Origin of the sequence: Methylobacterium sp. yr668, assembly GCF_900116245.1 — a bacterium.
GTDB lineage: Bacteria > Pseudomonadota > Alphaproteobacteria > Rhizobiales > Beijerinckiaceae > Methylobacterium.
In genome coordinates this window covers 213,686-322,754 of record NZ_FOZY01000004.1, presented here as the reverse complement: position 1 = coordinate 322,754, position 109,069 = coordinate 213,686, and the positions used below count along the sequence as shown (strand labels likewise).

Annotated in this window: 114 protein-coding genes (1 of these 114 only partly in view); 57 read left to right on the top strand and 57 right to left on the bottom strand. The window is 73.1% G+C overall.

Annotated elements, in window-relative coordinates:
* Both BM419_RS07880 and BM419_RS07875 read left to right on the top strand, forming a co-directional pair.
* Nucleotides 1-340, top strand: partial view of a DUF1206 domain-containing protein gene (locus BM419_RS07880; RefSeq protein ID WP_056524065.1) — the 3' end only. 512 nt of this gene lie to the left of the window's left edge; 340 of the gene's 852 nt are visible here — the last part of the coding sequence; its start codon lies off the left edge, out of view; its stop codon occupies nt 338-340.
* 111 nt (nt 341-451) lie between these two features.
* Nucleotides 452-2,449 carry an SDR family NAD(P)-dependent oxidoreductase gene (locus BM419_RS07875; RefSeq protein WP_091926038.1) on the top strand — a complete coding sequence of 666 codons (1,998 nt, stop codon included), beginning with the start codon at nt 452-454 and terminating at the stop codon, nt 2,447-2,449.
* A 42-nt stretch (nt 2,450-2,491) separates the two neighbouring features.
* On the opposite strand, the gene BM419_RS07870 is transcribed toward BM419_RS07875, so the two are convergent.
* Nucleotides 2,492-3,517 carry a cyclase family protein gene (locus BM419_RS07870; protein WP_091926036.1) on the bottom strand — a complete coding sequence of 342 codons (1,026 nt, stop codon included), beginning with the start codon at nt 3,515-3,517 and terminating at the stop codon, nt 2,492-2,494.
* A gap of 325 nt (nt 3,518-3,842) precedes the next feature.
* On the opposite strand from BM419_RS07870, the gene BM419_RS07865 reads away from it, so the two are divergent.
* The 9 genes from BM419_RS07865 to BM419_RS07825 all read left to right on the top strand — a co-directional run bounded on the left by BM419_RS07865 (nt 3,843) and on the right by BM419_RS07825 (nt 14,436).
* The gene (locus BM419_RS07865) at nt 3,843-5,102 is read left to right on the top strand and encodes an ABC transporter substrate-binding protein (protein ID WP_091926034.1); all 1,260 of its coding nucleotides are present in this window, start codon (nt 3,843-3,845) and stop codon (nt 5,100-5,102) included.
* 18 nt (nt 5,103-5,120) lie between these two features.
* Nucleotides 5,121-5,996 (top strand): branched-chain amino acid ABC transporter permease, encoded by an 876-nt coding sequence (locus BM419_RS07860; protein ID WP_020095281.1) that lies wholly within the window; start codon nt 5,121-5,123, stop codon nt 5,994-5,996.
* A gap of 205 nt (nt 5,997-6,201) precedes the next feature.
* Complete coding sequence (locus BM419_RS07855) at nt 6,202-7,122, top strand: branched-chain amino acid ABC transporter permease (RefSeq protein WP_020095280.1); 921 nt, start codon at nt 6,202-6,204, stop codon at nt 7,120-7,122.
* On the top strand, nt 7,119-8,624 hold the full coding sequence (locus BM419_RS07850) for an ATP-binding cassette domain-containing protein (RefSeq protein ID WP_091926032.1): 1,506 nt from the start codon (nt 7,119-7,121) through the stop codon (nt 8,622-8,624). The genes BM419_RS07855 and BM419_RS07850 overlap by 4 nt, the downstream gene beginning before the upstream one ends.
* 156 nt (nt 8,625-8,780) lie before the next feature.
* Nucleotides 8,781-10,016 carry an acyl-CoA dehydrogenase family protein gene (locus tag BM419_RS07845; RefSeq protein ID WP_091926055.1) on the top strand — a complete coding sequence of 412 codons (1,236 nt, stop codon included), beginning with the start codon at nt 8,781-8,783 and terminating at the stop codon, nt 10,014-10,016.
* Nucleotides 10,013-11,071 carry a phosphotransferase family protein gene (locus BM419_RS07840; RefSeq protein ID WP_091926030.1) on the top strand — a complete coding sequence of 353 codons (1,059 nt, stop codon included), beginning with the start codon at nt 10,013-10,015 and terminating at the stop codon, nt 11,069-11,071. Before BM419_RS07845 ends, BM419_RS07840 begins: the two co-directional genes overlap by 4 nt.
* Nucleotides 11,072-11,073: 2 nt before the next feature.
* Nucleotides 11,074-11,856, top strand: a complete 783-nt coding sequence (locus BM419_RS07835) for an SDR family NAD(P)-dependent oxidoreductase (protein ID WP_091682471.1) — start codon at nt 11,074-11,076, stop codon at nt 11,854-11,856.
* 40 nt (nt 11,857-11,896) lie between these two features.
* Nucleotides 11,897-12,667: an SDR family NAD(P)-dependent oxidoreductase gene (locus BM419_RS07830; RefSeq protein ID WP_091926028.1), complete on the top strand. Its 771-nt coding sequence runs from the start codon at nt 11,897-11,899 to the stop codon at nt 12,665-12,667.
* A complete protein-coding gene (locus BM419_RS07825; RefSeq protein ID WP_091926026.1) occupies nt 12,664-14,436 on the top strand; it encodes a class I adenylate-forming enzyme family protein in 1,773 nt (590 codons plus the stop codon). The genes BM419_RS07830 and BM419_RS07825 overlap by 4 nt, the downstream gene beginning before the upstream one ends.
* Here the strand turns inward: BM419_RS07825 and BM419_RS07820 are convergent.
* Nucleotides 14,403-15,017, bottom strand: a complete 615-nt coding sequence (locus tag BM419_RS07820; protein ID WP_091926024.1) for a hypothetical protein — start codon at nt 15,015-15,017, stop codon at nt 14,403-14,405. The two genes, BM419_RS07825 and BM419_RS07820, sit on opposite strands and share 34 nt — an antisense overlap.
* 330 nt (nt 15,018-15,347) lie before the next feature.
* On the opposite strand from BM419_RS07820, the gene BM419_RS07815 reads away from it, so the two are divergent.
* From BM419_RS07815 to BM419_RS07800, 4 genes are all read left to right on the top strand, one after another.
* The gene (locus BM419_RS07815; protein WP_020095273.1) at nt 15,348-15,593 is read left to right on the top strand and encodes a ferredoxin; all 246 of its coding nucleotides are present in this window, start codon (nt 15,348-15,350) and stop codon (nt 15,591-15,593) included.
* Complete coding sequence (locus BM419_RS07810) at nt 15,593-16,864, top strand: NAD(P)/FAD-dependent oxidoreductase (RefSeq protein WP_091926022.1); 1,272 nt, start codon at nt 15,593-15,595, stop codon at nt 16,862-16,864. Before BM419_RS07815 ends, BM419_RS07810 begins: the two co-directional genes overlap by 1 nt.
* Before the next feature lie 105 nt (nt 16,865-16,969).
* Complete coding sequence (locus BM419_RS07805; RefSeq protein WP_020095271.1) at nt 16,970-18,223, top strand: cytochrome P450; 1,254 nt, start codon at nt 16,970-16,972, stop codon at nt 18,221-18,223.
* Nucleotides 18,224-18,373: 150 nt separating this feature from the next.
* A complete protein-coding gene (locus BM419_RS07800) occupies nt 18,374-19,462 on the top strand; it encodes a phytanoyl-CoA dioxygenase family protein (protein WP_091926020.1) in 1,089 nt (362 codons plus the stop codon).
* Between the two features lie 37 nt (nt 19,463-19,499).
* Here the strand turns inward: BM419_RS07800 and BM419_RS07795 are convergent, their stop codons facing one another.
* From BM419_RS07795 to bchO, 5 genes are all read right to left on the bottom strand, one after another.
* Nucleotides 19,500-21,239 carry a methyl-accepting chemotaxis protein gene (locus BM419_RS07795; RefSeq protein WP_091926019.1) on the bottom strand — a complete coding sequence of 580 codons (1,740 nt, stop codon included), beginning with the start codon at nt 21,237-21,239 and terminating at the stop codon, nt 19,500-19,502.
* Nucleotides 21,240-21,456: 217 nt separating this feature from the next.
* Complete coding sequence (locus tag BM419_RS07790; RefSeq protein ID WP_091926017.1) at nt 21,457-22,083, bottom strand: DUF1989 domain-containing protein; 627 nt, start codon at nt 22,081-22,083, stop codon at nt 21,457-21,459.
* Nucleotides 22,084-22,124: 41 nt separating this feature from the next.
* Nucleotides 22,125-22,877, bottom strand: coding sequence for a guanitoxin biosynthesis heme-dependent pre-guanitoxin N-hydroxylase GntA (gene gntA / locus BM419_RS07785; RefSeq protein ID WP_020095267.1), 753 nt, complete (start codon nt 22,875-22,877; stop codon nt 22,125-22,127).
* 294 nt (nt 22,878-23,171) lie between these two features.
* Nucleotides 23,172-23,957, bottom strand: a complete 786-nt coding sequence (locus BM419_RS07780) for a gamma-glutamyl-gamma-aminobutyrate hydrolase family protein (protein WP_026605260.1) — start codon at nt 23,955-23,957, stop codon at nt 23,172-23,174.
* Between the two features lie 83 nt (nt 23,958-24,040).
* Nucleotides 24,041-24,949 carry an alpha/beta fold hydrolase BchO gene (bchO, locus tag BM419_RS07775; protein ID WP_091926015.1) on the bottom strand — a complete coding sequence of 303 codons (909 nt, stop codon included), beginning with the start codon at nt 24,947-24,949 and terminating at the stop codon, nt 24,041-24,043.
* Between the two features lie 210 nt (nt 24,950-25,159).
* On the opposite strand from bchO, the gene BM419_RS32315 reads away from it, so the two are divergent.
* Nucleotides 25,160-25,306, top strand: a complete 147-nt coding sequence (locus BM419_RS32315) for a hypothetical protein (RefSeq protein WP_020095264.1) — start codon at nt 25,160-25,162, stop codon at nt 25,304-25,306.
* Between the two features lie 31 nt (nt 25,307-25,337).
* Here the strand turns inward: BM419_RS32315 and BM419_RS07770 are convergent, their stop codons facing one another.
* The 16 genes from BM419_RS07770 to bchF form a co-directional block, all read right to left on the bottom strand.
* The gene (locus BM419_RS07770) at nt 25,338-27,026 is read right to left on the bottom strand and encodes a magnesium chelatase subunit D (protein ID WP_091926013.1); all 1,689 of its coding nucleotides are present in this window, start codon (nt 27,024-27,026) and stop codon (nt 25,338-25,340) included.
* Nucleotides 27,027-27,344: 318 nt separating this feature from the next.
* Nucleotides 27,345-28,361, bottom strand: a complete 1,017-nt coding sequence (gene bchI / locus BM419_RS07765) for a magnesium chelatase ATPase subunit I (RefSeq protein ID WP_042673186.1) — start codon at nt 28,359-28,361, stop codon at nt 27,345-27,347.
* Between the two features lie 184 nt (nt 28,362-28,545).
* Nucleotides 28,546-29,763, bottom strand: a complete 1,218-nt coding sequence (gene hemA, locus BM419_RS07760) for a 5-aminolevulinate synthase (RefSeq protein ID WP_020095261.1) — start codon at nt 29,761-29,763, stop codon at nt 28,546-28,548.
* A 112-nt stretch (nt 29,764-29,875) separates the two neighbouring features.
* Nucleotides 29,876-30,670, bottom strand: a complete 795-nt coding sequence (gene puhE / locus BM419_RS07755) for a putative photosynthetic complex assembly protein PuhE (RefSeq protein WP_056524002.1) — start codon at nt 30,668-30,670, stop codon at nt 29,876-29,878.
* A 1-nt stretch (nt 30,671) separates the two neighbouring features.
* On the bottom strand, nt 30,672-31,760 hold the full coding sequence (acsF, locus tag BM419_RS07750; RefSeq protein WP_091682489.1) for a magnesium-protoporphyrin IX monomethyl ester (oxidative) cyclase: 1,089 nt from the start codon (nt 31,758-31,760) through the stop codon (nt 30,672-30,674).
* Nucleotides 31,757-32,053: a hypothetical protein gene (locus BM419_RS07745; RefSeq protein ID WP_010686350.1), complete on the bottom strand. Its 297-nt coding sequence runs from the start codon at nt 32,051-32,053 to the stop codon at nt 31,757-31,759. The genes acsF and BM419_RS07745 overlap by 4 nt, the downstream gene beginning before the upstream one ends.
* The gene (gene puhC / locus BM419_RS07740; RefSeq protein ID WP_020095257.1) at nt 32,053-32,547 is read right to left on the bottom strand and encodes a photosynthetic complex assembly protein PuhC; all 495 of its coding nucleotides are present in this window, start codon (nt 32,545-32,547) and stop codon (nt 32,053-32,055) included. The genes BM419_RS07745 and puhC overlap by 1 nt, the downstream gene beginning before the upstream one ends.
* A gap of 11 nt (nt 32,548-32,558) precedes the next feature.
* Nucleotides 32,559-33,209, bottom strand: coding sequence for a photosynthetic complex putative assembly protein PuhB (puhB, locus tag BM419_RS07735; protein ID WP_020095256.1), 651 nt, complete (start codon nt 33,207-33,209; stop codon nt 32,559-32,561).
* Nucleotides 33,206-33,985: a photosynthetic reaction center subunit H gene (gene puhA, locus BM419_RS07730; protein ID WP_020095255.1), complete on the bottom strand. Its 780-nt coding sequence runs from the start codon at nt 33,983-33,985 to the stop codon at nt 33,206-33,208. The genes puhB and puhA overlap by 4 nt, the downstream gene beginning before the upstream one ends.
* 18 nt (nt 33,986-34,003) lie before the next feature.
* Nucleotides 34,004-35,431 carry a BCD family MFS transporter gene (locus tag BM419_RS07725; RefSeq protein WP_091926011.1) on the bottom strand — a complete coding sequence of 476 codons (1,428 nt, stop codon included), beginning with the start codon at nt 35,429-35,431 and terminating at the stop codon, nt 34,004-34,006.
* Nucleotides 35,428-36,177, bottom strand: coding sequence for a magnesium protoporphyrin IX methyltransferase (gene bchM, locus BM419_RS07720; RefSeq protein ID WP_091926009.1), 750 nt, complete (start codon nt 36,175-36,177; stop codon nt 35,428-35,430). Before bchM ends, BM419_RS07725 begins: the two co-directional genes overlap by 4 nt.
* A gap of 16 nt (nt 36,178-36,193) precedes the next feature.
* A complete protein-coding gene (bchL, locus tag BM419_RS07715; RefSeq protein WP_091926007.1) occupies nt 36,194-37,087 on the bottom strand; it encodes a ferredoxin:protochlorophyllide reductase (ATP-dependent) iron-sulfur ATP-binding protein in 894 nt (297 codons plus the stop codon).
* Nucleotides 37,084-40,788 (bottom strand): magnesium chelatase subunit H, encoded by a 3,705-nt coding sequence (locus BM419_RS07710; protein WP_091926005.1) that lies wholly within the window; start codon nt 40,786-40,788, stop codon nt 37,084-37,086. Before BM419_RS07710 ends, bchL begins: the two co-directional genes overlap by 4 nt.
* The gene (gene bchB, locus BM419_RS07705) at nt 40,763-42,355 is read right to left on the bottom strand and encodes a ferredoxin:protochlorophyllide reductase (ATP-dependent) subunit B (RefSeq protein ID WP_091926002.1); all 1,593 of its coding nucleotides are present in this window, start codon (nt 42,353-42,355) and stop codon (nt 40,763-40,765) included. Before bchB ends, BM419_RS07710 begins: the two co-directional genes overlap by 26 nt.
* Before the next feature lie 4 nt (nt 42,356-42,359).
* The gene (locus tag BM419_RS07700; RefSeq protein WP_091926000.1) at nt 42,360-43,634 is read right to left on the bottom strand and encodes a ferredoxin:protochlorophyllide reductase (ATP-dependent) subunit N; all 1,275 of its coding nucleotides are present in this window, start codon (nt 43,632-43,634) and stop codon (nt 42,360-42,362) included.
* Nucleotides 43,631-44,137, bottom strand: a complete 507-nt coding sequence (gene bchF, locus BM419_RS07695; RefSeq protein ID WP_020095248.1) for a 2-vinyl bacteriochlorophyllide hydratase — start codon at nt 44,135-44,137, stop codon at nt 43,631-43,633. Before bchF ends, BM419_RS07700 begins: the two co-directional genes overlap by 4 nt.
* Nucleotides 44,138-44,454: 317 nt before the next feature.
* Here bchF and BM419_RS07690 point away from each other — a divergent pair, with 317 nt between their 5' ends.
* The 9 genes from BM419_RS07690 (at nt 44,455) to BM419_RS07650 (ending at nt 53,429) form a co-directional block, all read left to right on the top strand.
* Nucleotides 44,455-45,345: a cobalamin B12-binding domain-containing protein gene (locus BM419_RS07690; protein ID WP_091925998.1), complete on the top strand. Its 891-nt coding sequence runs from the start codon at nt 44,455-44,457 to the stop codon at nt 45,343-45,345.
* Nucleotides 45,346-45,374: 29 nt separating this feature from the next.
* Nucleotides 45,375-46,820, top strand: a complete 1,446-nt coding sequence (ppsR, locus tag BM419_RS07685; protein WP_091925996.1) for a transcriptional regulator PpsR — start codon at nt 45,375-45,377, stop codon at nt 46,818-46,820.
* Between the two features lie 361 nt (nt 46,821-47,181).
* Nucleotides 47,182-48,066, top strand: a complete 885-nt coding sequence (chlG, locus tag BM419_RS07680) for a chlorophyll synthase ChlG (protein ID WP_091682495.1) — start codon at nt 47,182-47,184, stop codon at nt 48,064-48,066.
* Nucleotides 48,066-49,397 carry a BCD family MFS transporter gene (locus BM419_RS07675; RefSeq protein WP_091682497.1) on the top strand — a complete coding sequence of 444 codons (1,332 nt, stop codon included), beginning with the start codon at nt 48,066-48,068 and terminating at the stop codon, nt 49,395-49,397. The genes chlG and BM419_RS07675 overlap by 1 nt, the downstream gene beginning before the upstream one ends.
* Nucleotides 49,398-49,401: 4 nt before the next feature.
* A complete protein-coding gene (locus BM419_RS07670) occupies nt 49,402-50,628 on the top strand; it encodes a geranylgeranyl diphosphate reductase (protein ID WP_091925994.1) in 1,227 nt (408 codons plus the stop codon).
* A complete protein-coding gene (locus BM419_RS07665) occupies nt 50,625-51,122 on the top strand; it encodes a TspO/MBR family protein (RefSeq protein WP_091925992.1) in 498 nt (165 codons plus the stop codon). The genes BM419_RS07670 and BM419_RS07665 overlap by 4 nt, the downstream gene beginning before the upstream one ends.
* Nucleotides 51,122-51,493 carry a hypothetical protein gene (locus BM419_RS07660; protein ID WP_020095241.1) on the top strand — a complete coding sequence of 124 codons (372 nt, stop codon included), beginning with the start codon at nt 51,122-51,124 and terminating at the stop codon, nt 51,491-51,493. Before BM419_RS07665 ends, BM419_RS07660 begins: the two co-directional genes overlap by 1 nt.
* 78 nt (nt 51,494-51,571) lie before the next feature.
* A complete protein-coding gene (locus BM419_RS07655; protein WP_244540721.1) occupies nt 51,572-53,131 on the top strand; it encodes a cytochrome c in 1,560 nt (519 codons plus the stop codon).
* A gap of 124 nt (nt 53,132-53,255) precedes the next feature.
* On the top strand, nt 53,256-53,429 hold the full coding sequence (locus tag BM419_RS07650; protein ID WP_012318839.1) for a YqaE/Pmp3 family membrane protein: 174 nt from the start codon (nt 53,256-53,258) through the stop codon (nt 53,427-53,429).
* Nucleotides 53,430-53,433: 4 nt separating this feature from the next.
* Here BM419_RS07650 and BM419_RS07645 read toward each other — a convergent pair whose 3' ends face one another.
* Nucleotides 53,434-54,951 (bottom strand): L,D-transpeptidase family protein, encoded by a 1,518-nt coding sequence (locus BM419_RS07645; RefSeq protein ID WP_091925988.1) that lies wholly within the window; start codon nt 54,949-54,951, stop codon nt 53,434-53,436.
* 441 nt (nt 54,952-55,392) lie between these two features.
* On the opposite strand from BM419_RS07645, the gene BM419_RS07640 reads away from it, so the two are divergent.
* Entirely contained in the window at nt 55,393-55,644 is a 252-nt protein-coding gene (locus BM419_RS07640) for a CCDC90 family protein (protein ID WP_020095238.1), read from the top strand.
* Nucleotides 55,645-55,701: 57 nt separating this feature from the next.
* Here the strand turns inward: BM419_RS07640 and BM419_RS07635 are convergent, their stop codons facing one another.
* From BM419_RS07635 to BM419_RS07615, 5 genes are all read right to left on the bottom strand, one after another.
* Entirely contained in the window at nt 55,702-56,433 is a 732-nt protein-coding gene (locus tag BM419_RS07635; RefSeq protein ID WP_091925986.1) for a DUF1796 family putative cysteine peptidase, read from the bottom strand.
* Nucleotides 56,430-57,392, bottom strand: coding sequence for an acetyl-CoA carboxylase carboxyltransferase subunit alpha (locus tag BM419_RS07630; RefSeq protein ID WP_020095236.1), 963 nt, complete (start codon nt 57,390-57,392; stop codon nt 56,430-56,432). The genes BM419_RS07635 and BM419_RS07630 overlap by 4 nt, the downstream gene beginning before the upstream one ends.
* 127 nt (nt 57,393-57,519) lie before the next feature.
* A complete protein-coding gene (locus BM419_RS07625) occupies nt 57,520-58,728 on the bottom strand; it encodes a DUF2252 family protein (protein ID WP_091925984.1) in 1,209 nt (402 codons plus the stop codon).
* Nucleotides 58,729-58,858: 130 nt separating this feature from the next.
* A complete protein-coding gene (locus BM419_RS07620) occupies nt 58,859-60,232 on the bottom strand; it encodes a PleD family two-component system response regulator (protein WP_091682506.1) in 1,374 nt (457 codons plus the stop codon).
* 170 nt (nt 60,233-60,402) lie between these two features.
* A complete protein-coding gene (locus BM419_RS07615) occupies nt 60,403-60,774 on the bottom strand; it encodes a response regulator (RefSeq protein WP_007560977.1) in 372 nt (123 codons plus the stop codon).
* 74 nt (nt 60,775-60,848) lie between these two features.
* Here BM419_RS07615 and BM419_RS07610 point away from each other — a divergent pair, with 74 nt between their 5' ends.
* Complete coding sequence (locus BM419_RS07610) at nt 60,849-61,151, top strand: DUF3572 domain-containing protein (protein ID WP_307188484.1); 303 nt, start codon at nt 60,849-60,851, stop codon at nt 61,149-61,151.
* Between the two features lie 9 nt (nt 61,152-61,160).
* On the opposite strand, the gene BM419_RS07605 is transcribed toward BM419_RS07610, so the two are convergent.
* Together BM419_RS07605 and BM419_RS07600 are read right to left on the bottom strand one after the other, a co-directional pair.
* The gene (locus BM419_RS07605; protein ID WP_091925982.1) at nt 61,161-62,060 is read right to left on the bottom strand and encodes a cell envelope integrity EipB family protein; all 900 of its coding nucleotides are present in this window, start codon (nt 62,058-62,060) and stop codon (nt 61,161-61,163) included.
* Between the two features lie 85 nt (nt 62,061-62,145).
* Nucleotides 62,146-64,038, bottom strand: a complete 1,893-nt coding sequence (locus tag BM419_RS07600) for an ABC transporter ATP-binding protein (protein ID WP_175556281.1) — start codon at nt 64,036-64,038, stop codon at nt 62,146-62,148.
* Between the two features lie 395 nt (nt 64,039-64,433).
* Here BM419_RS07600 and BM419_RS33360 point away from each other — a divergent pair, with 395 nt between their 5' ends.
* From BM419_RS33360 to BM419_RS07585, 3 genes are all read left to right on the top strand, one after another.
* A complete protein-coding gene (locus BM419_RS33360) occupies nt 64,434-64,745 on the top strand; it encodes a helix-hairpin-helix domain-containing protein (protein WP_326491903.1) in 312 nt (103 codons plus the stop codon).
* A gap of 106 nt (nt 64,746-64,851) precedes the next feature.
* Nucleotides 64,852-65,094, top strand: coding sequence for a type II toxin-antitoxin system VapB family antitoxin (locus BM419_RS07590; protein WP_020095229.1), 243 nt, complete (start codon nt 64,852-64,854; stop codon nt 65,092-65,094).
* Between the two features lie 11 nt (nt 65,095-65,105).
* Nucleotides 65,106-65,501, top strand: a complete 396-nt coding sequence (locus BM419_RS07585; RefSeq protein WP_020095228.1) for a type II toxin-antitoxin system VapC family toxin — start codon at nt 65,106-65,108, stop codon at nt 65,499-65,501.
* Between the two features lie 63 nt (nt 65,502-65,564).
* Here BM419_RS07585 and trpB read toward each other — a convergent pair whose 3' ends face one another.
* Nucleotides 65,565-66,806: a tryptophan synthase subunit beta gene (gene trpB, locus BM419_RS07580; protein ID WP_020095227.1), complete on the bottom strand. Its 1,242-nt coding sequence runs from the start codon at nt 66,804-66,806 to the stop codon at nt 65,565-65,567.
* Between the two features lie 142 nt (nt 66,807-66,948).
* Between trpB and msrA the strand changes: the two genes are divergently transcribed.
* On the top strand, nt 66,949-67,677 hold the full coding sequence (msrA, locus tag BM419_RS07575; protein WP_091925978.1) for a peptide-methionine (S)-S-oxide reductase MsrA: 729 nt from the start codon (nt 66,949-66,951) through the stop codon (nt 67,675-67,677).
* 147 nt (nt 67,678-67,824) lie between these two features.
* On the opposite strand, the gene BM419_RS07570 is transcribed toward msrA, so the two are convergent.
* Nucleotides 67,825-68,784, bottom strand: a complete 960-nt coding sequence (locus tag BM419_RS07570; protein WP_042673722.1) for a prephenate/arogenate dehydrogenase family protein — start codon at nt 68,782-68,784, stop codon at nt 67,825-67,827.
* Complete coding sequence (locus tag BM419_RS07565) at nt 68,777-69,892, bottom strand: pyridoxal phosphate-dependent aminotransferase (protein WP_091682520.1); 1,116 nt, start codon at nt 69,890-69,892, stop codon at nt 68,777-68,779. The genes BM419_RS07570 and BM419_RS07565 overlap by 8 nt, the downstream gene beginning before the upstream one ends.
* A gap of 201 nt (nt 69,893-70,093) precedes the next feature.
* Between BM419_RS07565 and BM419_RS07560 the strand changes: the two genes are divergently transcribed.
* The 7 genes from BM419_RS07560 (at nt 70,094) to cysC (ending at nt 75,527) form a co-directional block, all read left to right on the top strand.
* On the top strand, nt 70,094-70,387 hold the full coding sequence (locus tag BM419_RS07560) for a hypothetical protein (RefSeq protein ID WP_056523934.1): 294 nt from the start codon (nt 70,094-70,096) through the stop codon (nt 70,385-70,387).
* A 171-nt stretch (nt 70,388-70,558) separates the two neighbouring features.
* A complete protein-coding gene (locus tag BM419_RS32310; RefSeq protein ID WP_020095222.1) occupies nt 70,559-70,726 on the top strand; it encodes a hypothetical protein in 168 nt (55 codons plus the stop codon).
* 121 nt (nt 70,727-70,847) lie between these two features.
* Nucleotides 70,848-71,027, top strand: a complete 180-nt coding sequence (locus BM419_RS07555) for a hypothetical protein (RefSeq protein WP_020095221.1) — start codon at nt 70,848-70,850, stop codon at nt 71,025-71,027.
* A gap of 162 nt (nt 71,028-71,189) precedes the next feature.
* Nucleotides 71,190-72,395 (top strand): homoserine O-acetyltransferase MetX, encoded by a 1,206-nt coding sequence (locus BM419_RS07550; RefSeq protein WP_020095220.1) that lies wholly within the window; start codon nt 71,190-71,192, stop codon nt 72,393-72,395.
* Between the two features lie 5 nt (nt 72,396-72,400).
* Nucleotides 72,401-73,159, top strand: coding sequence for a methionine biosynthesis protein MetW (gene metW, locus BM419_RS07545; protein WP_244540718.1), 759 nt, complete (start codon nt 72,401-72,403; stop codon nt 73,157-73,159).
* A gap of 510 nt (nt 73,160-73,669) precedes the next feature.
* Complete coding sequence (locus tag BM419_RS07540; RefSeq protein ID WP_091926052.1) at nt 73,670-74,764, top strand: hypothetical protein; 1,095 nt, start codon at nt 73,670-73,672, stop codon at nt 74,762-74,764.
* 103 nt (nt 74,765-74,867) lie between these two features.
* Complete coding sequence (cysC, locus tag BM419_RS07535) at nt 74,868-75,527, top strand: adenylyl-sulfate kinase (RefSeq protein WP_091926050.1); 660 nt, start codon at nt 74,868-74,870, stop codon at nt 75,525-75,527.
* A gap of 196 nt (nt 75,528-75,723) precedes the next feature.
* On the opposite strand, the gene BM419_RS07530 is transcribed toward cysC, so the two are convergent.
* From BM419_RS07530 to BM419_RS07520, 3 genes are read right to left on the bottom strand one after another with little or no spacing between them, the layout of a single operon-like run.
* Entirely contained in the window at nt 75,724-77,079 is a 1,356-nt protein-coding gene (locus tag BM419_RS07530) for a sensor histidine kinase (RefSeq protein WP_091925976.1), read from the bottom strand.
* On the bottom strand, nt 77,076-77,744 hold the full coding sequence (locus tag BM419_RS07525) for a response regulator transcription factor (RefSeq protein ID WP_020095215.1): 669 nt from the start codon (nt 77,742-77,744) through the stop codon (nt 77,076-77,078). The genes BM419_RS07530 and BM419_RS07525 overlap by 4 nt, the downstream gene beginning before the upstream one ends.
* A 12-nt stretch (nt 77,745-77,756) precedes the next feature.
* Entirely contained in the window at nt 77,757-78,071 is a 315-nt protein-coding gene (locus BM419_RS07520) for a PepSY domain-containing protein (protein ID WP_091925974.1), read from the bottom strand.
* 112 nt (nt 78,072-78,183) lie between these two features.
* On the opposite strand from BM419_RS07520, the gene BM419_RS07515 reads away from it, so the two are divergent.
* Nucleotides 78,184-78,762: a thermonuclease family protein gene (locus BM419_RS07515; RefSeq protein ID WP_091925972.1), complete on the top strand. Its 579-nt coding sequence runs from the start codon at nt 78,184-78,186 to the stop codon at nt 78,760-78,762.
* A gap of 88 nt (nt 78,763-78,850) precedes the next feature.
* On the top strand, nt 78,851-79,105 hold the full coding sequence (locus tag BM419_RS07510) for a hypothetical protein (protein WP_091925970.1): 255 nt from the start codon (nt 78,851-78,853) through the stop codon (nt 79,103-79,105).
* 59 nt (nt 79,106-79,164) lie between these two features.
* Here BM419_RS07510 and BM419_RS07505 read toward each other — a convergent pair whose 3' ends face one another.
* Nucleotides 79,165-80,151, bottom strand: a complete 987-nt coding sequence (locus BM419_RS07505) for a catalase family peroxidase (RefSeq protein ID WP_091925968.1) — start codon at nt 80,149-80,151, stop codon at nt 79,165-79,167.
* A gap of 197 nt (nt 80,152-80,348) precedes the next feature.
* Nucleotides 80,349-82,697, bottom strand: a complete 2,349-nt coding sequence (locus BM419_RS07500; protein WP_091925966.1) for a transglycosylase SLT domain-containing protein — start codon at nt 82,695-82,697, stop codon at nt 80,349-80,351.
* A gap of 200 nt (nt 82,698-82,897) precedes the next feature.
* Between BM419_RS07500 and dapA the strand changes: the two genes are divergently transcribed.
* The 3 genes from dapA (at nt 82,898) to BM419_RS07485 (ending at nt 85,077) form a co-directional block, all read left to right on the top strand.
* Entirely contained in the window at nt 82,898-83,797 is a 900-nt protein-coding gene (gene dapA / locus BM419_RS07495; RefSeq protein WP_091925964.1) for a 4-hydroxy-tetrahydrodipicolinate synthase, read from the top strand.
* 15 nt (nt 83,798-83,812) lie between these two features.
* Complete coding sequence (smpB, locus tag BM419_RS07490; RefSeq protein ID WP_020095208.1) at nt 83,813-84,286, top strand: SsrA-binding protein SmpB; 474 nt, start codon at nt 83,813-83,815, stop codon at nt 84,284-84,286.
* 221 nt (nt 84,287-84,507) lie between these two features.
* Nucleotides 84,508-85,077, top strand: a complete 570-nt coding sequence (locus BM419_RS07485; protein WP_091925962.1) for a peroxiredoxin — start codon at nt 84,508-84,510, stop codon at nt 85,075-85,077.
* Nucleotides 85,078-85,081: 4 nt separating this feature from the next.
* On the opposite strand, the gene BM419_RS07480 is transcribed toward BM419_RS07485, so the two are convergent.
* The 3 genes from BM419_RS07480 to rpoZ all read right to left on the bottom strand — a co-directional run bounded on the left by BM419_RS07480 (nt 85,082) and on the right by rpoZ (nt 88,962).
* Nucleotides 85,082-85,723, bottom strand: coding sequence for a LabA-like NYN domain-containing protein (locus BM419_RS07480; RefSeq protein WP_020095206.1), 642 nt, complete (start codon nt 85,721-85,723; stop codon nt 85,082-85,084).
* Between the two features lie 361 nt (nt 85,724-86,084).
* The gene (locus tag BM419_RS07475) at nt 86,085-88,346 is read right to left on the bottom strand and encodes a RelA/SpoT family protein (RefSeq protein WP_091926048.1); all 2,262 of its coding nucleotides are present in this window, start codon (nt 88,344-88,346) and stop codon (nt 86,085-86,087) included.
* Between the two features lie 205 nt (nt 88,347-88,551).
* Nucleotides 88,552-88,962, bottom strand: a complete 411-nt coding sequence (rpoZ, locus tag BM419_RS07470; RefSeq protein ID WP_010685409.1) for a DNA-directed RNA polymerase subunit omega — start codon at nt 88,960-88,962, stop codon at nt 88,552-88,554.
* Nucleotides 88,963-89,291: 329 nt separating this feature from the next.
* On the opposite strand from rpoZ, the gene fabD reads away from it, so the two are divergent.
* The 4 genes from fabD to fabF all read left to right on the top strand — a co-directional run bounded on the left by fabD (nt 89,292) and on the right by fabF (nt 93,022).
* Complete coding sequence (gene fabD / locus BM419_RS07465) at nt 89,292-90,236, top strand: ACP S-malonyltransferase (protein WP_091925960.1); 945 nt, start codon at nt 89,292-89,294, stop codon at nt 90,234-90,236.
* Between the two features lie 30 nt (nt 90,237-90,266).
* Complete coding sequence (fabG, locus tag BM419_RS07460; protein WP_056523896.1) at nt 90,267-91,004, top strand: 3-oxoacyl-[acyl-carrier-protein] reductase; 738 nt, start codon at nt 90,267-90,269, stop codon at nt 91,002-91,004.
* A gap of 332 nt (nt 91,005-91,336) precedes the next feature.
* Nucleotides 91,337-91,576, top strand: coding sequence for an acyl carrier protein (locus BM419_RS07455; protein WP_007559070.1), 240 nt, complete (start codon nt 91,337-91,339; stop codon nt 91,574-91,576).
* Between the two features lie 183 nt (nt 91,577-91,759).
* The gene (fabF, locus tag BM419_RS07450; protein ID WP_091925958.1) at nt 91,760-93,022 is read left to right on the top strand and encodes a beta-ketoacyl-ACP synthase II; all 1,263 of its coding nucleotides are present in this window, start codon (nt 91,760-91,762) and stop codon (nt 93,020-93,022) included.
* Between the two features lie 308 nt (nt 93,023-93,330).
* Here the strand turns inward: fabF and BM419_RS07445 are convergent, their stop codons facing one another.
* The 4 genes from BM419_RS07445 to BM419_RS07430 form a co-directional block, all read right to left on the bottom strand.
* The gene (locus BM419_RS07445; RefSeq protein ID WP_091925956.1) at nt 93,331-94,044 is read right to left on the bottom strand and encodes a YidB family protein; all 714 of its coding nucleotides are present in this window, start codon (nt 94,042-94,044) and stop codon (nt 93,331-93,333) included.
* Between the two features lie 75 nt (nt 94,045-94,119).
* Nucleotides 94,120-94,320, bottom strand: a complete 201-nt coding sequence (locus tag BM419_RS07440; protein ID WP_020095200.1) for a hypothetical protein — start codon at nt 94,318-94,320, stop codon at nt 94,120-94,122.
* An 84-nt stretch (nt 94,321-94,404) separates the two neighbouring features.
* A complete protein-coding gene (locus tag BM419_RS07435; protein WP_091925954.1) occupies nt 94,405-94,674 on the bottom strand; it encodes a hypothetical protein in 270 nt (89 codons plus the stop codon).
* 97 nt (nt 94,675-94,771) lie between these two features.
* The gene (locus BM419_RS07430) at nt 94,772-96,805 is read right to left on the bottom strand and encodes an OmpA family protein (RefSeq protein WP_244540717.1); all 2,034 of its coding nucleotides are present in this window, start codon (nt 96,803-96,805) and stop codon (nt 94,772-94,774) included.
* A 200-nt stretch (nt 96,806-97,005) separates the two neighbouring features.
* On the opposite strand from BM419_RS07430, the gene BM419_RS07425 reads away from it, so the two are divergent.
* From BM419_RS07425 to BM419_RS07415, 3 genes are all read left to right on the top strand, one after another.
* Entirely contained in the window at nt 97,006-98,055 is a 1,050-nt protein-coding gene (locus BM419_RS07425) for a hypothetical protein (RefSeq protein WP_091925950.1), read from the top strand.
* A 79-nt stretch (nt 98,056-98,134) separates the two neighbouring features.
* Nucleotides 98,135-98,383, top strand: coding sequence for a hypothetical protein (locus BM419_RS07420; protein ID WP_020095196.1), 249 nt, complete (start codon nt 98,135-98,137; stop codon nt 98,381-98,383).
* A 162-nt stretch (nt 98,384-98,545) separates the two neighbouring features.
* Nucleotides 98,546-98,902 (top strand): hypothetical protein, encoded by a 357-nt coding sequence (locus tag BM419_RS07415; protein WP_091925948.1) that lies wholly within the window; start codon nt 98,546-98,548, stop codon nt 98,900-98,902.
* A gap of 28 nt (nt 98,903-98,930) precedes the next feature.
* Here the strand turns inward: BM419_RS07415 and BM419_RS07410 are convergent, their stop codons facing one another.
* Nucleotides 98,931-99,158 (bottom strand): hypothetical protein, encoded by a 228-nt coding sequence (locus BM419_RS07410; protein ID WP_091925947.1) that lies wholly within the window; start codon nt 99,156-99,158, stop codon nt 98,931-98,933.
* Between the two features lie 436 nt (nt 99,159-99,594).
* On the opposite strand from BM419_RS07410, the gene BM419_RS07405 reads away from it, so the two are divergent.
* Nucleotides 99,595-99,846 carry a hypothetical protein gene (locus tag BM419_RS07405; protein ID WP_056523875.1) on the top strand — a complete coding sequence of 84 codons (252 nt, stop codon included), beginning with the start codon at nt 99,595-99,597 and terminating at the stop codon, nt 99,844-99,846.
* 51 nt (nt 99,847-99,897) lie between these two features.
* Here the strand turns inward: BM419_RS07405 and BM419_RS07400 are convergent, their stop codons facing one another.
* The 3 genes from BM419_RS07400 to BM419_RS07390 form a co-directional block, all read right to left on the bottom strand.
* Nucleotides 99,898-100,140: a hypothetical protein gene (locus BM419_RS07400; RefSeq protein WP_020095193.1), complete on the bottom strand. Its 243-nt coding sequence runs from the start codon at nt 100,138-100,140 to the stop codon at nt 99,898-99,900.
* A gap of 82 nt (nt 100,141-100,222) precedes the next feature.
* Entirely contained in the window at nt 100,223-100,444 is a 222-nt protein-coding gene (locus BM419_RS07395) for a hypothetical protein (protein ID WP_020095192.1), read from the bottom strand.
* A 99-nt stretch (nt 100,445-100,543) separates the two neighbouring features.
* Nucleotides 100,544-100,723, bottom strand: coding sequence for a hypothetical protein (locus BM419_RS07390; RefSeq protein ID WP_020095191.1), 180 nt, complete (start codon nt 100,721-100,723; stop codon nt 100,544-100,546).
* 124 nt (nt 100,724-100,847) lie between these two features.
* Here BM419_RS07390 and BM419_RS07385 point away from each other — a divergent pair, with 124 nt between their 5' ends.
* Entirely contained in the window at nt 100,848-101,039 is a 192-nt protein-coding gene (locus BM419_RS07385; RefSeq protein ID WP_020095190.1) for a hypothetical protein, read from the top strand.
* A 95-nt stretch (nt 101,040-101,134) separates the two neighbouring features.
* On the opposite strand, the gene BM419_RS07380 is transcribed toward BM419_RS07385, so the two are convergent.
* The 5 genes from BM419_RS07380 to BM419_RS07360 form a co-directional block, all read right to left on the bottom strand.
* Complete coding sequence (locus BM419_RS07380; RefSeq protein ID WP_244540716.1) at nt 101,135-101,548, bottom strand: PilZ domain-containing protein; 414 nt, start codon at nt 101,546-101,548, stop codon at nt 101,135-101,137.
* A 128-nt stretch (nt 101,549-101,676) separates the two neighbouring features.
* Nucleotides 101,677-101,859, bottom strand: a complete 183-nt coding sequence (locus tag BM419_RS07375; protein ID WP_020095188.1) for a hypothetical protein — start codon at nt 101,857-101,859, stop codon at nt 101,677-101,679.
* 281 nt (nt 101,860-102,140) lie between these two features.
* Nucleotides 102,141-102,515 carry a hypothetical protein gene (locus tag BM419_RS07370; protein ID WP_020095187.1) on the bottom strand — a complete coding sequence of 125 codons (375 nt, stop codon included), beginning with the start codon at nt 102,513-102,515 and terminating at the stop codon, nt 102,141-102,143.
* A gap of 86 nt (nt 102,516-102,601) precedes the next feature.
* Nucleotides 102,602-102,877: a hypothetical protein gene (locus tag BM419_RS07365; RefSeq protein WP_026605251.1), complete on the bottom strand. Its 276-nt coding sequence runs from the start codon at nt 102,875-102,877 to the stop codon at nt 102,602-102,604.
* A 223-nt stretch (nt 102,878-103,100) separates the two neighbouring features.
* Nucleotides 103,101-103,568, bottom strand: coding sequence for a Ros/MucR family transcriptional regulator (locus tag BM419_RS07360; protein ID WP_020095185.1), 468 nt, complete (start codon nt 103,566-103,568; stop codon nt 103,101-103,103).
* 258 nt (nt 103,569-103,826) lie between these two features.
* On the opposite strand from BM419_RS07360, the gene BM419_RS07355 reads away from it, so the two are divergent.
* The 5 genes from BM419_RS07355 (at nt 103,827) to BM419_RS07335 (ending at nt 105,459) form a co-directional block, all read left to right on the top strand.
* Complete coding sequence (locus BM419_RS07355) at nt 103,827-104,093, top strand: hypothetical protein (RefSeq protein ID WP_348273189.1); 267 nt, start codon at nt 103,827-103,829, stop codon at nt 104,091-104,093.
* A gap of 33 nt (nt 104,094-104,126) precedes the next feature.
* Nucleotides 104,127-104,312 (top strand): hypothetical protein, encoded by a 186-nt coding sequence (locus BM419_RS07350; RefSeq protein ID WP_012318898.1) that lies wholly within the window; start codon nt 104,127-104,129, stop codon nt 104,310-104,312.
* A gap of 52 nt (nt 104,313-104,364) precedes the next feature.
* Nucleotides 104,365-104,619 carry a hypothetical protein gene (locus BM419_RS07345; RefSeq protein ID WP_020095183.1) on the top strand — a complete coding sequence of 85 codons (255 nt, stop codon included), beginning with the start codon at nt 104,365-104,367 and terminating at the stop codon, nt 104,617-104,619.
* A gap of 141 nt (nt 104,620-104,760) precedes the next feature.
* Complete coding sequence (locus BM419_RS07340; RefSeq protein WP_026605249.1) at nt 104,761-104,994, top strand: DUF6894 family protein; 234 nt, start codon at nt 104,761-104,763, stop codon at nt 104,992-104,994.
* Nucleotides 104,995-105,033: 39 nt separating this feature from the next.
* The gene (locus BM419_RS07335; RefSeq protein WP_091925943.1) at nt 105,034-105,459 is read left to right on the top strand and encodes a hypothetical protein; all 426 of its coding nucleotides are present in this window, start codon (nt 105,034-105,036) and stop codon (nt 105,457-105,459) included.
* Between the two features lie 16 nt (nt 105,460-105,475).
* Here BM419_RS07335 and BM419_RS07330 read toward each other — a convergent pair whose 3' ends face one another.
* Nucleotides 105,476-106,486: a sensor domain-containing diguanylate cyclase gene (locus BM419_RS07330; RefSeq protein ID WP_091925941.1), complete on the bottom strand. Its 1,011-nt coding sequence runs from the start codon at nt 106,484-106,486 to the stop codon at nt 105,476-105,478.
* 277 nt (nt 106,487-106,763) lie between these two features.
* Nucleotides 106,764-108,791: a threonine--tRNA ligase gene (gene thrS / locus BM419_RS07325; RefSeq protein WP_056523858.1), complete on the bottom strand. Its 2,028-nt coding sequence runs from the start codon at nt 108,789-108,791 to the stop codon at nt 106,764-106,766.
* Between the last annotated feature and the right edge of the window lie 278 nt (nt 108,792-109,069).

The window sequence follows — 109,069 nt, the reverse complement described above, 5'->3', positions numbered from 1 at the left end:
CACCGACCGGCTCGCCCTCGACGCCCGGGCCCGGGACCGCTGGGCCGGCCCGATCGGCCGCTTCGGCTACGCGGCGCGGGGCCTCGCCTTCCTGATCATCGGCGGGTTCCTCGTGGCCGCCGCGTGGCACCAGCGCTCCTCGGATGCCAAGGGTCTGGCCGAGGCCTTCGCGCTGCTGCGCGCCCAGCCCTACGGCTGGATCCTCCTCGGGCTCGTGGCGGCCGGCCACGCCGCCTTCGGGGCCTTCGGGCTGATCCAGGCCCGCTACCGGCACATCGACGCCCCCGACATCGACCGGGTGGACGACGCGGCCGGTGCGGCGGCCCGGGCGCTGGGCTGAGGCCGGCGCCGCCTCCGGCCCCGGCTCCGGCCCCGGCTCCGGCCCTGGGCGGGCCGCGTTGACAGGGCCGGTGCCGCGGCGGATACCCCGCGGCATCCCATCCGGCTCCCGATGCAGCAGCGCCTCTACAAGACCGCGGTGATGGTGACCCACGACCTCGCGGCGACCGCTGCCGCCGTGGTGCTCACCTTCCTGTTCCGCTTCCAGGGCGGCATGCTGGCCGAGCGTCTGCACGCCCTGCCCCTGCTGCTGCCGCCGTTCCTCGTCCTCGCCGGCTTCGTCTACGGCCGCTTCCGGCTCTACCGGACCAAGTGGCGCTTCGCCTCGTTGCAGGACCTCGCCGGCATCGTCCGGGCGGCCAGCGTCCTGGCCCTGGCGCTCCTGGTGATCGACTGGGTGCTGGTCTCGTCCGACCTCTACGGCTTCTACTTCTTCGGCAAGATCGCGATCCTGCTCTACTGGGTGCTGCAGATCTTCTTCCTGGGCGGCACGCGCCTGGCGTTCCGCTACCTGAAAGACACCCGCTCCCGGCAGTCGAGCGCGCGGGCCGCCACCGTCCCGACCCTGCTCCTCGGGCGCGGCGCCGACATGGACGTGCTGATCCGGGCGATCGAGGCGGGCTCGGTGCGCAAGCTCGCGCCGCGGGGCATCCTGTCGCCCCGGGCGGACGAGCGCGGGCAGTTCATGCGCGGCGTGCCGGTGCTCGGCGGCTTCCCGGATCTCGAGCGCGTGGTCGCCGACCTCGCCGCCCGCGGCGAGCCGGTGCGGCGGCTCGTGGCCGCCCCGAGCGCCCTCGTGCCGGAGGCGGCGCCGGACGACCTGATCGCCCGCGCCCGGCGCCTCGGCCTGCCCCTCGCCCGGGTCGTCGGCCTCGGCGAGGGCGTGCAGGGTCCGGAACTGGCGCCGCTGGAGATCGAGGACCTGCTGCTGCGGCCGACCGTCGCCATCGACCGGCCGCGTCTGGAGGCGTTCCTCGCCGGCCGCCGGGTCGTGGTGACCGGCGGCGGCGGGTCGATCGGCTCGGAGATCTGCCTGCGGGCCGTGGCCTTCGGGGCCGCCGCCGTGCTGGTGCTCGAATCCTCCGAGCCGGCGCTCCACGGCATCCTCAGCCACCCCGCGATCCTGGCCGCCGAGACCGCCGTGACGGGGGTGCTGGCCGATATCCGCGACCGGGAGCGGACGCACGCGGTGATCGCGGCGTTCCGGCCCGACTACGTGCTCCACGCCGCCGCGCTGAAGCAGGTGCCCTACCTGGAGCGGGACTGGCAGGAGGGCATCAAGACCAACGTGTTCGGCTCGATCAACGTCGCCGAGGCGGCGGTGGCGGCGGGCGCGCGGGCGCTCGTGATGATCTCCACCGACAAGGCGATCGAGCCGGTCTCGCAGCTCGGCGTCACCAAGCGCTTCGCCGAGATGGTCGCCCAGGCCCTGGACGCCGCGCAGTCGGCGCGGCCGGACCACCCGACCCGGCTGATCGCCGTGCGGTTCGGCAACGTGCTGGGCTCCGTGGGCTCCGTGGTGCCGGTGTTCAAGGCGCAGATCGCCCGGGGCGGCCCGGTCACCGTCACCCACCCGGACATGGTCCGCTACTTCATGACCGTGCGCGAGGCCTGCGACCTCGTGCTGACGGCCGCCTCCCACGCCGACGGCGAGGCCCGGGCGGGCGCGGAGCGCGCCGCGGTCTACGTGCTCAAGATGGGGCAGCCGGTGCGGATCGCCGACCTCGCCGAGCGGATGATCCGGCTGGCCGGCTTCGAGCCCGGCACCGAGATCGAGATCGCCTATACCGGCGCCCGGCCCGGCGAGCGGCTCAACGAGATCCTGTTCGCCCGCGAGGAGCCCCGGATCGCCCTGCCGGGCATCGACGGGGTGATGGCGGCGCGGCCGGTCTTCGCCGACCGGGACAGGCTCGACGCCTGGGTGGCGCGGCTGCGCGACGCCGTGGCGGCCGGCGACCGGGCGGCCGCCGAGGCCGTGTTCGAGGCGGCCATCCCGCATTTCCGCGAGCGCGCAGTCCTCCGCCCCGGGCCGCCCCAGGGAGTCGCGGAACCGGCCGCGGAGCCGGTCGGCGACCCGCCGCGCGCCGCCGCACCCGCCGCCCTCGGCTGATCCGGGCGACCTCGGAAGCGCGTCCCGGGTCCGCTCCGATCCTCACACCGTGGCGATCGGCGTCGTCGGCGAGCCGACGGCGCCGGGCAGGCGCAGCGGCGGGGCGGTGAGCAGGAAGCGGTAGCGGCCGCGGGCCCGCAGCCAGTCGGCCAGCGGCGTCAGGTGCCACAGCTCGCCGAGATTGACCCCGAGCTTGAACAGGCAGTGCTCGTGGAGCGGCAGCGTCGCGCAGCAGGCGGGGCCGGGGCCGGCCGGGTAGGCCTCCACCGCGTAGTTGTCGGCGATCAGCGCGCAGAGCCCGGTGCGGGTGATCCAGTCGAGGAGGCGCGGGTCGCGCCCGTCGAGGCCGGCGCAGAGGGTTTGGACGAGCTTCGGGTCTGGCGCGCCGCCCATGGCGATCAGCCGCTCGGCGAAGCCCGTGTGCAGGCAGACCATGTCGCCCGGCTCCACCACGACGCCGTCGGCCTCCAGGATCCGGGCGAGCTCGTCGTAGCCGACGCGTGTCCTGGCGTCGCCGAGATGGGCGCGCAGGTCGATCATCACGGCGCGGCCCTGCATGCCGGTCTCGGCGAGGCGCTCGATCCCGAGGCGCTTCGCCCGGGACGGCTCATCCGCCGCCTCCGGCGCGCTCGGCCCGACGATGTCGCGGCCGCCGCGGAACCCGTTGTAGAAGGTCGGTGCGGCGCCCGCCCCGTCGGCGTCGAACAGCGAGCCGACATGGGCGAGCGAGTCCCACTGCGTCGAGTATTGCAGGTGGATCAGCGCGCGGTCGTCGCAGATCACGTCGGTGGCGCCGTCGACCTCCTCGCAGACCGGGAAGTTCATGTTCGGCCGGCCGTTGGCGCGGCGCGTCGGGGTGATCTGCGGCGGGTGGCGGCGCGGGTTCAGGACGTTGCCGCCCGGCAGGTCCAGCGGCAGGCTCAGACAGAAGGTCAGCCCTTCGCGCACCTCGGCGACCCCCTGCAGCACCTTCTCGGGGGTGAGCAGGTTCAGCCGGCCCAGCTCGTCGTCGGGGCCGAAATCCCCCCAGGTCGAGCCCTCGGGCCGCCGCGTCCAGCGCAGGGTCATGCCTGTGGTTCCCCTGCCCGTGCCGGCCGCGGAGCGGACCGCTTCCCGAGGCTCCGGGGCCGCGGTCCGGGGCGAACCCCGGCCGCGGCCGAGCGTGCGTTCCTCACCGGACCGTGCCCTTCTTCGAGGCCGCCGGGCCCGCGCTTCGCAGGGCCGCGGCGAGCCTAGGATGCGGCGGCGCGCGGCGATACCCCGGGCGGAAAACGACTCGGTGCAAACGTCACCGGCCGGTCCCGACCGGCCCCTTGTGATCCGTCGGAGCGCGGGTACAGTCCGGGCCAAGCCCGCGAATATAAAATTCGGGCACTGGGATGAGGGAACGCCGATGTCCGAGACCGTGCGCGCCGCCGCCCGGGTTGCCCCGATTCGGCGCACGCTGCCCGCGCTGATCGCCGCGGGGCTGGTCGCCGCCGGGCCCGTCCGGGCCGCGGACCCGATCAAGATCGGGGTGATCGCCGAGGCGCAGTCGGTGGCCGGGGCCTCGATCCCGCAGGCCGTCCAGCTCGCCGCCGACGAGATCAACGCCAAGGGCGGCGTCGACGGGCGCCAGATCCAGGTCGTCACCTACGACGACAAGTCCTCCGCCTCCGACGCGGTCCGCGCCTTCCAGCGGGCGGTCTCCGAGGACAAGGTCAACCTCGTCATCGCCAGCTACATCTCGGAGGTCGTGCTGGCGCTGATGCCCTGGGCGGCCCGGCTCAAGACGCCGATGATCACGCCCGGCGCGGCCTCGAACGAGATCAGCGTCGCGGTCCACAAGGACTACGCGCGCAACAAGTACACCTTCCACGGCTACCTGACCTCGCACGCCCTGGCGCAGGCGGTGTGCGACTCGGCCAAGGAGGTGCTGGTCGAGAAGCTCAAGGCCAAGACCGCCGCGATCATGAGCGAGGACGCGGCCTGGACCCGCCCGCTCGACGCCGCCTACCAGGAATGCCTGCCGAAATCCGGGCTCAAGGTGGTCGAGCACGTCCGCTTCTCGCCGGACACGGGCGACTTCACGCCGATCTACAACAAGATCGAGGCGGCCAAGCCCGACCTGATCGTCACCGGCATCGCCCATGTCGGCGTGCAGCCGACCGTGCAGTGGCAGAACCAGCAGGTGCCGATCGCCATGACGGGGATCAGCGGCCAGGCGACCTCCTCGACCTTCTGGGCCAACACCAACGGCGGCACGCAGGGCGTGCTGTTCGACAGCGTGGCGGTGCCGGGCGTGGCGCTCACCGAGAAGACGATCCCGTTCGCCGAGGCCTTCACCAAGCGCTTCGGCGGCGCGCCGTCCTACGCGGGCTACATGGCGTACGACGCCACGCACTACGCGGCGGAGGCGGTCAAGCGGGCGGGCTCCACGGAGGCCGACAAGCTCGTCGACGCCCTGGAGAAGACCGACTACGTCGGCACCGTCGGGCGCCTGAAATTCTACGGCAAGGACGAGCCGTTCACGCACTCGATCCAGTACGGGCCCGGCCTGATGACCAGCGTCCTCGGGCAGTGGCAGAACGGCAAGCAGGTGGCGATCTGGCCAGCCACCACCGCCAACGGGACCATGATCCTGCCCCCTGCGGTGAAGGCGGCGGGACGGTAACCGGGCGGGGAGAGCGCGATGATCGGCCTCCAGATCCTCGTCGACGGTTTCGCGATCTCGTCCCTCTACGCGCTCGGCGCGATGGGCTTCACCCTGATCTTCGGGGTCTCGGGCGTCCTCAATCTGACCCACGGCGCCCTGATGGTCATGGCCGCGGTGGCGGCCTGGGCGGCCTCGGCGCTGTTCGGGCTCGGCTCCTACGCGGGCGCGGTGATCGGCATCCTGTGCGGGCTCGCGGGCGCGCTGGTCACCTACTTCGCGGTGGTCGCGCCGATCGAGCGCAGCCGGGCCATCCCGCGGGAGGAGAAGGAGATCTTCGTGCTCACGGGGACGCTGCTCTGGGGGATCATGATCCAGGAGCTGGTAGCCTACTTCTTCACCGACAACCCGAAGACCGTGCTGCCGATCGTCGAGGGCGTCTTCGAGATCGCCGGGGTGCGGACGCCGAGGAACCAGGTCTTCACCGCGGTGATCTGCTGGGTGGTGATCGGCCTGCTCTGGCTGTTCGTGAACCGGGCGCGGGCCGGCAAGGTCCTGCTCGCCGCCTCCATGAACCCGCGGGGCGTCACGCTGCTCGGCCACGACATGGGCAAGATCTACGTGGCAGTCTGGGCGATCTACGGCCTGCTCGCCGGCACCGCCGGGGTGCTGCTCGGGATGTTCCTCGGGGTGTCGTCGTACTCGGTGGGGCCGCTCACCGCGAGCGCCTTCTCGATCGTGGTGCTGGGGGGCCTCGGGAGCGTCACCGGCTCGCTGATCGCCGCCTACGTGGTGGGCTACCTCGAGACCGCCACCGCCTACCTGATCTCGCCGGCCTACCGGGTGATCCCGGCGCTGCTCCTGCTGGTCGCCGTCATGTACCTGCGCCCGCAAGGTCTGCTGGGGCGGCGGTGATGGTTCTTTTTGCACCCCGGGTGTCCAGCCCGCGCCCTCATCCTGAGGTGCGGCGAAGCCGCCTCGAAGGAGCCCTCCAGCCGGCCGCGCGATCCCTGGAGGCCTCCTTCGAGGCCGCTGGCGCGGCACCTCAGGATGAGGGGCGTGGGTGGGAAAGGCCTCTGCGCCGAACGAGCCGGATCGCTGCCGTGTGCGAGGCCAATCCATGAAGCTCCTCACCACCCCCGGCTTCTGGATCGCGATCCTCGCCGTCCTGGCCGCCGCCACCCTGCCCTGGTGGGTCTCCGGCTACATCCTCGGCCTCCTGACCATCGCCTACTATTTCGGCGTGTTCTCCATGGCCTGGGACCTGCTCTTCGGCTTCGCCGGCGAGGTGAATTTCGGACCGACCTTCCTGATCGGCCTCGGGGCCTACGGCGCCGGCATCCTCAACAACCGCTACGAACTGCCGATCCCCTACTGCCTCGCGGCCGGGACCGTACTCGCCGTGGTCGGCGGCCTTGCCCTGGCGCTGCCGGCGCTGAAGGTCCGCGGCCCCTATTTCGGGCTGATCACCCTGGTGGCGGTCCTGCTCCTGCAGAACATGATCGTGGTCTTCTCCGGCCTCACCGGCGGCGAGATCGGCCTGACCGTGCCGGACGTCATCTCGATCGACGCCGACACCAATTACTGGCTGGCGCTGGGCTTCATGGCGGTCTCGGGCCTGATCCTCACGGCCATCGCCCGCTCGCCCGCGGGGCTGATCCTCCAGGCCGCCGGCCAGGACCCGGTGGTGACCGGGGCGCTCGGCTTCAACGTCGCCAAGCACAAGCTCGCGGCCTTCGCGGTCAGCGCCGCCTTCTCGGGCCTCGCGGGCGGGCTGGTGGTCTTCTACATGGGCACCGCCTCGGTCGGCACGCTGATCAACACGTCGGTGGGCGTGCAGGTGATCATCGCGGCGGTGCTCGGCGGACGGCGCACCATCGTGGGCGCGGCGCTCGGCGCCGTGTTCCTGATCGCGGCGGGCGAGCTGCTGCGGCCGCTCGGCGGGCTCTCGACCTTCGTGGTCTCGGCGGTGGCGCTGCTGGTGATCCTGTTCGTGCCCTCGGGGCTGCTCGGCCTCGGATCGCTCCGGAGAGCCCGATGACCGTCGCCGTCGCGCCCCCGCCGGCCGTGTCGCCCGTCATGGCCGAGCCCTGCCTCACCGTGAGCGGCCTGACCAAGCGCTACGGCGGCCTCGTCGCCGTCAAGAACATCGACCTCGACCTGCGCCCGGGCGAGATCCTCGGGCTGATCGGCCCCAACGGCTCGGGCAAGTCCACCGTGATGAAGCTGATCATGGGGCTGGAGCGGCCGAGCGCCGGCTCGATCCGCCTCGACGGCACGGAGATCGGCGGCATGCCGGCCCACCGGGTCGCCCGCTCCGGGATCGGCCTCGTGTTCCAGCACGCGCGGCCGCTCCAGCGGCAGACCGTGCTGGAGAACATCAGCCTCGCGCTCCTGCCCGACAGCCTGATCCGGCTGGCGGCCGACCCCCACGTGGCGCGGCGCGCGAGGGAGATCGCCGAGCGCGTCGGCCTCGGCGCGGTCGTCGACCGGCGCCCCGGCACCCTGCCCTTCGCGGATCTCCGCCGGCTGGAGCTCGCCAAGGCCATCGCCCGCGACCCCCGGGTGGTGCTGGTCGACGAGCCCTTCGCGGGCCTGACCGGCGGCGAGGTCGCGGCCTTCTCCGAGCTGATCCGCGGCTTCCGCGACGAGGGCAAGGCCGTGCTCCTTGTCGACCACAACGTGAAGAGCGTCGCCGCCATCGTCGACCGGGTGTTCGCGATGTATCTCGGCGAGCGCATCGCCGAGGGGTCGGCCGAGTCCGTGATGGCCGACCCGACCGTGCGCCGGGTCTATCTCGGCGGCAGCATCGAGACGGCGGCCCGGCCCGAGGCGGCGTTCAAGCCCGACTCGCTGCTCACCGTCGAGGGCGTCGACGTGCTCTACGGCAAGGCGCAGGCCCTGCGCGCCGCCTCGATCCACGTCCACGAGGGTGAGTTCGTCTCGGTGGTCGGCCTGAACGGCGCCGGCAAGACCACGCTGTTCAACGCCATCTCGGGCCTCGTGCCGCACACGGGCACGATCCGGTTCGACGGCCGGGACCTCTCCCGGATGAAGCCCGCCGCCATCGCCCGGGCCGGCATCGTCCAGGTGCCCGAGACCCGGGAGCTGTTCGGCGACCTCAGCGTGCGCGAGAATCTCGACCTCGGCGGCCAGCATTTCCCGAAGGCCGAGAGCGCCAGGCAGCGCGACTGGCTCTACGAGCTGTTCCCGATCCTCAAGGACCGCGAGTCGCAGAGCGCCCGCACCCTGTCGGGCGGCGAGCAGCAGATGCTGACCATCGCGCGGGCGCTGATGATGCGCCCGCGGCTCCTGATCCTCGACGAGCCAACGCTCGGCCTCGCCCCGGTGATCCTGGAGCTGCTGTCGAAGGCGCTGGAGAAGCTGCGGCAGACCACGCCGATCACGGTGCTGCTCGGCGAGCAGAACGTCACCTTCGCGCTCCCGCACGCCGACCGGGTCTACGTTCTGGAACAGGCGCGGATCGTCTGGGAGGGACCGCCGCAGCGTTTCGCCAGCGAGATGGGATCGGCCTATCTGTGAGGTCTGTTTCCCCTCCCCCTTGCGGGGAGGGGCTAGGGGTGGGGGTGGTCCAGAAGGCACCGCAACGCCTCATTCTGCGCCACCCCCACCTCCAACTCCTCCCCGCAAGGGGGAGGAGAGAAGCCCGCAGCGACGGATGTGAGCGGAGTGGACACCGTGGACTTCACCCTCTCCCAATCCCAGACCCACTGGCTGACCCGCGTCCGCGCCTTCATCGCCGACGCGATCCTGCCGGCCGCCGCCGCGGTGTCGGCCGAGCGCGCCGCGAGCCGCGAACCCTCCCCCACGATGGAGCGGCTGAAGGAGAAGGCCCGTGCCGAGGGCCTGTGGAACCTGTTCCTGCCGCCCTCCCCCGAGCACGACACCGACGCCTATCGCGGCGCCGGCCTGACCAGCCTCGAATACGCGCTGTGCGCCGAAGAGATGGGCCGGGTCGGGATCGCCTCGGAGGTGTTCAACTGCGCGGCGCCCGACACCGGCAACATGGAGGTGCTGCACCGCTACGGCACCGCGGCCCAGAAGGACCGGTGGCTGAAGCCCCTGATGGCGGGTGAGATCCGCTCGGCCTTCCTGATGACCGAGCCGGAGGTCGCCTCCTCGGACGCCACCAACATCGCGACGGCGATCCGCCGCGACGGCGACCACTACGTCGTCGACGGCCGCAAATGGTGGTCGACCGGCGTCGGCGATCCGCGCTGCCGGATCGCGATCCTGATGGGCAAGACCGACCCGGAGGCCCCCCGCCACCGGCAGCAATCGCAGATCCTCATCCCCATGGACACGCCCGGGGTCCGGGTGGAGCGCCTGCTTCCGGTCTTCGGCTACGAGGACGCGCCCAAGGGCCACGGCGAGGTGGTGTTGGAAAACGTCCGCGTCCCGGCCGGAAACCTGATCCTCGGCGAGGGGCGCGGCTTCGAGATCGCGCAAGGTAGGCTCGGGCCAGGCCGCATCCACCACTGCATGCGCACCATCGGGGCGGCCGAGGTGGCGCTGGAGGCCATGGCGCGGCGGCTCGTGTCCCGGGTCGCCTTCGGCAAGCGGATCAGCGAGCAGTCGGTCTGGGAGCAGCGGGTCGCCGAGGCGCGGATCGACATCGAGATGACCCGCCTCCTCTGCCTGAAGGCCGCCGACATGATGGACAAGGTCGGCAACAAGGGCGCCAAGCTCGAGATCGCCATGATCAAGGTCGCGGCGCCGCGGGTGGCGCTCAAGGTGATCGACGACGCCATCCAGGCCCATGGCGGGGCCGGCGTCTCGGAGGATTTCGGGCTCGCGAAAATGTACGCCCATATCCGCACCCTGCGGCTCGCCGACGGGCCGGACGAGGTGCACAACCGCTCGATCGCCCGCCTGGAATTCGGGCGCTACACCAATGCCCGCGAGGGCGCATGAGCGACGCGGATGTCTTTTCCGGCGTGAAGCCGGTCGAGCCGCGCCACCGGATCGACGAGGCGAAGCTCGCCGCCTGGATGGACGGGCACGTCCGCGGCTACGCCGGCCCGCTCACCGTGCGGCAGTTCCGCGGCGGCCAGTCGAACCCGACCTACCGGCTCGACACGCCGGGCCAGGCCTACGTGCTGCGCCGGAAGCCCTTCGGCCAACTCCTGCCCTCGGCCCACGCGGTGGACCGTGAGTTCCGGGTGATCGGCGCCCTCTACGGCGAGGGTTTCCCGGTGCCGCGGCCCTTCGCGCTGTGCGAGGACCCGGAGGTCATCGGCGCGGCCTTCTACGTGATGGAGGCGGTCGACGGCGCTGTCCACTGGGACGGCGCCCTGCCCGGCCTCGATCCCCATACCCGCCACCGGCACTATGCCGGCATGATCGCGACGCTGGCGCGCCTCCACGCGATCGATCCGGAGGCGGCGGGGCTCGCCGATTACGGCCGGCCCGGCAACTACTTCGCCCGGCAGGTCGACCGCTGGACCCGCCAGTACCGCGCCGCCGAGGACGGGCGCCTGGAGGATGTCGAGCGGCTGATCGCGTGGCTGCCCCGGACCGTGCCCGAGCAGCAGGGCGCCTGCGTGGTCCACGGCGATTACCGCCTCGACAACCTGATCTTTTCGAGAGACGGCGGTGTCAGCGCGGTGCTCGATTGGGAGTTGTCGACGCTCGGCGATCCGCTCGCCGATTTCAGCTACCTGCTGATGCAGTGGGAACTGCCGGCCGACGGGCGCAGCGGGCTCGGCGGCCTCGACCTGCCGGCGCTCGGCATCCCCACCCGGGACGAGGCGGTGGCGCTCTACTGCCGGGCGGCGGACCGCAAAGACCTGCCCGACCTCGACTGGTACTTCGCCTACAACCTGTTCCGGCTGGTCGGCATCCTCCAGGGCGTGGCGGCCCGCGCCAAGGCCGGCAACGCCGCGAGCGAGCACGCCTCGGCCATGGCGGCCCGCGTGCCGAAGCTCGCCGCCGCGGCCTGGGGCTTCGCCGAGCGGGCGGGGGCCTGAGCATGGACCTCTCCGGCCGCGTCGTCGCCGTCACGGGGGCCGCCCGGGGCATCGGCCGGGCGCTCGCGGTCGCCGCCGAGGCCCGGGGCGCGATGGTCGTGGCCCTCGACCGGGACGGGGCCGGCGCGGAAGCCGTGGCGGCGGAACTCGGCGGACGGGCCTTCGCGCTCGACGTCGGCGATGCCGAGGCGGTCACTGCGATCCTGACGCGCGTCGAAGCCGAGTTTGGCCCGATCGCGCTCTACTGTTCCAATGCCGGCATTCTTGAGCGCGATCCCGACCCGGATCTCGCCACTTCCGCCGGCCCGGAGAGCTGGGCGCGGTCCTTCGCGGTGAACGTGATGGGCCATGTCCACGCGGCGCGAGTTCTGGTCCCGCTCTGGCGCGCCCGGGGCGGGGGCGCGTTCCTTGGCACCGTCTCGGCGGCGGGGCTGCTCAGTCAGATCGGCAGCGCCACCTACGGGGCGACCAAGCACGCGGCGCTCGCCTTCCTGGAGCATCTCGCCATCGCCCATGCCGAGGAGGGGATCCGGGTCGCGGCCCTGTGTCCGCAGGGCGTCGACACCGCCATGCTGGGGGAAGCCAGCGCCGCGTCACGCGACGGCGTGCTGGCGCCGGAGGCGGTGGCCGAAGCCGCGTTCGACGGGCTGGCTTCGGAGCGTTTCCTGATCCTGCCGCATCCGCAGGTGGCGGAATACGCCCGCCGCCGGGCCGAGGATCCCGAGCGCTGGCTCGCCGGCATGGCGCGCCTGCGCCGGTCGATGCGGGCGGGGTCGAAGGCATGAGGAGGGGCGCGTGTCATCGCAACCTGAGCAGCATAACGCCATGTCCCTGTTCGACCTGACCGGTAAAATCGCCCTCATCACCGGCTCGTCCCGGGGCATCGGCCGGGCGATCGCCCTGCGGATGGCCGAGCACGGCGCCCGGGTGGTGATCTCGTCGCGCAAGCGCGAGGCCTGCGAGGCGGTCGTGGCCGAGATCGAGGCCGCCCATGGGGCCGGCCGCGCCGTAGCGATTCCGGCCAGCATCTCGGTGAAGGAGGAGCTGGAATCCCTCGTGGCCGAGACCGAGAGCCGGCTCGGCCCGGTCGACGTGCTGGTCTGCAACGCTGCCAGCAATCCCTATTACGGGCCGCTCGCCGGTATCTCCGACGCGCAGTTCCGAAAAATCCTCGAGAACAACGTCCTGTCGAACCACTGGCTGATCCAGATGGTCGCCCCCGGCATGGTGGCGCGGCGGGACGGCGCGATCGTGATCGTCTCCTCGATCGGGGCGCTCAAGGGCTCGCCGGTGATCGGCGCCTACAACGTCTCGAAGGCCGCCGACCTCCAGCTCGCCCGCAACTACGCGGTGGAGTACGGCCCCGCCAACGTGCGGGTGAACTGCCTCTGCCCGGGGCTGATCCGCACCGATTTCGCCCGGGCCCTGTGGGAGGATCCCGAGATGCTCGCCGCCACCACGGACGCCGCGCCCCTGCGCCGGATCGGCGAGCCCGACGAGATCGCCGGCGCGGCCGTGTTCCTGGCCTCGGCGGCCGGCCGGTTCGTGACCGGCCAGGCGCTCGTGATCGACGGCGGCGTGACCATCGCCCGATGAGCCCCGATCCCCGCATCCCCGCCGGCTGGCCGGCCCTGCCCTTCCGCGAGGCCGAGGCGCGGCTCACCGCCTCAGGTGGGCCCTTCGCCATCGCCACGGTGCCGATCCGGGGTGTGCCGACCCGGATCTGGGAGAAGGCACCGCCGACGCTGGGCGACCTGTTCCGGATCGCGCGCGGCCACGGGGACAAGACCTTCGTGGTCTACCAGGACGAGCGCGTGACCTTCACGGGTTTCGCCCGCGCCGCGACCGCCCTGGCGCGGGCTCTGGTCGAGGCCGGCGTGCGCAAGGGCGACCGGGTCGCCATCGCGCAGCGCAACCTGCCCGAATGGCCGGTGAGCTATTTCGGCGCGCTGCTCGCCGGCGCCATCGCCACGCCGCTCAACGCGTGGTGGACCGGGCCCGAACTCGCCTACGGCCTGCAGCATTCGGGGGCGCGGGTGCTGATCGCCGACGGCGAGCGCTTCGACCGGATCGCCCCGCACCTGCGCGAATGCCCGGCCCTGGAGCGGGTCCTCACCACCCGGACCGCGCCGGACCCCCGGGCGACGCCGCTCACCGACATCGTCGGCCGGGTCCACGACTGGGGCGCCCTGCCCGACCTGCCCCTGCCCGAGATCGCCCTCGACCCGGAGGACGACGCGACCCTGTTCTACACCTCCGGCACCACCGGCAAGCCGAAGGGCGCGGTCGGCACCCACCGGGCGGCCGCTACCACGGTGATGGCCTACCCCTACTCGGCAGCGCGCAGCGCCCTGCGCCGGGGCGAGGCGCCGCCGAAGCCCGACCCGGCCGCGCCGCAGCGGGCGGCGCTGCTGGTGATCCCGCTGTTCCACGTCACCGGCTGCCACGCGAGCCTTGGGGCGGCCCTCTACGGCGGCCACCGGCTGGTGATGATGCACCGCTGGGACGCCGCCGCGGCCCTCGACCTGATCGAGCGGGAGGGCTGCACCAGCGCGGGCGGCGTGCCGACCATCGCGTGGCAGCTCGCCAACGCGGCCCGGGAGGCCGGCCGGCCGCTGCCGACCCTCGAGGGCGTCACCTACGGCGGCGCCCCGGCCGCCGGCGACCTCGTGCGGGCGCTGGGCGAGGCCCTGCCGCGGGTCGTCCCGGGCACCGGCTGGGGCATGACCGAGACCTCGGCGACCTTCACCCACCACCAGGGCGAGGATTACCTCGCCCACCCGGAATCCTGCGGACCGCCCCTGCCGGTCTGCGAGGTGCGGATCCTCGATCCCCTCGGGCAGGATCTGCCGCCGGGCAGCGTCGGCGAGCTGTGCGTGAAGGGCCCGAACGTGGTCCGCGGCTACTGGGACGACCCGGCCGCCACCGCGGAGGTCCTCTCCGAGGGCTGGCTGCGCACCGGCGACCTCGCCCGCGCCGACGAGGAGGGCTTCCTGACCATCGTCGACCGGATCAAGGACATGCTGATCCGCGGCGGCGAGAACATCTACTGCTGCGAGGTCGAGAACGCCCTCTACGCGCACCCGGACGTGATCGACGCCGTGGTGCTGCCGGTGCCCCACCCGACGCTGGGCGAGGAGCCGGGCGCCATCGTGGTGCTGGCCGAGGGCGCCGAGACCGACCCGGAGGCGATCCGCGCCTTCGCGGCCGAGCGGCTCGCGGCGTTCAAGGTGCCGGTGCGGATCGAGATCTGGGACGGGCTCCTGCCCCGCAATCCCGCCGGGAAGATCCTGCGGGCGCCCCTGCGGGCGGTGTTCGCGGCGGGCTCAGCTCAGAACGGCTCGCCCTCGTCGTCCGGGCGATAGACCCGCAGGGTCCGGCCATCGGGGAACTGCACCGTCCGGCGGTGGACCACGACGTAGCCGGCGGCCTGGGCGCTGCTCAGGCGGTCGAGGCGGTCGTCGGTGTAGCCCTGGGTGTAGCCCTGGGCGTAACCCGGCTCGTAGCCGTAGCCCGGCCCGTAATTGTAGGCCCGGTAGCGGGCGTAGCCCTCCGGGGGCGGCGGCGCGGCGGCGACGGCCTGCGGGGCGGCCCGGACAGACCGGGCCGGCGCGGCGGCGACGCGGGCCCGGCGCGGCGCGGCGGCGATCCGCTTGGGCGCCACCGCCGCGCGGGCGGCCTTCCGCTCCGGCGCGCGCCGCACCGCCACGGCCTTCCGCCGGGCGGTGGCCGGCCGGGTCTCGGTCGCGGCGGCCGGCGTCCCGGTTGGAGTCGCGGCGGACGGCGCCGGCGGGGCGGCCTTCGTGTCCGTGGCCGGCGCCTTCGGGGACCCGGCCTTGTGGGCCGGCGGATCCGTCCATGTCGTGGCGACGGATTCGGCGGAGGCGCCGCCGATCCCGAGGACCAGCATGAGGGCGGCGAGGCTCGTTCGCGCACCGTGCGGCATGGCGCCCTCCTGTCATCGCGGGGTTTCGGACAGATCCGCGGAGCAGCGCGACAATAGATCGAACCGCTGCGCAGGGGAATCGCGTCGCTGCATTTCCACCAGGATCGCCGAAACACGTTTAATACGGATGACGCTCGGCGCCGGACGCGGCCGAGCCGTCCGACGACCGGTCGCGGGGTACGGCGCGCGACGTGCCCCGCGACGTGCCCCGCGACGTGCCCCGCGACGTGCCCCGCGACGTGCCCCGCGACGTGCCCCGCGACGTGCCCCGCGACGTGCCCCGCGACGAGAGCCCGCGGAACCCGCGGCGCCGCGCGCGGTTGCCCCGCCATGTCCGCCCCTGCCGATGCGTCCTCCGGCCCCCCGCCCGGCCTGCGGGTGAGCGTCGATCTCAACCTGTGCCAGGCCTACGCCCAGTGCTGCTATGCGGCGCCGCGGCACTTCCGCATCGAGGGGCACGAGGCCCTGTTCTACGATCCCGCCCCCGCCGCGCGGGACCGGGACGACATCGAGCGGGCGCGCGTCGCCTGCCCGGTCCAGGCGATCCGGGTCGAGGATCCGGAGCGGGGCGCCTGATGGCGCGCGATTCCGAGCGCGTCCTGATCGTCGGCGCCGGCCTCGCGGCCCTGCGCGGGGCCGAGGCCCTGCGCGAAGCGGGTTTCTCCGGCGCGCTGACGATCGTCGGCGACGAGCCGCACCGCCCCTACGACCGGCCGCCGCTCTCGAAGCACGTCCTCACCGGCGCGATCCCCGCGGAGGCCACGACCCTGCCGGGGGTCGGCGCCCTCGCGGCGGAGTGGCAGCTCGGCAGCGCGGCGCGGCGCCTCGACCGGCAGGCGCGCACGGTCGGCCTCGCGGACGGGCGGATCCTCCCCTACGACCGCCTGCTCATCGCCACCGGCACCCGCGCCCGGCCCTGGGCGAACCCGCACGAGGGCCGCCTCGCCGGCGTCTTCACCCTGCGCGGGCGGGAGGACGCCGCCGCCCTGCGGCGGGCGCTGGCCGCCGGCCCCAACCACGTGCTGGTGATCGGCGCCGGCTTCATCGGCTGCGAGGTCGCGAGCCTGTGCCGGCAGCTCGACCTGCCGGTCACCCTGGTCGAGCCCGGCCCGACGCCGCTGGCCCGCATCCTCGGCAGCACCGTCGGGGCGTTCATCGGCGCGATCCACGAGGGCCACGGGGTCGCGCTGCGCTGCGGCCGCGAGGTCGAGTGGCTGGAGGGTCGGGACGGCCGGCTGGTGCGCGCCCACTTGGTCGACGGCAGCAGCCTCGCGGCCGACGTCGCCGTCATCGCCCTGGGGGCCGTGCGCAACACCGAGTGGCTCGACGGGTCCGGCCTGTCGGCGGATCCGGGCGGGGTCGATTGCGACGCGCGCGGCCACGTCCTCGATACCGAGGGCCGGCCCGACCCGCGCATCGCCGCCGCCGGCGACGTGGCCCGCTTTCCCCACCCCCTCTACGACGGCCGGCGCGTCGCCCTGGAGCACTGGAGCCACGCGGCGGCGCAGGGCGTCCATGCCGGCCGGCTCCTCGCCGGCGCGGAGCCTGAAGTCCCTTACGGCGCCCTGCCGACCTTCTGGTCGACGCAGGGCGACCTCGTGGTGAAATCCGTCGGCCTGACCGAGGGCGCCGACGCGGTGGCGATCACGCAGGGCGATCCGGCGGCCGGCCGCTTCGTCGCCACCTACGGCCGCGACGGGCGCTGCATCGCGGCGGTCGCGGTGGATTCCGCCCGCTGGCTGCCGGCCCATGCCGAGCTCGTGGAGGCTCGCGCGCCGTTCCCGCCCGAGGACGCCGCGACCGACCGGCCAAAGCGCGTCACGGTCCACGAGCCGGGCTTTCCGTAACGCGTCGGGAAACGGAACCGGCCCATCGGGCGAAGCCTTTGTCGTTGCAGCATCTTTCCCGAGGGCCGGTGGCCGCTATCCGGGTCGATGCGTGAAGGAGACCGCATGCCCGACGCCACCCTCCTCGACCAGGTCAAGGACTTCGCCAACCGGCCGAACCCCTACCCGGTCTACGCGAAGCTGCGGGAGAATCCCGTCTCGCGCCAGGACGACGGCACCGAGGCGGGCACCTGGGTGGCGGCGACCCACGGCACCATCGCGCGCCTGCTGCAGGACCCGCGGGTCAGCTCCGAGACCCTACCCCCGGCCGACCGGCCGCGCACCGGCAACCCCCTCACCGACCTGATCGTCAAGCCGCTCAAGGACTGGATGATGGACCGGCACCGGGTCTTCATCTTCCGCGACCCGCCGGACCACGACGCCCTGCGCTCGGCGGTGATGCACCAGTTCTCCCGCGAGCGCGTCCAGGCGATGCGCGCCCGCTCCGACCGGCTGGTGGCCGACCTGCTCAACGAGAAGTGCGGTGCCCGGGAGATCGACGCGGTCGACGACCTCGCCTACCCGCTGCCCGTGACGGTGATCTGCGAGCTGTTCGGCGTGCCCCGAGAGGACGAGCCGAAATTCCACGGCTGGGCGACGCAGCTCGCCACCGCGCTGGAGCCCGACAGCCTGTCCGACCCCGAGATCCGCGCCGCGAACAGCCGGACCTTCGACGCGATCGGCGGCTACATGGGCGACCTGATCAGGGAGAAGCGCAGGCACCCGCAGGACGACATGCTGTCGGGCCTCGCCAACCACGCCACCCCGGCCGGCGTGAAGATGGGCGATTACGACCTGATCGCCACCTCGATCCTGATGCTGGTGGCCGGGCACGAGACCACCGTGAACCTGATCACCAACGGCCTGTTGACCCTGCTGCGGCATCCGGACGAGCTGGAGCGCCTGCGGCAGGACCCGCTCCGGGCCCCGCGGCTGATCGAGGAGTTGCTCCGCTACGAGCCGCCGGTGCAGTTCCGGACACGACGGACGCTGTCGCCCATCGACATCGCCGGGGTCACGATCCCCGAGGGGGCCGATCTCGTGCTGCTGCTGGCCTCCGGCAACCGCGACGCGGCCGTCTTCCCCGACCCCGATCGGTTCGACCCGGACCGCAGCGGGATCCGCCATCTCGGCTTCGGCGGCGGCCTGCACTACTGCGTGGGCGCGCCGCTGGCCCGGTTCGAGGCCGAGGCGGCGCTCACCGCCCTCGCCCGCCGGCTGAAGGCGCCGCGTCTGGTCGAGGACCCGCCACCCTACCGGCCGGGCGCCGCCCTGCGCGGCCCGGAGCACCTGCGGGTGGCGATCGACGGGATCGCCTGAGCCGCGAGCGGACCGGACGGCCAACCCGAGCATCGATGAGACCGCCGACGCGACGAAGACGAAAGTCCGTCGCCGTAAAGTTGTTTGCCTCGCTAAAGTCGCGATCGTCCGGCCTGGTTACGCTGGAGACGGAACCGGCGGGTTGAGACGATGGCTCAGAGGTTTGCGCGCGCTGCATCGCTGGCGCGCACGGTGGGGACCACGGTGCGCAACCTCGCCCTCGGGCGCGACGACGTCCCGCCCCTCGCGCCCCACCTGCCGCCCGCGCCGTCCCACACGGTCGACGCCGACATCCCGGTCGATATCGGCTGCATCAAGGTGTTCCGGGCCGAGAGCTTCCCGGAATCCGGGCCGAGCCCCTGGCTCGACCAGCCCGACGCCCTCGACATCGTCGCGCGCCGCGTCGCGCGCCGGGAGATCACGCCCCGGCAGGCCGAGATCTGCCGGTCCTGGGTGGAGCACGGCTACTACGTCCTGCGCGGCGCGATCGATCCCGACACGATCGACGAGGTCTGGGCCGCCTACGAGGCCGCGATCGCCGGCGGCGACCTGACCCTCGCCCCCGAGAAGGCGGCGCCGGACGATCCCCATCCGGGCCGCTACCTCAACCCGCACCTGAAGGTCGAGGCGATCGACCGGCTGCTGAAGCACCCCGTGCTGATGAACTTCAGCAGCATGGTGCTGGGCCGCCCCGCGATCCCGTTCCAGACCATCGCGTCCCACAAGGGCAGCCAGCAATCCGAGCACTCGGACTCGATCCACATGACGACCTACCCGCTCGGCTACCTGGCCGCCTGCTGGGTCGCCATGGAGGACATCCACGCGGATGCGGGGCCGCTGGTCTACTATCCCGGCACCCACCGCCTGCCGTACCTGTTCAGCCACGACGTCGGCATCACCACGGACGAGTTCCGCGAGCGCGGCTACGGTGCCTATTCCGAGCGCTACGAACCGGCGATCAAGCAGGAGATCCGGGAGCACGGGGCGACGCCGGCCTACTTCACGGCGCGCAAGGGCGACGTGCTGTTCTGGCACGCGAACCTGCTGCACGGCGGTTCCGCGCGGGCCGACATGCAGCGCTCCCGCAAGGCCCTGGTGCACCACTACTTCGCGGAAGGCTGCATCTGCTACCACGACCTCTCGGCGACGACGTCGGCGGTGCACGGCCCCGTCGAGAGCCTGCCGACCTGCGGCGCGTCGAGCCCCGACATCGCGGTGCGCGAGCGGATCAGCCTGTAAGGGTGCGGGAACGCCGGGCGGTCCGGCGACCCCGCCCTCAGGCGGCCTTCACGGCGGCCAGGAAGGTCGTGACCTCCTGGCCGAGGCTCGTCGAGTAGCGGGCCAGCTCCTGCGCGGCGCTGAGCACCTGGTCGGAGGCCGCGCCGGTCTCGCGGGCCGCCTGCCGGACGTCGGCGATGTCGGTGCTCACCGCCTGGGTGCCCTGCGCCGCCTGGGTGACGTTGCGGACGATCTCGCTCGTCGCCGCGCCCTGCTCCTCCATGGCGGCGGCCACGCTGAGCGCCACCGTGCGCATCTCGTCGATCGTGCCGCCGATCGTCCGCATCGACTCGACCGCCTGGCGGGTCTCGTTCTGGATGGCGGCGATCTGCGTCGCGATGGTCTCGGTCGCCCGGGCCGTCTGCGAGGCCAGCGCCTTCACCTCGCCCGCCACCACGGCGAAGCCCTTGCCGGCCTCGCCGGCGCGCGCGGCCTCGATGGTGGCGTTGAGGGCCAGCAGGTTGGTCTGCCCGGCGATCCCGGCGATCAGGCCCATCACCTCGCTGATCTGGTCCGTGCCGCGGGCGAGCACCTGCATCAGGGCGTTGGTCTGGGCCACGTCCGTGCCGGCCCGGTCGGCCATCGCGGAAGACTGGGCGACGCGGGACGCGATCTCGTTGATCGAGGCCGCCATCTCCTCGCTGGCCGCCGCCACGGTCTGCACGTTGCTGGAGGTCTGCTCGGAGGTCGCGGCGACGCGCACCGACTGGTCGGTGGTCCGCGCGGCGGTGCGCGTCATCTCCCGGGCCGTGGCCTCCATCTCCACCGCCGCCGCCGACAGGCCCTGCGTCAGCGCGCTGACCTGCGCGTCGAACCGGGCGGTGACCGTGTCGAGCATCTGGGCGCGGCGCATCTTCGCGTCGTTCTCCGCGACGGCGGCCGCGTCGGCGGCGCGCTTGGCGATCAGGGCGTCCTTGAACACCTGGACGGCGCGCGCCATGGCGCCGACCTCGTCGCCGCGGCGCTGATCGGCGACCGTCACCGCGAGGTCGCCGTCCGCGAGGCCGCGCATCGCCGCGGTCAGGCGGGTGATCGGGCGGGACAGGCCGTTGCCGACGAGCAGGAGCAGCGCCAGGATCGGCAGGGCGAGGCCGGCGGACCAGAGGCCGATGGTGATCGCGCGGTCGCGCACGGCCGCGTGGACGTCGTCCCGGTACAGGCCGGTGGCGACGATCCAGCCCCACGGCTTGAACATCTGCACGCTCGCGACCTTCTCCACCGGCACGGACCCGCCGGGGCGCGGCTTCATGTAGTCGACGAAGCCGGAGCCGTCGCGCTTGGCGGTCTCGACCATCTCGGCGAAGTAGCGCTTGCCGCCGGGGACGTCGGTCTGGTCCACCACCTGCTTGCCGACGTTCTTGGCGTTGAAGGCGTTGGCGATCAGGTGGCCCCGGTCGTCGAGGACGAAGAAGTAGTCCTCGCTGCCGAAGCGCAGGGCGGTGATCGCCGCGAGCGCGGCCTTCTGCGCCTCGGCGACGGGCATCTGGCCTGTCCGGGCCTGCGCCTCGTAGTGGACGAGCAGGCTCTGCGCGACCTCGGTCAGGCGCTTGGTCATCAGCGCGCGGTCCTCGAGCGCCGAGCCGCGCATGTCGAGGAAGCTCAGGGCGCTGAGGGCGCCGATGGCCAGGAGCACCAGGGCCATCACGGCCGCGAGCTTGTGGCGAAGCCGGAGATCGGCGAGGCGCTGCCACGGCGCGGCACGGTCGGCGGGCGGGCGGCTGGTCTGCGTGGGGGTCATCCGAGCACCGGAAGAGGGGCCTGCGGCCGGCGGGGACTCGCCGTGGGCGCCGTACGGCCTCAACCTCGTGCATTCGGGTTAGTAAATCGCAAAGACCTGCGGCCGTTCGCCGGCAGTCAGTGGGCGAATATCGATGTCAAGTCATTGAATGCGGTACAGTCTACAGCTTTGCATGGATTAATATCGGGATCGGGCCGGGGCTTTTGAGGGCCCGCAGCTAGGCGCTCACGCTGTAGTGGATCGGCTTGAAGCTGCCGTTGTTCGACTGCAGGGCCGAGCAGGCGGTGAGACCGATGATCAGGTCGGTCTCGGCCACGAACACGATCCGGTCCCCCGCCCGGCTGAGGGGCGGCGCCACGGTGAGCGCCCCGGTCGCGCCGTCGATCGGCACGTTCATGAAGCAGTTGAACGCCACCGGGATCGCGTCCGGCGCGATGCCGTAGGGTGCGAGCGCCGCCGCGAGGTTGCCGAAGCAGCCGCGATGCGGGTTCGCGTCGCCGTAGATGATGCGGAACGTGTCGGCCGAGCACGGCGTCAGCAGGAAATCGTGCCGGCCGACCGTATCCTCGAGGATCCGCAGCAGGATCTTCGAGCGGTTCGAGTAGAGCGGGTCGCCGGTGGTGAGGTAGATCCGGCTGGCGTAGTCGAGGGTCCGGCCCGACGAGATCACCTCTCCCGTATCGTGGCGGTTGAAGGCGAGGAGGTCGGCCACCTGCTCCCCGCACGGGTCGATCACCGTGAGGCGCTGGCCCCGGTCGAGGGTGAAGGCGACGCCGGAGCGCGGCGCGATCGTCTGCACGTCGGCCTGGCACCGGGTGGGTTGGCACAGGGTGGGTTGGCACATGGGGGTGGCTCGCTCCGTACTGAGGACCGGATCCGACCGGCTCAGGCGCCGCTGCCCGGCAGCCCGCAATCGAAGGGCAGGGCCGGCGGGTTCCAGTCCCGGGCCTCCGGGGCCGGTGCCGGCCGGCCCTTCATCGGGCAGCGCCAGTCCGCGTCGACCGCGCGACCGCTGTACTGGCGCGCCTCCGAGGCCTCGCCGTGGCGCGCCAGCATCGGGTTCACGCTGCCGGCGAGGGCCTCGTCGCGCTCCAGGATCGCGGCGCGCAGCTTCTCGTAGCGTCCCTCCGCCCGCAACCGCTCGAACTGCGCGTGCAGGTTGAAGACCAGGACCGGCGACGAGAAGCGCCGCGCCGGCCGGCTCGCCTGCGGGTGCAGCCCGACGACGAAGAACGCCTCGCCGCCGAAGCTCAGGGAGAAGTGCGGGTTGTCGGGATCCTCGGCCACGCGGGCATCGTGGGGCTGGCCGAGCCAGGCGTCCTTGTCGGTCAGGGATTGCGCGCGCGCCCAGAGGTTGTGCTCGAACGCCTCCTCCGAGAGGTCGCCCGGCCCCTCGAACACGACCGCGAAGCTCTGGAACAGGTCGGGCTGCGCCCGGTACTGCGCCACGAAGGCGAGCAGCGCCGGGTAGATCCGCATGTCGTCCCAGCCCGAGGTGATGTCCCGGGCCACCACGATCCGCATCCGCCCGCGGGACAGGGCCGACTTGGCGCCCACGCAGGGGAAGGGCGGGTTCCGGATGAAGTCGCGGAAGGCCTCGGCACGGGGGTGCTCTCGGTCGTCGCGGGGGAGATGCATGCAGGGCCTGCCCGGTCTCTGCGCGGTCGGCCTCCACGCGAGGCGGCCGCTGTTCGGGACTCCGGGAACACCACCGGGAGGCCACTGTTCCGTCCTGCGACAGGTCGTCCGGGGGATAAGGTGAATCCGGTCGCGTGTGACCAAGATCTATGCGGATGGACGGTCAATATTTCGTGGATCAGCGCCAGCGAATAAATATAGGTTAAGGCCGGAAAGACTCCCGGTGTCGGCGGTGTGCCGGCGCTGTGCTGCCGCGCGGGGCGTCTGCACTGGGCGTCCCGGCGCGCGAGCGGCTCATCCCCGGCCGGCCCGCCGCGCCCGGTGCCGCGTCGCCGCCGCGGCCCCGAAGGCCTCGAACAGGGTGCGGTTGATCGGGTTGGTCGCCGGATCGTGCTCGGCGTGCCACTGGACGCCCAGCGCGAAGCCCGCCGCGTCGCGGACGCGGATCGCCTCGACCGTGTCATCCTCGGCGAGGCCCTCGATCACGATCCGGCCGCCCGGCTCCAAGATGCCCTGGCCGTGCAGGGAGTTCACCCGGATCGTCTCGCGCTCCAGGAGGCGGGCGAAGGCGCCCCCGGGCGTCAGCCGGACCTCGTGACGGTCGGCGAAGATCAATTCCAGGTCCGGGTGGATCTCGCCGTTCGCGAGGCGCGGCATGCGGTGGTTGAGCCGGCCCGGCAGATCGCGGATCTCCGGGTGCAGGCTGCCCCCGAAGGCGACGTTCATCTCCTGGAAGCCGCGGCAGATGCCGAACAGCGGCACGCCCCCCGCCACGCAGGCCTCGATCAGGGGCAGCGCCACGGCGTCGCGATCCTCGTCGTAGGGCTCGTGCGCCGCGCAGGGCTCGGTGTTGAAGCGCGCCGGATGGACGTTGGCGCGGCCCCCCGTGAGCAGGACGCCGTCCACGGTGTCGAGGAGGTCCCCGAGGTCGGTGATCGTCGGGACGGCGGCGAACATCAGCGGCAGGGCGCCGGCCACCGCGGCGACCGCCCGCATGTTGTTCTCGCCGACGATCTGCGCCGGGAAGCGGCTGTCGATCAGGCGCGCGTTGCCGATGACGCCGATCACGGGTCTCGCCATCGTTCCGGCCGCTCCTCGATCCTGCCCTGCCCGCCGCGGCAGGCTCTACGACCCACGCAAGGCCGGCGCCAGTCCCGTCCGGCTCACGGCGGCGACAGAACGCCCGCGTCCGAAGCCTCGGCGCGGAGCACCTCGGCCACGCGCTCCGGCGCCTCCTCGTGGGCGAGGTGGCCCAGCCCCCGGATCAGGCGGACGCGGGCGTCGGGCATGCGGTCGCGCAGGGCGAAGGCGGTGTCCGGCAGGATGGCCTTGTCGTCGCCGCCGACGATCAGCAGGGTCCGGGTGGCGAGGCCGGGCAGCGCCCGGTGCAGCCCGGCGAGATCCCAGTTCGCCATCATGCCCAGCGCCCCGCGGACATGGCCGGCCCGGGCGAAGAGCCGCCGGTAGAGGTCGACCCCCTCCGGGTCGAGGCGCGAGCCGGTCCCCTCGATCAGGCGCTTGGCCGCGGACCGGTCCGCCGTCCAGGCGAAGATCCGGGGGGTGAAGGGGTTGAGGAACAGGAGGCGCGCCATGCTGGGGAACAGCAGGTTCGCCGCCCCCGGCAGCGGCGCGAGAGCGCCGTTGAAGGCCGCCAGCAGCCGGGGCGCGATGGCGCCGTCGAGGCACATCCGCGCGAGGACGGCGGCGCCGGCCGAGTGGCCGGCCGCCAGGACCGGCGGCCGGCCGAGTGCCGCAACGAGGCCCGCCACGGCCCGGGCCATGCCGGGCAGCGACAGGTCGGCGTCGGGCAGCGGGTCCGTGAAGCCGTGGCCCGGCAGGTCCGGGGCGATCACGGAAAAGTCGCGCGCGAGGAGCGGCGCCAGCCCGCGCCACGAATGCGTGGCCGCCCCGGTCCCGTGCAGGAGCAGCAGCGTCGGGGCGTCCGGAGACCCGTATTCCTGGACGTGCCAGCGGAGGCCGGCCGCCTCCACGAAGCGGCTGGCCTCCCGATGGGGCCAGTCCCGGCCCTCCACGGCCCAGTCGGGCCGGTCCGCGTCGAAGCCGGTCAGCATGCGCGCGTATCCTGCACTGCGGCATAGCCGGACGATCCGGGGGCGACGGCGGCGCTATCGTTCATGGCCGGAAGTATTTCGTAACACTGAACAATCCTATGCGGCGGCCGCATGCCACCGGTGAGCGGAGACCGATTGCTGCGCTGCAACAGCAACGGCATATCTCGGGCGAGCAAGAACAAGACGCGTCCACCAACTCCGGAGAAGGTCATGATCCTCTTCACCTCCTCGACCCAGAACATCGCCGCTCCGGTCTCCGGCGGCTGGAGCCTCAAGGCCATCGTCCGCGAGATGCTGAGCTCCTGGCTCGCCCACCACCAGCGCCTCGCCGACAGCGGCATCGGCGGCGACCTCTGACACCCTGTCGCGGGGGTGACGGGTGCGGCGCTCAGAGCGCCGCCCGCACCGCCGCGCTGAGCTGACCGGCCTCGGCCCGGGGCAGCTTCAGGTAGCGGGCGCCCATCGCGTCCGCCACCGAACGGGCCTCGTCGCCCCGCGTGCCGGTATCGACCACGAGGGCCGGCAGCCCGGCCGCACGCAGGGCTCGGGCCGCCTGCAGGGCCTCCGCGCCCGCCCGGGCCCGTCCCCCCTCCCCCGACCGCGCGACGTTGGCGCGCCCGTCGGTCAGAAGCACGATCGCCGGCCGGCTGCCGCCGCGGCGCACGCCCAGAGCCACCGCGACCGCGGCGTCGATCCCCGCCGCGAGCGGCGTCCCGCCCCCGCCCGGCAGTCCCGAGAGCCCGCGCTTGGCCCGGGTGAGCGACCGGGTCGGCGGCAGAACGAGATCCGCGCCGGTGCCGCGGAACGCCACCAGCGCCACCCGGTCCCGCCGGACATAGGCCTCCGCCAGCAGCAGCTCGACCGCGCCCTTGGCCTCCGCCAGCCGCTCCAGGGCGGCCGAGCCCGAGGCGTCCACGCAGAACACCGTGGTGGTCTCGGTCCGCTGCTTGAGGATCCGGATCCGCAGATCGTCCCGCCGCACCACGATGCGGCGCGTCTCCCCCTCTACTCTGCGGATGGCCTGCCAGGGCGCCGCCGCCCGCAGGGTGGCGAGCAGGTCGAGCCGTCCCCGCCGCGGGTCGCCCCGCCGGCTGCCCACGGGGCGGCCGGTGCGGGCCGAGGCCGCCTGCCCGACCCGGCCGGCCTTCGCGGCCGGGAGACGCTGCGCGCCCGCCAGAAGCTGGTCGAGGAGGTTCGGCGGGATCGCGGCGCGCACCGCCTCCAGCACGACGTCGTCGGGCGCCTCTGCGGCCGGACCCGACGCCTCCTCCGCGTCGTTCGGCTCGGGCGGCTCCGCCGGCGCCTCCGCGGTCTCGGGGGCGGGCTGCTCCGGTGCGGGCAGGCGCGTCGCCCGCGGTGCCAGGACGAGGCGCCCGGCCGCCACGATCGCCCCCTGGCCGATCGGCCCGTCTCCCGCGAGGGCGCGCGCCACGCGCGCCGCCAGGATCGGACCGCGCAGCGACGCGATCCCGAAGGCCTCGGCCAGGGCGCAGAGGCTCCCGACCGGGTCGGGCTCCGGCGCGCCCGGGGCGGGTTCCGGCTCGGCCGCCGCGGTGTCCGCGAGGCCGAGCCCGCTCAGGTCCAGCCGGAAGGCGAGGCGATCGGCCAGCGCCTCGGCGACCGTCTCGTCCGCCACGCCCTCGTCGAGGAGGATCAGGCCGAACCGGGCGCCGCGGTCCGAGACCGTGCCGGTGTCGAGGGCGGCGGCGAGCCGCGACGCGGTGCCCGGCGGCAGACGCTCGGCCATGGGGACGACGACGATCCCGCCATCGGCCTCCGCCAGCAGGCCGGCCCGCGCGACGGGGCGGCCCGCCGCCAGGGTCGCGGCGAGATCCAGGCCGCCGAGCAGGCCGTCGTCGCCGATGCCGGGCGGCAGGCGCCGCCAGGGCGTTCCCGGGGGCAGCGCCGCCCGCACGCTGTCGAGCCAGCGCTCGCGCGCGGGCCCGGCGGGGGCCCGCAGCACCGCGCCGCCGAGCCCGTGCGGGTCCGCGGCGAGAAGCCGGGCGGCCAGGCGGGCATCGGCCCAGGCGCAGGTCGGTGTCCCTCCCTGCTCTGCGGGACGGCGATGTTCAGGCATCGGCTCGAGCGGGGCGCGACAGGGCCCCGCTCCCGAGCGGGTGCCGAGGGTCAGACACGTCCATCGGACCGCGACGCGGGCGACGGAGCGCGACCGGCCCCCTCTCCCGGGCGGGAGAGGGTCGGGGTGCGGGATGCGGAGTTCCAGGACTGAGCAGACGCGCGCGACGCGTTCGGGCCGAGCCTCGTCCGGCCGGTCCCCGTCCTCCACCCTGTCCCGCGCCCGCACGGGAGAGGGGCCCCGCGCTCCGCTCCGCGCCGACTCGGCCGGAGCCGCGCGATGAACGCCCTCGCGGTCGGGGCGCGCGCAGCGGCGCCGTCACGCGAAGACCTCCGCCAGCGCCCGCTCCACCCGGGCGGTGGATCCGGATTCGTCGAGCGGGTTGCGCCGCAGCCGGTGGCGCAGGGCGGCCGGGGCGATGCGCCGGAGGTGATCGTCGGTGACCATCGCGGCGCCGTCGAGCGCCGCGAGCGCCCGGGCCGTGCGCATCAGGGTCAGTTCCCCGCGCAAGCCATCCGTTCCGAGGGCGAGGCAGAGGCGCGCGGCGCGCTCCAGGGCTGCATCCGGCACGGTGACCGATGGCAGGCGCTCCCGTGCCAGCAGGATTCTTTTTTGAATCTTTCGCTCTTCGCCTTCACGGGCAGCACAGAACCCCTCCGGGTCGCGCTCGTAGGCGTCGCGGGCGCGCACCACCGCGATGCGGGTGGGGATGTCCCTCGGCGTCGCGACCTCGCAGGCCAGCCCGAACCGGTCGAGGAGCTGCGGCCGCAGCTCCCCCTCCTCCGGGTTGCCGGAGCCGACGAGGACGAACCGCGCCGGGTGGCGGAGCGACAGGCCCTCGCGCTCGACCGTGTTGACGCCGGAGGCCGCCACGTCGAGCAGGAGGTCCACGAGGTGGTCCTCGAGGAGGTTGACCTCGTCGATGTAGAGGAAGCCGCGGTTGGCCCGGGCCAGCAGCCCCGGCTCGAAGGCCTTCACGCCGGCGCCGAGCGCCCGCTCCAGGTCGAGGGTGCCGACCACCCGGTCCTCGGTGGCGCCCAGCGGCAGGTCCACCACCGGCACCGGCTTTTTCTCGGACTTTCTCCGCGCGCCCGGCAGGCTCGCGCAGTGCGGACAGGATTCTGCGGGACTTTCGGGATCGCAATTGTACGGGCAGCCGACCACCGCCCGCATCGGCGGCAGCAGGGCGGCCAGCGCCCGGATCGCCGTGGACTTGCCGGTGCCGCGGTCGCCGAAGACCAGCACGCCGCCGACCGCCGGGTCCACCGCCGCGATCAGCAGCGCCTGGCGCATCTCGTCCTGGCCGACGATGGCCGAGAAGGGGAAGGTGGGCACGCGATGACTCGATGCTGCGGGGGCATCCAACCCAACCCCCTCATCCTGAGGTGCCGCAGCGCAGCGGAGGCCTCGAAGGAGGTCTCCAGAAGACGTGCGATGGCTGGAGGCCTCCTTCGAGGCCCGCTGACGCGGGCACCTCAGGATGAGGGCGAAGGTGGGAGAAGGGTACCCCCGCCCGCGCTTACTCCGCCGCCTTCTGCCGGAGCCCGATCCGGCCCCAGATCGTGGTGAGCGCCTCGACCAGATGGGCGATGTCGGCGTCGGTGTGCAGCGGCGACGGAGTGATCCGCAGGCGCTCGGTGCCGCGGGCGACCGTCGGGTAGTTGATCGGCTGCACGTAGATGCCGAACTCGTCGAGCAGGGTGTCGGAGATCCCCTTGCAGAGCACCGGATCGCAGACCATCACCGGCACGATGTGGCTGTCGTTCGGCATGGTCGGGATGTCGGCGGCCTCCAGCGCCTGCCGGACCTTCGCCACCCGCTCCTGATGCCGGGCCCGCTCGACGCCGCTCTCCTTGAGGTGGCGGATCGACGCCGCCGCGCCCGCCGCGACGGCCGGCGGCAGCGAGGTGGTGAAGATGAAGCCCGACGCGAAGCTGCGCACGAAGTCGCAGAGTTTTTCCGACGCCGTGATGTAGCCGCCGTGCACCGCGAAGGCCTTGCCGAGCGTGCCCTCGATCACGTCCAGCCGGTGGGCGACGCCGTCCCGCTCCGAGATGCCGCCGCCGCGGGCGCCGTAGAGGCCGACCGCGTGGACCTCGTCCAGGTAGGTGAGCGCGCCGTGGGCCTCGGCCACGTCGCAGATCTCTGCGATCGGCGCGATGTCGCCGTCCATCGAGTAGACCGACTCGAAGGCCACCAGCTTCGGCCGGGCGGGATCGACCAGCGCGAGCTTGCGGTTCAGGTCCTCCGGGTCGTTGTGGCGGAAGATGTGGCGCTCGGCCCGCGAGAACCGGATCCCCTCGATCATCGAGGCGTGGTTCTCGGAATCGGAGAAGACCGCGCAGTTCGGCAGGCGCGACGCGAGGGTCCCCAGCGCCGCCCAGTTCGACACGTAGCCGGAGGTGAACAGCAGGGCCGCCTCCTTGCCGTGGAGGTCGGCGAGCTCGCGCTCCAGCAGCACGTGGTAGTGGTTCGTGCCCGAGATGTTCCGGGTGCCGCCGGCGCCCGCGCCGCAGCGGTCGATCGCCTCGTGCATCGCCCCGGTGACGGTCGGGTGCTGGCCCATGCCGAGATAGTCGTTGGAGCACCAGACCGTCACGGGCCGGGTGCCGGCCGCGTGGTGGTGGGTGGCGTGCGGGAAGTTGCCCGCGTGGCGCTCGAGGTCGGTGAAGACCCGGTAGCGGCCCTCGCGGTGGAGCCCGGCGATCTCAGCCCCGAAGAAGGTCTCGTAATCCATGTCGCCTCTCCCCGAACAAATCCTGCGGGTTGATCCCGCCTGTGACACCGGACTTCGCACAAGACCAGTTCCAGATTGGTGGACGTGCGTCGCCCGCTCGTGATCCCTCGGCCTACACGTGGTCCGGCGGCCCGGCCGCTTCCCCGGGCGCCCGGGCCGGCAGGCTCCAGCGCCACAGCTCCGCCGAGGGCAGCGGCAGCATCAGGAACCAGTGCTCCAGGGTGGCGAGCGCGGTCAGCGTCGCCAGGACCGTGAAGCCGATCAGCTCGTGCTCCAGCAGGTCGGCGCCGAGCGCCGCGCGCCCGAGCAGGGCCGCCGCGATGGTCCCGAGGCTCACCGAGACCGGGAACAGCAGGTTCATCGGCTTCCGGGACAGGTAGCAGGCGAGGTAGCCGAGATGGTCCGGCAGGAACTCGGCGTGGAGGTTGCGCACCCCCAGGAACAGGTTGAGCCGCGCCGACAGGTTCATCACCACCAGCGTGCCGTAGGTCCACAGGGCGAAGCGGTTGGGGCTGCCCCAGACCAGCGCCAGGATCGCGAGGCCGCCGACCACGATGGCGAATTCGTGCCACAGGCTGGTGGCGAGCGCGGCGAAGAACCGGTCGAGCCCGCGCACGCTCGGCGCGCAGGCGACGGGCCGCGGGCCCGACAGGAAGCCCATGTAGTAGCTCATCTCCTGCCAGCCCCAGACGACGAGCGCCGCCGTGAAGGCCGTGTAGGCCCCCGTGGCGCTCGTGTCGGCGGCGCTGGACCGGATCGCCACCAGGGCGCCGGCGAGCAGGAGGGTCGCCCCGGCCATGCTCCACGGATGCGTCCGCCGCGGGGCGTGGTCGAGCAGCAGGATCAGCCCGGTGGAGAACCACCAGAGCAGGACCGCGTACAGGACCGGGGCGGCGTAGGTCCCCATGCTACCAGACCGGCTGGAGGCGGATGTCGGCCGGCAGGGCGTTGGCCTTGACGGGCAGGAGATAGAGCCGCGCGAAGGTCACGGCCGCGCGCGCGGCGTGGAATCCCTGCAGGGCCTTGCCGACGAGGCCGCCCCGTGCCTTGGCGTCGGCGATCGCCCGGGAGCAGGCGAGCAGCCGGTCGAGGCCCGCCTTGAACTTCGGGTTGTCGATATCGAGCTCCAGCGGGAAGGTCTGGCGGGAGATCTCCGAGGTGATCCGGAAGACCTTGAAGTCGTAGTCGCTGGGATCGACGCCGAGCGCGGCGTGGAAGGCCGGGCGGTGATGGTCGCGCACGTACATCGTGGCGAAGACCGCCAGCAGGAAGAACCGGATCCAGTAGCGGTTCACGCCGCTCGTCAGCTTCGGGTTGGCGCGCATCAGCAGCGCGAAGGCCTCGCCGTGGCGGAACTCGTCGTTGCACCACAGCTCGAACCACTTGAAGATCGGGTGGATGCGCCGCTCCGGGTGCCGCTCCAGCTCGCGGAAGATCGTGATGTAGCGGGCGTAGCCGATCTTCTCGGACAGGTAGGTGGCGTAGAAGATGAACTTCGGCCGGAAGAACGTGTACTTCTTGGACTTGGTGAGGAAGCCCAGGTCCACGCCGATGCCGAAATCCTTGAGCGTGTCGTTGATGAAGCCGGCGTGGCGGGCTTCATCCCGGCTCATGAAGCCGAACAGCTCCTTGATGTCCTTGTTCTTCGCGCGCTTGCGCATCTCGGCGTAGAGGACGCAGCCGGAGAACTCCGCCGTGATGGACGACACGAGGAAGTCCAGGAACTCCTTCCGCAGCTCCGGCTCCATCTTCGACAGGTCGCAGTCGAACTCCTCGTTGCGGGTGAAGTGGCGCTTGTTCGGGTCCGAGCGCAGCTCGGCGATCAGGATGTCCCAGTCGCGCCGCACCGGCTCGACATTCGTGCGGTCGAGCTCGTCGAAATCGGTCGTGTAGAAGCGCGGGCTGAGGAAGGTCGTCTCCTGCGCCGAGCGGGTCGATTCATTGATCGGCGTCTTCGGGACGGGCTGGCCGGAGGGCGGCGGGACGGGTGCGTTCACAGCTTCCTCCTCTCGGAAAAGCTGACCTCGTAGAGTTCGGTCAGCTCGAGATGCGCGATGAGCTTGGTCCAGGCCCGCTCCAGCGCGCCGGCCCGGGTCACGGTGGCGGTGCGCCGCACGGTGAGGCGCTCGCCGTAGGGCACCGAGGTCGGCGCGTCGTGGACTTGGACCGCGTCGCCGGGCTCGATCTCGAAGCCGGCATCGAGGGTCACGTGCGCGTGCAGACTCTCGGGCGTCTGCTCGATCTCCACCGTGCAGGGCACGGTGACGGTGCGGCTGCCGAACAGGCCCATCACCGCGTCTCCGCGGCGGGGGCGCCCGGCGCGGGCATCAGCCGCGCGAAGGCCCCGGCATTGGTCGGCCCGAAGGCCTCCAGGGGCACCCGGCGGCCGGTGGCCTCGTCGGCCAGCGCGAGGCGGCCGTCGTCGTAGCGGGTCAGGCTGAAGGGCTTCTCGGGGCCGAGGCCCTCCCGCTGGCGGGCCTGGGCGAGGCCCCGCAGGGTCCCGCGCAGGAACCCGTCCTCGCCGGGACGGATCCAGGCGACGATGTGCCGGTCGGCGACGTCCCGCAGGGCGATCGAGCCGTCGACCTGATCCTCGGCGCGGAACTCGAGGCGCTCCACCACCTTGGCGGGCGGCAGGGCGACGAGGCCGACCTTCTCGCTCCGGCCGATCAGGACCGCCAGCATGGTGAAGCCCATCAGCGCGCCGGCGCCGATCATCAGCAGCGCCGGTGCCGGTCCCGCGACCGCCATGGCCCGGCTGGCGCCCTCCGCCCGCTCGCCCATCGTGCCCCTCCCTATTCGGCCGCGACGAGGCGGCCGGGATTCTCGTCCGCTCGGCCGAGACGCGCCACCCGAACCGGCGGCGCGGTGCCGTCGGCATGGGCCTCGAGGGCGCGTGCCAGCAGCGCCGCCGCGGCGTCCGCGTCCGGCACCGAGCGCAGCATGGGCTCGGTCCGGGCGAGATGCCAGGGCCGGACATGCGGCCAGATGTGAAGGTAGGCGATCCGGAGGCCCGGCCGCAACCGCAGCGGCAGGTCGCCGCTGCCATCCGTGAAAGCCCGCAGGGCCGCCGTCTCTATCTGCGCGAAGGGCAGGTTGTGGGTCACCGGCAGGGCGATGCCGGCCTGCAGCACGACGCGGCGGTTGGTCACCGTGTAGAGCGTCGTCCGGTGGGTGAGCCAGGCGAGCAGCCAGAGCAGCGCGACGGCGCCGGCGCCGATCACCAGGGTCGGCGCCACCACCTTGATCGCCGCCGCGGGCGAGCCCGCCGCGAGGCCGAAGGCCACGGCGCAGACCGAGAACCACGCGATCACCAAGCGGGCGTGGAACACCCGAACCAGCAGGCCCGCGGTCGTCGGCGCACCCTGCCAGAGGATGCGCTCGCCCGCCGGCAGCGGGCCGGGCAGACCCCGCAGGGTGCCCTCGGGGAGGAAGTCGCCGCTCATATCAGGGGCTCCGCCCGGGCCGGCGTCGCGTAGAGCGTGCCGGCGCCGAAATACGAGATGATCCGCTCCTCCTCGAGGAAGGTCACGCTGTCGGGATCGCGGGTGCTGGGGATGTCGGCGAACTGGCTCGCGAGCAGAGCCTCGGTCGTCACCGTCTTGGTGAAGCCGCCGGCCCGGCAGAACGTTGTCGGCATCAGCCGGCGCCCGCCCGTCGGGAGCTCGACCTCGTAGTAGCGGATCAGCGACTCGCCGCGGTCGACCCAGACGTCGCTGATCACGCCCGCGACCGCGTTGTCGGTGCCGAACACCGTCATGCCGATCGGGTTCGGGCCGTCCTCGTGGATGACGAAGTTCTTCGCCACCCGCAGGGGCACGATGCGGATCTCGTCGTCCCAGGTCCGGTCGTGCACGTCGTGCCGCAGCACCCAGGAGCCCGGGCCGACGCCGGCCTGGAGCGACGTCTCCGTGCGCTCGTAGGGGGCGCCCGGCCAGGGTTCGACCTTGCGGGCCGGGATCCCGGTCTCGATGTCGTCCCGGCCATGAACCGCCTGCGGCGCGTAGGTCGTCTCGCCGCCCGGCAGATGGAACGCCTTGGACCGGGGGATCAGGATCGGGTCGTCCGCCTTGCGGCGGCCGACCGTCTCGTTCTCCAGCGGGTAGCCCTCGCGCCGGTCCTCCCGGCGCAGCCAGAAGACCAGCCCCGCGAAGAAGAGGAAGAACGCGTAGAGTACGACCTGGGCGACGTCGACGTAACCCGTAAGTGCGCCGGTTGGCATGGCTGTCCTCCCCAAGTCTCAGGCTGTGCGGCCGGCGAGGCCGTCGGTGATGCTGTCTCGAACTCGTATCCGGGCGTCCTCACGCACCAGCGGTCCGAGCGCGAGCAGCGCCGCGAACAGCAGGGCGATCTCGATGTGGTAGACGATGAGGTAGCCGATGGCGGGCTCGTTCATGCCCTCGCCGAGCACCCCCGACTGGGCGATGGCGCCGCCGACGTCGCGCACGAGGCCGCTCGCCGCGATCGAGAGGCCGGCCGCGGTCGCCTGCACGGCGCCCCAGGCACCGAGGGCGAGCCCGGTATCCTCGGGGCCGGCGCGGTTCATCGAGGCGGTGAGCGTGCCGTGGGCGAACAGGCCGCCGCCGAGGCCGATCAGGCTCACGCCCGCGGCGAACAGGTCGGCCGAGGCGAGCGGAGCGGCGAAGACCACCGCCGAGAAGGCCAGGATCCCGATCCCGACGCCCACCGCGGAGACGCGGAACGGGTCGCCCCCGCGCCCGAGCCAGCGCGCCGCGACCAGCAGGCCGAGCCCGCCTCCGGCGGCCAGCAGCGCGGTCAGCGCCGTGGTGGCCGCCACCGAGAGGTGCAGGATCTGACCGCCGTAGGGTTCGAGCAGGATGTCCTGCATCGAGAAGCCCGCCGTGCCGAGGCCGATCGCCACGAGGCGTCGCCGGGCGGTGCCCTGCCCCGCATAGGCCTGCCAGGAGGACCGGAAGTCGCGCTGCGGTGCCGTCCGCGTCCGGTTCGGATCGCGGGGTTCCTGCTTCCAGAGGGCGAACCCGTTGAGGATGATCGTGACCAGCGCCGCGCCCTGGATCACCTGGATCAGCCGGACGGGTGAGAAATGGGCGAGGAACAGGCCGAACAGCACCGCGCTCGCCATCATGCCGAACAGGAGCGCCGCGCAGAGCAGCGCCACCACCTTCGGGCGCGCGTGCGCCGGGGCGAGGTCGGTGGCGAGCGCCAGCCCGACGGTCTGGGTCGTGTGCAGGCCCGCGCCGACCAGCAGGAAGGCGAGCGCCGCCGCGAGGTTGCCGACCCAGAGCGGCCCGGTCGTGTCGCCCGACAGGATCAGCAGGGCGAACGGCATGATCGCGAGGCCGCCGAACTGGAGCAGCGTGCCGAACCAGATGTAGGGGACGCGCCGCCAGCCCAGCACCGAGCGGTGGGTGTCCGAGCGGAAGCCGACCAGCGCCCGCAGGGGCGCGAAGACCAGCGGCAGCGCCAGCATCATCGCGACGATCCAGGCCGGAACGCCGAGCTCGACGATCATCACCCGGTTGAGGGTGCCGATCAGCAGCACCGCGGCCATGCCGACGGTGACCTGGAACAGGGCGAGGCGGAGCAGCCGTCCCAGCGGCAGCTCGGCGGTGGCGGCGTCCGCGAAGGGAAGCAGCGCCGGGCCGAGGCGCATCAGGACCTCGGTGAGCTTGCGGGCGGGGGTCATGGTCGCGCCCCGGGTGTCATTGGCCGACCATCCGCGCGGCGAGGCAGGGCGCGCGTCAGCGCCACCGCGTTCGACAGGTAGAATCCGCTGTTGATCCGGTGCGACCGCGCCCAGGCGAAGCCGTCGAGGGCCCTCTCCGAGGCGATCCGCCGCCGCAGCCCGCCCTCGGTCACCGGCACGATGGCGGGCGAGCGATCGCCGCGCGGGAAGAACTTCCCGGCCGCGTGCATCACCGTCAGGAGCGCCGTGCGCGGCGCTACGGTGAACAGCACCGAGCCGTCCGTGCGCGCGCCCAGCACCGCCAGCGCCCGGGCGATGTCGGCGGCGCGGTAGTGGATCAGCGAATCCATCGCCACGACGTGGTCGAACCGGCCGAGGGCCGGATCGAGCATGTCGCCCACCCGGAAGTCGATGCGCCCCGCGCCCGCGATCGCCGGCAGCCGCTCCTGCGCCAGCCCGATCAGCGTCGGCGAGACGTCGATCGCCACCACCTCGGCGCCCCGCCGCGCCGCCTCGACGCTGAGCGCCCCGGTGCCGCAGCCGGCATCGAGCAGGCGTGAGCCCGTCATGTCGGCCGGGAGCCAGGACAGCAGCGTCGCCCGCATGGCGTCGCGCCCGGCCCGCACGGTGGCGCGGATCCGGCTCACCGGGGCGTCCGAGGTCAGGCGCGACCACGCCTCGACCGCGGTGCGGTCGAAGTAGGTGGTCAGCTCGCCCCGGCGGGCGTCGTAGCTGGCGCTGGCCATCGGTCGAACTCCAGACTCAATCGAAACCGAGGAACTCGAACAGGTCGCGGTCCTTCATGGGGATCGCCTCGCAGGGCTCGCCCCCGGCCCAGAGCGTCTCGGCGAGCCGCATGTACTCGGCGGTCACGGCGTCGAGCTCGGGCGAGGACTCCATCTCGAACAGGGTCGACTTCTTGAGCCGCGAGCGCCGGACCACGTCGAGGTCGGGGAAGTGGGCGAGGCGCTTCAGGCCGACCGCGTCGTTGAACCGGTCGATCTCGTCGGTCTTGGCCGAGCGGTTGGCGATGACGCCGCCGAGCCGCACGCCGTAGTTCTTGGACTTGGCGTGGATCGCCGCGACGATCCGGTTCATCGCGAAGATCGAGTCGAAGTCGTTGGCGGTGACGATCAGCGCCCGGTCGGCGTGCTGGAGCGGCGAGGCGAAGCCGCCGCAGACCACGTCGCCGAGCACGTCGAAGACGACGACGTCGGTGTCCTCCAGGAGGTGGTGCTCCTTGAGGAGCTTCACGGTCTGGCCGACCACGTAGCCGCCGCAGCCGGTGCCGGCGGGCGGGCCGCCGGCCTCGACGCACATGACGCCGTTGTAGCCCTCGACCACGAAATCCTCGACCCGCAGCTCCTCCGAGTGGAAGTTCACCGCCTCCAGGGCGTCGATCACCGTGGGGGCGAGGCGCTTGGTCAGCGTGAAGGTCGAGTCGTGCTTCGGGTCGCAGCCGATCTGCAGCACCCGCTTGCCGAGCTTCGAGAAGGCCACCGACAGATTCGACGAGGTGGTCGACTTGCCGATCCCGCCCTTGCCGTAGACCGCGAAGACCTTGGCGGTCTCGATCTTCAGGTCGGGGTCGAGGGCGACCTGAAGGCTTCCCTCCTCCTTCCGGGCGACGACGGGATTGCGGATCGCGATGTTCATGCGGCCACTCCTGCGGTGACGCCTTCCAGACGGTCCTCCAGCTCCTCCTCGGCCCGGTCGAGGGCGTCGCGCATCTCTGCGTCGGGGGTCCAGAAGCCGCGGCGGTGCGCCTCGATCAGCCTTTGGGCGACCTTGGCGGAGGCGGTGGGGTTCAAGGCGGCCATGCGCTCGCGCATGTCCTTGTCGAGGACGTAGGTCTCGGTGATCCGCTCGTAGATCCAGGGCTGGACCGCGTTGGCGGTGGCCGACCAGCCGACCGTGTTGGTGAGATGCGTCTCGATCTGGCGGACGCCCTCGTAGCCGTGGCCGAGCAGGCCCTCGTACCATTTCGGGTTGAGCATCCGGGTGCGCGTCTCCAGCGCCACCTGCTCCTCCAGGGAGCGGACGCGCCCCTCCCCGCGGGTCTGGTCGCTGATGTAGATCGGCACCGACTCGCCCTTGGCCCGGGCCACCGCCCGGCCCATGCCGCCGAGCCCGTCGAAGTAGTGATCGACGGAGGTGACGCCGACCTCGACCGAGTCGAGGTTCTGGTAGGCCATGTCGACGGAGGCCAGCACCGCCTGCATCAGGGCGCGCTGCGGCGCCGGGCGGCCGGTGCGGCCATACGCAAAACTCTTGCGGCGCGAGAAGGTCTCACACAGTTCCGCGTCGTCGTCCCAGTTCCCCGAATCGACGAGGTGGTTGACGTTGGCCCCGTAGGCGCCCTCGGCGTTGGAGAAGACCCGGAGCGCCGCCGTCTCCAGGTCGCAGCCCTGCTCGGCCTGGATGGCGAGGGCGTGCTTGCGGACGTAGTTCTGCTCCAGGGGCTCGTCGGCGGTGGCGGCGAGGTACGAGGCTTCTGCCAGGAGCTTCGTCTGCAGGGGCAGGAGATCGCGGAAGATGCCGGAGAGGGTGACCACCGCGTCGATGCGCGGGCGGCCGAGGGTCTCCAGCGGGATCAACTCGGCGCCGCTCAGGCGGCCGTAGCCGTCGAAGCGGGGTGCCGCGCCGATCAGCGCGAGCGCCTGGGCGATCGGGCCGCCCTCGCTCTTGAGGTTGTCGGTGCCCCACAGGACCAGCGCGACGCTCTCCGGGCAGGGCTTTCCGTCGGCGGCGAAGCGCTCGAGGATCCGGGCGACCTGCCGGGCGCCGTCCGCCACCGCGAAGGCCGAGGGCAGGCGGTAGGGGTCGAAGCCGTGGAGGTTGCGGCCGGTCGGCAGCACGGCCGGGTTGCGCAGGATGTCGCCGCCCGCCACCGGCGGCACGAAGCGGCCGTCGAGCGCCCGCAGCAGCGCCGGCACTTCATGGTCGCGGGACAGCAGCCGGTCGGTCTCGGCGAGGTTCTTGAGTATCTCGCGGTTGGTCTCGTCGGCGGAGAAGCCGGAGGCCTTCAGCACCGCCTCGATGCCCCGGCCGGCGACGAGCGCTTCGATGCCGGCCCGCTCCGGCTTCACGCCATGCGCCGACTCGGCGAGCGCCAGGAGCAGATCGACCCGCTCCTCTTCCGGCGTCCCCTGCCCGACCACGTGCAGCCCGTGCGGGATCAGGGTCTGCTCCAGCTCCTGCAGCGCGGTCCAGAGGCCCGAGACCCGCGCCTCCAGATCGCCGCTCCAGCCCGGATCGGCCGCCACGAGGTCGACCGCCGCGCCCTGGTCCTGGATCAGGCGGGCCAGGGTCTCGCGCTCGCCCGCCGCCTCGGGGCCGAGGCCGCGCCAGCGCTCGATCGAGCTCTTCAGGTCGATCAGCCCACGGTAGAGCCCGGCAGCCGCGAGGCTCGGGGTGAGGTAGCTCACCAGCGTCGCCGCCGAGCGGCGCTTGGCGAGCGTCCCTTCGGACGGGTTGTTGGCCGCGTAGAGGTAGACGTTGGGCAGCGCCCCGATCAGACGCTCCGGCCAGCAGGATTCGGACAGGCCGGTCTGCTTGCCGGGCATGAATTCGAGCGCCCCGTGGGTGCCGAAATGCAGCACGGCGTCGGCGGAAAAATCCTCGCGCAGGTAGCGGTAGAAGGCCGAGAACGCGTGGGTCGGCGCGAAGCCGCGCTCGAACAGCAGCCGCATCGGATCGCCCTCGTAGCCGAAGGCCGGCTGGACCCCGACGAAGACGTTGCCGAATTGCGCGCCGAGGACAAAGATCTCGGCGCCGTTGGTCTGGTGGCGGCCGGGCGCCGGGCCCCACTGGGCCTCGATCTCGGCGAGGTAGGGCTCGCGGCGCAGATGATCCTCGGCCGGGATGCGGGCGTGGACGTTGGCCTGGGTGCCGTAGCGTTTGGTATTGCCCTCCAAGATCGCCGCGCGCAGGGCATCGACGTCTTCCGGGATCTCGACCGTGTAGCCGTCCGCCGCCAAGCCCTTCAGGGTGTTGAGCAGCGAGGCGTAGACCGACAGGAACGCGGCCGTGCCGGTGGCGCCGGCATTGGGCGGGAAGTTGAACAGCACCACGGCGAGCTTCCGCTCGGCCTGCGCCGTCCGGCGGAGCGACACGAGCTGCGCGACCCGCTCGGCGAGGCGGGCCGCCCGCTCGGGATGGACCCGCATGTCCCGGGCGTTGTCGCTGCCGGAAGCGGAGGACCGTCCGCCGAACACCATCGGGGCGGTGGCGCCGTCGAGTTCGGGGATCGCGACCATCATGGTCGCCTCGACCGGCGACAGGCCGCGGTCGCCTGCCTCCCACTGCTCCAGGGTCTGAAATTCCAGTGCCTGGGCGGCAAGGTAGGGCACGTCGAGGCGGGCCAGCATCGACTCGGCCGCGGCGGCGTCGTTGTAGGCGGGGCCGCCGACCAGGGAGAAGCCGGTGAGCGAGACCAGCGCGTCGATGCAGGCGCGACCGTCCTTCATGAAGAAGGAATCCACCGCCGGGCGGTTGTCGAGGCCGCTGGCGAAGGCCGGCACGACGTCGAGGCCCTGCGCCTCCAGGGCGGCGATCACCCCGTCGTAATGGGCGGTGTTGCCGGCGAGCACGTAGCTGCGCATCACCAAGAGGCCGACGCGGCCCTTCGCGCCCGTGAGGCGGGGCAGCCGCGACGGGTCGGCGCCGATCCGGCCGGGCAGGCGCGGGTGGTAAAGGCCGGTCTCGGGGTAGTCGAGGGGTGCGGGCGCCGCCGGGCCGTCACGCCAGGCGGCCCGCTCGCCGGCTGCGTAGCGGTGCACGAGGAAACGCACCAGCGCGGCGACGTTCTCGTCCGAGCCCGCGAGCCAGTATTGCAGGGTGAGGAAATAGGCGCGCACGTCCTGGGCCGAGCCCGGGATGAAGCGCAGGATCTTCGGCAGCTTGCGCACCAGGGCCATCTGCCGTCCGGCATTGCCCTGCTGGCCCGGCTTGCCGCGCAGCTTCTTGAGGAAGTCGAGGGCGCTGCGCTTGGTGCCGCTCATGTCGAAGCGGCCGAGCTTCGTGGTCTTCACCACCTCGCCGGCCGAGAGGCAGCCGACCATCGCGTCGCAGGCGTCGCGCCGCGCCGCCAGCGCCGGCAGGATCGCCCGCACGTGCTCGTCCATGAACAGCATGGCCGAGAGCACGATGTCGGCCTGCGCGATGTCGGCCCGGCAGGCCTCCAGGGTCGCGGGGTCGTTGTCCCATTCGGCCGCCGCGTGGAAGCCCAGAACCAGCCCGGGCATCTCGGTCCGGAGGCGCAGGCGCGCCCGTTCCACCGCGCTCGCCAAGTGATTGTCGAGCGTGACGATGACGATGCGGATCGGCGGCCTATCGGCCGAAATGCGCTTTGGCATCGTAGAGGGTCTCGACGGTGATGAGCGGCAGATGCCGCTCCCGGGCGAAGGTCTCGGTGTTGGTGCGCGCCTTGCCCCGCACGAAGAACGGGATCTTCTTGAGTTCCTTCTCGGCCTCGGGCGACCACGCTGCGGCCCGGTCCAGAAGAATCGGAACGGGCGCCGGCGTCGGAGGGGTGTCGGCCGGCGCCCGTTCCGCGGCCTCGAACGCCCCGTCCGCCGGAGTCCCGTAGGACTTGCCGCCGAGATGCGAGGGGCCGACGCCGTCGTGGAATTCGGGATCCTCCCGGAACATGCCGAGGAGGTGCTCTTCGAGGCCCATCATCAGCGGATGGACCAGGGTGTCGAACAGGACGTTGGCGCCCTCGAACCCCATCTGCGGGGCGTAGCGGGCCGGGAAGTCCTGGACGTGCACCGGCGCGGAGATCACCGCGCAGGGGATGCCGAGCCGCTTCGCGACGTGGCGCTCCATCTGGGTGCCAAGCACCAGTTCCGGCGCGGCCGCGCGGATCGCCGCCTCGACGTCGAGGTAATCGTCGGTGATCAGCGCCTCGATACCGTGCTCGGCGGCCTCGGCGCGGACCTCGCGGGCGAATTCGCGGCCGTAGGTGCCCAGTCCCACGACGGTGAAGCCGAGTTCCTTGGCGGCGACCCGGGCGATGCCGATGGCGTGGGTCGCGTCGCCGAACACGAAGACGCGCTTGGCCGTGAGATACGTCGAATCGACCGAGCGGGAGTACCAGGGCAGCCGCGAGCCGGGGCCGTCGAGCACGGGCGCCGGGTCGATCCCGGCGAGGGCTGCCACATCCTCGATGAACCTTCGGGTGCCGCCGACGCCGATCGGGACGGTCTGCGTGAACGGCTGCCCGAAACTCTTCTTCAGGTAGTCCGCGGCCGACCGGGCGGTCTCGGGGTAGAGCACGACGTTGAAATCGGCCTCCCGGAGCCGGCCGAGATCGGCGGGCGTGGCCCCCAGCGGCGCCACGACATTCACGGCGATGCCGAGCGAATCGAGCAGCCGGCGGATCTCGATCAGGTCGTCCCGGTGGCGGAAGCCCAGCGCCGTCGGTCCCAGGATGTTGCAGAGCGGACGCTGCCCGGGTTCCCGCGCCGGATGCGGGGCGGGCGGACCGGCGAGCGCCCGGACGAGGCGGTAGAAGGTCTCCGACGCGCCCCAGTTCTCCTTCTTCTGGTAGGCGGGCAATTCCAGCGGGATCACCGGGATCGGCAGGTCGAGCGCCTTGGCGAGGCCGCCCGGATCGTCCTGGATCAGCTCGGCGGTGCAGGAGGCGCCGACGATCATCGCCTGGGGCTGAAACCGCGCGTGGGCGGCCGAGACCGCCTGCTTGAACAGCTCGGCGGTGTCGCGGCCGAGATCCTGGGCGCGGAAGGTCGTGTAGGTGACGGGCGGGCGGGCGTCCCGCCGCTCGATCATCGTGAACAGCAGGTCGGCGTAGGTGTCGCCCTGCGGCGCGTGCAGCACGTAGTGCAGCCCGGACATCGCCGTGGCGACGCGCATCGCGCCGATGTGAGGAGGTCCCTCGTAGGTCCAGAGCGTGAGCTGCATGGCGCTACACCTCCAGCAGGGCGCGGCGGCGGAGCGGGCGCACGAACAGCTCGGCGAGGTCGCCGGCCTGCTCGTAGCCCTGCACGGGCGTGAACAGCAGCTCGATCGACCATTTGGTCGACAGCCCCTCCGCCTCCAGCGGATTGGCGAGGCCGAGGCCGCAGACCGTGAGATCCGGCCGTTCCGCCCGGCAGCGGTCCATCTGGTCGTCGAGGCTCTGGCCCTCCGTCACCCGCGTGCCCGCGGGCAGCAGCTCGATCTCGGCGGCGAGATGCCCTCGGTGCAGGTACGGCGTCCCGACCTCCACGAGGTCCGCGCCGAGCTCCCGGGCGAGGAAGCGGGCGAGCGGAACCTCCAGCTGCGAATCGGGGAAGAAGAACACGCGCTTGCCGCCGAGCCTCTCGCGGTGGGGCGCCAGCGCGGTCTCGGCGCGGGCGCGGCCCGGCGCGGTCGCGGCCTCGAAGGTTGCGTCGGAGACGCCGAAGGTCTCGGCGGCCGCCCGCAGCCAGCTGGTCGTGCCCTCGGCGCCGAGCGGGAAGGGCGCAGGCAGCCGGCGGGCACCGCGCTCTTCGAGGGCGCGTGCCGTGTCGGTCAGGAAAGGCTGGGCCAGCAGGTATCGCGTCTTGCGTCCGATGGCCGGCATCGCGTTGGCCCGGCGAGCGGGCAGGAACCGGACATCCGCGATCCCCATCGCGGAAAACATCCGCAGGAACTGGTCCTCGACCACGTCGGCCAGCGCGCCGACCACGAGGAGCGACGGCGCCGCCGCATCCGCCTCGCGGGGCAGGTCCGGCACCAGGGCCGCGAGGCAGGCATCCTCGCCCTGCGTGAACGTGGTCTCGATGCCGGAGCCCGAATAATTCAGCACCCGGACCGGATTCAGGCGGCTCGACAGGCGCTGCGCCGCCCGGGACAGGTCGAGCTTGATCACCTCCGACGGGCATGAGCCCACGAGGAACAGGAGCTTGATGTCCGGCCGGCGCTCGATCAGCCGGGTCACCACCCGGTCGAGCTCCTCGTTGGCGTCGGCGAGGCCGGCGAGGTCGCGCTCGTCGATGATCGCCGTGGCGAAGCGCGGCTCGGCGAAGATCATCACGCCGGCGGCGGACTGGATCAGGTGCGCGCAGGTGCGCGAGCCGACCACCAGGAAGAAGGCATCCTGGATCTTCCGGTGCAGCCAGACGATGCCGGTCAGCCCGCAGAACACGGCCCGCTGACCCTGCTCCTGGCGGAGCTCGATGCCGCCGCAGGGTGGCTGATGAACCAAGGGAGCGTTCACGGCAGCGCCTCCGCGAGGCGCGGCGCGCGACTTCCGGCACTCTCCATGCGCGCGGCCCGGAGCTTCAGGAGGAACTGGGCCGCGTTGATCACGTAGGTCGCGTAGGCCGCCAGCGCGAGGAGCAGCAGCGCCTGACCCCTGAGCGCGCCCGTGGCGAGGGCCGCGAGGTAGGCGGTGTGGAGAGCCAGCACCAGCATGCTGACCACGTCCTCCCAGAAGAAGGCAGGCGCGAAGAGCCACCGCCCGAACACGACCTTCTCCCAGATCGAGCCGGTGACCATGATCGCGTAGAGGGCCAGGGTCTTCACGACGACCGAGATCTCGGCCGCGCGCAGGCCGTCGTCGGTGGCCAGGGCGCGCAGCACCAGGACGAGGCTCACCAGGAAGATCGCGAACTGGAGGGGCGCCAGCACTCCCTGGACCACGGTCCAGAGCGACGAATCGCGCCGGCGCCGTTCGGCGGGCGTGTAGAGCGGTCGTGCCGGCCGGTCCTCGGGACCCATGCATCCGCTCCCTGGTCGTCGGCGGCGCCTCAGGCTCCGTCGTTGACAGAGGCTAGGGCGGGGGTCCGGGAAGTGTCAAGTGCGCTTGACGCTTTCACGACATGACAGTGGCAGGGATATTTTTTCTTCGAATAAGATCATTGCCAAGATCGTCAGGAAGCGTATCGTCGGCCGTGGCGGCAGAGATTGCTGCCGTTCGGCTTGTCAGACTCAGGAACTGACGGACACGAAGAATAGACGGGCGAGCAACGCCACACCGAGCGCGCGAGCGGATCCGCCGGCCCTTCCGGGACGGGGCCGTCTCAGGGAGGATGCCGATGGGAAACTGGAGGCATTTCGGTGGCCGTCTGGATCACGGTCCGTCCGCGGCCGGCTGCAGCCCCGTGAGCGACGGGCTCCCCGTGTTCCGCGACGCGGCCCTCGGCTGGCCCGACCTGCACCGGCCCGTGCCCGACGCGCTCGCCAAGGTCGTCGAGGCGGAGATCCTGCCCCGCCTGATGCTGGCCCACCGGCCCGCCGGCCGCGCCGTCCCGGCGGACCGGGCGCCGAGCGCGCGGGAGATCGCCGACTTCAGCGCCCTGCTCCTGGCCTCCGGCCCGGTCGACCTCGACGCCCGCGTGGACGCCCTGCGCGACGGCGGCCTGCCGCTCCCGCGCCTGCTCCTCGACCTGCTCGCCCCGGCCGCCCGGCACCTCGGCGCCCTCTGGGAGGAGGATGCCTGCGACTTCCTGGCGGTGACCGAGGCCCTCGGGCGGCTCCACACCGTGAGCCGCCGCCTCTGCGCCGAGCTGGAGAGCGAATCGGTCCCGGCCAACGGGCGCAGCGTCCTGCTGCTGCCCTGCCCGGGCGAGACCCACGTCTTCGGCCTGTCGCTGGTCGCGAGCTTCTTCCGGGAGGCCGGCTGGGACGTGACCACCGCGGTGCCCGGGCCGGGGGTCGACCCCCTGGACCTGCTCCGGTCCGACTGGTTCGACGTGGTCGGCCTGTCGCTCTCCTGCGACGTCCTGCTGCCGGTCCTGACGGCGACGGTGGCGGAGGTGCGCCGCGATTCGCGCAACCGGGACGTCCGGGTGCTGGTCGGCGGCCCCTTCTTCGCGCGCCACGGCGGCGAGGCGGGGATCGTCGGGGCGGATGCCTGCGCGTCGGACGCGTGCCTCGCGCCCGCCGCGGCCGAAGCTTTGCTGGACAGACAGGCACTGGCCTGCTGAAAGGGCCTCAAACCGACTTTCACATTGCGGTGACCGTGACCCCTCAGCCCCGCCCCTCCCCGCAGTCGCCGCCCGCGGCCCTGCAGCAGGTGGCCGGCCTCCTCCAGGGTGAGGCGGTCGGGCGCATCGTCGCGGCGTCCGCGGACCTCTCCTTGGTGATCGACGCGGACGGGGTGATTCGGGACGCCACGGTCGGCGCCGACCTCGCGGCCGAGACCGTGGCGGGCTGGCTGGGCCGGCGCTGGATCGACACCGTCACGGTGGAGAGCCGCCCGAAGGTCGACGCCCTGCTGCGGGACGCCGGGGCCGACGGCATCACCCGCTGGCGCCAGGTGAACCACCCCTCGCCCGACGGCGCCGACCTGCCGATCCGCTACGCGTCGATCCGGCCCTCGGAGGGCGGCCCGATCCTCGTGCTCGGGCGCGACATGCGGGCGGTGGCCGCCCTGCAGCGCCGGCTGGTGGAGACCCAGCAGGCCCTGGAGCGGGACTACGACCGGCTCCGCGCCGCCGAGACCCGCTACCGGCTCCTGTTCCAGATCTCCGGCGAGCCGGTGCTGGTGGTCGATGCCGGCACGCGCCGGGTGGCCGAGGCCAACCCGGCCGCGGCGCGCCTCCTCGGGCGCCCGGCCAAGCGCATCGCCGGGCAGGACGCCGTCGAGCTGTTCGACCCCGCCAGCACCCGGGCCCTGGAGGCGCAGTTCGCCGCCCTGCGGGCGACCGGGCAGGCGAGCGAGATCCGGGCGGCGCTGCAGCACGGGCGCGGGGAGGTCACGGTCTCGGCCTCGCTGTTCCGGGGCGAGGGCGGCGCGAGCGCGCTGCTGCAGCTGGTCGCCGACCCGGCGACGGCGGCGCCCGGGCCCGACCAGGAGGCGCCCACCGCCGCGGTGATCGAGGCGATGCCGGAGGGCTTCGTGGTCACCGATTCGGCGCGGCGGATCCTCATGGCCAACGCCGCCTTCCTGGAGCTGGCGCAGCTCGCCACGGTGGGCCAGGCCCGCGGGCGCACCCTCGACCACTGGCTCGGCCGCGACGAGACCGAGGCGCAGGCGCTGTTCGCGACCCTCGTCGACCACGGCGCCGTGCGCCGCTTCGCCACCGTCGTCCGCGGCGCCTACGGCGGCATGGAGGACGTGGAGGTCGCCGCCGTGTCGGTGGCCGGCGCCCGCCCCTGCCTGGGCTTCGCCATCCGGTCGGGCCCGCGGCGGATCGCCGAAGGGCGCCCCGGGGTCGGGCGGGAGGTGCCCCGCTCGGTGGAGCAGATGACCGAGCTGGTCGGCCGGGTCTCGATGAAGACCCTGGTGCGCGAGACGACCGACCTGATCGAGAAGCTCTGCATCGAGGCGGCGCTGCGGATCACCCGGGACAACCGGGCCTCGGCGGCCGAGATGCTCGGCCTGAGCCGGCAGGGCCTCTACGCCAAGATGCGGCGCTACGGCGTCGGCGACCTGGACGGCCCGGTCGAGGACATCTGAGGATCCGGGCGCGGCCTCCGGGCGCGGCGGGACCCGTCCCATCCAATCCCATCCCATCCCATCCTTTCCCATCCCCCGAAGGTGCGCGCGGCGGGGCCCGCTGGACCCCCTCGGATCCCGGCACCGAAGGCCTCGAAGATCCTGGAATCGTCCTCGCGGACGGGGGGCGCCGGGAGCGCCCGGGGCGCCGCCGGAGCGCCGGAAAGCGCCCGCGCGGGCGGTCCCGCCGGCACGGTTTTTCGGTGTTCCGGATAATGTATTTCTGGTCCGCCGCTGTATTTATTCGACAAACGTCGCGCACATGCTGGCGCGCGGTGTAAATCTGGCTTGACACCCCGCCGGGCGCCGGTAGCCTCCCGTCATGACCGCTACGCCCGCCCCGAGCGCAGTCATCGAGCTGCTGAAGCCGCTCACGTGGTTCGCGCCGATGTGGGCCTTCGCCTGCGGGGTGATCTCCTCGGGCCAGCCGGCCAGCGGCCAGTGGCCGGTGATCGCCGCCGGCATCCTGCTGGCCGGCCCGCTGGTCTGCGCCACCAGCCAGGCCGCCAACGACTGGTTCGACCGCCACGTCGACGCGATCAACGAGCCGAACCGGCCGATCCCCTCCGGGCGGATCCCGGGCCGCTGGGGGCTCTACCTCGCGCTCGCCTGGACGGCGCTGTCGCTGGCGGTGGCCGCCGCGCTCGGGCCCTGGATCCTCGGGGCCGCGCTGTTCGGGCTGGTCCTGGCCTGGATCTACTCGGCGCCGCCGGTGCGGCTGAAGCGGAACGGCTGGTGGGGCAACGCCGCGGTGGCGCTCTGCTACGAGGGGCTGCCCTGGTTCACCGGCGCCGCCGTCATGGCCGCCGCCCTGCCCGACCGGCGGGTGCTCCTGGTGGCGCTGCTCTACGCGGCCGGGGCCCACGGCATCATGACCCTCAACGACTTCAAGTCCGTGGAGGGCGACCGCCGGATGGGGCTGCTGTCGCTGCCGGTGCAGATGGGCTCCGAGCGCGCCGCGCGCTTCGCCTGCCTGGTCATGGCCCTGCCGCAGGTGGCGGTGATCGCGCTCCTCGTCGGCTGGGAGCGCTACTGGCACGCCGGCCTCGTCGCCGCGCTGCTCGCCGGGCAGTTCGCCCTGATGGCCCGGTTCCTGGAGAATCCCCGGGAGCGGGCGATCTGGTACAACGGCACCGGCACCACCCTCTACGTCCTCGGCATGCTGGTCTCGGCCTTCGCGCTGCGCCCGCTGGTGGGAGGGGCGTGATGGCACCGGACCCCGGCACGGGCCTCGGCTGGCCCCAGATCGTCCGCCTCGGCCTCGTCCAGACCGCGCTGGGCAGCGTCGTCGTGCTGATGACCGCCACCCTCAACCGGGTCATGGTGGTGGAATTGGCGCTGCCCGCCCTCGTGCCGGGCCTGCTGGTCGCCCTGCACTACGCCGTGCAGGTCCTGCGCCCGCGCTGGGGCTACGGCTCCGACCGCAGCGGCCGGCGCACCCCCTGGATCGTCGGCGGTATGGCGGCCCTCTGCCTCGGCGGGTTCGGCGCCGCCTGCGGCACCGCGCTGGCGGCCGAGAGCCTCGCCCTGGGGCTGGCGCTCGCCGCCCTCTCGTTCCTGTGCGTCGGCATGGGCGTCGGCGCGGCCGGGACCTCCCTCCTCGTCCTGCTCTCGGGCGGCGTCGCGCCGGCCCGGCGGGGCGCGGCCGCCACCGTCGTCTGGGTGATGATGATCGTCGGCTTCGCCGTCACGGCGCCGCTCGCCGGGCACTTCCTCGACCCGTTCTCCGGCCCGCGCCTCGTGGCGGTGTCGGGCACGGTCTCGCTCGTCGCCTTCTGCGTGGCGGCGCTCGCGGTCGCCGGCGTCGAGCGCCGCCTGCCGGTCCGGGCGCCCGAGCCCGCGGAGGCGCGCCGCCCGTTCTTCACCGTGCTGGCCCACGTGCTGGCCGACCCCGTGAGCCGGACCTTCACGATCTTCGTCTTCGTGTCGATGCTGGCCTACAGCGCCCAGGAGCTGATCCTGGAGCCCTATGCCGGCCTCGTCTTCGCGATGAGCCCCGGCGCCACCACCAAGCTCGCCGGCCTCCAGCACGGCGGCGTGCTCGCCGGCATGCTGCTGGTGGCGGCGGTGACGCTCCTCGCCCGCGGCACCGTCCTCGCCTCCCTGCGGCTCTGGATCGGGATCGGCTGCGCCGGCTCGGCCGCCGCCCTCTTCGCCCTGGCGAGCGGCGCGGCGGCGGGATCGGACTTCCCCCTGCGCGCGACGGTCTTCGCCCTCGGGGTGGCCAACGGCGCCTACGCGGTCGCCGCCATCGGCTCGATGATGGCGCTCGCCGGCCGCGGCGACGCGCGGGAGCGCGGCACCCGCATGGGCGTCTGGGGCGCCGCGCAGGGCGTCGCCTTCGGGGCCGGCGGCTTCCTCGGGGCCGTGGCGGTCGACGCCGTCCGGCTGGTCACCGCCGAACCCGTCCAGGCCTACGCGGCGGTCTTCGCCGCGGAAGGGCTGCTGTTCCTCGTCGCGGTCGTCCTGGCGGCGCGGCTCGAACCCGCTCCGGCACCGGACACGGTGCCGCTCGATCCTGCCTTCAGCGCGAGGTGAGGCCATGGCTCGGTTGGACGATGGCGGCCCCGGCCGCGACAGCTACGACGTCGTCGTGGTCGGCGGCGGGCCGGCCGGCGCCACGGCGGCGACCGACCTCGCCCGGGCCGGCCACGCGGTGCTGCTCCTCGACAAGCCCGGCCGGATCAAGCCCTGCGGCGGCGCGATCCCGCCCCGGCTGATCCGGGACTTCGCGATCCCGGACGCGCTCCTGGTGGCGAAGATCCGGTCCGCCCGGATGGTGGCGCCGAGCGGCAAGGCCGTCGACATGCCGGTGGGCGAGGGCTTCGTCGGCATGGTCGACCGCGAGCACTTCGACCCGTGGCTGCGCGAGCGGGCCGCGGCGGCCGGCGCCGACCTGCGCGCGGCGGCCTACGACCGGATCACCCGGCCCGACGACGGGCCGCCGCTGGTCCACTTCACCACCGGCGCGGGGGCCGGCCTCGCCCGCCACGCCGTCCGGGCCCGCCTCGTCCTCGGCGCCGACGGCGCCTGCTCGCCGGTCGGCCGCGCGGAGGTGCCGGGCCACGCCAGGATGCGGCAGGTCTTCGCCTATCACGAGATCCTGCGGGTCCCGGAGGCCGGCGCCCCCGGGGCCGGGTCGGTCGACGCCACCCGCTGCGACGTCTACTACCAGGGCCGCCACTCGCCGGACTTCTACAGCTGGATCTTCCCCCACGGGGACACGCTGAGCATCGGCACCGGCAGCGCGCGGAAGGGGTTCTCGCTGCGCTCCTCGATCCGGGCCCTGCGCGCCGCCACCGGCCTCGACCACGCCGAGACCGTCCGCCGCGAGGGGGCGCCGCTGCCGCTGAAGCCCCTGAAGCGCTGGGACAACGGCCGGGACGTGCTGCTCGCGGGCGACGCCGCGGGCGTCGTCGCGCCGGCCTCCGGCGAGGGGATCTACTACGCGATGCTCGGCGGCCGGCTGTCGGCCGAGGCCGCCACAGCCTTCCTGCGGACCGGCGACGCGCGCGCCCTCGCGGGCGCGCGCAAGCAGTTCATGAAGCTGCACGGGCGCGTGTTCTGGATCCTCGGGATGATGCAGTGGGTCTGGTACCGCAGCGACGGCCTGCGCGAGCGCTTCGTCTCGATCTGCCGGGACAAGGACGTCCAGCAGCTCACCTGGGACAGCTACATGAACAAGGAGCTGGTCCGCGCGAAGCCGGCCGCCCACGCGCGGATCTTCTTCAAGGACCTCGCGCACCTGTTCCGCTGGGTCTCGCCGTGAGCCTCGCCGCCGCCGATCTGGGACCGCCCGCGGTGGCGGCGGTCGCCGCCGTGCTGGTGGCCGTGGCCGGCGGCCTCGCGACCACGACGGACACGTGGTACCGGCGCCTGCGGGTCCCGGCCTGGAAGCCGCCGGACTGGGCCTTCGGGCCGGTCTGGGCAGTGATCTTCGCGCTCACCACCACCGCCGGCGTGCTGGCCTGGAACGGCGACGCCGACCCCGTCGCCCGGGGCGTCCTGCTGGCCGCCTACGCGGTGAACGGGGTGCTCAACATCGCCTGGAGCGTGCTGTTCTTCCGGTTCCGCCGGCCCGACTGGGCGCTGGCCGAGGTCGCGGTCCTGTGGCTGTCCATCGCCGTGCTGGTGCTGGTGACCGGCCGGGTCTCGGGCGCGGCGGCGCTCATGAACCTGCCCTACCTCGCCTGGGTCAGCGTCGCCGCCTGCCTGAACCTGCGGATCGTCCGCCTCAACGGGCCGTTCGCGGAGCCCGCCTGATGGGGGCGCTCCTCGACCCGGTCCTCGGCCCCGCCTTCGCGTCGGGCCGGATCGTCGACGGGATCCTGCTGCTCGTCGCCCTGGAGGCGCTCGCCCTCGCGTGGCTCGCCCGCCGGGGCGGCCCGCCGCTGCCGTCCCTGCTGGCCAACCTCGCCTCCGGCGCCGCGCTGATGCTGGCCCTGCGGGCGGCGCTCGTGGGGGCCGGCTGGGTCGCGGTCGCCGGGTGGATGCTCGCCGGGCTCGTCGCCCATCTCGCCGACCTCGGCCTGCGGGTCCGGGCGGCCACGGCACAACGCCGCAGCGCGGCGCCGGCCGGAACAACGCCCGCGACGGCCGCGTTCACGCGCGTCACAAGTTTCAAACAGCTCTAAAATCGGGATGGGAGACGCGGCATGCAGCGCACGAGAGCCCTCTCCTCCGGCCGCGCGGCCCCGACGCGGCTGGCCCCGATGCGGGCCGCCCCCTTCCTCGCGGGCCTGCTCCTGGCCGCGCCGGCGCTGGCGCAGGACGGCTCGGCCGACCAGATCGAGCGCGGCAAGTACCTCGTGACGATGGGCGACTGCGCGGCCTGCCACACGGCGCCGGGCGGCAAGTACCTCGCCGGCAACTACGCGCTGAACATGCCCTTCGGCGTGATCATGACCCCCAACCTCACCCCCGACAAGGAGACGGGCCTCGGCAACTGGAGCTACGCCGACTTCGATCAGGCGTTCCGGCACGGCTACAGCAAGAACGTCGGCTACCTGTACCCGGCCTTCCCGTTCGCGTGGTTCACCAAGGTCACCGACGAGGACACCAAGGCGATCTGGGCCTATCTCCAGTCGGTCCCGGCCGTGAACGAGAAGCGGAAGGAGAGCCAGATCCCGTTCCCGTTCAGCGTCCGCACGGCGCTGGTGACGTGGCGGACGGCCTTTTTCACCGAGGAGCGCTTCAAGCCCGACCCGAAGGCCAGCGCCGAGGTGAACCGCGGCGGCTACCTCGTGGAGGGGCTCGGCCACTGCGCCATGTGCCACAACGAGAACAAGCTCGTCGGCAACTCGAGCTTCGCGGGCCGGTTCGGCGGCGGCGTGATCGACGGCTGGTACGCCCCCAACATCACCCCGGACGGCCACCAGGGCATCGGCGCCTGGACCGACGAGCAGGTGGTTACCTACCTCAAGACCGGCACCGCCCCGGGCGACCGGCCGGGCGTCGCCGCCGGGCCGATGCGTCAGACCATCATGGAATCCCTCTCCAAGGTGAAGGAGGAGGACCTGAAGGCCATGGTGGCGTACCTGCGCACCGTGCCGGCCAAGCAGACCTACAAGCCGAAGGACCTCACGGCCTTCGACACGCCCGACGCGCCCGGCGCCTCCACCTACCTGACCTACTGCTCCTCCTGCCACCAGCCCGACGGCAAGGGCATCGAGGGCGCGGTCCCGGCGCTCGCCGGCAACACCTCGGTCCAGTCCGAGGGCCCCGAGACGGTGCTGCGGGTGATCTACGGCGGGCTCGGCGCCCAGAGCGGGCTCGCCCCGATGGTGGCGATCGGCCAGCAGATGACCGACGTCGAGGTGAAGAACGTCACCGACTACATCCGCAATTCCTGGGGCAACAAGGCGCCGGTCGTGACCGGCGAGAAGGCCTCGGAGGCGCGCGCCGCCACCAAGACCATGCTGGCCGGCACGGCGCCCTGCGCGGAGATCGAGCAGGACAAGCTCAAGGCCGCCTTCGACAAGATCGGGCTGCAGGCGAGCCTGAAGGGCCTGAAGCAGCAGGACTTCGTCCCGACCCTCGCCCGGCTGGTGCAGCAGGTGAAGGCGGAGCCGACCGGGGTCACCGACGACGACATCGTCAACGGCCTGACCACGGCCTTCTGCAAGGTCGACCGCGACGACCCGCAATACGGCAACCCGAGCTGGCCCGCGGTGATCGGCACCTTCGCGAACGTCGCCTACAGCCAGGTGAAGCACCCGGAGAAGCAGGCCGCCAACGTCCCCTCGGCCACCACGCCGCCGGCGAAGAACTGAGGCGCCGCCCCGCGGCCCCGGACTGCCGGGGTCTTCGGGGCCGGTTCGGGGTCAGATCGGGCGGAACGGATAAAACCGTGTTTCGTTGGAGCCGGGACGTGCCGACCTCACGCCCGGAGTCCCCGTGTCCAGCCTCGTCCGCATCCTGCTCGCGATCTTCTTCCCGCCGATCGCCGTGCTCGTCACCACGGGCTTCGGCCTTCAGTTCCTGCTGAACATCCTGCTGTGGATCCTGGGCTGGCTGCCCGGCACGGTCCACGCCCTGTGGCTGATGAACCGCGACCGGCCGCTGGTCTGAACCGTCAGGGCTTCCGGCCCTCGGGCTCGCCCTTCCGGAGGGCGGGCTTCTCCGCCTTCGCGTCGGCCTTCGACTCACCCTTGCCCTCGACCTTCGCGGTCTTCACCGCGTGGGCCCTGGCGGCCTTCGGCGCGACCGTCTCGGCGGCGTGGGCGACCTTCGCCGGCTCCGGCGCCGCCGCGGGCACGACCGCGGCGGCGACCGCCGGGGCCGCGGGCGCCGCCGGGGCCGGCTTGTCCTTGGCGAAGAGCTGGCCGAACAGCTTCTGGTAGCTGCTCGCATCGCCGTCCGCGTCCGCCACCGCGATGCGGGCGGGCTTGTCGGGCAGGGCCGCCGTGGTCTCGACCTGCGCGCCGGGATCGGCGCGGTTCGCCATGAGCGTCGTGGGCGTCGTGGGCGCCGCTGGCTCCCGCCCGTGCCCCTTGCCGCCGGCCTTCGCGGCGCGGGTCGCGGCCGCCGGCTCGGCGCCGGCCAGCATCGTGGGCTGGCCCTTCGGCGCGAGCTCGATCTCCTGCGGGCCGGCCGCCAGGGTCTCGGGTCGGCTCACGTCGCCGAGATTGTGACGGCCGTACTCCTTGGCGTCGTAGGGCAGGACCGTCTCGGTGCCGCCGAGGCTCGCGAAGGCGCTGGCGTTCTGCGGGCGGAAGACCGGGTTCTGGCCGCCGTCCTGGTAGACGACCCGCACCGCCGGCGTGCCCTTGGCGACGAGGTCGGCGACCGCGTGCGTGTCGCGCGCGCTCTTCTCCGCGACCAGCGGGTCGACACGGGGCTTGCACGAGCCGGCGGCCGCGTCGGCCCCGCCGAACACGTACTTGGTCCCGCACTGGCCGATCTTCGGCTCCTCGTGCAGGGCCTCGAAATAGTCGGACCCCTCCTTGAGGTTCTGCCAGAAGGCGATGTTCGGGTCGTTGCGGAACTTGGCCATGTTCTCGGCCGTCATCCGGAACGGGTAGGACTGGAACTGGAAGCTGCGCTGGCCGCCGATGAACGCGTCGCGGGCGACGGCGTAGATCTCCGCGATGGTGGCGTCGGTCATGGCGAAGCAGCCCGCCGACGAGCAGGTGCCGTGCACCATCAGGTACTTGCCGGTGCGCCCGTTGGCCCGGTCGACGGCGTTCGGGAAGCCCGTGTCGAACGAGAGGTAGTACGACGAGTTCGGGTTCATCAGGCCCGGGGTGATCGTGTAGAAGCCCTCGGGCGCCTGCCGGTCGCCCTCGCGGGTCTTCGGCCCGAGCTGGCCGGACCAGCGGCAGATCGGGTAGGTCTTCAGGAGGGCGTAGCGGCCGTCGCTCCCCCGCTTCCAGATCTCCATCTCCGCCTCCTTCTTGAAGGTGCGGATCAGGATCGGGTCGGAGGGCTGCATCCCCTTGGACTGCATCAACGCGACGGTCTGGGGGGCGATCGGCGCGAGGCTGCGCGCGCTCGGGCCGTTGATCCCGGAACCGTCCTGGCAGGCGGCGAGCGACAGGGCCAGCAGGGACGCCGCCGCCAGCAGTCGCGCGGTCGCGAGACGCGCCGTCATGGGGAACCTCGATCGTCTTACGCGCGCCCGCGGGCCTTGCTGGCCGCGTCGGGTGCCACTCCCCAACCCAATAGGCTCGTTAAGCTTGCGCCTTCCTTACCGCAAGGACCCGGCTGCAACACTGGATTGTTCTCCGGTGTGGAGAGCCGGCGGATGCGCGCTATCCACAGCGCGCCGCGTCGGGGTCGCGGGACGGCGCCGTTCGAGCCGCAGGGCCGCGCGGCGATCCATGCTGTGCTCGTGCGCGGTCCCGCCCGCGGTCCGGCCTGCCGGCCCGGTGCGCGGACCGGTGGACTCCCTGGCGGAGCGGACGCGTGCGACCGCGCCGGGCGCCCAACTTTGAGCTGCTTGCCTCGGCGGGATGAAGGCGCCACGTTCGCGGAGGCTGCCATCCGGATTCGGCCGATCGACCCGGACGGCTCGAACACGCGAACGTCGCCCATGACGGCCCTCTCGCTCGACACGCACGCCCTCGTCCGTCGCCTGCGGGCGACCGGCCTGTCCGAGGATCAGGCCGAGGCGATCACCGCGGCGATCCGCGAGAGTCGGGATTCCGATCTGACGAACCTCGTCACCAAGACCGATCTGGCCGAAGCGAAGTTCGACATCATGAAATGGGTGATCGGCTCGATCGGCTTCCAGACGATCGTCATCGTCGGCGCGATCGTTGCCCTGTCGCGCGCCGCGCATTGACGGCCGCCCCGGGAGCCGACCGGCCGCCGCCCCGCAACGTCGCCCCCGGGCGCCCGCTCAGGCGAACAGCGCCGGCCGCCGCGCCGCCTCGGCGCGGATGATCGCCACCAGCGCCGCGTCGTCGGCCGGGTCGGCGAGCCGCAGGCCGACCGGCTCCGAGGGCGTCTGCACGGTGAGCCAGCGCAGGGTGGGCCGGAAGTCGAGCGCCTCGACCACCGCCATGCGCGGGTGCCCGGTCTCGAGCTGCACGAAGGTCAGGTGGTTGCAGCTGGCGCGCTGCCCGAGCAGGTCGTCGATCGCCTCGACCACGTCGCGGGGCGTGTGCAGATGGGTCATCATCCAGAGGCGGTTGTCGGTGCCCTGCGTGTCGAGGGCCCGGCGCAGCCGGCGCACGCCCTCGGTGAGGAAGGCGTAATCCGCCTCGCTCGTCGCCGGGTCGTGGTGGTTGAACACGCACTCGAGGCCGTGCCGCTCCCGGTAGAGCCGGTGGCGCCCCCGCCAGATGCCGGGGCCGCGCCGCTCGGCCTCCGGGATGCTCTCCAGCTGGCCCCGATCGACGAGCGCCGCGAAGTCGTCGGCGAGGCAGTCCCGGGCCATGCCGGGCATGGAGAAGATCCAGTCGAGGGGCCCCGACCACTGACGCAGGTCGAGCGTCTTGAGGACGTGCGCCATCTGGCAATTGCAGCCCAGGGAGACGTGGTTGTGCCGGCCCGGCTCCCGCGCGTCGCGCCGGCCGAGCAGCCGGCCGAGCGCGCCGAACAGGCCCCCCGTCGCCCCGGGCTCGCTCACAGGGTCCGGCCGATCGCCAGGAACTTCTCGGCGCGCCGGTCGCGGACCTCGACGGGCGAGAGGCCGTCGAACTGCGCGAGGGCGTCGGCGATGGCGTCGCCCGCGGCCCGGATCGCCGCCTCGCGGTCGCGGTGCGCCCCGCCGGTGGCCTCCGGGATGATCGCGTCGATGACGCCGAGCCGCAGCAGGTCCTGGGCGGTGATCTTCATGGCGGTCGCGGCGTCCGACGCGCGGCCCTGGTCGCGCCACAGGATCGAGGCGGCGCCCTCCGGCGAGATCACCCCGTAGATCGCGTGCTCCAGCATCAGCACCCGGTTGGCGGTGGCGAGCGCGATCGCGCCGCCCGAGCCGCCCTCCCCGATCACCACGGCGACGTTGGGCACGCCGAGCGCGAGGCAGGCCTCTGTCGAGCGGGCGATGGCCTCGGCCTGGCCGCGCTCCTCCGCCTCGATGCCCGGATAGGCGCCGGCGGTGTCCACGAAGGCGAGGACCGGCAGACCGAACCGGTCGGCGGTCTCCATGAGCCGGACCGCCTTGCGGTAGCCCTCGGGCCGGGCCATCCCGAAATTGTGGCGCAGCCGCGCCTCGGTCGTGGCGCCCTTCTCCTGGCCGAGCACCAGGACCGGCCGGCCGCGGAACCGGCCGAACCCGCCCAGGATCGCCTCGTCCTCGCCGAAGCTGCGGTCGCCGGCCAGCGGCGTGAACTCGGTGATGAGCCCGTCGCGGTAGTCCACGAAGTGCGGCCGCTGCGGGTGGCGGGCCACCTGGGTCTTCTGCCAGGGGGTCAGATTCGCGTAGATCTCGGCGAGCGCCTGGCCGGCCTTGGCCTCGAGCCGGCCGACCTCCTCGGCGATGGAGACCGCGCCGTCGCGCGCGCTCACGGCGCGCAGCTCCTCGAGCTTGGCCTCCAGCTCGGCCACCGGCTTCTCGAAGTCGAGGTAGGTGCGCGTCACCGCCATCGTATCACAGGTCTTCCCGGGGTCCGCCGCGCGAGAGGCGGCGGGCGCGAGGTGTTGGCGATGGCGGGGATGGTGTCAACCGGCGGCGTGGCGGAAGCGCCCCGGGTCCGGGCCGGTGAGGGCCGCGTCAGGCCGCGTCCAGCGCCTCCCGGGCGATCCGGCGGCAATGCTCCAGGTAGCCGCGCTGGTGCGCGCCCATCAGGTCGGTGACCACCGACCAGAGCCAGCCGGGGGCGTCGGGGCCCGGGCCCGGCGCCCGCACGGCGTCGATCCAGGCCCGGCGGTCGGCCGCGCCCATCTGGCGGCCGTGGGCGCGGCCCAGGATGGCGGCGAGGTGCCGGGAGACGCGGACCGCCTCGCCGCGGGAGAACTGCTCGGCGTCGATCTTGAGATCCTGCGGCAGCAGCTCGCGGACCGTGACGGGCGTGCCGCCGATGTGGCCGGCGACCATCCGGTCGCCGAGGTTGGGCGACAGCGCCCGCGCCCCCGCGACGACCCGCGCGGCGTGGTCGGGCGGCACCGCGATCCCGGCGGCGGCCGGCGCGAGGTGCGGCACCGCCTCCTTGACGTCGAGCAGGGCGAGGTTCGGGCGGTCGCCGCCCAGCACCTCCACCAGGGCGGCGTAGCGCAGGCGCCCGAGGGAGCTGCAGCCCTTGATCCAGTAGGCGGCGTCGAGCAGCCGGATCTCGGCGTCGTCGGCCGCGCTGCCGAGCGCCAGGACGAGGCGGCGGATCTCCGGATCGCGGATCAGCGCCGTCAGCGCGTCCTGCTCGTCGGCGTCGAGGTCGAAGAACCGGCTGCCCCGCGGGAGCCGGGCGGCCTTGCCCTTCAGGCGCTCGCGCGAGAGGTGGCGCCAGCGCCGGCCGAGCGCCCGCCGCTTCGTCGTGACGACGATCTCGGACGGGTCGACGCCCCGCTCGGCCCCCTCGGGATCGGCGATCCCGTCGGCGTAGCCGTCCGCCATGGCGTCCATCATCCGGGCGGTGACGATGCCCGGCAGGGTCGCGTTGAGCGCCGCGGTGACCAGGGAGAGCGCGAGCCGGACGAGGTCGAAGGCCGGGTTCGCCACCACGGTCTGGTCGAGGTCGCGGATCTGGATGTCGATCCCGCCGTCCGGGCCGGCGAGCGCGCCGAGATTGCCGAGATGCGCGTCGCCGCAGATCCAGACGGGCGGCCCCTCGGGCAGGGTGCCGGCCGGCATCCCGGCGAGCAGCTCGTAGAACCGCGCCGTGCTGCCGCGGACGTAGGCGTGCGGCGAGGACGCGATCTTGCACAGGCGGCGGTGGTTCAGCACGCTCGCGTCGCGGCCGGATCGTGCCGGTACCTGCATGTCCATGGGTTCGGTCCCGCGCGCCGCTCCGCCGGCCTCGACGGGCCGGCCGAATCCGATAACACGGCGAGGCCGGCCTTTTCATCCGCGCGCGCGGGCGCGCGTATTGACGCGGGGACGCCTGTCAGGCCGTCGGTCAGGCCGCCTGCGACTCGACCCGGTTCCGGCCCGCCGCCTTGGCCCGGTAGAGGGCGAGGTCGGCCCGGCGGAGCATGTCGGCGGGGCCGAGATCCTCGCCGCGGCGCACGGCGACGCCGATCGAGACCGTCACCGACACGGTCCGGGTCGCCCCCTGCACGGTGAACGGCACCGCCTCGACGCGCTCGCGGATGCGCTCGGCGATGCCCTGCGCCTCGACGAGGCCCGCCTCCGGCAGGATCACCACTACCTCCTCGCCGCCGTAGCGCGCCACGATGTCGATCGGCCGCGTGTGCTGGCGGACCCGCTCGGCGAAGCCGCGCAGCACCTCGTCGCCGGCCTCGTGGCCGAAGCTGTCGTTGATCCCCTTGAAGTGGTCGATGTCGAGGATCAGCGCGGCGAGGCTCGCCCGGCGGGCGGCCTCGTCGCCGAACAGGGTGCCGAGGTGGCTGTCGAGGTAGCGCCGGTTGTGCAGGCCGGTGAGCGCGTCGGTCACGGCCATCTGCAGGGAGGCCTGCATCGCCCCCCGGAGCGCGTCGGTGAAGCGCTTGCGCTTCACCTGGGTGCGGACCCGGGCCATCAGCTCGTTGCGGTCGACCGGCCGCATCAGGAAGTCGTGCACGCCGAAATCGAGGCCGCGGACCACCCGGGCGCGGTCGTACTCCTCGGCGAGCATAATCAGCGGCATCGCCCGGGTCCGGTCGAGGGACCGGAGCTGGCTGCACAAGCGCAGGCCGTCGAAGCCGGTGAGGTCGAGGCTCACGAGGGCGAGGTCGAAGGACTCCTCGGCGGCGAGGCGGAGGGCCTCCTGCGGGTCGGGCTCGACCGTGACCACGTGGTGCTGGCGCAGGGCCCCGGCGAGGCGCTCGGCCGAGCCGGGCCGGTCCTCGATCAGCAGGATCCGGGCGTCGAGGCCGGTCTCGGCGGTCGCGAGCGCCAGGGGATCGCCGATCCCGAACTCCCGGGAGGCGAGCGCGCGCTGGCGCAGCTCGTCCGTCACGGCCTTGAGTCGCACGAGGCTGCGCACCCGGGTGAACAGGGCGGTGTCGTCCACCGGCTTGGTCAGGAAGTCGTCGGCCCCGGCGTCGAGGCCGCGCAGGCGGTCCGCGGGCTGGTCGAGGGCCGTGACCATCACCACCGGGATGTGGGCCGTGAGCGGGTTGTTCTTGAGGTGCCGGCAGACCTCGAACCCGTCCATGCCGGGCATCATCACGTCGAGCAGGACGAGGTCGCAGAGGCCCTTCTCGCAGATCGCGATCGCGTCCCGGCCGTTCATGGCCGCGAGCGTGTCGAAATATTCCAGGCCGAGCTTCGTCTCCAGAAGCCTGACGTTCGGGAACAGATCGTCGACGATCAGGACACGGGCCGACATGGTTCCTCGTGCGGGCGCGGGTGAGCGGCCCGGACCGGGCGCCGTGTGCCGTGGGGGCGCGCCGCCGGTCGGCCGCCGGGGCCGGGGCGGACACGACGGGACGGACGGTTGAACCGGTCACCCGGCCCGGCGCGGCCGGGGGTCCGGTTCAACGGCACGCCTCGCCGGCGTCAACGCGGTTCAAGATAGGCCCGAACCGTTGCCAAAAACTTCGCGACCGAGATCGGCTTCGACAGGTAGGCCTCGCAGCCGCCCTCGCGGATCCGCTCCTCGTCGCCCTTCATGGCGAAAGCCGTGATGGCGATCACCGGGATGCTCTTGAGGTCGTCGTCCTCCTTGAGCCACTTCGTCACCTCGAGGCCGGAGACCTCGGGGAGCTGGATGTCCATGAGGATCAGGTCGGGGTGATGGGCGCGCGCCAGCTCGATCGCCTCGATGCCGTGGGCGGTCTTGAGCGTCGCGTAGCCGTTCGCCTCCAGGAGATCGTTGAACAGCTTCATGTTCAACTCGTTGTCCTCGACGATCAGCACCGTCTTCTTCATGATCCGTTGTCCCGGTGCGCGCCGATCATGATTAGCGGGCCGTGAAGCCCCTCCGTCACCTTTGTAGCGTTCACATGTTGATGAATGGCAAACCTCTTCAAGGGCATGAGTCGGCCGAACGGCTCGCCCTGGACGTTCTGTTGTGGATCGCTGGGGACGACGACCGTCTCCTGCCCTTCCTGGCGGCGAGCGGCCTGAGCCCCGACACGCTCCGCGCGAGCGCCCGGGAGCCGGCCTTCCTGGTCGGCGTCCTCGACCACGTGATGGGCGACGAGAACGTGCTGGTCGCCTGCGCGAACGGCCTCGGGATCAAGCCGGAGCGGATCGCCGCGGCCTGGCAGGCGCTCTCGCCGCGGCCGGACGACGCATGGGCGTGAGGCGGGGCCTCAGGGCGTGCAGCCCTTGCCCGCCTCCCTGTCGGCCCGCCCCGCCTTGGCATCGATGTCGAGGGCGGTCATGTCGCCCAGGATGGCGAAGTCGCCGTAATCGAGCTTGAGCGCGCCGCTGACGCCGTTCTCGTAGAGGTCGAAGCCGAGGGTGTAGATCGGCGTCCGCTCCCCGGCGCCCTCGGTGTAGTAGCTGAGGCGGACCGGCCAGCGCGGCATGGTGGCCAGCGACCCGTCGCGCAGGGGCTTGTCGCGGGTCGAGCCGGAGGCCGGGGCCGGGCCGGTCGCGGCGTGGCCGATCACCGCGAAGGTGTCGTAGACCTTCCGGCCGTCGTCCGAGCCGTCGAAGACCTTGACCGCGAGGGTCGACTGGCCGGCCCGTGCCGCCTCGATCAGGCGGCGCATGTGCTCGCTCGGGAACAGGACCGGCCCCTCCACGGTGAACGGCTTGGGGCCGCCCTTCACCTTCACCGTGAGGGCGTCGCCCTGCTCGGAGGCGGTCCCGTCCACGGGGGCGGCGGGCTTGTTGTTGGTGAGCGTCGTCGTCTTGAACCGGAACTCGCGCCCCTGCCCGCCCTCGAAGGTGGTGCTGCGCATGTCGGACAGGCGCGCGCCGGTCTCGCCGGAGGACAGCTCCGTCACTTGCCGGGTCTGCATCGTGTAGCCGCGGCAGGCGTCGCCCCGGAAGTCGATGACGATGCGCCCGCGGGCGCTCTCCACCGAGCGGGTGCCGCCGCCCTCGGCTAGCGACAGGTCGTAGACCGCGCGGTGGTTGGCGAGCACGATCTCGGGCGCCGGCGGCTTGGCCTCCGGTTCGGGCGCGGCGGGCGGGGCCGCGCGGGTGGGCCCGGCGCAGACGAGAAGACCGGCCGTCAGCAGTGGGAAGAGGCGCAGGCGCATGGACAACCCCGGTTCGGTCCGCCGCAGATAGCAGGCTCAGGGAATCGGGCAATGCTTGGGCCGCCCCGGCGACGCGCCGGCCGGCCTACCGGTAGCCCTCGGCCTGGAGGGCGAACAGCTCGGCGTAGCGGCCGCCCCGCGCCATGAGGGCGGCGTGGCTGCCCTCCTCCAGGACCCGGCCGCCCTCCAGGACGAGGATGCGGTCGGCCATGCGCACGGTGGAGAAGCGGTGCGAGATCAGCACCGCCGTCCGCCCGGCCGACAGTTCCCGGAACCGGGCGAAGACGTCGTGCTCGGCCCGGGCGTCGAGGGCGGCGGTCGGCTCGTCCAGGATCAGGATCTCGGCCTCGCGCATGTAGGCCCGGGACAGCGCGACCTTCTGCCACTCGCCCCCGGAGAGGTCGAGGCCGCCGGCGAAGCGCTTGCCCAGCGGCTGGGCGTAGCCCCCGGGCAGGCGCTCGATCACCGGGGCCGCGAGCCCCCTTGCCGCCGCGGCCGCGATGCGGTCCGCGTCGTCGGCGGCCGCGATCCGGCCGACCGCGACGTTCTCCCCGGCGGTGAGGTCGAAGCGGACGAAGTCCTGGAAGATCGCCCCGATCCGCGCCCGCAGGTCGTCGAGGTCGTAGGCGGCCAGCGGCACGCCGTCGAGGAGCACGCGGCCCTCGTGCGGGTCGTACAGCCGGGTCATCAGCTTGACGATCGTGGTCTTGCCGGCGCCGTTGCCGCCGACCAGCGCCACCGTCTCCCCGGCCCGGACGGCGAAGGAGAGGTCGCGCAGCGCCCAGACCTGCGTGCCCGGGTAGCGGTAGCCGACCCCCTCGAAGACCAGCCCCGCGCGGATCGGGCTTGGCACCGGAGCGGGCCGCGCGGGCGAGCGGATCTGCGGCCGGATCGCGAAGAAGGCGTAGAAATCCTCGAGATACTGCGCCTGGCCGGTGATCTGGGTCAGCCCGAGGAGCAGCCCCTCCAGGCCGCCGCGCAGCCGCTGGAACGCGCCGGCCAGGAAGGCGAGGTCGCCCACCGAGAAGGCGCCCGCCACCGTGCGCCAGACGATCACCGCGTAGGCGGCGTAGTAGGCGAGCGTCCCGAGGCTCGCGAAGGCGAAGCCCCAGCCGGCCCGGGCGACCGCGAGGCCGCGGTTCTCGGCGAGCAGCCGCCCCGCCACCGCGGCGTAGAGCCCGGTGAGGTAGCCCGCGAGGCCGAAGAGCTTGATCTCCTTGGCGGTCTCGACGCTGGCGCCGAGGTAGCGCAGGTAGTCGATCCGCCGCCGCTCGGGGCTGCGGATCCAGGCGAGGCGGTAGCCGGCCTTGGTGAAGTGCCACTCGTTGAGCACCGCCGGGACCAGGGCGGCGGCGATCAGCACCACGAGCCAGGGCGTGAAGGCCGCGACCCCGACCGCCAGGGTCGCGAGGGTCAAGAGGCCCTGCAGCTGGCCGAACACCGTGCCGATGAGGCCGGTGCGGCCGCTGACCTGCCGGCGGGCCCGCTCCAGCCGGTCCTGCTGGGCGCTGTCCTCGAACTGAGCGAGGTCGAGCTCGGCGGCGTGCGCCATCAGCCGCAGGGAGGCCGCGTTGGCGTAGAGGTCGCCGATCAGGGTCTCGACGAGGCTCGAGAGCCGGCCGGTCAGGTCCGAGAGCAGGGCGAGGCCGAACTCGGCGGCGACGAGGCCGGCGAGCCGCGCCCGGCCGGGATCGGCGAGCCACGAAGCGAGCCCCGCCTCCGGCGCCGGCCGGGCGTGCTCGGCCACGATCCCGTCGAGGATCAGCTTGGCGAGGTAGAGGGTCAGGACCGGCAGGCAGGCCGCCACGAGGCGCAGCGACAGGCTCGCCGCCAGCAGGCGCGGGCTCGCGGCGGCGATCTCCCGGAACAGGGTCGGCAGGTGGCGCAGCGCGCCGACGCGCTCGCCCAGGCGCTCGCCGAGTCGCTCACCCAGCCGCCGACGCAGTCCCGCCCCCGGCCGCGGTGCGGGCCCGCTCATACCCTGGGGATGACCCGCCGGGTTTCGGGCGTGGATTGGACGACGTGCAAGGATATCATTAACTGTAGATGCATATAGTTTTAATCCTCGTCGAGTGGTGCGTGCTCAGCGGTCCTGCAATCCTCAGAGTTTCGGTTTTCCTCATCATTGCCGGCATCCTCGCGGCGGTGGTGCAGGCCCTGCTGCCGAGCCCCGCACCCGGACCGGCGATTCCGCCCGCGTCCGCTCCGGAAACACCGGCGGCCCCCCAGCCCTCGGCGACGGTCCGGCGCGTCGAGCCGCCTCCTGCGGCTCCCGCGGCTCCCGCGGCGCCGCCCGCCCCGCCCGCGGCGGTCGAGCCCGCGGCGGTCGAGCCCGCCCCCGCCCCGTCCGGCGGCGCTCCGGCGCCGACGCAGATGCCCTCCGACGCGACGGCCTTCCCCGCCGAGCCGCCCCCGCGGGAGGCGCAGCCCGATCCGTCGGCGCAGGAGGCGGCCGGTCAGGCCGAGGTCGACCGGGCGGAGGACAGCGCCGGTCCCCGGGCCCTGGCCATCCTCGATCTCAACACCGCCTCGGTGGCGGATCTCAATCACCTGCGCGGCGGCGGCGCCATCGGCCGGGCGATCGTCGCCAAGCGGCCCTACACGTCGGTGGAGCAGCTGCTGTCGAAGCGCGTGCTCAGCCGGTCGGTCTACGAGAAGATCAAGGATCAGGTGACTGTGCGGTGACCGTGCGGTGAGCGGCCGCGGCCCGGCGACCCGCTCCGGCCCGCTCCGCCTTGCGGCGTCCGAGGATATAAATTAGCGCTGTGCGGGATATCCCAGGGGTCCGCGCATGCCGCTCTACGTCAAGGATCCGCAGGTCGACGCCCTCGCGGCCCAGCTCATGGCGTTGCTGGGCACGAGCAAGACCGACGCGGTGCGCCGCGCGCTTCAGAACGAGATCGCCCGCCAGACGAACCGGCCCGATCTCGTCGAGCGGACGGCCGACTTCGTCCGTGCCCTGCACGAGCGTGCCGGTCCGGACCGGAAGCCCGCCGACGCGGCGTTCATCGACGGTCTGTACGAGCGCACCTGAGGCGGGACCCGATGTTCGTGGATGCGTCGGCCCTCACGGCGATCCTCACCGACGAGACGGATGCGGCCGCCCTGGCGGCCCGGCTTCAGCGGGCGCTGCGCCGCGTGACGTCGCCCCTGGCGGTCTGGGAAACCGGCGTGGCCTTGGCGCGCCACCTCGATCTCCCGGTCCCGGCCGCCCGCGAGGCGGTGCACGCCTATCTCGACCTCGCCGGCATCGAGATCGTGGCCGTCCCGCCGGAGGCCGAAGCGGGCGCGCTGGACGCCTACGACCGCTTCGGCAAGGGCCGGCACCCGGCCGGCCTGAACTTCGGCGACTGCTTCGCCTACGCCTGTGCCCGCGCCCACGGCATCCCGCTGCTCCACAAGGGCAACGACTTCCCGCTCACGGACATCGAGACCGCCTGAGGCCGACGGTCCGCGCGCGGGACAGGCGGGGCGCGGCGGGCGGAGGACCGCCGCCGCGCGCCCTCAGATCTTCGTGCCGAAGATCTCGGCCACCTGCGGGATGTCCTTGTCGCCGCGGCCCGACATGTTGAGCACCATGAGGTGCTCGGCCGGGCGCTGCGGCGCGAGCTCCAGGATCTTGGACAGGGCGTGGGCCGGCTCCAGGGCCGGGATGATCCCCTCCAGCATCGAGCAGAGCTTGAACGCCTCCAGCGTCTCGGAATCGGTCGCCGACAGGTACGTGACCCGGCCCATCTCGTGCAGCCACGCGTGCTCGGGGCCGATGCCCGGATAGTCGAGGCCCGCCGAGATCGAGTGCGCGTCGGCGATCTGGCCGTCCCCGTCCATCAGCAGGTAGGTGCGGTTGCCGTGCAGCACGCCCGGCTTGCCGCCGGTGAGCGAGGCCGCGTGCAGGCCCGACTGGACGCCGTGGCCCGCGGCCTCGACGCCGAAGATCTCGACCTCGCGGTCGTCCAGGAACGGGTGGAACAGCCCCATGGCGTTCGAGCCGCCGCCGATGCAGGCGACGAGGGAATCCGGGATCCGGCCCTCCTGGGCGATCATCTGCTCGCGGGTCTCGCGGCCGATCACCGACTGGAAGTCGCGGACCATGGCCGGGTACGGGTGCGGGCCCGCCACCGTGCCGATGCAGTAGAACGTGTCGGCGACGTTGGTGACCCAGTCGCGCAGCGCCTCGTTCATGGCGTCCTTGAGGGTCTTGGTGCCGGATTCCACCGGGATCACCTCGGCGCCGAGCATCTTCATGCGGAAGACGTTGGGCGCCTGCCGGGCGACGTCGACTGCGCCCATGTAGACGACGCACTTGAGGCCGAAGCGCGCGCAGAGCGTGGCGGTGGCGACGCCGTGCTGGCCGGCGCCGGTCTCGGCGATGATCCGCGGCTTGCCCATGCGGCGGGCCAGCAGGATCTGGCCCAGCACGTTGTTCACCTTGTGGGAGCCGGTATGGTTCAGCTCCTCGCGCTTGAAATAGACCTTGGCGCCCTGCCCCGCCGGCGCCTTGGCGCGCAGGTGCTCGGTGAGGCGCTCGGCGTAGTAGAGCGGGCTCGGCCGGCCGATATAGTGGGTGCCGTAGCTCTCCATCTCGGCCTGGAAGGTCGGGTCCTGCTTGGCCGCGTCGTAGGCCGCCTCCAGCTCGAGGATCAGCGGCATCAGCGTCTCGGCGACGAAGCGGCCGCCGAAGATGCCGAAGCGGCCGCGCTCGTCGGGGCCGGTGCGGAAGGAGTTGGGCTCGGGGGCGATGGTCACGGGACGGATCCTGCGCGCGCGTGTCGATCTGTTGCCGGGTGCCTAGACCCATGTCGCCGTCACCGCAATGCGGCCAGCCGCGCGCGTAACCGGATCGGGCGCCGGCGCGAACGGGCTGTCAGCATCCGGCAGGAGGTTGACCATGGCCCTTCGCGACACGTTCCGCACCCTCTCCCGCCCGGTCCTCGGGGCGGGGCTCGGGCTCGGGCTCGCGGGCGCCGTCCTGCTCCCCCGGCTCCCGGCCTTCGCCGAGGAGGCGCCCCGGCGCCTGCCGGAGGCCGTGACCCGCTCCGCCGAGCCGCCGGGGCCGCGCGTGGCCGTCTTCGCCGGCGGCTGCTTCTGGGGCGTGCAGGGGGTATTCCAGCACGTGCGCGGCGTGAGCGGCGCGGTGTCGGGCTACGCCGGCGGCACCCGGGCCGAGGCCGATTATCGCACCGTGAGCGGCGGCGGGACCGGCCATGCCGAGGCCGTGTCGGTCGCCTACGACCCGTCGGTCATCCGCTACGACGAGCTGCTGCGGATCTTCTTCTCGGTGGCCCTCGACCCGACCCAGGTGGATCGCCAGGGACCCGATGCCGGGCGCCAGTACCGCTCGGCCCTGTTCCCGCAGGACGCCGACCAGGCGCGGGTGGCCGGGGCCTACATCGCCCAGCTCGACGCGGCCCAGGCCTACGCGCGGCCGGTCGCCACCCGGATCGAGCCGGGCGCCGCGTTCTACCCGGCGGAAGGCTACCACCAGGACTTCATGGCCCTGCACCCCGGCCACCCGTACATCGCCGCCAACGACGCGCCGAAGCTCGAGGCCCTGAAGCAGCTGTTCCCGGAGCGGACGGCCGCGCAGCCGGTGCTGGTCAACCGCCCGCCAGCTTGAGCGCTCCCCGTCATCGCGAGCGCAGCGAAGCGACCCAGGGCAGCGCGACATCCCCCACAGCGTAGAGCCACCCTGGATTGCTTCGCTGCGCTCGCAAAGACGACGTTGAGCGACCTGGTGTGCGTGAGGGTCGGTCCGCCGCCTTCCCTATTCCTCCGGCGGACGCGGCCGGCCGAAATCCGGGGCCGCGGTCTCCTGGCCCTGCGCCACGATGCTGCGCCGGATCGCCCGGGTGCGGGTGAACATCGCGTGGAGCGCGTCGCCGTCGCCCCAGCGCACCGCCTTGGCGAGCGCCGAGAGATCCTCGTTGAACCGGCCGAGCATCTCCAGCACCGCCTCGCGGTTGTTGAGGAAGATGTCCCGCCACATGGTCGGGTCGGACGCCGCGATGCGGGTGAAGTCGCGGAACCCGCTCGCCGAGAACTTGATCACCTCGGACTGCGTCGCCGCCTCGAGGTCGGCCGCGGTGCCCACGATGTTGTAGGCGATCAGGTGCGGCAGGTGGCTGGTGATGGCGAGCACGTGGTCGTGGTGCTCGGCGCTCATCGTCTCGACGTCGGCGCCCATCCCCGCCCACAGGGCGCGGACGGTCTCGATCGCCGCCGGATCGGTGCCCTCGGGCGGGGTCAGGATGCACCAGCGGCCCTGGAACAGGGTCGCGAAGCCCGCGTCCGGCCCCGAGAACTCGGTCCCGGCGATCGGGTGCCCGGGGACCAGCGCGACGCCCTCGGGCAGGTGCGGCCGGACCGCCGCCACCACGGCGCCCTTCACCGAGCCGACATCCGACACGATCGCGCCGGGCTTGAGATGCGGCGCCATCTCGGCCGCCGCCGCCCCGATCGCGCCCACCGGCACGCACAGGATGACGAGGTCGGTGCCGGCGGCGCCCTCCGCCGGGTCGCCCGTGACGACGTCGGCGATGCCGAGCTCGCGCACCCGGGCGCGCACGGCCGCGTCGCGGTCCACCGCCACGATGGTCCGGGCGAGGCCGTAGCGGCGCGCCGCCCGGGCGATCGAGGAGCCGATCAGCCCGAGACCGACGATGGCGAGGCGGCCGATAGCGGGCGCCTCGGTCCCGGGCGCCCCGGCCACGGACGTCTCAGCCATGCCGGCCCCGCACGAAGTCGCCGAGCGCGGCCAGGAAGGCTTCGTTCGCCTCGGCGCCCGCCACCGTCACCCGCAGGGCGTTGGGCAGGCCGTAGGCAGTGACCCGCCGGGTGATGAGGCCGCGCTCGGTCAGGAACGCGTCCGCGTCCTCCGCCGAGCGGCCCGGCGCGTCGGGGAAGTGGATCAGCAGGAAGTTCGCGACGCTCGGCGTGACCTCCAGGCCGAGCGCGCGGGCGCCCTCGGTGAGCTTCGGCAGCCACTCGGCATTGTGGGCGGCGGCGGCGGCCATGTGCGCCTCGTCGGCGATGGCGGCCGAGCCCGCGGCGATCGCCGGGCCCGAGACGTTGAACGGGCCTCGGATCCGGTTGACCGCGTCCGCCACGTGCGCCGGCGCGACCATCCAGCCGATCCGCACGGAGGCGAGGCCGTGGATCTTCGAGAAGGTGCGGGTCATCACGACGTTCTCGGCCTCGAGGGCCAGCTCGAGCCCAGCCGAGTAGTCGTTCGCGCGGACGTACTCGGCGTAGGCGCCGTCGATCACCAGCAGCACGTGCGGCGGCAGGCCGGCGTGGAGGCGGCGGATCTCGTCGAAGGGCAGGTAGGTGCCGGTCGGGTTGTTGGGGTTCGTGACGTAGACGATCCGGGTCCGGTCGGTGACCCGGGCCAGGATCGCGTCGACGTCGACGGTGAGGTCGCGCTCGGGCGCGACCACGGGCTCGCCGCCTGAGGCCAGGATGGCGATCCGGTAGACGAGGAATCCGTGCTCCGAGTAGATCCCCTCGGTGCCCGGCCCGCCATACGCGTAGGCCAGCAGCGACAGGAGCTCGTCCGAGCCCGCGCCGCAGACGATCCGCTCGGGGTCGAGCCCGTAGCGCCGGGCGATGGCGGTGCGCAGCACCGTGGCGCGCCCGTCCGGGTAGGTCTCGAGCTTGGCGGTCGCCGCGTGGAGGGCGGCCAGCGCCGCCGGGCTCGGGCCGAGGGGCGTCTCGTTGGAGGACAGCTTGTAGACCTTGCCGCCGCCGGGCCGCCCGCTCTTGCCGGGCACGTAGGTGTCGATCGCCAGGACGCCGGGACGCGGTTCCGGACGGGCGGGTCGGGGGGCGGACATTGCGGTGCGACTCGGGATGCGCGGGGTTCGGTCGGTTCCGCGCCCGTCTACAGCATTTCCTCGGCCGGTGAACCCGGGGCCGCGCCCGGAGGGGCCGGCCCGACCAGACTCGACCCAGACAGGGCGACTTGTCCGCGTGCACGGAGTCGTGGCTGTATGCCGGCGCTCCGCCGACAGGCGCCCACCACGAAGGATCCCCGCATGCCCCTCGAACGCTACCTGGACGGCGGCGCCCACATCCTCCCCGCCGACGACTCGCTGATCCGCTTCGCCATGACGAACGGCCAGCGGGTGATCGCGGTCGAGGTCCCGGTTCCCGTGCTGCGCCAGCAGTTCGGCGGCGCCGACCTCGCCCCCCTGGAGCTGTTCGCCCGCAATCAGGCGGTGATCGAGGCCGCGGCGAGCCAGGCCTACGACCGCACCGAGACCCCCAACGACCTCCTCGATCTGGGCCCGGAGGATTTCGACACCCGGCCGGCCTCGGCCAGGACCTGATCGGCGGGACTTCATCGGCGGGACTTCAACCAGCGCGATCCATCCGGGGCGCCGCGGCAAATCGGCGACGCGCAAATGCCGCGGGGCACTCGCCACGTTTCGGCCTGTTGAACCGGGAGAACAGGGGCGCGTCGGGCGTGCCCCGACCCGCAACCCCTGGATGGATCGACGATGCCCGGTGACCTGATCCCCTGCAGCCTCTTCCTGATCGGGATCCTCGTTTCGGTCGCCGCGGATTGCCGCCTGCGGCGCGCCGAGGCGGCGCCCTGGGCCAACGGCTGCATCACGGCCGCCGGCGCCGCCCTGGTCTTCGCGGCCTGCGCGGCCGCCATGCGCTGAGGCGCCGGCTGAGGCGTCGGCGAGGAACCGTCAGACACCGGACGGACTTTCCCAGCGGCAACCGGGGGCGCGCCGAGACGCGCGGCGCCCCCGGTCGCGCGGCTGTCCGGGCGAGGTTCCCATGGTTTCGATGCAGGCCCTGATCGGCTGCGGTCTCGTGCTCGCCGGCATGCTGATCGAGAGCGCGGCGAGCCGGCACTGGCGGGCGGGCGTCCGCGCGGACCGTCTGGATGCCCGGGCCGCCCTCGCGCTCGGCCTGCCCGCCCTGGGGCTCGCCGTGATGGCCGCCCCGATCGCGTGAGCGACCCGACCGGGCCTGACCGTCCGGCCCGCCCGCGTTGACGCTCGGCCCCCCGCGCATTACCTCGGCGGGGCTGGCCGCGTCGGGCGAGTGCGGCGCGTCAGGCGATCCCGTGCTCTCCCGGTTCGGATCCGAACCGATACACGGTCGTCAAGACCCGCCATGGACACCCAAACGGACACGGCCCTGAGGCCGGACCCGATCGACGAGCCGGCGCGGCGCGCGTCCGAGCGCTCGCAGGCGCTCGACCCGCGGAGCCCGGTGGCGCGCTTCGCCGCCGACACGCCCCTGCTCACCGACGCGGGCGTCGAGCTCGCGCCCTTCCAGATCGCCTACCAGACCGCCGGCACGCTCAACGCCGCGCGCTCGAACGCGGTTCTGATCTGCCACGCGCTCACCGGCGACCAGTACTTCGCCCACACCCACCCGGTGACCGGCAAGCCCGGCTGGTGGGAGACGCTGGTCGGCCCCGGCAAGCCGATCGACACGGACCGCTACTTCGTCGTCTGCTCGAACGTCATCGGCTCGTGCATGGGCTCCACCGGCCCGGCCTCGATCGACCCGGCGACGGGACGGCCCTACGGGCTGAACTTCCCGCTGGTGACGATCCGCGACATGGTCCGGGCCCAGGCAATGCTGCTGGAGCATCTCGGCATCCGGGACCTGTTCCTGTGCATCGGCGGCTCGATGGGCGGGATGCAGGTGCTGCAATGGGCGGCGCTCTATCCCGAGCGCGTCTTCGCCGCGATGCCGATCGCCACCGGCGCCCGCCACTCGGCGCAGAACATCGCCTTCCACGAGGTCGGCCGTCAGGCGATCATGGCCGACCCCGCCTGGGCGGACGGGCGCTACCTCGAGGCGGGCACCCGGCCCGCCAAGGGGCTCGGCGTCGCCCGGATGGGCGCGCACATCACCTACCTGTCCGAGCCGGCGCTGCACCGGAAGTTCGGCCGGCGCTTCCAGGGCGGCACGGCGCCGACCTTCTCGTTCAACGCCGATTTCCAGATCGAGAGCTACCTGCGCCACCAGGGCCTGAGCTTCGTCGAGCGCTTCGACGCCAACGCCTACCTCTACCTGACCCGGGCGATGGACTATTTCGACCTCGCCGAGGACCACGGCGGCGTGCTCGCCAACGCCTTCCGGGGCACCAAGACCCGCTTCTGCGTGATCTCGTTCACCTCGGACTGGCTGTTCCCGACCCGCGACTCCCGGGCGATCGTCCACGCGCTCAACGCCGCCGCGGCGCCGGTGGCCTTCGTGGAGGTCGAGAGCGACAAGGGCCACGACGCCTTCCTGCTCGACGAGCCGGCGATGTTCTCCGCGGCCCGCGGCTTCATCGACGCCGCCGCCCGGGCGCGCGGGCTGTGACGCGGATGGCGAGCGGCGGGCCCGGCAAGATGACCTTCGGCAAGCTGCCCCTGGGCAAGATCTCTTTGAGTAAGATCGCCTCGGGCAAGGTCCGCCACGGCGCCCCCTGGGAGGGCGCGGACGCCCTGCCCCACGCGGCCGAGGGCGGCGGCGCCCGCGTCGACCACCTCGTCGTGCTCGGCCTCGTCCCGGCCGGCGCCCGGGTGCTCGACATCGGCTGCGGTGACGGCTCGCTGCTGGCGCTGCTGCGCGACCGCCGCGGCATCGACGGGCGCGGGATCGAGCTGTCCCGCGAGGGTGTGAACGCCTGCCTCGCCCGGGGCCTGTCGGTGATCCAGGGCGACGCCGACACCGACCTCGCCAACTACCCGGACGGGGCCTTCGACGTCGTGGTCCTGTCCCAGACCATCCAGGCGACCCGCAATCCCCGGGTGGTGCTGGAGCACCTGCTGCGCATCGGCCGGCAGGTGATCATCTCGTTCCCGAATTTCGGGCACTGGCGGGTGCGCTCCGAGCTGGCCTTCCGCGGGCGGATGCCGGTCACCGAGATCATGCCGGACGCGTGGTGGGAGACGCCCAACATCCACCACTGCACGATCCGCGACTTCGTCGGCCTCTGCCGCCTGATCGGCGCGCGGATCGAGCACGCCACGGCGCTGGACGCCCGCGGCCGGCCGATGCGGTTCTCCATGCCCTGGTGGGTCTGGAACCTGTTCGGCGCGCAGGGCGTGTTCCTGCTCCGGCGCGAGGATGCCGGGCCCTAGAACCGCTCCCGAGCGAGGCGGTGGCGCGTCGAGCCCGTGCCGGACGAGGCACACCCCCGTCGCGCCGTGATGGCTCGCTCGACCTCGAAGCGTCTTGTCCCTCACCCCAACCCTCTGCCGCACGGGAGAGGGGGCGTGGCGCGGATGTCTCGACCGGGGTCGTCGTCCTTCCCAACCGTTGCAACACGATCGGAAGCGGCCCCAGCATCGCGCCGCTGTTGTCCGGCGCTCGAGGGTCGCCGCGCGGCGCTGTCTCTCCCGGGCGCACCCGCGGCGCCCTGGCCCGGGGATTCCACAGTCCGTCTGAAATAGAGCAGAAACGGAGCTTGGCTATTTCTGGTCGCGTTCCCGTGATCGGGCCGTGATTACGGATTCGTCCGGCGTTCATCCCGAGACGTGCGCGTCCACGAGGGGTCGTGGACTGTGCCCGGCTGCGCGGAAGACTTGCCGCAACCGCGAATTCCAGCAGGGTCGACAGGACACGTGCGCCGCGCGATCGTTCACATCGGGATGCCCCGAACCGGCTCCACCGCGTTCCAGGAGGTGCTGGCCCGCCTGCGCCCCCGCCTCGCCGCGGCCGGGATCTGCTATCCGAACCTCGCCCCGCCGGGCGCCCCCGGCAGCGACGACGTCAACCACTACCGGCTCGGCCAGGCGCTGGACCGGCGCCGCGGCGCCGCGGAGCGCCGCGAGGCCCTCGCGCGGCTCGACGCGATCCTGGCCGCCACGCCGGCCGACACGGTCCTGCTCTCCTACGAGGACTTCTCCGTCCAGCGCCCGTTCTGGCGCGTTCCCGAGATCCTGTCCGACCTGTTCGCGCGCCGCGGCTTCGCCCTGGAGGCGGCGCTCGTGGTCAAGCCGCAGGCCGAGCAGCTGGCCTCGGCCTACGCCCTGCGGGCGCAGGTCGTCGCCGAGGGCCGCACGTTCCGCGGCTTCCTGCGTTCCGAGGGCGGGTCCCGGCGCTACGACTACGCGGACCGGCTCGAGCCCTGGCGCCGCGCCGCCGCGGGGCGCGTCACCGCCCTGCCGTACCGCGACCGGCGGTCCGACGCGCCGCTGCTGGCGCGGCTGGTCGACGGGCTCGGGCTGGGCGAGCGCCTCGCGCCGCTCCTGGGCCCGGCCGACCTCGCCTACCGTACCAACCGGAGTTCCGGGCCGGTCGCGGTCGAGGCGTCGCGCCGCCTGTACCGGCTCGGCGTGCACCGGCAGGTGACCGGGCATCGCCGGCTGCTCGGCCACGTCCTCGACGACTGGGCCTGGGGGCGGGGGCTCGACGCGGAGCGGTTCCGCGGCGACGCCCCGGAGGGGCTGGCCCGCGTCGCGGCGCGCTACGCGGCCGGGAACGCGCGCTTCGCCGCCGCCTGTTGGGGGCAGAGCTGGGACGCGGTGATCGCGGCCGCGCCCGCCGCCCCGCCGAACGAGCTCGCCGCCGGGCCGGTCGCGCCCGAGACGGAGGCCGCGGTCGAGGCGCTGGTGCGGGCGGCGGCGGCGCGGGCCGCCTTCCGGTCCCCGCCCGCGTGGCGGCGGCGGACGGCCCACATCCTGGAGGAGTGCCGGGAGCGCCTCGGCGAGGCCGTCGGCTACCCGGTCTGGCGCGTGCCGTAGGGGCCCGCGCGTGTCGATGTCCGAGAACCGGCGGCCGCCCCCGCGGACGCCGCCCCAGGCGTGTGACCAAGCGGTGGACCAGGCGGTGGACCAGGCGGTGGATATGTGCGTCGTGCAGAAGATCCCGCAGACGGTTCCGGCCGGCCTCCCTCCGGGCCCCGTGACCTGGCACCCCCTCCAGGCGCGGGAGGCGCGCTGGGCGCGCCTCGGCCAGGTGCCGGTGATCGCGTGGCTGACCGGCCTGTCGGGGGCGGGGAAGTCGACGCTGGCGGCGGAGGCCGACCGGACCCTGGTCGCGGGCGGCCGGCACAGCGCGGTCCTCGACGGCGACAACCTGCGCCACGGGCTCAACGCCGACCTCGCCTTCTCGCCGGAGGACCGCGCCGAGAACGTCCGGCGCACCGCCGAGGTGGCGCGGCTGATGGCCGAGGCGGGGACGGTGGTGATCGTCTCGCTGATCTCGCCCTACCGGGCCGACCGGGCGCTGGCGCGCCGGATCGCCGGCGACATCCCGTTCCTGGAGGTGTTCGTCGACACGCCGCTGGGCCTGTGCGAGGCCCGGGACCCGAAGGGCCTCTACCGGCTGGCCCGCGCCGGCCGCATCCCGGGCTTCACCGGCATCTCGGCGCCCTACGAGGCGCCGGAGCGGCCGGACCTGACGATCGCCACCGAGGGCCGCGGCACCGCGGCCTGCGCCTGCGCCCTGAGCGCGCGGCTGATGCGGCTGAGCCGGGCGGGCGCGGGTGCGAAGCCGGGGCGGTGAGCGTGTGGTTCCCGACGCGCACACCGGGTCCTCCCAGCCATCCCCTCATCCTGAGGTGACCGCGAAGCGGGGCTCGAAGGAGGGTTCCAGCCGGCCGCGCGATCCCTGGAGCCCGCCTTCGAGGCCTGCGCTTCGCTCCGGCACCTCAGCCGGCACCTCAGGATGAGGGCGCGAATTGGGAGGCGCCTGGCTCGCCCTACCCGCCCGGCCAGCGCAGCTCCGCCCGCAGGCCGCCCAGCTCCGAGCGGCCGAAATCGAGCCGGGCGCCGGCGGCCTCGGCGACGTCGCGGGCGATGGCGATGCCGAAGCCGGTGCCCGGCCGGCTCTCGTCCCAGCGCTGGCCGCGCCCGATCCCCGCGATGGCCGCGGCGCTCATGCCGGGGCCGTCATCCTCGACGGAGAGACCCGGCTGGCCGGCGTCCGTCCCGGCTGCCGTCCCGGTGATCCGGACCCGCCGGTGCGCCCACTTCCGGGCATTGTCGAGGAGGTTGCCCAGCACCTCCATCAGCTCGCCCTCCTCGCCCGGATAGGCGAGGGTCCCGGGCACCGCCACGGCCCAGTCGAGGGACCCGCCCTCCGGCAGCCGCCGCAGGGTCGCGACGAGGCGCTCCGCCACCGGGGCGACCGGGCAGGACCGCCGCCGCAGGTCGCCCGCGGCCGCGACCCGCGCCCGGGCCAGCGCCCGCTCCACCTGCCCGCCCATGGCCCGCGCCTGCTCGGCGATCTCGGCCGCCAGCGCCGGGTCGGCCGACCCGGTCCGGCGCGCCAGCGCGTCCAGCACCGCCAGCGGCGTCTTGAGGCCGTGGGCCATGTCGGCGGCGGCGTCGCGGGCGCGGATCAGGGCGCGCTCCTGCGCGTCGAGCAGCCGGTTGAGATCGGTGACCAGCGGCCGGACCTCGTCGGGGAACTGCTCCGGAAGCCGCGCCCGCCGCCCGGCATGGACCGCCAGGAGCTCCGCCTGCAGCACCCGGAACGGGCCGAGCGCCCGGTGCACGAACAGGCCCATCGCCAGGGTCAGGACGACGAACAGGGCGACGAGCGCCGGGACGAGCAGGCGCAGGAACGTGGTCCGGCTCGCCGCGAGGCCGCGCCGGTCCTCCGCCACCGCGACCCGCAGCGCGGTCTCGGCGCCCGGCGCGCCGATCTGCAGCGGCCGCACCACCGCGATGAGCCGGCCGCCGTCGGGCCCGGTCGTGTCGAGGGTCGCGGGGGCCTGCGCGCCCGCCCCGGCCGGTCCCAGATCGAGGCTCCTGTCCCAGAGGGAGCGCGAGCGCAGCGCGCGCGATCCCGCCTCGACCTGCCAGTACAGGCCGCCGTAGGGCGTGGCGAAGCGCGGGTCCGGCAGGTCCCGGGACAGGGTCGGCGTCCCGTCCGGCGCGAGGCCCACCCGGCCGGCGATGAGCTTGGCGGTCCGGTCCAGATCCGCGACGGTGCGGGCGTCGAGCACCCGGTCGAGGATCACCGTGAGGCCGATCCCGGCGAGCACCAGCGCCAGCGCGATCAGCGCGGCCGCCGCGAGGCCGAGCCGCAGGCGGAGGGAGTCGCGCCTCACGGTCCGTCCGGTCCGGCAATCAGGTAGCCCTGGCCGCGGCGGGTCTCGATCACCCCCGGCCCGATCTTGCGCCGCAGGCGCGTCAGGAGCGCCTCCAGGGCGTTGGCCTCGCGCTCGGTCCCGACGCCGTGAAGGTGGTCGAGCAGCTCGCCCGCCGGCACGACCTGCCCCTGCCGGTGCAGCAGGAAGGCCAGCAGCCGGTATTCCAGGGCGGTCAGCTCCGTGGGCCTGCCGTCGACGCTGACCGCGCGGGTGCGGGTGTCGAGCTCGACCGTGCCGGCGCGCAGCACCGGCGCGGCGTGGCCGGCGGTGCGCCGCAGGATCGCCCGCAGCCGCGCCACCAGCTCTTCCATGCGGAACGGCTTGGCGAGGTAGTCGTCGGCGCCGGCGTCGATGCCCTCGACGCGCTCGCGCCAGCCGTCGCGGGCGGTCAGGATCAGGACAGGCAGGGTGATGTCGGCGGCGCGCAGGCGGCGCAGCACGCCGAGCCCGTCGAGGCGCGGCAGGCCGAGATCCAGCACCATGGCGTCGTACGTCTCGGTCTCGGCGCGGAACCACGCCGCCTCGCCGTCCGCCACCACGTCGGCGACGTAGCCGGCCCTCTCCAGGCCCTGCCGGATGTCCGCCGCGATGCGCGGCTCGTCCTCGACGATCAGGACGCGCACGGGCCGGCCTCCTCAATCATCGTCGTCCTCGTCCAGGATCTTGAGCGTGCCGGCATCGACCTTCACGGTCCGCCGCTTCCCGTCGGGCCCGAGGATGCGCAGCTTGTACAGCCAGTGCCCGTCGTCGTGCTTGAGATCGACCGACACGACGTCGCCCGGCACCGCCGCCCGGGCCGCCGCCAGCACCGCGTCGAGGGGGCGGATCTCGCCGCTCTCCAGGGCCCGGCGGGCCCGGTCGGCATCCTCGGAGGCGTGCAGGGGCCCGCCCGCGAGGGCGGCCAGCAGGCCGAGGGCGAGAACGAGGCGGCGGGGCGGGGACGGGCTCATGCGGGCGCAGGCTAGGCCGCGCCGCCTGACGGGACGCTGACAGCCGGCGTCAGGGTCGCGGGGCGGCGCTTCGGCACAAGGGCCGCCATAGCCCTTCCGGAGACCTGAGACCATGTCGCTCTACGTCGGTATCCTCCTCGCCTGCGCGGCCGGCCTCGCCGGCACCCTCCTCTGCCCGGACGACAGGGGCGACCGCTCGCGCCTGCCGCTCCTCGCCGCGCTCGTGGCGGGCGGCCTCGGCTGGCACGGCCCCGCGCGGGCCGGCGAGATCCTGCGCGGCCCCGCCCAGGTGATCGACGGCGGGACGCTGCGCGTCGGCGGACGGCCGGTGAGCCTGTTCGGGATCGCCGCGCCGGAGGCCGACGCGACCTGCGCGGACGCCCGGGACCGGCCCTACCCGTGCGGCCGCGACGCCGCCCGGGCGCTCGCCGACCGGATCGGCGGGGCGGCCGTCACCTGCGAGCCGCGGGGCGAGGCGGGCGCGGCGCTCTGCCGGGTCGGCGAGGCGGATCTCGGGGCCTGGATAGTGGCGCAGGGCCTCGCCCTGCCCGACCGGGACCTCGCGCCGGACTACGCGCCCGCGGCGGACCGGGCCTGGGGGCGCCGCCTCGGCCTGTGGTCGGGGGTGTTCCAGGATCCCGCCGAGCGGCGGGGCCGCCGCGCCGCCGCCGCGCTCGGCGCCGCCGGGTGACAGGCCGGTCGTCAGCGGGAACGCTGCCGGGCACACCCGGTTGGACCGGCAAGCCCGTCCGGGGCGCACGAGGACTCGCGGAGGCCCCATGAGGTTCCTGAACCGTGCGATGCTGCTCGCCGCCCTGCTCACCTGCGCGGCGGGGGCCGCGGGTGCCGCCGAGGGCCGGGGCAAGGCCGAGGGACGCACGGATGCCGGCGCGCCCACGACCAGCATGGGCGCGGGCGGCCTCAGCGGCACCGGCTCCACCCGGGACGGCGCCCGCACGGGCCCGGTCGAGAGCAAGGGGCAGCCGGGCGGCGCGAAGCCGCCCTCCGCCCCGAAGGCCGGGACGGGCCGCTGATCCGCTCCGGCACCTCGGGATGAGGCGACGGGTCGGGGATTCCGCCCGGCCGGGCCGCGCTACTGCGAGCGGCGGCTGAACGAGACCGCGTAGGCCTGGACGCGGGCGTCGATCAGCGGGTCGTCCGAGACCTCGATCCCGTCGGTCAGGTTGTTCGGCATGAACAGCAGCGCCTTCTCGGCCTCGGCGCTGTCGGGCACGACCTTGCTCACCGTCACGGTGCCGAGATCGACCGTCTTCCGGTCGTCCGGCCAGGGCTTGGTGGCGTCGTTGGTCGGGTCGCCCGGCTCGGCGAGCTGGGCCAGCATCCGGAACCTCGCCGGAGTCTTGGCGACCCGCGGGCCGATCTCGGCCATCAGGAAGTTCGGATCGCGCTTGGCAGCCTCTTCGGGCGGGAGGACCTCCTCGCCCTCCACCGGCACGAAGCGGAACCGGAACGGCTGCCGCTTGCCGGCGGCGTCCACCAGGATGAAGGCGTTGACGCCGTTGTAGGTCTGCCGGGCGAGGCTCGACGGGGTCCTGGCGGTCCCGCCCGCGGTGGCGGCGGCCGGGTGGGCGGCGGCGAAGCGCTCCAGCGCGGTCGGATGGGCCGCCTTCGGGCCGCTCTCGGCGGCGGCCTTCAGGAGGTCGCGGAACTCCTCGCCCGTGGCGACCGGGAAGTACTTCAGCGAGTTCGTGACGACGTCCATCTCGGAGCCGTCGCTCAGCTTGAACTTGAGCGCGAGGCCGTGCGGGTTGGCGTCGGCCGCGCCGTCCGGGATGGTCGGGACGCCGGTGGCGTCCGAGAACCGAATCGTCACCGGCACCGCCGGCCCCTGGAACAGGGAGGCCTTGCTGATCTTCGCCGCCTCGGGCGACGGGGTGAAGCTGCCCTCGGCGACCACGCCCTTGGCGTGGTTGGCCCGGGCGCCCGGATGCTTGCCGAACAGCGTGTTCATCACGTCGATCGTCTGCTCGGCGGTGGAGGCCTCCTGGGCCAGGGCCGGGGCGGCGGCCGCGAGCGCGGTGCTCAGCAGGAGGGCGAAACCCGATCTCGAACGCAGCATGGGAACCTCTCGGCAGCGCGGGCTCTCGGGAGCCGGTCAATGCGGACCGGACCATCTTCTAGGGAGCGAGGCAGCGAGGGCACAACCAAAAGCTATGCCGCGGCGGAGCTGGGGTGTGGGTTACGTCGCGGCGGCAGGCCGCAGATCGAGAACTTCGTCTCTGCTTCGCTCCGCTCGCAAAGACGGTGAGGAGCCCGCTACCGCGCGCCGCGGTGGAGGTCGCCCTCGATCAGCAGGGCGCTGCGGCTGTCGAGCCGCGAGCGGTAGACCTGCAGGTTCTCCATGACCCGCTGCACGTAGTTGCGCGTCTCCGTGAAGGGGATGCGCTCCACCCAGTCGATCACGTCGACGTCGCCCTTGCGCGGGTCGCCGTAGGCGTCGATCCACTTCTTCACGTTGCCGCCGCCCGCGTTGTAGGAGGCGAAGGCGAGCACGTAGGAGCCGCGCCAATCCTCCATCAGCTCGCCGAGATGGGCCTGGCCGAGCCTCGCGCAGTAGGCGGGATCGCTGGTCAGGCGGTCGACGTCGAAGGCGGTCGAGACCCGGCGGGCGGTGCGCTGGGCGGTGGCCGGCATCATCTGCATCAGCCCCCTGGCGCCGACGCCCGACTGGGCGCGCGGGTCGAACTGGCTCTCCTGGCGGGCGATGGCGTAGACCATGGCCCGCTCGACCTGCGGGACCGCCGTGAAGGTCTCGTAGGTGGGGATCCCGATCGTCGGGTAGGCGTGGGCGTCGAGCGGCAGGCCGCGCTGGACCGCGAGCTTGCCGATCGCCACCAGGGCGCGGGCGTCCTTCATGTCGGTGGCGAGGTCGCCGAGCGCCTGGAGCTCGCGCGGGTCCGAGAGGTCCCGGGCGGCGTCGATGTAGAGCGGCAGGGCCAGCTCCTTGATCCCGGCCTCGCCGAGCAGGCGCAGGGCGCGGATGGAGAGCCGCCCGTCGAAGGCCTGGCGCTCCGCGCCCTCGAGGTCGGCCGGCGCCCGCAGGGGCAGGCTGGTCTGGCCGAGCCGGGCCCGGGCCACCTGGCCGTAATAGGCGATCGGCTGCAGGGCGGCGCGCTCGTAGAAGCGCTTCGCCTCCTCCGACTGGCCGAGCGCCTCGGCCGCCCGTCCCTGCCAGTAGGCGGCCCGCGCCACCGAGATCGGGCTCTCGGCGATCGCCGCCACCCGGGCGAAATGCTGCGCGGCGGCGGCGGGATCGCCGGCGAAGCGGAGCGCGATCCAGCCGGCGTGGAACTCGGCCTCGATGCGCTTCTCGGGCGAGCGCGCCGCCGGCTGGCTCGCCACCGCGTAGGCGGTCTTGGCATCGCCGAGGTCGAGGAGCTTGCGCGCCACGATCCGGCGCTCGATCCACCACTCGTCGCCGTCGACCAGCACGTCCGGGTTGCTCGGCGCCGTCGCGAGCACGGCGGCGGCGGCTTCGGGCTTGTCGGCCCGGCGGAAATACTGCGCCCGGGAGAAGATGTAGGACGCGTCGCTGCGCAGCGACGGCGGCACCGCGGCGAGCGCGGAAGCGGCGCCGGAGGACTTGTCCTCCACGGCCCGGCGGGCGCGCACGAGGCTGGCATAGGCGCCGCCCGCGTAGCCGGCGGCCCGGCCGGCGCTCTCCCAGTCGTCCTTCAGGAGCGCCCGCTCCATCCGGTAGCGGTGGTCGACCCGGGTCAGCGCGTCCGGGAAGGCGTCGAGCACCTTCGCTTCCAGGCTCCGCCCGAAGCTCTCGGTGCGCCAGAGGTCTCGGACCATCTCGGCGGCGTCGGCGTCGCAGCCGTCGGCGCGCAGGGCCAGCGCCAAGGCGAACTTGCCCGGCGCGCTCACCGGCTTCGCCGTGGCGAAGTAGGCCCGGACCGTCGCGGGCGCCTTCTTCTCGGAGAGCAGCGCCTCCTCGGCCCGGCGGCGCAGCAGCGGGCCGGCCGGCCAGTCCGGATTGGCCCGGACGAAGGCCACGGTGCGGTTGAAGCCGATCCCGGCGCCCGCGCGGATCGCCACCCATTCGAGCAGCGCCTTCGCGGCCGGGTCGGTGAAGCCGTCGCGCATCCGGTCGCCGTCGGCGACGCGGCCCTTGCGGTAGAGGTCGATGGCGCCGCGCAGCAGCGTCGGGTCGGTGTCGCCGGAGATCTTCGGGCGCGCGGGATCCGGCACCTCGGGCACCGGGGCCGCCGGGGTGACCGCGGCGTCCGGCAGCGGGAAGGCCACTGGGGCGTCGGGGTCCGCGGAGGCGTAGGCCGAGGCCGCGGCCGGCAGCGTCCGGGCGGGCTCCTCGCCCTTGTCGTCGCCGCTCGAGGCGTGGACCGGGTCGAGCTTCAGGGCGTCGGCCGCGACAGGGTCGCTCGCCTTCACGGCCTGCGCGCCTCGGACCTGGGCGGTCGAGAGGGCGGCGTCGCTCGCCGGCGGCGCGGGCTGCGTGGCCGGCGGCGTCGTGGGCGCGTCAGTGCCGGCTTGGCCGGCTTGGCCGACCGGGCCGGCGAGCGCCACGCCAACGGTGGCGACGAGCGCGGCGGCGGTGAGGGACGTGCGCTTCGGGGCCGGATGCGAGGCCGCGGGTCGGATCACGATTCCCCCCTACTGATCACCGGAGCGGGAAAGGTCGAGGATCGGGCCGTGACCATTAAGATCGCGTTAACCGTCCCCACGATCTGTTTGCGCGCCGTGACGCGACCGCCTATGTCTGCCGGTCCGTGCCCGTACGATGCGGACCACGCGCGGCGCCGAGACCGCCGAAATCCCAGCTGGGACCCTTTGGGACGCCTGAGATGACCGAGATGACCGGGAGCCGCCTGCGGGGCTCGCTCACCGCGCTTGTGACGCCCTTCCGCGACGGAGCCTTCGATGAGGCCGCCTTCCGAAAGTTCGTGCGCTGGCAGATCGAGCAGGGCAGCCACGGCCTCGTGCCCACCGGCACCACCGGCGAGAGCCCGACCCTGACCCATTCCGAGCACGACCGGGTGGTCGAGGCCTGCATCGACGAGGCGGGCGGGCGCGTGCCGGTCGTGGCGGGCGCGGGCTCCAACTCCACCGCCGAGGCGGTCGAGCGGGCGCAGCACGCCGAGCGCGCGGGCGCCGACGCCGTCCTCGTGGTGACGCCGTACTACAACAAGCCGACGCAGGCGGGCCTCTACGCCCACTTCAAGGCCGTCAACGACGCGGTCGGCATTCCGATCATCATCTACAACATCCCGCCGCGCTCCGTCATCGACATGAGCGTCGAGACGATGGCCCGGCTCTTCGAGCTGAAGAACATCGCCGGCGTGAAGGACGCGACCGCCAAGATCGATCGCGTCAGCCAGCAGCGTCAGGCCATGGGCGCGAGCTTCATCCAGCTTTCGGGCGAAGATGCGACGGCGCTCGGCTACAACGCCCACGGCGGCCACGGCTGCATCTCGGTGGTGGCGAACGTCGCCCCGCGCCTCTGCGCCGACCTCCAGGAGGCGACGCTCGCGGGCGACTACGCCAAGGCGCTGGCCCTCCAGGACAGGCTGTTCCCCCTGCAGACCGGCCTGTTCGCCGAGGCCAACCCGGCGCCGGTGAAGTACGCGCTGTCGCGGCTCGGCCACATGACCGACGAGCTGCGCCTGCCGCTGGTGCCGGTGACCGAGCCCACCAAGCGCATCGTCGACGACGCCCTGCGCCACGCCGGCCTGCTGGTCGACTGAGGGAAGTCACGCATCATGGCCCCGAAACCGGAGCCCAGTCGGCGCATCGTCGCCGACAACCGCGCCGCGCGCTATCACTACACGATCGAGGACACGCTCGAGGCCGGCATCGCGCTGACCGGCACCGAGGTGAAATCCCTGCGCGGCGGCAAGGCGACGATCGGCGAGGCCTATGCCGGACCCTCCGGCAACGACCTGATGCTGTTCAACGCCTACATCCCGGAATACCTGGAGGCGAACCGCTTCAACCACGACACCAAGCGCCCGCGCCGCCTGCTGCTGCACCGCCGCCAGATCAACAAGCTGATCGGCGCGACCCAGCGCCAGGGCTACACGGTGGTGCCGCTGAAGATCTACTTCAACGACAAGGGGCGGGCGAAGGTCGAGCTCGGCCTCGGCAAGGGCAAGCAGGCCCACGACAAGCGCGAGGCGGTCAAGGAGCGCGACTGGCAGCGCGACCGGGCGCGGCTGCTGCGCGACCGGGGCTGAGGCCGGGCCGTCATCGCGAGCGCAGCGAAGCGACCCAGGGCAGCGCGACGTCCGCGGGCGTGGTGCCGCTGGATTGCTTCGCTCCGCTCGCAAAGACGATCGTTCCGACAGGGGGGCGCGCGCAGGCCGTGATGCGCTCGCCTTGCGCTGACCGCGCGATGTCACAAGATCCCGGATTAGCCGGTGCGGCGTCCAGAGCCTGCGATCCTGCGGAGCGACCCATGCCCTCCACCCACGATACCCTGCCCGACGACCTGCCGGTCCCCGTCGACGACGGCGCGGCCGATCACCTGCGCGGGATGCGCCTGCCCGACGTGGCGCTCACCGCCACGGACGGCCGCACGGTCTCGCTGGCGCGGCTGCCGGGCCGCACCGTGGCCTACGCCTACCCGCGCACCGGCGAGCCGGGCCAGCCGGGCCTGACGCCCGACTGGGACGCGATCCCCGGCGCCCGGGGCTGCACGCCGCAGGCCTGCGATTTCCGCGATCACCACGCCGCGCTGACGGCCCGAGGCGTCGCCCAGGTCTTCGGCCTCTCGACCCAGACGAGCGCCTACCAGCGGGAGGCGGCCGAGCGCCTGCGCCTGCCCTTCCCGCTGCTGGCCGATCCGCACCGGGCCTTCGCGATGGCGGCGCGCCTGCCCACCTTCGAGGCCGGCGGCCAGGTGCTGCTGCGCCGCCTCACCCTGGTGATCGACGACGGCGTCGTGAGCGAGCTGTTCTATCCGGTCTTCCCGCCGGACCGGAGCGCCCGGCAGGTCCTCGACTGGCTCGACGGGGGCAGCGCCTGAGGCGCTACTCCTCCTCGGCCTCCGGCTGGCGGATGCCGTAGCGGTTCTCCAGGCCCGGATTGGCCCTTCCCTCCCCGCGGTAGCGGGTCGGCGCCTCGCCGGAGGCCCGCGCCGGGCGCTCGCCGGGCTCGCGCCCGATCCGGCCCGCGAGGCTCGCGAGGTCGACGAACTCGTCGGCCTGCCGCCGCAGCTCGTCGGAGATCATCGCCGGCTGGGTCTGGATCGTGGAGATCACCGTCACCTTCACGCCGCGCCGCTGCATCGCCTCGACGAGGGAACGGAAATCGCCGTCGCCGGAGAACAGGATCATGTGGTCGATGTGCGGGCTGAGCTCGAGGGCGTCGATCGCCAGCTCGATGTCCATGTTGCCCTTGTACTTCCGGCGCCCCATCGAGTCCGTGAACTCCTTCACGGGCTTGGTCACGACGCGGTAGCCGTTGTAGTCGAGCCAGTCGATCAGCGGCCGGATCGAGGAGTATTCCTGATCCTCGATCATGGCCGTGTAGTAGAATGCCCGGAGGAGGTTCTCCCGCGACTGAAATTCTTTGAGCAGCTTCTTGTAGTCGATGTCGAAACCGAGGGCCTTGGTGGTGGCGTAGAGGTTGGCGCCGTCGATGAAGATGGCGCTGCGCTGGGTGACTGGCATGAACAGGTCAGGTCCCGAAAAATCGTGGGTGACAGGAAATCGTCTGAACAATCGGTCAGGGTTCGCCCGGGGCGAAAGGCCGGGGCGCGTGGCCGGGACGGTGCGCCGCGATCGCGGCCGCCGCGCTCTGCAAACCGGGGTGGACCGGCGCGGTCGATGACCCGCGCCACCGACGCCCCGTCCGCCGGACCATTCGTTTCAAACGGGTCCGTGTCAAGCAGAGCACGGGATTGTGCGGTCGTGAAAAACTGAACTCTCGGGGCGGATTAATTGACCACGACAGGGCTTCGTCGTGAAAACGGTGGTTTACGTAAGTTGATCCTGTAAACCTCAGATGCGCCGCGCGCCCCGCCCCTCGACCTCAGCCGTTCACGCGCTCGACGCTGTTGACCGGGCGCTTGCCGCGCAGTTCGGCGATGATCGCGTTGAGATGCTGGAGATCCCAGACCGACAGGTCGATGGTGATGTCGGTGAAGTCCTGGGTTCGCCGCTTCATCGAGATGTTGTCGATGTTGCCGTCGTGGTCGGCGATCACCTGGGCGATCTGGGCGAACACCCCGGGCTCGTTGATCGACTTGAGCGCCAGCCGGGCGGGGAAGCGCTCGCCGCCGAGCGCCTCCGTGTCCCAGCGGACGTCGAGCCAGCGCTCCGGCTCGTTGTCGAAGGCCGCGAGTGCCGCCGACTGGATCGGGTAGACCGTCACGCCGACGCCGGGGGTCAGGATGCCGACGATCCGGTCGCCCGGGACCGCGCCGCCGTTCGGCGCGAAGGTGACCGGCAGGTCGCCCGCGAGGCCGCGGATCGGGATGGCGTCGCTGCGATCCGCGTCCTCCCCCTCCTTGCCGCCCTCGGCGCCCGGGAAGGTCAGCCGCATGGTCTGGTCGGAGGAGCGCACGAGCCGGCCCGCGCCGCTGGCGGCGCCCTGCGCGGCGGAGGGCCGGCGCTCGTCGCGGTGGTCGGGATAGACGGCGCGGACGACGTCGCCCGAGAACATCTCGCCCCGCCCCACGGCGGCGAACACGTCCTCGGTCGTCGCGCGGGCGAGCCGCGGCAGGGCGCCCCGGAGCTTGTCCTCCGAGAAGGTCTTGGCGGCGCGCTCGAAGGCCCGGTCCAGGATCTGCCGTCCGAGGCCGGCATATTGCCGCCGCACGGCGGTGCGGGTCGCCCGCCGGATCGCCGCGCGGGCCTTGCCGGTCACCACGAGGGATTCCCAGGCCGCCGGGGGCGAGGCCCCGTCGGAGCGGCTGATCTCGACCTCGTCGCCGTTGGCGAGTTCGTGCAGCAGCGGCGCCATCCGGCCGTTGATCTTGGCGCCCACCGCGGTGTTGCCGACGTCGGTGTGGACCGCGTAGGCGAAGTCGATCGGCGTCGCGCCGCGCGGCAGGGCGATCAGCCGGCCCTTCGGGGTGAAGCAGAACACCTGGTCCTGGAACAGCTCCAGCTTGGTGTGCTCCAGAAACTCCTCGGGGCTGTCGCCCTCGGCGAGGAGCTCGATGGTCCGGCGCAGCCACTGGTAGGCGCCGCTCTCCGCGGCGAGCCGCGGATGCACGCTGCCCTCGGCGCGGGCCGGGTCCTTCACCAGCTCGGTGCCGATCTCCTTGTAGTGGGCGTGCGCGGCGATGCCGTACTCGGCGATGTCGTCCATGGCGCGGGTGCGGATCTGCAGCTCGACGCGCTGGCTCTTCGGCCCGATCACCGTGGTGTGGATCGAGCGGTAATCGTTCTGCTTCGGGGTCGAGACGTAGTCCTTGTACCGGCCCGGAACCATCGGCCAGCTGGTGTGGACGATGCCGAGCGCCGCGTAGCAATCCTGCACGGTGTCGACGACCACGCGGAAGCCGAAGATGTCGGAGAGCTGCTCGAAGGCGACGGACTTGCGCTCCATCTTCGACCAGATCGAGAACGGGCGCTTCTGCCGGCCGCTGACCTCGGCGGTGATCCCCTGCGCGCCGAGCTTCTCGGTGAGCACCTGCGCGATGGTCTCGACGACGGTCTCGGACTTGGCGGAGAGCCGCGTCAGGCGCTGGGTGATGGTGGCGTAGACCTCCGGCTCCAGGTTGCGGAAGGCTAGATCCTCCAGCTCCTCGCGCAGCTCCTGCATGCCCATGCGGCCGGCGAGCGGCGCGTAGATGTCCAGGGTCTCTTGCGCGATGCGGCGACGCTTGTCGTCGCGCATGTGCTGGAGGGTCCGCATGTTGTGCAGGCGGTCGGCGAGCTTGACCAGCAGCACCCGGACATCCGCCGCGACCGCGAGCAGCAGCTTGCGGAAGTTCTCGCCCTGCGCGGCCTGCTTGGAGACGAGGTCGAGGCGCTTGAGCTTGGTCAGGCCGTCGACCAGGGCGCCGATCTCCGGCCCGAACAGCCGGCGGATCTCCTCGAGCGTCGCCTCGGTGTCCTCGACGGTGTCGTGCAGCACCGCGGCCACGATGGTGGCGTCGTCGAGGTGGAGGTCCGTGAGGATCGCCGCCACCTCGAGGGGGTGGGCGAAGAACGGATCGCCCGAGGCGCGCTTCTGCGTGCCGTGCGCCTGCATGGCGTACACGTAGGCGCGGTTGAGCAGCGCCTCGTCGGCGGCCGGGTTGTAGCGCTTGACCCGCTCGACGAGCTCGTACTGGCGCATCATCCGCCGGGACGGGGCCGGCGCGTCCGGGGTCGTGCGCGGGGTCTGGATCACGCGCGATTGTTCCGCAACCGCCGGGACGGCGCCAGCCCCCGGCGGCGGGGCCGCACCGGATGCCGGCGGGCCGGCCACGGAACGAGAGAACCCGGCGTCTCCGCCGGGTCCGGTCTCTGTCAGGTCGCGCCCATCCAGGCCCACGTGTCCAGGCTCACTCGCCCTCGTCGTCGGTCTCGACCGGCGGGGCGAGGTTCTCGAGGCCGCGCAGCAGGTCCTCCTCGCTCATGCGGTCGAACTGGACCGCCGCGTCGTCGCTGGAGGATTGCGGCGCCACCGCGGCGGCGGCCGGCGAGCTCGACAGCAGCGGCACGGTCTCGGCCTCGGGCTCGTCCACCTCGACGTACTTCTGCATCGAGTGGATCAGCTGCTCCTTGAGGTCGTCGGCCGTGATGGTCTCGTCGCCGATCTCGCGCAGGGCCACGACCGGGTTCTTGTCGCGGTCGCGGTCGATGGTCAGCGGGGCGCCGGCGGCCAGGAGGCGGGCCCGGTGGCTCGCCAGCAGCACCAGCTCGAAGCGGTTCTCGACCTTCTCGATGCAGTCTTCGACGGTGACGCGCGCCATGCGGGGCGGCTCCTTGGGCTTGAGCGACGGGTGATGTCGGGTATGGCGCCACTCTACACCGGATGCCGTTGTGCAACAAGCACAGCGGGTTGCGCGGGGCGCGCGTCCGGCGCGAACCCGGCGCGCGTCCGGCGTGCGTGCCGGTCCGGTCGGGCCGGACGCCGAGGGGCCGAACGCCGAGGGGCCGGAGGACCGCGTCGCTGCGGCATCATGGTGCGGCGCATTGTTGACACCCAGCGCCGCGGGTGCGAGTGCGCGCGCCATTCCAGAGTTTCGGCCGACACGGGCGGCGTTCGCGCGCCGCGCGGCGCCGGCGACCAGGACGCAACATGCGCGCACTCATCTTTCCGGGCCAGGGCAGCCAGGCGGTCGGCATGGCGCGGGACCTCGCCGAGGCCTTCCCGCAGGCCCGGGCCGTGCTCGACGAGGTCGACGCCGCCCTGGGCGAGAACCTGTCGCGGCTGATGTTCGAGGGGCCGGTCGAGGCGCTGACCCTCACGACCAACGCCCAGCCGGCCCTGATGGCGGCGAGCCTCGCGGTGCTGCGCGTGCTGGAGGCCGAGCGCGGCCTCGACCTCGGGCGCGACGTCGCCTGCGTGGCCGGCCACTCGCTCGGCGAGTACGCCGCGCTCGCGGCCGCCGGCAGCCTCACCGTCGCGGACGCCGCCAGGCTGCTGCGCCTGCGCGGCGAGGCCATGCAGGCGGCCGTCGCGCCGGGCGCCGGCGCCATGGCGGCGCTGATCGGCACCGATCTCGAGGCCGCCCGGTCCGTCGCCGAGGCGGCGGCCGACGAGGCCGGCGACGGCGCGGTCTGCGACGTCGCCAACGACAACGGCGGCGGCCAGGTGGTGCTCTCCGGCGACCGCGCGGCCGTGGAGCGCGCCGTCGGCATCGCCACCGGCCGCGGGATCAAGCGCGCCGTGATGCTCAACGTCTCGGCGCCGTTCCACTGCCGCCTGATGGCCCCGGCCGCCGAGGCCATGGCCCGGGCGCTCGCCGAGGTCGCGCTGGCGGCCCCGCGCGTCACCCTCTACGCCAACGTCGCGGCCGCCCCGGTCACCGATCCGGAGGCGATCCGCGCGGCCCTGGTCGAGCAGGTCACCGGCACCGTGCGCTGGCGCGAGAGCGTCGCCGCCATGGCGGCCTCAGGCGTCGACCGGTTCTACGAGCTCGGCGCCGGGAAGGTGCTGACCGGCCTCGTCAAGCGCATCGCCTCCCAGGCGAGCGCCGCCGCAATCGGCACCCCCGCCGACGTCGCCGCCTTCGCGCTCTGACCCGCGCGCTCTGATCCGACGGAGTCCCGCATGTTCGATCTCACCGGCCGCAAGGCCCTCGTCACCGGCGCGACCGGCGGCCTCGGCCAGGCGATCGCCCGGGCCCTGCACGCGCAGGGCGCCGCCGTGGCGCTCTCGGGCACGCGGCCCGCGGCCCTGGAGGCGCTCGCCGCCGAGCTCGGCGAGCGCGCCAGCCCCGTCGCGGCCGACCTGTCCGACAAGGACTCGGTCGAGGGTCTCGTCCCGGCCGCCGAGGCCGCGATCGGCCCGCTCGACATCCTCGTGAACAATGCCGGCATCACCCGCGACAACCTCTTCATGCGGATGAAGGACGAGGAGTGGGAGCAGGTGATCGCCGTCAACCTCACCGCCGCCTTCCGCCTGTCGCGGGCCGCCGTGAAGGGCATGATGCGCCGCCGCTCCGGGCGGATCGTCAACATCGGCTCCGTGGTCGGCAGCACCGGCAATCCCGGCCAGGGCAACTACGCCGCCGCCAAGGCGGGGCTCGTGGGCATGACCAAGGCGCTCGCCGCCGAGGTCGCCTCGCGGGGAATCACCGTCAACTGCATCGCCCCGGGCTTCATCAGCTCGCCCATGACCGACGCCCTCAACGAGAAGCAGCGCGAGGGCATCCTCGCCCGCGTGCCCGCCGGGCGGCTCGGCGAGGGGTCGGAGGTCGCGGCGGCCTGCCTCTACCTCGCCTCCGCGGAGGCGGGCTACGTCACCGGTCACACGCTGCACGTGAATGGCGGGATGGCCATGTACTAGGGCGCGTATACCGGTTCCCGGCCGGCGGGAACGGCGCGCGAATCACCCCCGCAGACACGCAAGTGCCACACCCATGAAGGCTTTCTGAACGGGCCCTCGCCAGGGCTGGAACCCTGTGCTACCACGCCCCGCAGCCGTACAGGGGGTTGACGGTTCAGCGGGTTTTCAGTCCAAGGCCCTCCGGCGGGGGCGTCCCGGCTCACGCGCCGGTTCACCTCAGAAGCACGCGCGATCGGACACCGGCCCGTCACAACAAGCCCGCAGGGGCGCGACGCGGCCACGGCACCACCCCGAGAAGACTGACAGACCAGAAGGACGAGGACGGAAGACCGATGAGCGATATCGCTGAGCGCGTGAAGAAGATCGTCGTCGAGCACCTGGGCGTGGAGCCCGAGAAGGTGGTCGAGAGCGCCAACTTCATCGACGACCTCGGTGCCGACAGCCTCGACACGGTCGAGCTGGTCATGGCCTTCGAGGAGGAATTCAACGTCGAGATCCCGGACGACGCTGCCGAGACGATCCAGACGGTCGGCGACGCCGTGAAGTTCCTGGAGAAGAACTCCGCCGCCTAAAGGCGCCGGGGACCGGGTTTGACGCGGCGCGGGTGAGGCGAAACAGCCCCCGCGCCGTTATGCGTTTCAAGGCTCGGAGTCGTGACGGGGCCCGCGGGGACCGATTCTGCCTCCGAGCGAGTTAGGACGATGCGCGACCGCGGCGGTGCCGGCGGGGCGGCGCCTCAAGACGGGACAGGGCACATGCGGCGGGTGGTGGTCACGGGTCTGGGGATGGTCACGCCGCTGGGCAGCGGGGTGGAGCACACCTGGAGCCGGCTGATCGCGGGCGACAGCGGCGCCGGCCCGATCCGCGGCTTCGAATCCGCCGACCTGCCCTGCCGGATCGCCGCGCAGGTCCCGTTCGGCGACGGCACCGACGGCACCTTCAACCCCGACCTCGTGATGGAGGTGAAGGAGCAGCGCAAGGTCGACCCGTTCATCGTCTACGCGATGGCGGCGGCCGACGAGGCGCTGAAGGATGCCGGCTGGCTTCCTAAGAGCCACGAGGACCAGTGCGCCACCGGCGTGCTGATCGGCTCCGGCATCGGCGGCATCGGCGGCATCTACGACGCCTCCGTGACCCTGCACGAGAAGGGCCCGCGCCGGATCTCGCCGTTCTTCATCCCGGGCCGGATCATCAATCTCGCCTCCGGCCAGGTCTCGATCGCCCACGGCCTCAAGGGACCGAACAACGCCGTGGTGACGGCCTGCTCCACGGGCGCCCACGCCATCGGCGACGCGAGCCGCCTGATCGCGCTCGGCGACGCCGACGTGATGGTGGCGGGCGGCGCCGAGTCGCCGGTGAACCGCCTGTCGATCGCGGGCTTCTCCGCCTGCCGGGCGCTCACCACGGGCTTCAACGACACGCCCGAGAAGGCCTCGCGCCCCTACGACCGCGACCGCGACGGCTTCCTCATGGGCGAGGGCGCCGGCATCGTGGTGCTGGAGGAGTACGAGCACGCCAAGGCCCGCGGCGCGAAGATCTACGCCGAGGTGGTGGGCTACGGCCTCTCGGGCGACGCTTACCACATCACCTCCCCGTCCCCGGACGGCGACGGCGCCTTCCGCTGCATGACCGCCGCGGTGAAGCGCGCCGGGATCGCGCCGTCCGAGATCGGCTACATCAACGCCCACGGCACCTCGACGCCGATGGGCGACGAGCTGGAGCTGAAGGCCGTGGAGCGCCTCCTGGGCGACGCCGCCGCGAGCGCCACCATGTCGTCCACCAAGAGCTCGGTCGGCCACCTGCTGGGCGCCGCCGGCTCGGTCGAGGCGATTTTTTCCATCCTCGTCCTGCGCGACAACGTCATCCCGCCGACGCTCAACCTCGACAACCCCTCCGTCCAGACCAAGATCGACCTCGTGCCGTTCGAGGCCAAGCGCAAGCAGGTCGACGTGGTGCTGTCGAACTCCTTCGGGTTCGGCGGGACGAACGCGTCGCTGGTGATGCGGCGGGTCGCGTAGGCGCGTCGCCGTCCGACCGCGACACCGGCCGCACCTCGTCCCGACGCTCCGACTTCCGTCCGACATGCGGAATGCGGCCTCCGAACGGGCGATCGTGCCCGCCGAGGCTGCTCCCGAAACCCGCGTCGCTGGGTCCGGATCCGTGCGCGCTGCGGGCGAGAGCCCGCGCGCACCGAGATCCTGACCTCCCGCGCGGCATCCGCGACGGCGGGCGTCTTCGAGCGCGCGCAGCGCCCGGGCCCTTCAGGATGCCGTCGTGATCGGGATCCGCGGCGGGCGCGCCGCGCGGCCCCTGACCCCGTGCCCGGCTACCATCCCCGCCGCTCCGCCTCGCCCGGCACCCGCCCCTGCGGCGTGAGCGTGTGCACCACCTCCGGCAGCGCCTGGGCGAGCTGCGACAGCAGGGTCTCGCGGTCCATCCCGGTCTGCTGCTGGAGGGTGTCCACCGTGTCGGGGCCGAGCGCCCGGGCGAGCTGGTCCGGGGCCACCGGGCGGTTGGTGCCGTTGCCGATCCAGGACTCGATCACGTCGCCGAGGCCGCCCTGGCGGAACCGGTCGACCAGCCCGTCGAGGCCACCGAGATCCCCCTGCCCGTCCGGGGCGGCGCGGCTCGGCGGCGGGGCGTCGCCGGGGCCGTCGAGCATGCCGGAAAGGTCCGAGAAGTCGCCGGGCGGCAGGGACGGGTCCGACGGCCCGCCCGGGCCGCCGTCGCGGCGGCCGCCGTACTGATCCCAGCCGCCGATATCGCCGCCCTCTTCCGGAGGACGGCGCCCGCCGGCATCGGCGGGGTGCTGGCCGGGATCGCGCCCGTAGGGTCCGGCGCCGCCGGAGCGGTCGGCCTCGGGGCCGGGCTCGCCCTGGCGCCCGCGGCCGAAGATGTCGCCGAAGCCGCCGCTGGCGCCCTTGGCCAGCAGGAGCATCAGGAGTGCCTTGACCAGGGGCGACATGCCCCCGGACCCCTGCTTCTGCCCGCCGAACACCTGACCGAGCACGCCGCCGATCGCCGATTCGAGCAGTCCCATGCGCGTCTCCCCCCTAGGCCCGGGCCGGACGGGCCCGGGCGAACAACATTCCGGGGCGGGCGCGGGTTGCCTCGCTCAGCGGGCCGGTGTCGCGAGCGCCGCCTGCGCGGTGCCGCCACCGGTCGTGGCGTCGGCGGGCTCGACCAGCGGCACCGTCGCGGCCGAGAGGATCAGTCCGGCCAGGAACAGGCCGGTGGCGGCGGCGCCGGCGCGGGGGCGCGGCAGGCGAACGGCGCGGCGTCGCGCGGGATGGGGACGGTCGACGGTCCTGGGCATCGCGGCCTCTCCGGGTTCGGGGCGGGCCCTCGGGGGCCTGTTGCCGGAAAAACGCCGTCGGGGGGCGGAGAGGTTCCCGCGCCGTCAGGTCCGACCGACGAGGCGGCGTCCCAGCGCCCCGAGCAGGCAGGCCGCGCAGTAGGCCGGGAGCATCAGGGCCGCGCCGTCGAGCCACAGGCCGGGCAGGCCCGGCACGAACCCGGCGATCGCCGCCGCGGCCACGAGCCCCGCGACCACGCAGAGCCCCAGCGAGGCGGCGAGGCGGTCCGGCCAGCCGACCAGCGCGCCGACCACGAGGCCGAGCGCGGCCGCCCCGGCGAGCCCGGGCCAGAATCCGGCGAGCAGCAGCGTCACGGCCGTCCGGCCTCCCTGCAGGCGCGATGGTGGCGCGCGGCTGGGCGCGCGGCTGGGCGCGGCCCGGCTTGCGGGCGCGCGGCGGAGCGGACGTCCCTCACGGCAGCAGCGCGAAGACGACGGGACCGGCCGGCCCGTCCGGCCCGGCCGTGACCTGCTCCGGCCGGGCTCCGGCCTGGAGGAGGTAGTCCACCACCGCCTGGGCGCGCAGGCGCGGCAGGTCGACCGGCGGCTCGTCGGGGGCCTCGGCGGGCTTCTTCGCCGCCGCCTTGCCGGGCGCGGCCGGCTCCTTCCTGGCCGCGCCCGCCTTGCTCCGATCCTTCGTCGCGTCCTTGGCCGCGTCCTTGGCCGCGATTTTGGCCGCGTGCGTCGCGGCTTCCTTGGGCGCCGGGGCCGGCGGCGCGGGTGTGGCCGGCTTGGCGGCGGCCTCCGGCTTGGCGGCGTCGGCGACCCGGGTCGGCTCGGCGGTCGCGCCCTCCCCCGGTGCCGGTCCGGCGGCTGGGGTCGCGGGCGGCTTCGCCGGGTCGGCGGGGCCGGAGACCGCGACGCGCAGCGACGGGCAGGTCTTCGCCAGGGCGGCCAGCGCGTCGAGGGTCGGGTAAAAGGCGGGCGTCAGCACGGCGCCGCCTGCGGGGAAGTGCAGGTCCGCCCCCGCCAGGGCGGCGGTGAAGTCGGCGCGGCAGGTGGCGGGGTCGCGCCGCTCCGCCGCGTCCCGGGCCGTGACGCTGGCCTGCCCGGTCCAGCCCGGGGGCAGCGCCTCGGCGAGCCGGTCGGGGGTGCGCGCGGCGCCCTCCCGGTAGAGGCTCTCGCCGGTGAGCGTCACGGCGCGGTCCGAGACCGCGACGGTCCCGTCCGCGAGGTTCGTCACCAGCGGGGCGGCGGCGGCCAGCGCGTCCCCGAGATCCGGCGGGGCGCCGTCGGCGAGGCGGGTGCGGTCGATGACCGGCTCCCGGAACAGGCGCGGGCGCAGGGCGGCCAGCACCCGCTCGCGGGTCGCCGCGTCCGGCAGGTGGCCGGTGAGAGTCACGGCGTCGGCGGTCCGGCGGATCGCCACCCGGTAGGGCGAGAGCGGCCGCGCCGTGAGCGCCACCCGCCCGGCCGCCACGCCGGCGGGCCGGCCCTCGCGCATCAGCGCCTCGGCGTCGGGGAGCGCCTGCCCGTCGATGGCGTCGCCGGTCACCGAGACCGCCCCGTCCCGGAACACGACCTGCCCGGACTGGATCAGCTCGGCGAGCTTGAACGCGAAGGCGATGAGGCTCTTCGGGTCGATCGCCGGGTCGAGCCCCCGGGCGGCCAGGAGCCGGTCCTCCACGGTGCCGCCCGCGGCGGCCTCGGTGGCGGCGCGCAGGGCGGCCTCGCGGTCGGCCGCCGAGGGGGCGAAGCCGTCGAGGACGATGCCCCGGCCCGATTTCTCCACGGCGAACCGGTACGCGGCCACCTTCGGGGGCAGGATCTCGACCCGCCCGACGCTGAACCCCTCCGGCGGGTCCGACAGGGCGGCCCGCAGGGCCTCGTAGGCCGGCACGTCGAGGGCCTCGCCCGACAGGCTGAGCACGGTGTCGCTGAGCGCCGCCCGCCCGCCTTTGGCGAGGCCGGAGAGCCGGGCCGCCAGGAACGCGGCCGCGCCGGCGAAATCCGGCGGCGCGCCCCGGGCGGCCCGGGCGGTGTCGTCGAGGTCGGTGCCGGGATCGAGGGCGCCGGCGATCCGCGCCTCCAGGGCCCGCCGGCCGATCTCCACCGGGCGGCTGCCTTCGAGGGCGATCCGGTTCTGACCCGTGCGGATCGCCGCCCACTGGAAGGGCGCGGCGGTCTCCACGATGCCGAGTTCGGAGACGATGCGGCGCGGGCCGTCGAGGGCCGCGAGGCGGGACAGCACGGTGGCGCGCTCGGCGACGTCCGGCGCCTCGCCGGCGGCCACGAGGTCGCGCCCGACGGCCTCCAGGCGCAGCCACGGCTCGCCGGTGGCGGTGGCCGTGCCGGCGGCGATCGCCGCGCCCTCCGCCGCGAGGCCGTCGGCGATCCGCGGGGCGGCGTAGAGGGTCGCGCTCGCCCAGATCAGCGCGAGGGCCGGGAGGCCGGCGAGCCAGCCGGCGCCGCGCAGGCCTTGGGCGAGAGTTTCGGGCAACGGCACGGTCGCAGGTTCGGGCGCGGGTCGGGACGTGGGGGCAGGCGGATCCGGTGCCGAGAGCACACCGTCTTTCCGGCAGCATGAAGGCCGGCGGCCTCCTTTCTCCCACGGGTCAGCGCCGCGCCGCGTCCCCGCGCCGCCGGAACCGGCCGGACGCCCTCCGGTTTCCGAGCCAGACCCCGTCCCCCGCTGAGGAGCGTGCCATGCGATCCATCCTCGCCGCCGCTCTCCTGCCGGCGATCGCCGTCCCGGCCGGGGCCCAGAGCCTGTCGGCATCGCTTGAGCCGATCACCCCCGTCGCCAATCCGGGCCAGCTGAGCCTCGGCGGCAGTTCCACCACCGGGCCGTTCCCGACCGTCTCGGCGCAGACCGGCGGCCTCGTGAATGCCGGCCAGCTGAGCTTCGGCGGGGGCGGCGGCGGTGGCGGCGGCCGCATCGGCGCGTCGGGCGGCCTCTCGGCCGGGACGACGCTCGGCGCCACGACCGCCGGTTCGGGCGCGACGGGCCAGCTCGGCGGCCTGGGATCCACCGCGACCGGCGGTGCCGGCGTCACCGGCACGACCCTCGGGACCGGCGGGACGATCGGCGCCACCGGTGCCCGCAGCGGCCTCAGCGGCGCGTCCCGCACGGGCCTGGGCTCGACCGCGGGGAGCCTCCTGACACCGACCCTCGGAACGGGCGGTCTCGGGGGTGGGTCGGGCCTGTCCCCCGGCCTGGGCACCGGGCTCTCGGGAGCCGGCCTCGGCGCAGGTGTCGGCGCAGGTGTCGGCGCAGGTGCCGGCGCAGGTGTCGGCGCAGGTGCCGGCGCAGGTGCCGGCGCAGGCGTCGGAGTAGGTGTCGGCACGGGCCTCAACGCTGCCGGAAGCCTCGGCTCCTCGCTCGCGACCGGCTCGTCCGGCGTCGCGTCGGCCGGTCTCGGCAGCGGCGTGGCCGCGTCGGGCATCGGCGCGACGGGCGCCACCCTGTCCCCCGGCGGTCTATTCGGGCTGTTCGGGCTCGGGACCGGAACGGCCGCGAGCGGGGCCACGGCCGCGACGATTTCCGGGACGGGCGGCGCCGGCACGGGCGGCGCCGGGATCCCCGGGACGCCCGGGTTGCCCGCGGACGATCCCGCCCAGGCGGCCCGCACCCTGCCGACCGGCGGCGGGGCGATCGGCGGTGCCGGCATCGGCGGCGCGGCGGCCGCGCCGGTCCGGACCGGCGACCTCTGCGGCGGGCCCTTCGCCGAAGCCTGCCTCGGCCAGGGGTTCTGAGCGGCCTCAGGGGCCGGAACCGCGCCGAACCGCTGCCGTTCCTTCTGTGCCGGCACCTCGGCCGGGACAGGAGACAGAGATGAACGTCATGCTGGGCCGCGTCTCGCTCGCGGCCGCTCTCGTGATCGGCGTCTCGGGCGCTGCCCTGGCGCGCGATGCCGGGCCGAAGGCCCACGGCGCCAAGGGCACGGCCGGCCTGCACGGGATCGGCTTCAACGAGCCGAAATTCCGCTCGGACCTGCGCACCGGCAAGGAGCAGCCCTACACGTGGCCGGTGAGCGACCGCTATCGCCCGGTCTCGCAGCCCTTCTACGGTCGGGCCTACTGAGCCGCCCGGCGCACGCTCCGCCGAATGGATGAGTGGCGGCGCCCCGCTCCGCCGCGCACAACCGGGGCCGGCCCCGTTCCGTCATCGGAGCGGGCGCCGATCCGGCGATGGCCCAGAGGCACGGGGTCCGTGGCGTGCCGGCTCCCGAGGCAGGAGAGTGTGATGCATCCGCTGAACCGGCGCGTCGTCGCGGTCCTGGCCGTCGCGCTTCTGGTCGTCGCGCCCCTGCCGGGGCGCGCGGGCGAGTTCGCGCAGGTCCCGCCGGTGCCGGGCATGGCCCTGACCCTGCCCGATCCCGGCATGGCCAACGGGGCGCCCGCGCCCGCTCCGACGGCGGCACCGACCCCCGCCGCGGCCGCGGAGCCACCCGCTCCGGTCAGGGCGGCCTCCGTTCCGGCGGTCGAGCGCCGGTTCCGGGGCCTGGGCAGCGGGCTCTCGTCGATCGACGGGCAACTCCCGAACCAGCGCACCGGCCAGCGTCACCAGCACGTGGTCCGCGACATCTGCATCGGCTGCTGATCCGATCCGCCTCCGGTGCGGGCGCCGGCTAGTGCGGCGCCCGCGCTCGGGAATTCGCCTGGATCCAGCGCGGCGAGAGGATGTCGCCGGCCTCGGTGATGATCCAGGGTTGGGCCTCGCCGGATTCCATCGCTGCGATCGCGACGGCGAGGGCCTCGCGCAGGGTCGCGAACGGCCGCCCCTCCGCGGCGCGGGCCGGTGTGCCCTTGGGCCAGATGGTCAGTTCGGCTCGTCTGTCGAGGTCGGAGGGCGTCATCGGCGCTCTCGTGGTGCTTCGCAGGGTGCTTCGGCGGGATGTGGGCGTTCTACCGTGCCTGTGTGCGTGCCCGTGTGACGCGGATCTGGCGCCGCGGTCTCCGATTCGCGCCACGGGCCGCGACGCCAGCAGCGCGCGCGCTCGCCCGGCGGTTTCGATCGGTTCGGGGGCGCGCGCGAAAAACAAATCACCCGCTCCTCAAGTTTGATTTGAGAACGTGCCGGTGGAAGTTTAGTTCATTTGCATCGAATGCATGGCGCGCGGGATCGGTGGCTGAATTCACGGCTGAGAATTCCCGGGAAACACTGCAGTACCGTGCCGTCCTGGCGATATGGTGCAATGCGAAAAACGCATGCCGCGACGCACAAATCCGTGGTCTCATGCGCTGGTCGATCGCATCCCGCGGTCGACACCGCGATCGAACCGGAGACGCACCATGCGCACGATCCTCATCCTCGCGTCGGCCGCGCTCACCTCGGCGGCCTTCACGGGCCTCGCCGCCGCCGACGACCGCCTGCACCTGACGCCGCCGCTCTATCGCGATCAGGCCCGGCCCGCCCAGCAGATCCGCGCGATCCACGATCTGACCACCACGCCCCAGCCCGTCGCCGCGCCGGCGACCGTCAATCGGACGGTCTCGTCCCTCGGCCGGCCGATCGTCCAGGCCGCCGTCGAGGCGAGCCGCTGAGCCGGCTGCCGGAGACGGAGCGCCCCGGGCGGCTCCGTCTCCGGCCGACGCTCAGACGATGTGCAATTCCTGCGCGGCCACCGACGGTTCCACGCCGCGACGGATCAGGCGCCGCGTCCGCGCCCGCTGATCGCGCGCGGTGCTGAGGGCAGTCCCCGCCGCGCGGTAGCCCTCGAACCACAGATCCGCCCACGCATACTGCGCCGCCATCGCGAGCAGGACGGCGTTCTCGGCCTGTCTCAGGCCCAGCCGCAGGCTCTCATCCGCCAGGCGGCCAACCTCCCCGTACATCATCTCCAACTCCGCGTCCGAACACGGCCGGCAGCGCCGCGAAGGGCCGCCGGCCACCCGCCCAGAGGCCGCTCGGCTCTCCCGCTCAGTGCGACGCCGCCCCGGCGGCGTCGCGAGCCGCGGCCGCCGCTTCCCGGGCCGCATCCTGCCCTCGCACCACTTTCGTGCGGACCGTGTCGGGCGCGCGGCGCGCCGCTCCGACGACGCTTCCGAAGGCCGTCCGGGCCTGCGCGAGACCGGTCCCGGCGACGTCGCGGATCTGGGTCGGGACCTCGTGGCCCGACGACTGTGCCATGCACTGTGCCATGCGTGGTCTCCTGTCGGCCGCCATCCGGGTGCGGCCGGCCCGTTTGTGCATCGCACATGGACCGGCGTCCAGGGATCGCCCGCGCGTCGGCGCGACCGGTCAGATCTCCGTCTCGCGCCGGACGATCGCCTCTTCCCCGCTGCCCTTCTGCGCGAGGCCGACCTCGGGATCCTCGGTCGGGATCGTGGCCGGCGCCGCCTTGACGCGCTCCGCCGGAGGCTCGTCCGCCTCGCGCGCGTCCGGTCCGCGGCTCGTCGGGTCTGCGGTTTCGCGCGTCATGCGGTCTCTCCCTGCCTGCAGCCAACGCGACGGGGCGTGTGCGGGTCCCGGGGCTCCGTCACGATGGCGGGAGGCGCGACGCGGATCGCGGCTCTATATGGGAGGTGCGAGCAGGGAGAGTGGTGTGTTCACCGTCAAGGGGATTGATCCGTCCGGGCGCGTCATGACGTTCGCCTGCGGGACGGACGAGCAGGCGATGGAGAAGACCTGGGAGTTGGCCCGGCGCGGCTTCCGCGAGATCACGGTCGCCGATCCGAAGGGCAAGGAACTCTCCGCGGCCGCCTTCGAGCGCTCGCTCAACATCGACTGGGAGTGACACGCGTCGGCGCGCGCCGGGAGCCCCGCCGCCCCCGACCCTGCCGACGACACTCTGGCCGCGCCGAGCGCCGGCCGACCCGAGGCAGGCGCCTGTCAGGTCGCCTCGAGTTCGCGCCAGAAGTTCGCGCGGCCCGACCGCGCCGTCTCGGGGATGTCGGTCGTGGCGCCGATCTCCTCCGCCTTGCGCCAGATGGCGCGGCAGACGAGGATCTCGCTGCTCGCATCGATGCTGAGGATGAAGCTGTCCGGAACGATCTCGGCATCCGGGAGCGCGACCCGCACGCCGCCGGCCGACCGGTCGTAGACGATGCACGGCAAGCTTCGATGCTCGTCGACCGAGATGCTGCCGGTCTCGTTGAGAAGCGTGCGTGGAGCGCTGCGTCGTTCGAACATCACCGCCTCGAGAACCTCTGCCCGACAGGATCGGCCACCCGGGTTCAAGGGCGGTTTGCGAAATGCCTCGAATTGTCGGGAAGCTGCCGTCCCTGTGAATTCTGCGCTCTTCATGCGCGCTCGGCCGGAGGCCGGATGCGCGGAGCACCGCCGCCCGCCGAGCGACGGGGGCGACGGATCCGCAGGGACGGAGACGGCCTCGGTCGGACCGCTCGGCGCGTGTGACCGGCCTCAGGATCGACCTACTCGGTCACGACCTCGACGAGGGTGGTGAGAAAACCCAGCGCGACGGCCCCGATGCCGCCCATGAAGGCCGCATCCCACCCGGCGAACTCCCTCGACTGGGGCGCGCGCAGGAAGGCGAACAGCGTCACGGCGGCCCCGCAGACGACGAGAGCGAGGGCCAGCAGGATCGATCGAGACATGGCGTTTCCCTATGCGCCGGTCTCGCGGCCCTTGAGGGCTCTTGTAAACGGACGAGTGCGACCGGCTTGATCTGTTCAGTCTCGTCCGTCGTCGAAACATGACAGACGAGAGCGCGGTGAACAAGGTGTTCATCTGTTCTGCACTGCGGAACAGCGGCCGGAATGACGCTCTCATCTGATCCGCACAGGACTGAAGTCGCGCGCGGCCAGGGCTGCCCTTCACGAGGGGCATCGACCGGCCGGCCGCGGGGCGTGCCCCGCCGGGACGGGATCCGGCGCGGTCAGTCGATGAAGACGCGGACGCCGTCCGTGTTGAGCAGGTCGCGCTGGTCGGCGCACCATTGCTCCGGTCCGACCGCGGCGATCTCGTCCGCGACCCGCCGGCCCTCCTCGGCGATGGCGTTCCGGGCACGCTGGTGGCCGAGGCCGGCGTCGAGGGCTCGGCGGACCGTGCGGGACAGGCCCTCGGACACCGTGTCGTCGATGGTGTAGAGCTTGCGGCAGTGCAGGACGATGCCGGCCTGGGCGCCGACGATCCGCACGAGACCCCGGATCGTCTCCGCGCGCTTGGTGTCGTCTGCCTCCTCGGCAGCCCGGGCAGTGCCCGGCACGACCGCCGTTCCCAGGAGGGCGGCGAACAGCAGGGCGCGAGTCATCCGGGGCATTCCTTCTGGCCGATGCCGGAGCCGTCTCCGGAACGCCGCACCGGGCGGGCCGCGCCCGCCCCGTCAGATTCGGCTGGTCACTTCCGGGCGGCCATCAGGTCGTGGGTCAGGACGGTCAGCTTGCCGATCAGGTTGCTGATATCGGAGCCCTTGCACGACCATTGCGTGCCGACCGCCTCGCCATCGGCCGAGACGGAGACGACCGCCACCGAGCGCAGGCGACCCTCGCGGGCCAGGGCCAGCTGATCCTGCAGCACGGCGATGATCGACGCGGTGTCCTCGTCCACGACCGCGGGCGCGATATGCGCCGGGAACGGCACGACCGAACTCGTCATCGTCTGCTCTCGCTTCATCTCGCCGACCCCTTCGGTAGCATCCTCGGGCCCCGGCGTGCGCATCAGCTTTGTGCAGAGTGTGGCAGCTTGTCCGTGTCCCGCGATGTCCTGGACGTGTGTGGCGACGATGCAACGGTCTCGGCGCGGCTCCGGGCCGCGCGGCGGAACGAGGCGCCGGGCTCCGCGGCGCTTCGTTACGAGGGGGCCCCGCCGAGCGGGGCGCCCCCGGAGGCCGTCATCCTCAGGCGGCCTTGCGGCCCTTGCGCTCGCGCTCGGCCATGGCGCCGGGCTGGCCCAGGCCGATTGCCTTGGCGAGGGCGGAGCGCTGCTCGGCGTAGCTCGGCGCGACCATCGGATAGTCCGCCGGCAGGCCGTAGCGGTCGCGGTAGCTGCGCGGATCCAGGCCGTGGCTGGTCAGGTGGCGCTTCAGCGTCTTGTAGGTCTTGCCGTCGATGAAGCTGACGATCCCGTCGTGCCGGACCGACTTGCGGATCTGGGCCGCGCTCGGCTTCTCGACCTCGGCCTGCGGAACCGCCCCGATCTCCGCCGTCAGAGTCCCGGTGACGAGCCCGCTGATCGCGCCGTGCACGCGCGCGATCAGGGCCGGAAGCTCCGCGGCCGGCACCGGATTGTTCGACACGTAGGCGGCGACGATATCGCCCGCCAGCTCGATGAAGTTGGAGTTGGGCCCTGTGGTTTCTTCTGACACTGTAAGATTCCTGGTGTGCCCCTCGCCCGGGATCTGCTACTTTTGAGCACTGAATGCAAGTTACAAAACCGTTGGCGGGCCGCTTCCGGTGCATGATCGGGGTGCCCGCCGCGGAGATCGGCCGGCCATTTCTGGCGATTTCCGGCGGAGTATTTCCGAGCGCCGTCCGAGTCGGCCTATCGACTGCGGTAGAGTTTCCGCTCTGCAGAACGACCAGAACGTGCATCTGGCGGACTTGAAGTCGGCCCGGGCCGGCCGATGGGCCGTTCCGCCGTCATCCGCGGTGACGCGGCGCCCCGGTCGTGGCATGGCGCGGCCATGCTGATGCTCGCCCTCCTCATCGCCCTGCTGGCCGTCGTGGTCGCCATGTTCGTGCTGCGGCGGTGGACCGGGCGGCTGGCCTCGCTCGCGACGCTCCTGGCCGGAGCGATCATGGTCCTGTGGCTCGCCGAGGTCGGCCTGCTTCCCGGAACGCAGGGCCCGTTGACGGCGTACCGTCCCCTCGTGCCCGGGCTCGACCGGTAACGGTTCGGTAAGCGTACCGGCGGAGCATGGGGTATGCCCACGCTCTCCGCCCCGCGCCTGCTCACGTTCCTGGTGTCGGCCGTGCTGATCGGCCTCGCCGTGGCCAGCCTCTACACGCGCATCCCGATGGTCGGAAAAACCGTCGTGGCGCACCGGCAATGGTTCTTCATCGGCGCCTACGCCCTGCTCGCCCTCGGGGTGACCACCCGCAGCCTGTAGTGGACCGCGCCGCGGTCCGTTCGCCACCGCGCGCCGCGCCGAGGAGGCCGGAATGGCCCTGAAGACCACCTACCTCGTGCAGCCGTTCGAGCTGCACCGGAATCGCCTGCGGCCGGCCCGTCAGGAGCCCGCGCAGAGCGAGTTCGGCGCCCTCAAGAAGGCGGAGGCGCTGGCCGCCCGCATGCCGGGCGCGGCGGCCCTCAGGGTCGTGGCCGACGACGAGACCGGGGAACTCGAGGGCGTCACGATCCTCGGCCAGTTCGGGACCGTTCCGGACGATTTCGCCGAGAGCCTGCTGGGGGGCTGATGCGGCCCGCGGGTCCCGGCTTACATCCGGCCGCGTCTGGGGGTGCGACACGGGCGACCTCCGATTGCGGCTCTCCGGAAACTACGTAGAAACAGCGGAGACAGATCCTTGCGAGCTCCGGCGCTCGCCGAGCTCGCATCCGTGCCCCGCTATTTCATCGACCTCCACGACGGCGCCAACTTGGTTCGCGACCGCGACGGCTTCGATCTTCCGGATCTCGCCGCGGCGCGGGCGCAGGCGGTGCGCATCCTGACGCGGCTCGCGCAGGGCTTGACCGATCCGATGGAGCGGCAGGATTACGTGCTCGCCGTGCGCGACGAGCAGGGCGCGGTCCGCCTGCGCCTGCGGCTCTCCTACGATGTCGAGGGCGGCTGACGGCCCGGCCGCGCGCGGGTCGGGAAAGCGGGAGATCGCATGCGACGCTCAACAGGTCTGACCGGCCCGCTCGTGGCGGCGCTCCTGCTGCTCGTCGCCGCCGGACCGGCAGGGGCGCAGACCGCGCCGCCCCCGCCCACGGGATCCGCCGCGGCGACGGCCGACAACGCCGTGCTGCTGACGGTCTTCCTGCGCCACGACCAGTCCCGCCCGCTGGCGGAGCTGAACGCGCAGCTCGCCAAGCAGGGCTTCTACAAGGCCTTCCCGCCGCCGGGCATCGAGGTCGTCTCGTGGAACGTCGTCATGGGGATCGGGCAGATCATCGTCCTGCGGCTGCCCGCCTCCCGCCTGCGCGAGGTCAACCGCGTCCTGGAGGACACCGCCTGGGGCGCGTACCGGACCGAGTTCTTCCCGACCTACGATTACAGGGCCGTGGGCCTCGCGGAGCACGAGAAGGCGCGCTGAGACCGTCCCGGCCGCCTCAGGCCGGAACCGCGCCGCCCGGACCGACCGGCCCGAGATCCAGCGCGTCGTCCCACAGGTAGGGGTGGCCGAGGCGCTTGGCCGCGTACATCGCCGCGTCCGCCCGCTCCACCAGGGCCTCAGGCCGGGTGGCGTGCAGGGGCGCGCAGGCCACGCCGATCGCCGCGCCGATGCGGATCGGCGATCCGGTCCCGAGATCGTACGGCTCGGCGAGGCGCGCCTGGAGGCGCAGGGCGAAGCCGAGGGCCGGCGCCGGCGCCGCGTCGCCGAGCAGGATGGTGAACTCGTCGCCCCCGAGCCGCGCGGCGCAATCCCCCGCGCCGAGCGCCGCCCACAGGCGCTCGGCCAGGTGTCGCAGGAGCGCGTCGCCCACCGCGTGCCCGTGGCGGTCGTTCACCGGCTTGAAGCCGTCGAGGTCGAGGCACAGCAGCGCGCAGGGCGCGCCGTCGAGGTCGGCCAGGGTCCGGTCGAGCCGGGCCGCGAACAGGTGGCGGTTCGGCAGGCCGGTCAGCGGGTCGTGGTGGGCCATGTAGCGCAGGAGCGACTCCGCCCGGCGGCGCTCGGTCACGTCCTCCCACAGGGCGGTCCAGCCGCCGCCGGCCTGCGGGTGCAGCGTGATCGCGACCTGGCGCCCGTCCGCGAGCGTCTGGACCACGGCGTCGGTCGCGCCCCGGGCGAGGAGCCGCCGCCGCGCCGCCCAGAGGCCGCAGGGATCCCGGTCGGCCGGGACCGCCCCCGCGGCGCTCGCCGCGCCCACCGCCCGGGCATGCATGCCCGGCCGGATCCGGTTCGCGGGCGGGCCGAACAGGCGCCGGAACCCGTCGCTCACGAACAGCAGCCGGTCGGCGGAATCGAACAGGCACAGGCCGTGCGGCAGCGAGTCCAGCGCCTGGACGATGCCGGGTCCGAGCTTGCGCCCGCGGCCGAGCCCGTCCTGGCGCCGGGCGCAGGCCGCCTGCCGGTGGCGCCGCGCCAGCCTCGTCGCCGCCCTGCCCGCCTCCGCCGCCATGGCCGGTCCCCCGAAACGCCCGACAGCGTCGTCGGGCGATCGCCGGAACGTGCCGGCTCGGAAATTAGTCTCCGGTCTTCATAGAATGGGATTCCTTTCGCCAACCTTGACGAAAGTCGTGCGCGTTGAGCGATCTTCGCGGAGATTGACCATCCTCAAGTTGAGGTGGTGATCGCGGCGCGCGAACTCTGTCGGTCGACGGGTCCGCGCGGTCGGGCCGCGCCGACGTCCCGGGGGGCGCCGCGCGGCCCCCGGGACGACGTCTATCGGCGGCGCGTCAGGGCGCGTCGTGCGGGCCGTGATGGCCGTCGAGCACCGTGTCGCTGGTCGGGACCGTCGCGGCGACGGCCTCGGCGCGGCGGATGTCGGGCGCGGTCGCCTCCTCCACGAAGGCCGCCACGGCCTCGCTCAGCGGCAGCGTGCGGGTCTGCTGGCTGCCGAGCCGTCGGATCGAGACCGTGCGCTCCTCCGCCTCGCGGCGACCGAGCGCCAACAGCACCGGCACCTTGGCGAGCGAGTGCTCGCGGACCTTGTAGTTGATCTTCTCGTTGCGCAGATCCGCCTCGACCCGCAGGCCGGCGCGCTCCAGGGTGCGGATGACGTCCCGGGCGTAGGGATCGGCCTCGCCGGTGATCGTCGCCACCACCACCTGGACCGGCGCCAGCCACAGCGGGAAGTGCCCGGCGAAGTGCTCGATCAGGATGCCGGTGAAGCGCTCCATCGAGCCGCAGATCGCCCGGTGGACCATCACGGGCGGCTTCCGGGCGCCGTCGGCGTCGATGTAGAAGGCGCCGAACCGCTCGGGCAGGTTGAAGTCCACCTGCGTGGTCCCGCACTGCCAGTCGCGGCCGATGGCGTCGCGCAGCACGTACTCGAATTTGGGCCCGTAGAACGCGCCCTCCCCCGGGTTGACCGCCGTCTTGATCCGGCCGGCCGACTGCTCCTCGATCTGCGCCAGCACGCGGGTCATCACGTCCTCGGCGTGGTCCCAGAGGGCGTCGGAGCCGACGCGCTTCTCGGGCCGGGTCGAGAGCTTCACGACGATCTGGTCGAAGCCGAAATCCGCGTAGGTCGAGAGGATCAGGTCGTTGATCTTCAGGCACTCGTCGGCGAGCTGGTCCTCGGTGCAGAAGACGTGGGCGTCGTCCTGCGTGAAGCCGCGCACGCGCATCAGCCCGTGCATGGCGCCGGACGGCTCGTAGCGGTGGACGATCCCGAACTCGGCCATGCGCAGGGGCAGGTCGCGGTAGGATTTCAAGCCGTGCTTGAAGATCTGCACGTGGCCCGGGCAGTTCATCGGCTTGAGGGCGAACCAGCGCTTGTCCTCGGCCTCCTCGCCCGCGGACTGCGCGGCGAACATGTTCTCCCGGTACCAGCCCCAGTGGCCGGAGGTCTCCCACAGGGCCTTGTCGAGGATCTGCGGGGCGTTCACCTCGGCGTAGTCGCCGCGCAGGCGCCGGCGCATGTAGGCGATCAGCTCCTGGAAGATCGTCCAGCCCTTGGCGTGCCAGAAGACGACGCCCGGCCCCTCCTCCTGGAAGTGGAACAGGTCCATCTCGCGGCCGAGCCGTCGGTGGTCGCGGCGCTCGGCCTCCTCCAGCCGGTGCAGGTAATCGTCGAGATCGGCCTGGTTCGCCCAGGCCGTTCCGTAGATGCGGGTCAGCATCGGGTTGTTCGAGTCGCCGCGCCAGTAGGCCCCCGCGACCTTCATCAGCTTGAAGGCGGTGCCGACCTTGGCCGTCGAGGTCATGTGCGGGCCGCGGCAGAGGTCGAACCAGTCGCCCTGGCGGTAGATCTTCAGGTCCTCGCCCGGCGGGATCGCGTCGACCAGCTCGACCTTGAAGCCCTCGCCCTTGCCGGCGAACAGCGCCCGCACGTCCTCGCGCGTCCAGACTTCCTTCGTGAAGGGCGCGTCGCGCGCGATGATCTCGCGCATCTTCGCCTCGATCTTCGGAAAGTCCTCGGGCGTGAACGGGGTCTCGCGATGGAAGTCGTAGTAGAAGCCGTTCTCGATCACCGGGCCGATCGTGACCTGCGTCTCCGGCCAGAGCGCCTGCACGGCCTCGGCGAGCACGTGGGCGCAGTCGTGCCGGATCAGCTCCAGGCTGCGCGGGTCGGTGCGGTCCAGGAACTCGATGCGGGCATCGCGGTCGATCGGGTCGTCGAGGTCGGCGACCGTGCCGTCGAGCGCCATGGCGACGGTGCGCTTGGCCAGCGACTTGGCGATGCCCTCGACCACGGCCCGGCCGGTCGTGCCGGCGGCGATCTCCCGCGTGTTGCCGTCGGGGAAGGTGAGAATCGGCATGGTACGAGCGTCTCCGGGCTCAGTCCTGCATACGGGGCAGGTAAGCGGTTTCGAGGGAGCGGCCGTGTAGACCGATTTCTCGGGCGAGGGAACAACGGTGCGGCGCAACTTCACGCATCCCTGCCCTTCGTCCGCCGTTCGGGTGCGCGTGATCGTCCCCGCGCGCGCGTGGCGCCGGGGGCATGGCCCGGGAGGCGAGCACGAGGGACGCGGGACGCCGCGGGAACCCAGGTGTCGGCCAAGTACGCGCGGGATCCGATCCCCGCGGCGCCCCGCGG

Coding starts and splice junctions, on each gene's coding strand:
- BM419_RS07875 (WP_091926038.1), top strand. CDS start 452: ATGCAGCAGCGCCTCTACAAGACCGCGGTGATGGTGACCCACGACCTC.
- BM419_RS07870 (WP_091926036.1), bottom strand. CDS start 3,517: ATGACCCTGCGCTGGACGCGGCGGCCCGAGGGCTCGACCTGGGGGGAT.
- BM419_RS07865 (WP_091926034.1), top strand. CDS start 3,843: ATGTCCGAGACCGTGCGCGCCGCCGCCCGGGTTGCCCCGATTCGGCGC.
- BM419_RS07860 (WP_020095281.1), top strand. CDS start 5,121: ATGATCGGCCTCCAGATCCTCGTCGACGGTTTCGCGATCTCGTCCCTC.
- BM419_RS07855 (WP_020095280.1), top strand. CDS start 6,202: ATGAAGCTCCTCACCACCCCCGGCTTCTGGATCGCGATCCTCGCCGTC.
- BM419_RS07850 (WP_091926032.1), top strand. CDS start 7,119: ATGACCGTCGCCGTCGCGCCCCCGCCGGCCGTGTCGCCCGTCATGGCC.
- BM419_RS07840 (WP_091926030.1), top strand. CDS start 10,013: ATGAGCGACGCGGATGTCTTTTCCGGCGTGAAGCCGGTCGAGCCGCGC.
- BM419_RS07835 (WP_091682471.1), top strand. CDS start 11,074: ATGGACCTCTCCGGCCGCGTCGTCGCCGTCACGGGGGCCGCCCGGGGC.
- BM419_RS07830 (WP_091926028.1), top strand. CDS start 11,897: ATGTCCCTGTTCGACCTGACCGGTAAAATCGCCCTCATCACCGGCTCG.
- BM419_RS07825 (WP_091926026.1), top strand. CDS start 12,664: ATGAGCCCCGATCCCCGCATCCCCGCCGGCTGGCCGGCCCTGCCCTTC.
- BM419_RS07820 (WP_091926024.1), bottom strand. CDS start 15,017: ATGCCGCACGGTGCGCGAACGAGCCTCGCCGCCCTCATGCTGGTCCTC.
- BM419_RS07815 (WP_020095273.1), top strand. CDS start 15,348: ATGTCCGCCCCTGCCGATGCGTCCTCCGGCCCCCCGCCCGGCCTGCGG.
- BM419_RS07810 (WP_091926022.1), top strand. CDS start 15,593: ATGGCGCGCGATTCCGAGCGCGTCCTGATCGTCGGCGCCGGCCTCGCG.
- BM419_RS07805 (WP_020095271.1), top strand. CDS start 16,970: ATGCCCGACGCCACCCTCCTCGACCAGGTCAAGGACTTCGCCAACCGG.
- BM419_RS07800 (WP_091926020.1), top strand. CDS start 18,374: ATGGCTCAGAGGTTTGCGCGCGCTGCATCGCTGGCGCGCACGGTGGGG.
- BM419_RS07795 (WP_091926019.1), bottom strand. CDS start 21,239: ATGACCCCCACGCAGACCAGCCGCCCGCCCGCCGACCGTGCCGCGCCG.
- BM419_RS07790 (WP_091926017.1), bottom strand. CDS start 22,083: ATGTGCCAACCCACCCTGTGCCAACCCACCCGGTGCCAGGCCGACGTG.
- gntA (WP_020095267.1), bottom strand. CDS start 22,877: ATGCATCTCCCCCGCGACGACCGAGAGCACCCCCGTGCCGAGGCCTTC.
- BM419_RS07780 (WP_026605260.1), bottom strand. CDS start 23,957: ATGGCGAGACCCGTGATCGGCGTCATCGGCAACGCGCGCCTGATCGAC.
- bchO (WP_091926015.1), bottom strand. CDS start 24,949: ATGCTGACCGGCTTCGACGCGGACCGGCCCGACTGGGCCGTGGAGGGC.
- BM419_RS32315 (WP_020095264.1), top strand. CDS start 25,160: ATGATCCTCTTCACCTCCTCGACCCAGAACATCGCCGCTCCGGTCTCC.
- BM419_RS07770 (WP_091926013.1), bottom strand. CDS start 27,026: ATGCCTGAACATCGCCGTCCCGCAGAGCAGGGAGGGACACCGACCTGC.
- hemA (WP_020095261.1), bottom strand. CDS start 29,763: ATGGATTACGAGACCTTCTTCGGGGCTGAGATCGCCGGGCTCCACCGC.
- puhE (WP_056524002.1), bottom strand. CDS start 30,670: ATGGGGACCTACGCCGCCCCGGTCCTGTACGCGGTCCTGCTCTGGTGG.
- BM419_RS07745 (WP_010686350.1), bottom strand. CDS start 32,053: ATGGGCCTGTTCGGCAGCCGCACCGTCACCGTGCCCTGCACGGTGGAG.
- puhC (WP_020095257.1), bottom strand. CDS start 32,547: ATGGGCGAGCGGGCGGAGGGCGCCAGCCGGGCCATGGCGGTCGCGGGA.
- puhB (WP_020095256.1), bottom strand. CDS start 33,209: ATGAGCGGCGACTTCCTCCCCGAGGGCACCCTGCGGGGTCTGCCCGGC.
- puhA (WP_020095255.1), bottom strand. CDS start 33,985: ATGCCAACCGGCGCACTTACGGGTTACGTCGACGTCGCCCAGGTCGTA.
- BM419_RS07725 (WP_091926011.1), bottom strand. CDS start 35,431: ATGACCCCCGCCCGCAAGCTCACCGAGGTCCTGATGCGCCTCGGCCCG.
- bchM (WP_091926009.1), bottom strand. CDS start 36,177: ATGGCCAGCGCCAGCTACGACGCCCGCCGGGGCGAGCTGACCACCTAC.
- bchL (WP_091926007.1), bottom strand. CDS start 37,087: ATGAACATCGCGATCCGCAATCCCGTCGTCGCCCGGAAGGAGGAGGGA.
- BM419_RS07710 (WP_091926005.1), bottom strand. CDS start 40,788: ATGCCAAAGCGCATTTCGGCCGATAGGCCGCCGATCCGCATCGTCATC.
- bchB (WP_091926002.1), bottom strand. CDS start 42,355: ATGCAGCTCACGCTCTGGACCTACGAGGGACCTCCTCACATCGGCGCG.
- bchF (WP_020095248.1), bottom strand. CDS start 44,137: ATGGGTCCCGAGGACCGGCCGGCACGACCGCTCTACACGCCCGCCGAA.
- BM419_RS07690 (WP_091925998.1), top strand. CDS start 44,455: ATGGGAAACTGGAGGCATTTCGGTGGCCGTCTGGATCACGGTCCGTCC.
- chlG (WP_091682495.1), top strand. CDS start 47,182: ATGACCGCTACGCCCGCCCCGAGCGCAGTCATCGAGCTGCTGAAGCCG.
- BM419_RS07675 (WP_091682497.1), top strand. CDS start 48,066: ATGGCACCGGACCCCGGCACGGGCCTCGGCTGGCCCCAGATCGTCCGC.
- BM419_RS07670 (WP_091925994.1), top strand. CDS start 49,402: ATGGCTCGGTTGGACGATGGCGGCCCCGGCCGCGACAGCTACGACGTC.
- BM419_RS07660 (WP_020095241.1), top strand. CDS start 51,122: ATGGGGGCGCTCCTCGACCCGGTCCTCGGCCCCGCCTTCGCGTCGGGC.
- BM419_RS07655 (WP_244540721.1), top strand. CDS start 51,572: ATGCGGGCCGCCCCCTTCCTCGCGGGCCTGCTCCTGGCCGCGCCGGCG.
- BM419_RS07645 (WP_091925988.1), bottom strand. CDS start 54,951: ATGACGGCGCGTCTCGCGACCGCGCGACTGCTGGCGGCGGCGTCCCTG.
- BM419_RS07640 (WP_020095238.1), top strand. CDS start 55,393: ATGACGGCCCTCTCGCTCGACACGCACGCCCTCGTCCGTCGCCTGCGG.
- BM419_RS07630 (WP_020095236.1), bottom strand. CDS start 57,392: ATGGCGGTGACGCGCACCTACCTCGACTTCGAGAAGCCGGTGGCCGAG.
- BM419_RS07625 (WP_091925984.1), bottom strand. CDS start 58,728: ATGGACATGCAGGTACCGGCACGATCCGGCCGCGACGCGAGCGTGCTG.
- BM419_RS07620 (WP_091682506.1), bottom strand. CDS start 60,232: ATGTCGGCCCGTGTCCTGATCGTCGACGATCTGTTCCCGAACGTCAGG.
- BM419_RS07615 (WP_007560977.1), bottom strand. CDS start 60,774: ATGAAGAAGACGGTGCTGATCGTCGAGGACAACGAGTTGAACATGAAG.
- BM419_RS07610 (WP_307188484.1), top strand. CDS start 60,849: ATGTTGATGAATGGCAAACCTCTTCAAGGGCATGAGTCGGCCGAACGG.
- BM419_RS07605 (WP_091925982.1), bottom strand. CDS start 62,060: ATGCGCCTGCGCCTCTTCCCACTGCTGACGGCCGGTCTTCTCGTCTGC.
- BM419_RS07600 (WP_175556281.1), bottom strand. CDS start 64,038: ATGAGCGGGCCCGCACCGCGGCCGGGGGCGGGACTGCGTCGGCGGCTG.
- BM419_RS33360 (WP_326491903.1), top strand. CDS start 64,434: ATGCCCTCCGACGCGACGGCCTTCCCCGCCGAGCCGCCCCCGCGGGAG.
- BM419_RS07590 (WP_020095229.1), top strand. CDS start 64,852: ATGCCGCTCTACGTCAAGGATCCGCAGGTCGACGCCCTCGCGGCCCAG.
- BM419_RS07585 (WP_020095228.1), top strand. CDS start 65,106: ATGTTCGTGGATGCGTCGGCCCTCACGGCGATCCTCACCGACGAGACG.
- msrA (WP_091925978.1), top strand. CDS start 66,949: ATGGCCCTTCGCGACACGTTCCGCACCCTCTCCCGCCCGGTCCTCGGG.
- BM419_RS07570 (WP_042673722.1), bottom strand. CDS start 68,784: ATGGCTGAGACGTCCGTGGCCGGGGCGCCCGGGACCGAGGCGCCCGCT.
- BM419_RS07565 (WP_091682520.1), bottom strand. CDS start 69,892: ATGTCCGCCCCCCGACCCGCCCGTCCGGAACCGCGTCCCGGCGTCCTG.
- BM419_RS07560 (WP_056523934.1), top strand. CDS start 70,094: ATGCCCCTCGAACGCTACCTGGACGGCGGCGCCCACATCCTCCCCGCC.
- BM419_RS32310 (WP_020095222.1), top strand. CDS start 70,559: ATGCCCGGTGACCTGATCCCCTGCAGCCTCTTCCTGATCGGGATCCTC.
- BM419_RS07555 (WP_020095221.1), top strand. CDS start 70,848: ATGGTTTCGATGCAGGCCCTGATCGGCTGCGGTCTCGTGCTCGCCGGC.
- BM419_RS07550 (WP_020095220.1), top strand. CDS start 71,190: ATGGACACCCAAACGGACACGGCCCTGAGGCCGGACCCGATCGACGAG.
- metW (WP_244540718.1), top strand. CDS start 72,401: ATGGCGAGCGGCGGGCCCGGCAAGATGACCTTCGGCAAGCTGCCCCTG.
- BM419_RS07540 (WP_091926052.1), top strand. CDS start 73,670: ATGCCCCGAACCGGCTCCACCGCGTTCCAGGAGGTGCTGGCCCGCCTG.
- cysC (WP_091926050.1), top strand. CDS start 74,868: ATGTGCGTCGTGCAGAAGATCCCGCAGACGGTTCCGGCCGGCCTCCCT.
- BM419_RS07520 (WP_091925974.1), bottom strand. CDS start 78,071: ATGAGCCCGTCCCCGCCCCGCCGCCTCGTTCTCGCCCTCGGCCTGCTG.
- BM419_RS07515 (WP_091925972.1), top strand. CDS start 78,184: ATGTCGCTCTACGTCGGTATCCTCCTCGCCTGCGCGGCCGGCCTCGCC.
- BM419_RS07510 (WP_091925970.1), top strand. CDS start 78,851: ATGAGGTTCCTGAACCGTGCGATGCTGCTCGCCGCCCTGCTCACCTGC.
- BM419_RS07505 (WP_091925968.1), bottom strand. CDS start 80,151: ATGCTGCGTTCGAGATCGGGTTTCGCCCTCCTGCTGAGCACCGCGCTC.
- dapA (WP_091925964.1), top strand. CDS start 82,898: ATGACCGAGATGACCGGGAGCCGCCTGCGGGGCTCGCTCACCGCGCTT.
- smpB (WP_020095208.1), top strand. CDS start 83,813: ATGGCCCCGAAACCGGAGCCCAGTCGGCGCATCGTCGCCGACAACCGC.
- BM419_RS07485 (WP_091925962.1), top strand. CDS start 84,508: ATGCCCTCCACCCACGATACCCTGCCCGACGACCTGCCGGTCCCCGTC.
- BM419_RS07480 (WP_020095206.1), bottom strand. CDS start 85,723: ATGCCAGTCACCCAGCGCAGCGCCATCTTCATCGACGGCGCCAACCTC.
- BM419_RS07475 (WP_091926048.1), bottom strand. CDS start 88,346: ATGATGCGCCAGTACGAGCTCGTCGAGCGGGTCAAGCGCTACAACCCG.
- rpoZ (WP_010685409.1), bottom strand. CDS start 88,962: ATGGCGCGCGTCACCGTCGAAGACTGCATCGAGAAGGTCGAGAACCGC.
- fabD (WP_091925960.1), top strand. CDS start 89,292: ATGCGCGCACTCATCTTTCCGGGCCAGGGCAGCCAGGCGGTCGGCATG.
- fabG (WP_056523896.1), top strand. CDS start 90,267: ATGTTCGATCTCACCGGCCGCAAGGCCCTCGTCACCGGCGCGACCGGC.
- BM419_RS07455 (WP_007559070.1), top strand. CDS start 91,337: ATGAGCGATATCGCTGAGCGCGTGAAGAAGATCGTCGTCGAGCACCTG.
- fabF (WP_091925958.1), top strand. CDS start 91,760: ATGCGGCGGGTGGTGGTCACGGGTCTGGGGATGGTCACGCCGCTGGGC.
- BM419_RS07445 (WP_091925956.1), bottom strand. CDS start 94,044: ATGGGACTGCTCGAATCGGCGATCGGCGGCGTGCTCGGTCAGGTGTTC.
- BM419_RS07440 (WP_020095200.1), bottom strand. CDS start 94,320: ATGCCCAGGACCGTCGACCGTCCCCATCCCGCGCGACGCCGCGCCGTT.
- BM419_RS07425 (WP_091925950.1), top strand. CDS start 97,006: ATGCGATCCATCCTCGCCGCCGCTCTCCTGCCGGCGATCGCCGTCCCG.
- BM419_RS07420 (WP_020095196.1), top strand. CDS start 98,135: ATGAACGTCATGCTGGGCCGCGTCTCGCTCGCGGCCGCTCTCGTGATC.
- BM419_RS07415 (WP_091925948.1), top strand. CDS start 98,546: ATGCATCCGCTGAACCGGCGCGTCGTCGCGGTCCTGGCCGTCGCGCTT.
- BM419_RS07410 (WP_091925947.1), bottom strand. CDS start 99,158: ATGACGCCCTCCGACCTCGACAGACGAGCCGAACTGACCATCTGGCCC.
- BM419_RS07405 (WP_056523875.1), top strand. CDS start 99,595: ATGCGCACGATCCTCATCCTCGCGTCGGCCGCGCTCACCTCGGCGGCC.
- BM419_RS07400 (WP_020095193.1), bottom strand. CDS start 100,140: ATGATGTACGGGGAGGTTGGCCGCCTGGCGGATGAGAGCCTGCGGCTG.
- BM419_RS07395 (WP_020095192.1), bottom strand. CDS start 100,444: ATGGCACAGTGCATGGCACAGTCGTCGGGCCACGAGGTCCCGACCCAG.
- BM419_RS07390 (WP_020095191.1), bottom strand. CDS start 100,723: ATGACGCGCGAAACCGCAGACCCGACGAGCCGCGGACCGGACGCGCGC.
- BM419_RS07380 (WP_244540716.1), bottom strand. CDS start 101,548: ATGAAGAGCGCAGAATTCACAGGGACGGCAGCTTCCCGACAATTCGAG.
- BM419_RS07375 (WP_020095188.1), bottom strand. CDS start 101,859: ATGTCTCGATCGATCCTGCTGGCCCTCGCTCTCGTCGTCTGCGGGGCC.
- BM419_RS07370 (WP_020095187.1), bottom strand. CDS start 102,515: ATGACTCGCGCCCTGCTGTTCGCCGCCCTCCTGGGAACGGCGGTCGTG.
- BM419_RS07365 (WP_026605251.1), bottom strand. CDS start 102,877: ATGAAGCGAGAGCAGACGATGACGAGTTCGGTCGTGCCGTTCCCGGCG.
- BM419_RS07355 (WP_348273189.1), top strand. CDS start 103,827: ATGGGCCGTTCCGCCGTCATCCGCGGTGACGCGGCGCCCCGGTCGTGG.
- BM419_RS07350 (WP_012318898.1), top strand. CDS start 104,127: ATGCCCACGCTCTCCGCCCCGCGCCTGCTCACGTTCCTGGTGTCGGCC.
- BM419_RS07345 (WP_020095183.1), top strand. CDS start 104,365: ATGGCCCTGAAGACCACCTACCTCGTGCAGCCGTTCGAGCTGCACCGG.
- BM419_RS07335 (WP_091925943.1), top strand. CDS start 105,034: ATGCGACGCTCAACAGGTCTGACCGGCCCGCTCGTGGCGGCGCTCCTG.
- BM419_RS07330 (WP_091925941.1), bottom strand. CDS start 106,486: ATGGCGGCGGAGGCGGGCAGGGCGGCGACGAGGCTGGCGCGGCGCCAC.
- thrS (WP_056523858.1), bottom strand. CDS start 108,791: ATGCCGATTCTCACCTTCCCCGACGGCAACACGCGGGAGATCGCCGCC.